88 protein-coding genes, 1 tRNA gene, 1 pseudogene and 1 riboswitch (1 of these 91 running past the window's edge) are annotated in these 88,219 nt (G+C 70.5%); of the genes and pseudogenes, 47 read left to right on the top strand and 43 right to left on the bottom strand.

Annotated features, from left to right (window positions below; all coding sequences use genetic code 11):
- Positions 1-476, top strand: a 476-nt coding sequence (locus MFF64_RS19515; RefSeq protein WP_273557160.1) for a flagellin, incomplete at its 5' end; no start/stop codon positions are given.
- 123 nt (positions 477-599) lie between these two features.
- On the opposite strand, the gene MFF64_RS19510 is transcribed toward MFF64_RS19515, so the two are convergent.
- The 5 genes from MFF64_RS19510 to MFF64_RS19490 form a co-directional block, all read right to left on the bottom strand.
- On the bottom strand, positions 600-1,283 hold the full coding sequence (locus MFF64_RS19510) for a response regulator transcription factor (RefSeq protein WP_099901052.1): 684 nt from the start codon (positions 1,281-1,283) through the stop codon (positions 600-602).
- Between the two features lie 479 nt (positions 1,284-1,762).
- A complete protein-coding gene (locus MFF64_RS19505) occupies positions 1,763-2,470 on the bottom strand; it encodes a glutathione S-transferase (RefSeq protein ID WP_099906025.1) in 708 nt (235 codons plus the stop codon).
- Between the two features lie 55 nt (positions 2,471-2,525).
- Positions 2,526-3,254: a YidB family protein gene (locus MFF64_RS19500; RefSeq protein ID WP_099906027.1), complete on the bottom strand. Its 729-nt coding sequence runs from the start codon at positions 3,252-3,254 to the stop codon at positions 2,526-2,528.
- 61 nt (positions 3,255-3,315) lie between these two features.
- Positions 3,316-3,612 (bottom strand): hypothetical protein, encoded by a 297-nt coding sequence (locus tag MFF64_RS19495; protein ID WP_238192029.1) that lies wholly within the window; start codon positions 3,610-3,612, stop codon positions 3,316-3,318.
- 270 nt (positions 3,613-3,882) lie between these two features.
- Positions 3,883-4,146, bottom strand: a complete 264-nt coding sequence (locus MFF64_RS19490) for a hypothetical protein (RefSeq protein WP_099906031.1) — start codon at positions 4,144-4,146, stop codon at positions 3,883-3,885.
- A gap of 302 nt (positions 4,147-4,448) precedes the next feature.
- On the opposite strand from MFF64_RS19490, the gene MFF64_RS19485 reads away from it, so the two are divergent.
- The 7 genes and pseudogenes from MFF64_RS19485 (at position 4,449) to MFF64_RS19455 (ending at position 9,305) form a co-directional block, all read left to right on the top strand.
- Complete coding sequence (locus tag MFF64_RS19485; RefSeq protein WP_099906033.1) at positions 4,449-4,844, top strand: VOC family protein; 396 nt, start codon at positions 4,449-4,451, stop codon at positions 4,842-4,844.
- Between the two features lie 86 nt (positions 4,845-4,930).
- Positions 4,931-5,479, top strand: coding sequence for a Twin-arginine translocation pathway signal (locus MFF64_RS19480; RefSeq protein ID WP_099906035.1), 549 nt, complete (start codon positions 4,931-4,933; stop codon positions 5,477-5,479).
- 99 nt (positions 5,480-5,578) lie between these two features.
- Positions 5,579-7,147 (top strand): GMC family oxidoreductase, encoded by a 1,569-nt coding sequence (locus MFF64_RS19475; protein WP_099906037.1) that lies wholly within the window; start codon positions 5,579-5,581, stop codon positions 7,145-7,147.
- Positions 7,147-7,506, top strand: coding sequence for a hypothetical protein (locus tag MFF64_RS19470; protein WP_099906039.1), 360 nt, complete (start codon positions 7,147-7,149; stop codon positions 7,504-7,506). The genes MFF64_RS19475 and MFF64_RS19470 overlap by 1 nt, the downstream gene beginning before the upstream one ends.
- A 355-nt stretch (positions 7,507-7,861) precedes the next feature.
- Complete coding sequence (locus tag MFF64_RS19465) at positions 7,862-8,482, top strand: antibiotic biosynthesis monooxygenase (RefSeq protein WP_238192027.1); 621 nt, start codon at positions 7,862-7,864, stop codon at positions 8,480-8,482.
- Between the two features lie 33 nt (positions 8,483-8,515).
- Positions 8,516-8,803: pseudogene (locus tag MFF64_RS19460) on the top strand (antibiotic biosynthesis monooxygenase); the annotation flags it as partial.
- Between the two features lie 112 nt (positions 8,804-8,915).
- Positions 8,916-9,305, top strand: coding sequence for a nucleoside deaminase (locus MFF64_RS19455; RefSeq protein WP_238192023.1), 390 nt, complete (start codon positions 8,916-8,918; stop codon positions 9,303-9,305).
- A 147-nt stretch (positions 9,306-9,452) separates the two neighbouring features.
- On the opposite strand, the gene MFF64_RS19450 is transcribed toward MFF64_RS19455, so the two are convergent.
- Positions 9,453-9,779, bottom strand: a complete 327-nt coding sequence (locus MFF64_RS19450; protein WP_099905406.1) for a hypothetical protein — start codon at positions 9,777-9,779, stop codon at positions 9,453-9,455.
- Positions 9,780-10,130: 351 nt separating this feature from the next.
- Between MFF64_RS19450 and MFF64_RS19445 the strand changes: the two genes are divergently transcribed.
- Positions 10,131-10,394 carry a DUF3297 family protein gene (locus MFF64_RS19445; protein WP_099905404.1) on the top strand — a complete coding sequence of 88 codons (264 nt, stop codon included), beginning with the start codon at positions 10,131-10,133 and terminating at the stop codon, positions 10,392-10,394.
- On the opposite strand, the gene MFF64_RS19440 is transcribed toward MFF64_RS19445, so the two are convergent.
- The gene (locus MFF64_RS19440) at positions 10,381-10,872 is read right to left on the bottom strand and encodes a VOC family protein (protein WP_099905402.1); all 492 of its coding nucleotides are present in this window, start codon (positions 10,870-10,872) and stop codon (positions 10,381-10,383) included. The two genes, MFF64_RS19445 and MFF64_RS19440, sit on opposite strands and share 14 nt — an antisense overlap.
- A 105-nt stretch (positions 10,873-10,977) precedes the next feature.
- Here MFF64_RS19440 and MFF64_RS19435 point away from each other — a divergent pair, with 105 nt between their 5' ends.
- The 5 genes from MFF64_RS19435 to lexA all read left to right on the top strand — a co-directional run bounded on the left by MFF64_RS19435 (position 10,978) and on the right by lexA (position 17,324).
- Positions 10,978-12,018 carry a LysR family transcriptional regulator gene (locus MFF64_RS19435; protein ID WP_238192021.1) on the top strand — a complete coding sequence of 347 codons (1,041 nt, stop codon included), beginning with the start codon at positions 10,978-10,980 and terminating at the stop codon, positions 12,016-12,018.
- Complete coding sequence (locus MFF64_RS19430) at positions 12,015-13,082, top strand: PAS domain-containing protein (protein WP_238192019.1); 1,068 nt, start codon at positions 12,015-12,017, stop codon at positions 13,080-13,082. Before MFF64_RS19435 ends, MFF64_RS19430 begins: the two co-directional genes overlap by 4 nt.
- A gap of 77 nt (positions 13,083-13,159) precedes the next feature.
- The gene (uvrB, locus tag MFF64_RS19425; protein ID WP_238192017.1) at positions 13,160-15,934 is read left to right on the top strand and encodes an excinuclease ABC subunit UvrB; all 2,775 of its coding nucleotides are present in this window, start codon (positions 13,160-13,162) and stop codon (positions 15,932-15,934) included.
- 165 nt (positions 15,935-16,099) lie between these two features.
- Positions 16,100-16,378 carry a hypothetical protein gene (locus tag MFF64_RS19420; RefSeq protein ID WP_099905602.1) on the top strand — a complete coding sequence of 93 codons (279 nt, stop codon included), beginning with the start codon at positions 16,100-16,102 and terminating at the stop codon, positions 16,376-16,378.
- Between the two features lie 193 nt (positions 16,379-16,571).
- Positions 16,572-17,324 carry a transcriptional repressor LexA gene (gene lexA, locus MFF64_RS19415; protein WP_099905601.1) on the top strand — a complete coding sequence of 251 codons (753 nt, stop codon included), beginning with the start codon at positions 16,572-16,574 and terminating at the stop codon, positions 17,322-17,324.
- Positions 17,325-17,385: 61 nt separating this feature from the next.
- Here the strand turns inward: lexA and MFF64_RS19410 are convergent, their stop codons facing one another.
- Genes MFF64_RS19410 through MFF64_RS19400 form a run of 3 tightly spaced genes read right to left on the bottom strand, consistent with a single transcriptional unit; the run spans position 17,386 to position 22,264 of the window.
- Positions 17,386-18,726 carry an NCS2 family permease gene (locus tag MFF64_RS19410; protein WP_099905600.1) on the bottom strand — a complete coding sequence of 447 codons (1,341 nt, stop codon included), beginning with the start codon at positions 18,724-18,726 and terminating at the stop codon, positions 17,386-17,388.
- Positions 18,717-21,443, bottom strand: a complete 2,727-nt coding sequence (locus MFF64_RS19405; RefSeq protein WP_238192014.1) for a molybdopterin-dependent oxidoreductase — start codon at positions 21,441-21,443, stop codon at positions 18,717-18,719. Before MFF64_RS19405 ends, MFF64_RS19410 begins: the two co-directional genes overlap by 10 nt.
- Entirely contained in the window at positions 21,440-22,264 is an 825-nt protein-coding gene (locus tag MFF64_RS19400) for an FAD binding domain-containing protein (RefSeq protein ID WP_238192005.1), read from the bottom strand. The genes MFF64_RS19405 and MFF64_RS19400 overlap by 4 nt, the downstream gene beginning before the upstream one ends.
- 443 nt (positions 22,265-22,707) lie before the next feature.
- Here MFF64_RS19400 and MFF64_RS19395 point away from each other — a divergent pair, with 443 nt between their 5' ends.
- Together MFF64_RS19395 and MFF64_RS19390 are read left to right on the top strand one after the other, a co-directional pair.
- A complete protein-coding gene (locus tag MFF64_RS19395; RefSeq protein WP_099903917.1) occupies positions 22,708-23,427 on the top strand; it encodes a hypothetical protein in 720 nt (239 codons plus the stop codon).
- A 220-nt stretch (positions 23,428-23,647) separates the two neighbouring features.
- Complete coding sequence (locus MFF64_RS19390) at positions 23,648-24,658, top strand: DMT family transporter (protein ID WP_099903915.1); 1,011 nt, start codon at positions 23,648-23,650, stop codon at positions 24,656-24,658.
- 136 nt (positions 24,659-24,794) lie between these two features.
- On the opposite strand, the gene MFF64_RS19385 is transcribed toward MFF64_RS19390, so the two are convergent.
- The 3 genes from MFF64_RS19385 to MFF64_RS19375 all read right to left on the bottom strand — a co-directional run bounded on the left by MFF64_RS19385 (position 24,795) and on the right by MFF64_RS19375 (position 31,286).
- Positions 24,795-27,083, bottom strand: coding sequence for a putative bifunctional diguanylate cyclase/phosphodiesterase (locus MFF64_RS19385; RefSeq protein ID WP_238192003.1), 2,289 nt, complete (start codon positions 27,081-27,083; stop codon positions 24,795-24,797).
- Positions 27,084-27,732: 649 nt separating this feature from the next.
- A complete protein-coding gene (locus tag MFF64_RS19380) occupies positions 27,733-29,154 on the bottom strand; it encodes a PepSY domain-containing protein (protein ID WP_238192001.1) in 1,422 nt (473 codons plus the stop codon).
- Positions 29,154-31,286: a TonB-dependent receptor gene (locus tag MFF64_RS19375; RefSeq protein WP_238191999.1), complete on the bottom strand. Its 2,133-nt coding sequence runs from the start codon at positions 31,284-31,286 to the stop codon at positions 29,154-29,156. The genes MFF64_RS19380 and MFF64_RS19375 overlap by 1 nt, the downstream gene beginning before the upstream one ends.
- 264 nt (positions 31,287-31,550) lie before the next feature.
- Positions 31,551-31,749: riboswitch (cobalamin riboswitch) on the bottom strand.
- 184 nt (positions 31,750-31,933) lie between these two features.
- Here MFF64_RS19375 and MFF64_RS19370 point away from each other — a divergent pair.
- The 6 genes from MFF64_RS19370 to MFF64_RS19345 all read left to right on the top strand — a co-directional run bounded on the left by MFF64_RS19370 (position 31,934) and on the right by MFF64_RS19345 (position 36,123).
- A complete protein-coding gene (locus MFF64_RS19370; RefSeq protein WP_099902998.1) occupies positions 31,934-33,172 on the top strand; it encodes an ABC transporter substrate-binding protein in 1,239 nt (412 codons plus the stop codon).
- An 80-nt stretch (positions 33,173-33,252) separates the two neighbouring features.
- Positions 33,253-34,080, top strand: coding sequence for an aldo/keto reductase (locus MFF64_RS19365; protein WP_099902995.1), 828 nt, complete (start codon positions 33,253-33,255; stop codon positions 34,078-34,080).
- Positions 34,081-34,150: 70 nt separating this feature from the next.
- Positions 34,151-34,588, top strand: coding sequence for an acyl-CoA thioesterase (locus tag MFF64_RS19360; protein WP_238191998.1), 438 nt, complete (start codon positions 34,151-34,153; stop codon positions 34,586-34,588).
- Between the two features lie 17 nt (positions 34,589-34,605).
- On the top strand, positions 34,606-35,010 hold the full coding sequence (locus MFF64_RS19355; protein ID WP_099907168.1) for an ACT domain-containing protein: 405 nt from the start codon (positions 34,606-34,608) through the stop codon (positions 35,008-35,010).
- Between the two features lie 126 nt (positions 35,011-35,136).
- Positions 35,137-35,343: a hypothetical protein gene (locus MFF64_RS19350; protein ID WP_099907160.1), complete on the top strand. Its 207-nt coding sequence runs from the start codon at positions 35,137-35,139 to the stop codon at positions 35,341-35,343.
- A gap of 15 nt (positions 35,344-35,358) precedes the next feature.
- On the top strand, positions 35,359-36,123 hold the full coding sequence (locus MFF64_RS19345) for a sulfite exporter TauE/SafE family protein (protein ID WP_207768221.1): 765 nt from the start codon (positions 35,359-35,361) through the stop codon (positions 36,121-36,123).
- A 6-nt stretch (positions 36,124-36,129) separates the two neighbouring features.
- Here MFF64_RS19345 and MFF64_RS19340 read toward each other — a convergent pair whose 3' ends face one another.
- Positions 36,130-36,699 (bottom strand): hypothetical protein, encoded by a 570-nt coding sequence (locus MFF64_RS19340; protein ID WP_099907157.1) that lies wholly within the window; start codon positions 36,697-36,699, stop codon positions 36,130-36,132.
- 340 nt (positions 36,700-37,039) lie between these two features.
- Between MFF64_RS19340 and MFF64_RS19335 the strand changes: the two genes are divergently transcribed.
- The 4 genes from MFF64_RS19335 (at position 37,040) to MFF64_RS19320 (ending at position 39,888) form a co-directional block, all read left to right on the top strand.
- Positions 37,040-37,249, top strand: coding sequence for a hypothetical protein (locus tag MFF64_RS19335; protein WP_099907154.1), 210 nt, complete (start codon positions 37,040-37,042; stop codon positions 37,247-37,249).
- A gap of 109 nt (positions 37,250-37,358) precedes the next feature.
- Positions 37,359-38,120 carry a 5-oxoprolinase subunit PxpA gene (locus tag MFF64_RS19330; RefSeq protein ID WP_099907152.1) on the top strand — a complete coding sequence of 254 codons (762 nt, stop codon included), beginning with the start codon at positions 37,359-37,361 and terminating at the stop codon, positions 38,118-38,120.
- 5 nt (positions 38,121-38,125) lie between these two features.
- Positions 38,126-38,860, top strand: coding sequence for a 5-oxoprolinase subunit B family protein (locus tag MFF64_RS19325; RefSeq protein ID WP_099907149.1), 735 nt, complete (start codon positions 38,126-38,128; stop codon positions 38,858-38,860).
- Positions 38,857-39,888, top strand: a complete 1,032-nt coding sequence (locus tag MFF64_RS19320; protein ID WP_099907146.1) for a 5-oxoprolinase subunit C family protein — start codon at positions 38,857-38,859, stop codon at positions 39,886-39,888. The genes MFF64_RS19325 and MFF64_RS19320 overlap by 4 nt, the downstream gene beginning before the upstream one ends.
- 9 nt (positions 39,889-39,897) lie before the next feature.
- Here the strand turns inward: MFF64_RS19320 and glyA are convergent, their stop codons facing one another.
- Positions 39,898-41,166, bottom strand: coding sequence for a serine hydroxymethyltransferase (gene glyA / locus MFF64_RS19315; RefSeq protein ID WP_099907143.1), 1,269 nt, complete (start codon positions 41,164-41,166; stop codon positions 39,898-39,900).
- A gap of 133 nt (positions 41,167-41,299) precedes the next feature.
- Between glyA and MFF64_RS19310 the strand changes: the two genes are divergently transcribed.
- The 3 genes from MFF64_RS19310 to MFF64_RS19300 all read left to right on the top strand — a co-directional run bounded on the left by MFF64_RS19310 (position 41,300) and on the right by MFF64_RS19300 (position 43,577).
- Positions 41,300-42,214: a LysR substrate-binding domain-containing protein gene (locus MFF64_RS19310; protein ID WP_099907141.1), complete on the top strand. Its 915-nt coding sequence runs from the start codon at positions 41,300-41,302 to the stop codon at positions 42,212-42,214.
- A 302-nt stretch (positions 42,215-42,516) separates the two neighbouring features.
- Positions 42,517-43,164, top strand: coding sequence for a DUF433 domain-containing protein (locus MFF64_RS19305; protein WP_238191994.1), 648 nt, complete (start codon positions 42,517-42,519; stop codon positions 43,162-43,164).
- Positions 43,161-43,577, top strand: coding sequence for a DUF5615 family PIN-like protein (locus MFF64_RS19300; protein WP_099899496.1), 417 nt, complete (start codon positions 43,161-43,163; stop codon positions 43,575-43,577). Before MFF64_RS19305 ends, MFF64_RS19300 begins: the two co-directional genes overlap by 4 nt.
- Positions 43,578-43,927: 350 nt before the next feature.
- Here MFF64_RS19300 and MFF64_RS19295 read toward each other — a convergent pair whose 3' ends face one another.
- From MFF64_RS19295 to MFF64_RS19265, 7 genes are all read right to left on the bottom strand, one after another.
- On the bottom strand, positions 43,928-45,409 hold the full coding sequence (locus MFF64_RS19295) for an HWE histidine kinase domain-containing protein (protein WP_099899494.1): 1,482 nt from the start codon (positions 45,407-45,409) through the stop codon (positions 43,928-43,930).
- Between the two features lie 195 nt (positions 45,410-45,604).
- Positions 45,605-45,952, bottom strand: coding sequence for a DUF3088 domain-containing protein (locus MFF64_RS19290; RefSeq protein WP_099899492.1), 348 nt, complete (start codon positions 45,950-45,952; stop codon positions 45,605-45,607).
- Positions 45,953-45,957: 5 nt separating this feature from the next.
- Positions 45,958-46,536: a cytochrome b gene (locus tag MFF64_RS19285; protein WP_099899490.1), complete on the bottom strand. Its 579-nt coding sequence runs from the start codon at positions 46,534-46,536 to the stop codon at positions 45,958-45,960.
- A gap of 120 nt (positions 46,537-46,656) precedes the next feature.
- Positions 46,657-47,445 carry a TetR/AcrR family transcriptional regulator gene (locus MFF64_RS19280; protein WP_238191992.1) on the bottom strand — a complete coding sequence of 263 codons (789 nt, stop codon included), beginning with the start codon at positions 47,443-47,445 and terminating at the stop codon, positions 46,657-46,659.
- Between the two features lie 167 nt (positions 47,446-47,612).
- The gene (proC, locus tag MFF64_RS19275) at positions 47,613-48,449 is read right to left on the bottom strand and encodes a pyrroline-5-carboxylate reductase (protein ID WP_099899488.1); all 837 of its coding nucleotides are present in this window, start codon (positions 48,447-48,449) and stop codon (positions 47,613-47,615) included.
- The gene (locus MFF64_RS19270) at positions 48,446-48,949 is read right to left on the bottom strand and encodes a type III secretion system chaperone family protein (RefSeq protein WP_099899486.1); all 504 of its coding nucleotides are present in this window, start codon (positions 48,947-48,949) and stop codon (positions 48,446-48,448) included. The genes proC and MFF64_RS19270 overlap by 4 nt, the downstream gene beginning before the upstream one ends.
- A gap of 280 nt (positions 48,950-49,229) precedes the next feature.
- Positions 49,230-49,544 carry an accessory factor UbiK family protein gene (locus MFF64_RS19265; RefSeq protein WP_099899484.1) on the bottom strand — a complete coding sequence of 105 codons (315 nt, stop codon included), beginning with the start codon at positions 49,542-49,544 and terminating at the stop codon, positions 49,230-49,232.
- 223 nt (positions 49,545-49,767) lie between these two features.
- Between MFF64_RS19265 and MFF64_RS19260 the strand changes: the two genes are divergently transcribed.
- The 3 genes from MFF64_RS19260 to MFF64_RS19250 all read left to right on the top strand — a co-directional run bounded on the left by MFF64_RS19260 (position 49,768) and on the right by MFF64_RS19250 (position 52,596).
- Complete coding sequence (locus MFF64_RS19260) at positions 49,768-50,484, top strand: response regulator (RefSeq protein ID WP_099899482.1); 717 nt, start codon at positions 49,768-49,770, stop codon at positions 50,482-50,484.
- The gene (locus MFF64_RS19255; RefSeq protein WP_099899480.1) at positions 50,481-51,842 is read left to right on the top strand and encodes a sensor histidine kinase; all 1,362 of its coding nucleotides are present in this window, start codon (positions 50,481-50,483) and stop codon (positions 51,840-51,842) included. The genes MFF64_RS19260 and MFF64_RS19255 overlap by 4 nt, the downstream gene beginning before the upstream one ends.
- Positions 51,843-52,257: 415 nt before the next feature.
- Positions 52,258-52,596, top strand: coding sequence for a hypothetical protein (locus MFF64_RS19250; RefSeq protein WP_238191990.1), 339 nt, complete (start codon positions 52,258-52,260; stop codon positions 52,594-52,596).
- Here MFF64_RS19250 and ruvA read toward each other — a convergent pair whose 3' ends face one another.
- A complete protein-coding gene (gene ruvA, locus MFF64_RS19245; protein ID WP_099899478.1) occupies positions 52,597-53,223 on the bottom strand; it encodes a Holliday junction branch migration protein RuvA in 627 nt (208 codons plus the stop codon). It lies immediately after the preceding gene.
- Positions 53,224-53,426: 203 nt separating this feature from the next.
- On the opposite strand from ruvA, the gene MFF64_RS19240 reads away from it, so the two are divergent.
- Positions 53,427-53,624, top strand: coding sequence for a hypothetical protein (locus MFF64_RS19240; RefSeq protein WP_099899476.1), 198 nt, complete (start codon positions 53,427-53,429; stop codon positions 53,622-53,624).
- A gap of 110 nt (positions 53,625-53,734) precedes the next feature.
- Here MFF64_RS19240 and MFF64_RS19235 read toward each other — a convergent pair whose 3' ends face one another.
- Entirely contained in the window at positions 53,735-54,802 is a 1,068-nt protein-coding gene (locus tag MFF64_RS19235) for a Hint domain-containing protein (RefSeq protein WP_238192037.1), read from the bottom strand.
- A 574-nt stretch (positions 54,803-55,376) separates the two neighbouring features.
- On the opposite strand from MFF64_RS19235, the gene MFF64_RS19230 reads away from it, so the two are divergent.
- Together MFF64_RS19230 and MFF64_RS19225 are read left to right on the top strand one after the other, a co-directional pair.
- Positions 55,377-55,453, top strand: a tRNA-Pro gene (locus MFF64_RS19230).
- A gap of 26 nt (positions 55,454-55,479) precedes the next feature.
- A complete protein-coding gene (locus tag MFF64_RS19225; protein WP_099902165.1) occupies positions 55,480-55,788 on the top strand; it encodes an ETC complex I subunit in 309 nt (102 codons plus the stop codon).
- Between the two features lie 30 nt (positions 55,789-55,818).
- Here the strand turns inward: MFF64_RS19225 and MFF64_RS19220 are convergent, their stop codons facing one another.
- Both MFF64_RS19220 and MFF64_RS19215 read right to left on the bottom strand, forming a co-directional pair.
- Positions 55,819-56,889 carry a spore photoproduct lyase family protein gene (locus tag MFF64_RS19220; RefSeq protein ID WP_238192035.1) on the bottom strand — a complete coding sequence of 357 codons (1,071 nt, stop codon included), beginning with the start codon at positions 56,887-56,889 and terminating at the stop codon, positions 55,819-55,821.
- A gap of 28 nt (positions 56,890-56,917) precedes the next feature.
- Positions 56,918-58,084 (bottom strand): MFS transporter, encoded by a 1,167-nt coding sequence (locus tag MFF64_RS19215; RefSeq protein WP_238191988.1) that lies wholly within the window; start codon positions 58,082-58,084, stop codon positions 56,918-56,920.
- Positions 58,085-58,498: 414 nt separating this feature from the next.
- Between MFF64_RS19215 and MFF64_RS19210 the strand changes: the two genes are divergently transcribed.
- The 4 genes from MFF64_RS19210 (at position 58,499) to MFF64_RS19195 (ending at position 61,392) form a co-directional block, all read left to right on the top strand.
- On the top strand, positions 58,499-58,699 hold the full coding sequence (locus tag MFF64_RS19210; RefSeq protein WP_099901772.1) for a hypothetical protein: 201 nt from the start codon (positions 58,499-58,501) through the stop codon (positions 58,697-58,699).
- Between the two features lie 112 nt (positions 58,700-58,811).
- On the top strand, positions 58,812-59,153 hold the full coding sequence (locus MFF64_RS19205) for a DUF1491 family protein (protein ID WP_099901769.1): 342 nt from the start codon (positions 58,812-58,814) through the stop codon (positions 59,151-59,153).
- A gap of 144 nt (positions 59,154-59,297) precedes the next feature.
- Positions 59,298-60,488 (top strand): acetylornithine deacetylase, encoded by a 1,191-nt coding sequence (gene argE, locus MFF64_RS19200; RefSeq protein ID WP_238191986.1) that lies wholly within the window; start codon positions 59,298-59,300, stop codon positions 60,486-60,488.
- A 127-nt stretch (positions 60,489-60,615) separates the two neighbouring features.
- The gene (locus MFF64_RS19195; protein ID WP_099903102.1) at positions 60,616-61,392 is read left to right on the top strand and encodes an SDR family oxidoreductase; all 777 of its coding nucleotides are present in this window, start codon (positions 60,616-60,618) and stop codon (positions 61,390-61,392) included.
- A 95-nt stretch (positions 61,393-61,487) separates the two neighbouring features.
- On the opposite strand, the gene MFF64_RS19190 is transcribed toward MFF64_RS19195, so the two are convergent.
- Positions 61,488-61,718: a hypothetical protein gene (locus tag MFF64_RS19190; protein ID WP_099903104.1), complete on the bottom strand. Its 231-nt coding sequence runs from the start codon at positions 61,716-61,718 to the stop codon at positions 61,488-61,490.
- Between the two features lie 223 nt (positions 61,719-61,941).
- Here MFF64_RS19190 and MFF64_RS19185 point away from each other — a divergent pair, with 223 nt between their 5' ends.
- The 3 genes from MFF64_RS19185 to MFF64_RS19175 all read left to right on the top strand — a co-directional run bounded on the left by MFF64_RS19185 (position 61,942) and on the right by MFF64_RS19175 (position 64,756).
- Complete coding sequence (locus MFF64_RS19185; RefSeq protein WP_099903106.1) at positions 61,942-62,859, top strand: 50S ribosomal protein L11 methyltransferase; 918 nt, start codon at positions 61,942-61,944, stop codon at positions 62,857-62,859.
- Positions 62,860-63,023: 164 nt separating this feature from the next.
- A complete protein-coding gene (locus tag MFF64_RS19180) occupies positions 63,024-64,196 on the top strand; it encodes a zinc-dependent alcohol dehydrogenase (RefSeq protein WP_238191984.1) in 1,173 nt (390 codons plus the stop codon).
- Positions 64,197-64,207: 11 nt separating this feature from the next.
- Complete coding sequence (locus MFF64_RS19175) at positions 64,208-64,756, top strand: cyclase dehydrase (protein ID WP_099902234.1); 549 nt, start codon at positions 64,208-64,210, stop codon at positions 64,754-64,756.
- 53 nt (positions 64,757-64,809) lie between these two features.
- Here the strand turns inward: MFF64_RS19175 and MFF64_RS19170 are convergent, their stop codons facing one another.
- Positions 64,810-64,971, bottom strand: a complete 162-nt coding sequence (locus MFF64_RS19170) for a hypothetical protein (RefSeq protein ID WP_165795688.1) — start codon at positions 64,969-64,971, stop codon at positions 64,810-64,812.
- A 341-nt stretch (positions 64,972-65,312) separates the two neighbouring features.
- On the opposite strand from MFF64_RS19170, the gene MFF64_RS19165 reads away from it, so the two are divergent.
- Both MFF64_RS19165 and MFF64_RS19160 read left to right on the top strand, forming a co-directional pair.
- The gene (locus MFF64_RS19165; RefSeq protein ID WP_238191982.1) at positions 65,313-66,230 is read left to right on the top strand and encodes a DUF6662 family protein; all 918 of its coding nucleotides are present in this window, start codon (positions 65,313-65,315) and stop codon (positions 66,228-66,230) included.
- Positions 66,231-66,634: 404 nt separating this feature from the next.
- Entirely contained in the window at positions 66,635-67,492 is an 858-nt protein-coding gene (locus MFF64_RS19160; RefSeq protein WP_238191980.1) for a GNAT family N-acetyltransferase, read from the top strand.
- A 76-nt stretch (positions 67,493-67,568) separates the two neighbouring features.
- Here the strand turns inward: MFF64_RS19160 and MFF64_RS19155 are convergent, their stop codons facing one another.
- Positions 67,569-69,191, bottom strand: a complete 1,623-nt coding sequence (locus MFF64_RS19155) for a hybrid sensor histidine kinase/response regulator (protein WP_099907818.1) — start codon at positions 69,189-69,191, stop codon at positions 67,569-67,571.
- Positions 69,192-69,615: 424 nt separating this feature from the next.
- On the opposite strand from MFF64_RS19155, the gene MFF64_RS19150 reads away from it, so the two are divergent.
- Entirely contained in the window at positions 69,616-70,143 is a 528-nt protein-coding gene (locus MFF64_RS19150; RefSeq protein ID WP_099907816.1) for a peroxiredoxin, read from the top strand.
- Here the strand turns inward: MFF64_RS19150 and lpxB are convergent.
- The 14 genes from lpxB to MFF64_RS19080 all read right to left on the bottom strand — a co-directional run bounded on the left by lpxB (position 70,130) and on the right by MFF64_RS19080 (position 85,768).
- Positions 70,130-71,326 carry a lipid-A-disaccharide synthase gene (lpxB, locus tag MFF64_RS19145; protein WP_099907815.1) on the bottom strand — a complete coding sequence of 399 codons (1,197 nt, stop codon included), beginning with the start codon at positions 71,324-71,326 and terminating at the stop codon, positions 70,130-70,132. The two genes, MFF64_RS19150 and lpxB, sit on opposite strands and share 14 nt — an antisense overlap.
- A complete protein-coding gene (locus tag MFF64_RS19140; RefSeq protein WP_099907813.1) occupies positions 71,323-72,207 on the bottom strand; it encodes an LpxI family protein in 885 nt (294 codons plus the stop codon). Before MFF64_RS19140 ends, lpxB begins: the two co-directional genes overlap by 4 nt.
- A complete protein-coding gene (lpxA, locus tag MFF64_RS19135; protein WP_425324415.1) occupies positions 72,207-73,043 on the bottom strand; it encodes an acyl-ACP--UDP-N-acetylglucosamine O-acyltransferase in 837 nt (278 codons plus the stop codon). Before lpxA ends, MFF64_RS19140 begins: the two co-directional genes overlap by 1 nt.
- Positions 73,040-73,495, bottom strand: coding sequence for a 3-hydroxyacyl-ACP dehydratase FabZ (gene fabZ / locus MFF64_RS19130; protein WP_425324416.1), 456 nt, complete (start codon positions 73,493-73,495; stop codon positions 73,040-73,042). The genes lpxA and fabZ overlap by 4 nt, the downstream gene beginning before the upstream one ends.
- A 136-nt stretch (positions 73,496-73,631) precedes the next feature.
- Positions 73,632-74,687: a UDP-3-O-(3-hydroxymyristoyl)glucosamine N-acyltransferase gene (gene lpxD / locus MFF64_RS19125; RefSeq protein WP_099907810.1), complete on the bottom strand. Its 1,056-nt coding sequence runs from the start codon at positions 74,685-74,687 to the stop codon at positions 73,632-73,634.
- Positions 74,688-74,871: 184 nt separating this feature from the next.
- Positions 74,872-77,391 (bottom strand): outer membrane protein assembly factor BamA, encoded by a 2,520-nt coding sequence (gene bamA, locus MFF64_RS19120; RefSeq protein WP_238191978.1) that lies wholly within the window; start codon positions 77,389-77,391, stop codon positions 74,872-74,874.
- 342 nt (positions 77,392-77,733) lie between these two features.
- Positions 77,734-78,894, bottom strand: a complete 1,161-nt coding sequence (rseP, locus tag MFF64_RS19115; RefSeq protein WP_099902148.1) for an RIP metalloprotease RseP — start codon at positions 78,892-78,894, stop codon at positions 77,734-77,736.
- 141 nt (positions 78,895-79,035) lie between these two features.
- Positions 79,036-80,199 (bottom strand): 1-deoxy-D-xylulose-5-phosphate reductoisomerase, encoded by a 1,164-nt coding sequence (gene dxr / locus MFF64_RS19110; RefSeq protein WP_099904205.1) that lies wholly within the window; start codon positions 80,197-80,199, stop codon positions 79,036-79,038.
- A gap of 2 nt (positions 80,200-80,201) precedes the next feature.
- Positions 80,202-81,059, bottom strand: a complete 858-nt coding sequence (locus tag MFF64_RS19105) for a phosphatidate cytidylyltransferase (protein WP_099904207.1) — start codon at positions 81,057-81,059, stop codon at positions 80,202-80,204.
- Positions 81,059-81,766 (bottom strand): isoprenyl transferase, encoded by a 708-nt coding sequence (locus MFF64_RS19100; protein ID WP_238192033.1) that lies wholly within the window; start codon positions 81,764-81,766, stop codon positions 81,059-81,061. The genes MFF64_RS19105 and MFF64_RS19100 overlap by 1 nt, the downstream gene beginning before the upstream one ends.
- Before the next feature lie 207 nt (positions 81,767-81,973).
- On the bottom strand, positions 81,974-82,540 hold the full coding sequence (gene frr / locus MFF64_RS19095) for a ribosome recycling factor (protein ID WP_099904209.1): 567 nt from the start codon (positions 82,538-82,540) through the stop codon (positions 81,974-81,976).
- A gap of 141 nt (positions 82,541-82,681) precedes the next feature.
- Entirely contained in the window at positions 82,682-83,440 is a 759-nt protein-coding gene (pyrH, locus tag MFF64_RS19090) for a UMP kinase (RefSeq protein WP_238191976.1), read from the bottom strand.
- Between the two features lie 210 nt (positions 83,441-83,650).
- Positions 83,651-84,574: a translation elongation factor Ts gene (tsf, locus tag MFF64_RS19085; RefSeq protein WP_099903310.1), complete on the bottom strand. Its 924-nt coding sequence runs from the start codon at positions 84,572-84,574 to the stop codon at positions 83,651-83,653.
- Positions 84,575-84,718: 144 nt separating this feature from the next.
- Positions 84,719-85,768: a 30S ribosomal protein S2 gene (locus MFF64_RS19080; protein ID WP_099903308.1), complete on the bottom strand. Its 1,050-nt coding sequence runs from the start codon at positions 85,766-85,768 to the stop codon at positions 84,719-84,721.
- Between the two features lie 415 nt (positions 85,769-86,183).
- Here MFF64_RS19080 and MFF64_RS19075 point away from each other — a divergent pair, with 415 nt between their 5' ends.
- Together MFF64_RS19075 and MFF64_RS19070 are read left to right on the top strand one after the other, a co-directional pair.
- The gene (locus MFF64_RS19075; protein WP_238191974.1) at positions 86,184-87,512 is read left to right on the top strand and encodes a tetratricopeptide repeat protein; all 1,329 of its coding nucleotides are present in this window, start codon (positions 86,184-86,186) and stop codon (positions 87,510-87,512) included.
- A 47-nt stretch (positions 87,513-87,559) separates the two neighbouring features.
- On the top strand, positions 87,560-88,219 hold the start of the coding sequence (locus MFF64_RS19070; protein WP_238191972.1) for a hypothetical protein. Its footprint extends 750 nt past the window's final position; the window shows 660 of its 1,410 coding nt (coding positions 1-660); its start codon is at positions 87,560-87,562; its stop codon lies beyond the right edge, outside the window.

Raw genomic sequence — 88,219 nt, 5'->3', positions numbered from 1 at the left:
CCAGCTTCGGCTTCACCGCCGCGCAGACGAGCACCGGAACCAACGCGTCCGCCGGCGGGGGATCCGTGGCGACCACCACCACCGCCAAAGGCATCCTCGACACCGAAACCGACAGCTACACCGGGTTCAACAACGGTACGCGATACTCGGTGACGAGCTTCAACATCTCGAACCTGGTCGGGACGGACGGTGACGCGAACCTGTCGAAGATCATCGACATGGTGGACAAGGCGATCGCGAAGGTGACCGACGCCGGCACGAAGCTGGGTGCCAACAAGACGCAGATCGACGGCCAGAAGACCTTCGTCGACACGCTGATGAAGGCCAACGACCGGACGATCGGCATCCTGGTGGACGCGGATATCGAGGAGGAGTCGACGAAGCTGAAGGCGCTGCAGACGCAGCAGCAGCTGGCGGTGCAGGCGCTCTCGATCGCCAACTCGTCGAGCCAGAACGTCCTCTCGCTCTTCCGCTAAGCCGGAGGAGGGCGGTCCCTCCCGGGACCGCCGCGACTCGATCGCTGACGCAAAGCGCCGCCCGCGACCGCCAAGGCCGCGGGCGGCGTCTCGCCGTCCGGGAAACGGTGCCGCGGGCCGGGATCAGCCGACGAAGGTGTAGCCGGCCAGGCGCTTGGCCTCGATCGGGTCGTAGCCGAGGCGCATCCGCAGCTTCTTGCGCAGCTTGCTGATGTGGCCCTCGACCACGCTCTCGTCGACGGCGCTGTCGAGGTCGCCGTAGACCGCCTTGAAGATCTGGCCCTTCGTCACCGGCCGGCCGCGGTTGCGGGCGAGGTAGTCCAGGATGTCGCGCTCGCGCCGGGGCAGCAGCAGGCTCTGGCCGTCGATCTCCGGATCGCGCCCGTCGGTGTGCACGGTCAGACGGCCGCTGCGGTCCGGCGTGCTCGAGGGCTTCGCTTCGCTGCGGTTGGTGCGGCGGCGGATCGCGCCGGCCCGGGCGATGATCTCGCGCACATGGACCGGCTTGCGCACCACGTCGTCGATGCCGGCGGTGAACAGGGCGAGGGTCTGCTCCAGGGAGCGGGTCTCGTTGAGGGCGATGATCGGCGCGCCGGACAGGCTGCGCAGGGCGGCGGTGAAGGCCGTGCGGTCGGCGCAGTCGCCGATGACGAAGCCCTGCACCGCCGCGAGGTCCTGGGCCGGGGTGGCGTCGATCCAGGTCCGGACGTCCCGCACGTCCAGCCCCCGGGCTGCCACGCCCTCCACGCTGAAGCCCTCCACGACCTGCGCGGCCACGCTTTCCCGCTCGTCGACGACGATGTACACGCCAGCCCCCAAGATTCTTTCGCGATTTTTTGACGAGTGTTCTTGTCCCGCTGCCGGTATCAGCGGCGGGGTTGCTTGGTTCTCGAATGTCGAGTTGGTGCCGGACCCTCGCGGAGAACTTGCGATGTCGTCCGGTTCGCGCGCCGAAGCGCGGTTTGGTCAACGATTTGTTAAAGGGAGTTTCGCGCCGAAATGGTTAATTTTCTGTTAAGAGAGGGCGTAAGCTGTCCACTTGCCGACACACCGTGTGGCGTCGCGGCAACGGGCGGTGCGCGAGCCCATTCAAAATCAACGCGTTAGAAGTACCCCTGCCGCGCCGTGAGCCTGTGGCACCCGGGTGACAGCCCTAGGTGCCGCCGCCCAAGGGTACGACGCCGTACCGGCTCCGTCACATGGGGACGCGGCAGCCCGATGGCGCGACAAGCGTTTGATTTTCAACGATTTATCGGGTGTCCACTGGATCCGCCCGGCCGGCTGCCTCAGCCGTCGAGTTCAGGGTAGCGCCGGAAGATCCCGTCCTCGTTGAAGGGGATGTGCCGGTCGCTCGCCAGATAGGCGGCGATGCGCGGCCGGGACGCCACGAGCCGGTGAAGGGCGACGACCTTCGGCGTGGAGCTGAGCGCCCGTTCGGTCGCCTGCGGGAAGGCGTAGGCCAGGCCCTCGACGAGCTGGAACAGCGAGAGGTCGGCGTAGCTGAGGCGGTCGCCGACGAGGTGGCGCGGGCCGGCGGGGTTCGCGGCCAGCACCTGCTCGAACCAGTTCAGGAATTTCGGAATCCGGTTGTCGCGAAAATCTCCGGCCCGGCGGGCGGCCTCGGTCTTCTGCTCCTCGTAATACAGGGCGGAAGCGATCGGGTGGTGGCTGTCATGGACCTCGGCCACCGCGTCCGCGATGGTGAGCTGGATCTGATGGGTCCAGATCCGGTCGGCCTCGCTCTCGCCGACGAGGCCGAGGCGCGGCCCGAGATGGAGCAGGATCGCGGCGGTCTGGCCAACCACCAGGTCGCCGTCGCGCAGGTAGGGCGGCGCGAAGGGCGGGCGGGGCGGCACCTCCAGGCCCGCCATCATGCCGTCGATGCCGTCCTGGCGGGCGACGTCGACGTACTCGGCGCCCGCCTCCTCAAGGGCGAGGCGGACGAACTCGCCCCGGCCCTGGATCGACGGCCAGTAGTAGAGTTCGTAGGCCATGGGCGTCCCCCGTCGCGTGCGGGCGCCCGGCCACCGTCCGGGCGCCGGTTCAGGCTCACCAGCCGCGCATCTCGTCGTGGTTCGGACGCCGGCCCTGCGGCGTCAACCCGTCGACCACGCCCGGCAGCACCTGGGCGAGCTGCGCCAGCAGGTCGTCCCGGCCCATCCCGGTCTGGCGGCTCAGGGTCTCGACCGTGTCGGGGCCGAGCGCCTGGGCGAGCTGCTGCGGCTGGATCGGCCGGTTGTGGCCCGGGCCGATCCAGGATTCGATCATCTCGCCGAGGCCGCCCTGGCGAAACCGGTCGATGAGCTGGTCGAGGCCGCCGCCCGCCGCATCCTCCGGCTGCTCCCGATCGAGGCGGGAATACGGCCCGGCGCCCTGGTCGAACGGATTCTGCATGCCTCCGCCGGAGGGGGAGGGGTAACGGGACTCGGTGCCGCCGCCCGGGCCGTCGAGCATCCCGGCGAGGTCGGAATAGGGATTGTTCGGGTCCTCGCCGCGCCGGCCGCGGGGCTCGTCGTCCCGCGGGTCGGGCATGCCGTAGCCGTGCGGGTCCGGGGCGTAGCCGTCCTCGGGTCCGCCCTGCGGCGCCGGCCGGCGGCCGCCACCGAAGATGTCGCCGAAGCCGCCCTGCATCGCCTTGGCGGCGAGCAGCATCAGCAGCGCCTTGACCAGGGGCGACATCGCCCCGGAGCCGCCTCCGTGATTCCCCTCCTGATGGCGGCCCCCGCCGCCGAGGACGTTGCCGAGCACCGAACCGATGACCTGATCGAGCAGACCCATGGACGCCTCCCCCTCGCGCGTGCCGCGCGATGGTTAACCGAGTTCGTCGGCCGCGGTTGCCTTACCGCCGGTCGCCGGCCCCGTCGCCGCCGCCGGTGGCGCGCCGGTCCTTGGCGTCGAGCTGTTCGAGGGGGTTGGTCCGCGACCGCGCATTGCCGCTCAGCCCGGTATCGCCGGGCATCACCTTGGTGTCGGGCTTGATCGCCTGGGGCGGGGCCACCCCGGATCCGTCGCCGCGCGCGCCGTCGGGTATGTCGGCCTGGGTCGGCTGGTCGCGCCGGTCCGAGATCGCGAGGGCCGGGGCGGCACTCGCCACCAGGAGAAGCAGGGCGGGAACGAGGCGGACGAGCGGTGGCATGGCCATCTCCTGCGGGATTTCCGCAGGTGCAAAGCGGTCCGAAGCTCTGCGGTTCCGACGAGGCCGCGAGAAAACCGACTAGACAATCGGGCGAACCCCGCTCATGCGAAAAGGACCGCCCTCAAGGCGGTCCTTCCGTTGCGTTACATGTTGATCAGGGCGTTGGCGGTGCCGACCACCGTCATGGCGAGGCCGCCGGCCAGGACGCCGATCATGCCGTAGGACACGGCACGCAGAAGCTTCATCTCGCTCATCTCCGTCTCCTTGAGGTCAGCAGCGGTAGCCGCCGGCAGTCTGGCCGTACTGCTTGACCGGGAAGTTCTGCTGCTTGGCGTTGCCCTCGGCAGCCGAACTCATCGGGCAGGCGCCGTAGAACGGCACGCTGGTGTTGGCGGAGCCGATCGAGCCCGTGGTCTCGACGTCCTGGCTCCAGAACGGGTTCGCGGGGGAGTTGGGGCTGAATGCCATGGCGGACGAGATCGGAGCGGCGCCAAGGACAAGAGCGGTGACGACGGCGGCGATACGGGTCTTCATCTGGTATTCAGTCTCCTTTTCGCAGTGCAGGCCGGTGGTTTCGGGCTGCCTCCGTTGCGATGATCCGAACATAGACGGCCCTTCCCCGCCGCGATGTGTCCTCGCGCACGCGATAGAGCGGAACAAGATCTGGCCGGCCCGGGTGAGGTGCCGCGGTCGTCGCGCGTCCCCGTGCGGGAGCGGGCGTCCGGCCGCCGGCCCGCGCGCGTCACAGCCCGCTACCACCCCGGCCGCTTCCCTGGAGCTAGTCTAAGCCGCGACACCCGAGCGGTTGCTCACGCGAAACGAGGTCCCTGCTGCCGATGGCCAAGCCCGTGCACTCGATGATCCGCGTCCTCGACGAGGAGCGGTCCCGCGCCTACTACGCCCGCGCCTTCGGCCTCGAACTCGCCGAGCGCGTCGGCTTCGACGGTTTCGCGCTCGTCTACCTGCGCCACCCCTCGTCGCCGTTCGAGCTGGAGCTGACGGTCAACTTCGACCGGACCGAGCCCTACGACCTCGGCAATGGCTACGGCCACCTCGCGGTGGTGGTGGACGACGTCGATGCCGAGCACGCCCGCTTCACCAGCGAGGGGTTGCCCGCGACGCCGGTCAAGGACTTCCAGCACCAGGGCAAGACCCTGGCCCGCTTCTTCTTCGCCACCGATCCGGACGGCTACAAGATCGAGGTGATCCAGAAGGGCGGCCGCTTCGGCTGAGCGCAGTCCGGCGGCCCGGCAAGCGCGCGAAGACGCGCCCCGGGCCGGCATCGAAACCACAAGAAGCATCAGAGAGGAGACACCCGATGAGAGAAGTCGATCCGCGCACGCGGTTCAGCCGCCGCGGCTTCCTGCGGAGCGCCGCCGTGGCGGCCCCCGCCGCGGCGCTCGCCAGCGGCGCCGGGCTCCCGGTCTCGGAGGCCTGGGCCGAGAACGGCGCTGCGCTCGCGCCGGCCGAGCTGAAGACCCTGGTGAAGATGGCGCGGGACATCTACCCGCACGACTTCCTCGGCGACGTCTACTACATCACGGCGATCAAGCCCTGGGACGGCAAGGCCGCCGCCGACCCGGGCGTGAAGGCGCTTCTCACGCAGGGGGTGCGCCGCCTCGACGAGGACGCGCAGGCCCGCCACAAGGTCAACTACGCCCAGATCGGCTGGGAGGCCGACCGGGTCGCGGTACTCGAGGGCATCAGCCACACCGACTTCTTCAAGAAGATCCGCTCCGACCTCGTCGTCTCGCTCTACAACCAGCCCGAGCTCTGGCCGAAATTCGGCTACGAGGGACCGTCGGCCGACAAGGGCGGCTACATCCACCGCGGCTTCAACGACATCGACTGGCTGCCGAAGGTCTGACCGGCCGGCCGCCCGAACAAGCCCACCGTCAATAAAAGAACAATCAATGAACAGCCGCGCCGGCCCGGCCGCGACCGGCCGCGCGGACCGGAGGAAACCATGGCCACATTCGACCTGAACGACGACGGGCTCGTCGTCATCGTCGGCTCGGGCGCCGGCGGCGGCACGCTCGGCACCGAGCTGGCGCTCAAGGGCATCCGCACCGTCATCCTCGAGGCGGGCGCCCGCCACAACGTGGAGGACTTCGTCAACGACGAGTGGGCGAGCTTCGCCCAGCTCGCCTGGACCGACATGCGCACCACCTCGGGCTCGTGGCGGGTGGCGCGGGACTTCCCCAACCTGCCGGCCTGGATCGTCAAGGCGGTGGGCGGCTCGACGGTGCATTGGGCCGGCGCCTCGTTGCGCTTCGAGGAGCACGAGTTCCGCATCCGCGACCATTACGGCGCGATGCCGGGCGCCAACCTCCTCGATTGGCCGATCACTCGGGTCGAGCTCGATCCCTGGTACGAGAAGGCCGAGGACCGCATGGGCGTGACCCGCACCAACGGCATCCCGGGCCTGCCGGGCAACAACAACTACAAGGTGCTGGAGGCCGGCGCCCGCCTCGTCGGCTACAAGGAGGTCCATACCGGCCGGATGGCGATCAACAGCCAGGAGCGGCACGACCGCGGCGCGTGCCAGCAGATCGGCTTCTGCTTCCAGGGCTGCAAGTCCGGCGCGAAGTGGTCGACCCTGATCGCCGAGATCCCCCGCGGCGAGGAGACCGGGAACCTCGAGGTGCGGCCGAACTGCATGGCCCTGCGCATCGAGCACGACGCGTCGGGCAAGGTGACGGGGGTGGTCTACGCCGATGCCGAGGGCAAGCTGCAGCGCCAGAAGGCCCGCATCGTCGCGGTGGCCGGCAACTCGATCGAGAGTCCGCGGCTCCTGCTCAACAGTGCCTCGTCGATGTTCCCCGACGGGCTCGCCAATTCCTCGGGGCAGGTCGGCCGCAACTACATGCGGCACATGACCGGCAGCGTCTACGGCGTGTTCGAGAAGTCGGTGCACATGTATCGCGGCACGACCATGGCGGGCATCATCCGCGACGAGGCGCATCACGACCCCAACCGCGGCTTCTCCGGCGGCTACGAGATGGAGACGGTCTCCCTCGGCGTGCCGTTCATGGCGGCCTTCCTCAATCCCGGCGCCTGGGGCCGCTCCTTCACCAGCGCCATGGAGCAGTATCCGCGCATGGCCGGGATGTGGCTCGTCGGCGAGGACATGCCGCAGGAGACGAACCGCATCACCCTCGACCCGAGGGTCAAGGACAAGCACGGGATGCCGGTGGCGAGCGTCCACTACGACGACCATCCCAACGACGTCGCGATGCGCAACCACGCCTACAAGCAGGGCGCGGCGATCTACGAGGCGGTCGGGGCCACCGTCACCTACCCCGTCACGCCCTATCCGAGCACCCACAACATGGGCACCAACCGGATGAGCGCGAAGCCACGGGACGGGGTGCTCAACAGTTTCGGCCGGACCCACGACATCAAGAACCTGTTCGTCTCCGACGGCAGCCAGTTCACCTCCGGAGCGGCCTGCAACCCGACCCTGACCATCGTGGCGCTGGCGCTCCGCCAGGCCGACCACATTGCCGGCGCGATGCAGAGGCGAGACATCTGATGCGCCGGCTCATCCTGCCCCTGCTCGCCATCCTCGCGGCCGGCCCCACACTCGCCCAGGGCTCGCCGACTCCGGCCGCCCCCGCACGGGAGCCCGGCGGGGCCGCGGCCTATCCGGGCAGCCCCGGCGGCGCCCCGGCGGCCGAGCGGGACGGCCGCGCGGTCGCGACCGACCACGCCGCCTGCTCGGGCCCCGGCCCGTGCCCGGCGGCGCCCCGTCCCTCCGGTGCCGCGGATGCGAGCCGCACCGCGGCCCCGAGCAGCTCCGTCGGCCAGGCCGGCCCGGTGCCGAGCACCGCCTACCCGGACGCTCCGGGCGGGATGCCGTCGACCCGGCCGGACGGCACGGCGCCGCGCTGACGCGGCCTGCCGCCGGCCGGTCCGGTGCCGGCCCCGCGCCGCGCGGATCGGTCCCGGAGGCCGGAGCCCGGGCATTCGCCGCCCGCGGGCTCCGGCACCGCCCGCCACGTCGGATCTCATGCCGGCTGCCGCAGGAGAACCCGAGGCAAAATCCGACCCCGACCCGCCTTTTAATTGAGCGATGGGCCTCGTCGATCACGCCCCCGTCCGGTCGATCCTCGACGAGGAACTCGTAGTCTACCTCGGATCCAGTCATTGCAGCAAGTTTGTGTCCTAGCTCTAAGACGCTGGTAAGTCCCGGCCGCACATCCTGCGGGCGCCTCTTGTCGGGTGACCCTTAGGAAGCCAGGCCTTCATGAACGCGCCAAGCCCGTCCCGCGCGACAGCGATCGTGACCCGGGTCAGCCTCAGGCCCGGCGCCGAGGACGATTTCGCGGGCTGGCAGGCGGCGCTGACCCGGGTGGCCGGCGAGGCGCCAGGCTTCGTCAGCATCGAGGTCGTCCCGGTTGCCCCGCAGGTGCCGGACTGGCACGTCGTCCAGCGCTTCCGCACGGCGGCGGCGCTCGAGGCGTGGCGCGGCGGACCGGTCCGGGCGGATTGCCTCGCGGCGCTGGAGCCCCTGCTCCATCCCGACCACCCCGCCGCGACGGACGAGGCCGCCCCCGATTTCTACGCCCTGGCCTGCGTGACCGAGGTGATCGCGACGCGGGTCGAGCGCGGACGGGAGCAGGCGTTCCGTGCCTGGGCCGAGTCGGTGCAGGGCGCGCAGGCCCGGTTTCCCGGCTACGCGGGCACGCTCGTCCAGGCTCCCCTGCCGCCGCAGATCGCGCATTGGACGACGCTCGTGCGCTTCGCGACGCCGGCCCAGCTCGATGCCTGGCTCGGTTCCCCCGAGCGGCAGGCGCTGCTTCGCCAGGCCGAACCGGCTGTCTCCACCTGGACCAGCCGACGGCTCGACGCCCCCTTCGCGGGCTAGTTCCCGGAGGGGGCTGGCGCGGCACCGCCGGCCTGGACGCAGACCGCGCTGGTCCTGCTGGTGCTGTTTCCGGTGGTGATGCTGGAGATCCGCTTTCTCTCCCCGCTCACCGACGGATTGCCGCTGGCGGTCGCGACCTTCATCGGCAACGCGATCAGCGTGGCGCTGGTCTCCTGGCTCCTGATGCGCGTCGCGACCGCCGCGCTCGGCTGGTGGCTCGACCCGGCGCCGGATCGCCGCCGGCGCGTCGAGGCCCTCGGCGCGGGCGTCGTGCTGGGGCTCTACGCGGCCGAGATCACCCTCTTCACCCTCCTGTCCTGAGACACGAAAGGATCCTGCGATGACGGAAGACGACAAGGCTTTCATGACGCGCGCCATCGCGTTGTCGGAGAAGACCTCGCTGGTCTAGAGCGCCGGCGGGGTGTTCGGCAGCGTGATCGTTCAGGACGGCAAGGTCCTGGCCGAGGGCGCCAACCGCGTCGTCGCCGAGAACGACCCGACCTGGCACGGCGAGATGGAGGCGATCCGCAAGGCCTGCAAGGCGCAAGGCAGCTTCAAGCTGCGCGACGCCACCTTCTATACCAGCGCCGAACCCTGCCCGATGTGCATGGCGGCGGCCTGCTGGGCCGGCATCAAGACGATCTACTACGCCTCCACCAACGAGGACGCGCTCCGCTACGGCGATTTCGACGACAGCATGATCTACGGCGAGCTGAAGAAACCGGTGAGCGAGCGCTCGATTCCGACCCGTCAGATCATGCGGGCCGAGGCGGTCGAGATCTGGAAGAAGTACCACGACAAGGCCGACCGGGTGCCGTACTGAGCCCTGCGACCCGCCGGGCCGATCGGGCCCAGCGCCGCTCCGCCGCGGGCGCGCCGTGGCGGGCGCGAGGCCCGCGCCCGCTCCGGCGAACCCGTCGAGTGCGGACGCCCCCGGCATCCTTTCTGCCGGCTGACCCTGCCGGCGCCCTCAGGCCCGCCCAGCCACCGGCAGGTCGGCCAGACTTGGCCTGGGCCGCTCGATCAGGGCCGCGGCGAGCATCGCCTCGAGCCGGATCAGGTCCTCGTCGGGCTCGGGCTGCCAGCCGCAGCCGCAGCGCGGCGCCGGGCCGTGCAGGGAGGCGATCTGGCGGTAGAGCGTGCCGACCGTGCGGGCGGCGGCCTCGAGCGCCGCCATCGGCGGCAGCGGGCCCCGCTCCAGGGCGTCCCAGAAGGCCAGCGTCAGGGCCTGTTCCAGGGCGGCCTGCCCGCGTGCCTCGGCCTCTTCCCGCAGGCGCTCGCGCTGGTGCAGGTTCATCGCGCGCTCCTCGATCCGCTGAGCAGGCAGACCAGCCGCTCCCAGGGCAGGCCGACCGGGGGCCATCCTTCGCGGATCAGGCCCGCGCAGCCATGAATCAGGATCAGCGCTCGCGCCATCGCGGCCTCCGTCTCGGATCGTGCCGGGGATCGGCGCGCCTTGAATGCAGCACCTCGTCTGTGCGCGCAAGATCTATGCGTGATATTGGAGGGTTTCTACTTTGCAGCGCATGATCTATATTATTGGGTGAATTATGAAAATTCCAAAGTACGGGCAGGCCCGGATGCGGATTGGCAGCGACGCCGGGAGCAGCTACTGGGGCGCCCACACAGTTCCGAAGGCTCGAGACCGATGACCGACACCCCGCCCGACCGCCTCAGCACCGACCCGCGCAGCCCCTTCCACGACGCCGCCCTGCTCGAGCGCGGCGTCGGCGTCCGCTTCAAGGGCGTCGAGAAGACCAATGTCGAGGAATATTGCGTGAGCGAGGGCTGGGTGCGGCTCGCCGCCGGCAATGCCCGCGACCGCTTCGGCAACCCGATGACCGTGAAGCTGAAGGGCTCGGTCGAGCCCTATTTCCGCACCCCCGAGGCCGAGACGCCTAACGCAGGGTAGCCTCCGCCCGCAAGGCGGCGAGGTCGAGGCGGCGGGTCACCATCTGCAGCCCGCCCGCCTCGTCCCGGGGCCAGTCGCTCTCCGGCCGGTCGCGGTACAGTTCCACCCCGTTGCGGTCCGGATCGTCGAGGTAGAGCGCCTCGCTGACACCGTGGTCGCTCGCGCCGGTGAGCGGGATGCCGGCGGCGTCGAGCCGGGACAGCGCGTCGGCGAGGGCCGCCCGGGTCGGGTACAGGATCGCCACGTGGTAGAGCCCGGTGCTTCCGGGCGGCGCCGGCGCCCCGCCGGCGCTGTCCCAGGTGTTGAGCCCGATATGATGGTGGTAGCCGCCGGCCGACACGAAGGCGGCCTGGGTGCCGTAGCGTTGCATCAGGGCGAAGCCCAGCACCCCGCAATAGAAGCCGAGCGCCCGGTCGAGGTCGGCCACCCGCAGGTGGACGTGCCCGATCCGGGCGCGCGGGTCGATCGGTGCGGTCATGCTTCGCTCCTCTTGCGGCGGCCTGCGCAGACTGCAACGTTTGAGAATGTCCGGAAATCCGGCATCTCGTAGCATCACCTCACACGCTCAGAGTGAGATCGCGCCGTGCCCGACCGGCTGACCGGAATGCAGATCTTCGTGCGCGTCGCCGCGACCGGCAGCCTCTCGGCCGCTGCGCGGGCGCTCGGCCTGTCACAGAGCGGCGTCACCAAGCACGTCGCCGCCCTCGAGGACCGGCTCGGCGCCCGGCTCCTGCACCGCACCACCCGCCGCCTGACCCTGACCGAGGCCGGCCGGCGCTACCTCGAGGCCTGCGAGCGCATCCTCGCCGAGATCGACGAGGCCGAGGCGGCGGCCGGCGCCGAGGCTGCGGAGCCCCGCGGCACCCTGCGGCTCAACGTGCCGGTCTCGTTCGGGGTGCTGCAGGTCGCTCCCGCCCTCGCGGCCTTCGGGCACGCCCACCCGTCGCTGACGATCGAGCTCGGCCTCAACGATCGGCCGGTCGACCTGATCGAGGAGGGCTGGGACCTGGCGCTCCGGATCGGTCACCTGCGGGATTCGAGCCTGGTCGCCCGGTCGCTCGCTCCGTGCAGGATGCGGGTCTGCGCCGCGCCGTCCTACCTGGCAATCCATGGCCGGCCACGCCGCCCGGAGGATCTCGGCCAGCACAACTGCCTCGGCTACACGCTGGCGAGCAGCGACGGCTGGCGCTTCGAGGGTGTCACCGTGGCGGTCGCGGGCTCGCTGCGCGCCTCGAACGGCGCCGCCCTGGTGGCCGCTGCCGCGGCCGGGCTCGGGGTGATCTACCAGCCGACCTTCCTGGTCGGCGATGCCCTGCGCAGCGGCAGCCTGGTGGCGCTCGATCTCGGGCCGATTCCGCCGCTGCCGATCCACGCGGTAATGCCCTCGCGCCGCCGCCCGCCCGCCAAGGTCCGGGCTCTGGTCGAGTTCGTGGCGGCCCGCTTCGCCGACCCGCCCTGGGACCGCGACCTGCCCGCCCCGCTCGGGCCCGACGATCCGCTGCGCGGGGGCTCCGATCCGCTGCGCGGGGCCTCCGATCCGCTGCGCGGGGCCTCCGATCCGCTGCGCGGGGCTTGCGATCCCCAGACGCTGGCCGCCGTCCCGTTCCCCGCGAGGTTGTCGTGACCCAGCCTAACCCGCCGCGCGGCCTGACGGCCGATCCCGTCTCGGCCTACCCGCTCTCCTTCCCGGACCGCGATTTCCTCCGCCTGGTCGAGGCGCACGGCCTGACCGGCAGCTGGACCTGGATCTTCGCCACCGACGAGCAGGTCTGGTCCCCGGGCCTGTTCCGGCTGCTCGGCTTCGAGCCGGGAACGGTGCAGCCGGATTACGGCCTCTTCCTGAGCCTCGTCCATCCGGAGGACCGGCCGGCCATCGAGAGCAATGCCCAGGTGATGCGTAACGGGCTCTTCAGCGACCATACCGTCCGGGTGATCCGGCCTGACGGGTCGCTGCGGGTGCTGGCCCATCGCGGCACGGTCTACCTCACCCCGGACGGGCGGCCCCGCGGTGTGGCCGGCGTGGTGCTGGACGTGACCGATTCCGAACGCCTGGCCGGCCTGCACCGCGAGGAACAGCGCCGCAAGCAGGCCCTGTTCGAGCAGGCCCAGACCTGGATGCACGCCTCGCCGTATTCGGCGTCGTTCCGCATCGCCTCGCGCGAACTCCTGACCCTCACCGGCCTGACCCAGCAGGACTTCCACGACGACTGGACGCGGATCCTGGTGCGGGAGGAGCGCGCCCGCGCCCGCGACCGCATCCTGGCCCGGATCGGCAGCGGGCGGCCCTTCGTGACCGAGAATCACCTGGCCCTGGCCGGCGGCGGGAGTGGCCTGTTCCGGAGCGTGCTCGTCCCGGTGCGCGACGCCGACGGGCGGATCGAGACCTGGGCCAGCCTGAATTCCCGGATCGATGGCATCCGGCCCGTCCCCACCGGCACGGCGCGGCGCGGCCTGGAGCAGGCCGTCCAGGGCGCGCATCTGCGCGCCGCCCGCGGCCTGCTTGCCTGGTCGATGACCGACCTCGCCGAGGCCAGCGGCCTCTCGCTCTCGACCATCCGGCGCCTCGAAGAGGGGGGAGAGAAGCCGGCGGCGCGCAGCCGCCACGCCGTGGTCGAGGCGCTACGCCGGGCCGGCATCGGCTTCGTCCTCGTCGAGGGCGACGCGATCGCGGTCGCCAAGGTGCGGTGACCCAAGATGCGTGCGGTGACCGGGATGCGGTAACGCGGGCTCTTTCCGGCCCCGGCAGGGCTTGCCATATCAGGTGCATGCCCGCCCCGAAGAAGCCCCGCCTGTCGACCGGCAAGGCCTCGAAGCCCGAGCTGAAGCCGCTCGACCCGTTCCTCGCCGAACTGCTGAACCCGGCGCTGAACCGCGACCGCCTGCCCGCCGCGGAGCCGCCGCCCGAACCGCCGAAGCGGGGGCGTCCGCGCAAGGATGCGGCCGAGGTGACGCCCGCCCGCAAGGCCAAGCCCGCCGAAAGCAAGCCCGCCGAAAGCAAGTCCGCGAACGGAGCGACCCCGGGCGGCTTCGGCGAGGCGCCGCAGGCCGCCTTCGCGCATGGCACGGCGGCCGATGTCGAGCCGGCCCTGGCCCAGGCGCTCGGCCTGCGCGAGCCGGACGGCGAGGCGGTGGAGGAGCGTGGATCGCTGGCGAGCGAGGGCGTCTCGGCCACGGTCGACGCGCTCACCAAGCTCCTCACCGAGGGCAACCCGCTGTTCAAGAACGGCGAGCTGTGGCGCCCGCACCGCCCCGAGCGGCCGCAGAAATCCGAGGGCGGCGTGCCGTTCCGCCTCAAGTCCGATTTCACCCCGGCCGGCGACCAGCCCCGCGCGATCGCCGAGCTGGTCGCCGGCGTGAAGGGCCAGGAGCGCGACCAGGTGCTGCTCGGGGTGACGGGCTCGGGCAAGACCTTCACCATGGCCAAGGTCATCGAGGAGACCCAGCGCCCGGCCCTGATCCTCGCCCCCAACAAGACCCTGGCGGCGCAGCTCTACGGCGAGTTCAAGGCGTTCTTCCCCGACAACGCGGTGGAATACTTCGTCTCGTACTACGATTATTACCAGCCCGAGGCCTACGTGCCGCGCTCCGACACCTTCATCGAGAAGGAATCGTCGATCAACGAGCAGATCGACCGGATGCGCCACTCCGCCACCCGGGCGCTGCTGGAGCGCGACGACGTCATCATCGTCGCCTCGGTGTCGTGCATCTACGGCATCGGCTCGGTCGAGACCTACACGGCGATGTCGTTCACCGTCAGCCTCGGCGAGAAGATCGAGCAGCGCCAGCTCGTCGCCGACCTGGTGGCGCTGCAGTACAAGCGCATCCAGTCCGACTTCGCCCGCGGCACCTTCCGGGTGCGTGGCGACGTGATCGAGCTGTGGCCGGCCCACCTGGAGGACCGCGGCTGGCGCATCGGCCTGTTCGGCGACGAGATCGAGTCGATCTCGGAATTCGATCCGCTGACCGGCAAGACGATCAACACGCTCAAGTTCGTCAAGGTCTACGCCAACAGCCACTACGTGACGCCTCGCCCGACGCTGCAGCAGGCGGTGAAGGGCATCAAGGACGAGCTGAAGTGGCGGGTCGAGGAGCTGACCCGGATGGGCCGGCTGATCGAGGCCCAGCGCCTGGAGCAGCGCTGCACCTTCGACCTCGAGATGATCGAGGCGACCGGCGCCTGCAACGGCATCGAGAACTACTCGCGTTACCTCACCGGCCGGAAACCCGGCGAGCCGCCGCCGACCCTGTTCGAGTACCTGCCCGACAACGCCCTCGTCTTCACCGACGAGAGCCACGTCACGGTCTCGCAGATCGGCGGCATGTACCGGGGCGACTTCCGCCGCAAGGCGACGCTGGCCGAGTACGGCTTCCGGCTGCCCTCCTGCCTCGACAACCGCCCGTTGCGGTTCGAGGAATGGGACGCGATGCGCCCGCAATCGATCCACGTCTCGGCGACGCCGGCGAAGTGGGAGCTGGAGCAGACTGGCGGCGTCTTCGCCGAGCAGGTCATCCGCCCGACCGGCCTCGTCGATCCGGTGATCGAGGTGCGCCCGGCCCGGAGCCAGGTCGACGACCTCCTGGGGGAGGTGAAGGAGGTGGCCGCCGCCGGCTACCGCACGCTGGTGACGACGCTCACCAAGCGCATGGCCGAAGACCTCACCGAGTACCTGCACGAGAACGGCGTGCGGGTGCGCTACATGCACTCCGACATCGACACGCTTGAGCGCATCGAGATCATCCGCGACCTGCGGCTCGGCGCCTTCGACGTGCTGATCGGCATCAACCTCCTGCGCGAGGGCCTCGACATCCCGGAATGCGCCCTCGTCGGCATCCTCGACGCCGACAAGGAGGGGTTTCTCCGCTCCGAGACCTCGCTGATCCAGACCATCGGCCGCGCCGCCCGCAATGCCGAGGCCCGCTGCATCCTCTACGCCGACCAGATCACCGGCTCGATGGAGCGGGCGATGGCGGAGACCGAGCGCCGGCGCAACAAGCAGCTCGCCTACAACGCCGAGCACGGCATCACGCCCCAGAGCGTGAAGCGCAACATCTCCGACATCCTGGAGAGCGTCTACGAGCGCGATCACGTCCAGGTCGATACCGGCCTCGCCAAATCCGCCGTCACGGTGGGCCACAACCTCAAGGCGGTGATGGCCGACCTCGAGAAGCGGATGCGGGCGGCGGCCGCCGATCTCGACTTCGAGGAAGCGGCACGGCTTCGCGACGAGCTCAAGCGGCTCCAGGCGACCGAGCTCGCCATCGCCGACGACCCGATGGCCGAACAGGCCGATGTCGAGCGCGAGGCCGGCCGCTTCGGCGCCAAGCGCAGGCGCCGGGGTGCCGAACCGCTCGGCTACGGTCCCGGCGGCAAGGGCACCTCCGACGAAGGCACCCGCATCCGCGAACCCGACCTCGACGACATGGGCCCGGGCACCGACCGCGAGGTGCCGTTCACCTACGCCGAGCGCCCGACCGGCCGCTCGACCCAAGGCTTCCCGGGCCAGCGGCCGAAATACAAGGGCCGCAAGGGACGGGGGTGAGAGCCTCCCGGCTCGGGTTGCTCATCGCGTCCCGCCCGCGACCTCAGGATGAAGCGGCGGGCAGGATCGAAACACTTCCTGCGACGCTGTTATCGAGGTTGGACCGACGTCGATGGAACTGTTCCGCCCACGTATGCACACCGGCCAGCGAGGGGAGAGCGTCGGATGAGGTGGATCCTGGGTGCCGGCATCGCGGCGATGGTCCTGCTCCCTGCGCCTGTGCTGGCGCAGGCGGCGCAGACCACGGTCGAGCCCGGTGGCCTGCGGCTGCCGCAAGTCATGGCCGGCCAGCCCCCGGTGCCCGCCGCCGGCAGCGATGGCACCGTCGCTCCCCCGGCCCACGTCGATTCCCTGGCCGACGCGTTCGACCGGCCGCTCTCCGCGACCGCGGAGCCGCCGCCGAACCCGCTCTTCACGCACCGGCCGGAACCCGCCTACCGATAGCGGCTGCGAAACGTCTCTCCGGTGCTCGGCCGACTGGTTTGCCTGTCCGACATCGTTCGAACTGGCCGCGATCTCTCCCCTCTGCTGCGTTCTCGCGCCGCAGTTTCAGACCCGCTTGCGGAACACTTGCGGAACGCTTACCATGTTCGCGATTTGTTTCCGGAGCGCGGCAGCGCGGGGATGAGAGTGTCACATGCTCACGCGTAAGCAGTTGGACCTGCTCCGCTTCATTCAGCAGAGAATGCGCGAGACGGGCGTGCCCCCGTCCTTCGACGAGATGAAGGACGCCCTCGATCTCAAGTCGAAATCGGGCATCCACCGCCTGATCACGGCCCTGGAGGAGCGGGGCTTCCTGCGCCGCCTGCCGAACCGGGCCCGGGCGATCGAGGTGATCCGCCTGCCCGACGCAGTGACCGGACCGGTGACGGCCGGGCCTGGGGCGACCGGATCCGGCGCCGAGGTGGTGCGGTTCAACCCCAGCGTGGTCGAGGGCGGGCGCGCCCACGAGCCGAAGCGGCCCGCCGGCATCCCGGCGATGACGACGGCGCCCGATGAGAACGGTCAGTCGGTCAGCGTGCCGGTGATGGGCCGGATCGCCGCCGGTACGCCGATCTCGGCGATCCAGAGCCAGAGCCGCTCGGTAGCGATGTCTCCGGATTTCCTGGCCAGCGGCGAGCATTACGCCCTGGAGGTCCGCGGCGACTCGATGATCGAGGCCGGCATCCTCGACGGTGATCTGGTGGTCATCCGCCGCCAGGAGACCGCCAATACCGGTGACATCGTGGTGGCATTGATCGACGACGAGGAGGCGACCCTCAAGCGCCTGCGCCGCCGCGGCTCGTCGATCGCGCTCGAGGCTGCCAACCCTGCCTACGAGACCCGGGTGCTCGGGCCGGACCGGGTGCGAATCCAGGGACGGCTGGTGAGCCTGGTTCGGAAGTACTGAGGGAATTCAGTCGAGCGCGGAAACCCTCCCCCGCGGAGGGGGAGGGTTCGGGCGGCAGCCGTCAATGCGCGCTGCCCGAAACCACGAACTTGAACAGGAACACCCCCGCGATCACCCACACCACCGGCTTCACGTCCCGAAAGCGGCCGGTGAGCAGCTTGACCACCGCGTAGGTGATGAAGCCGAAGGCGACGCCGTTGGCGATCGAGTAGGTGAAGGGCATCAGCAGTGCCGTGACGCAGGCCGGCAGCACCTCGGTCAGGTCGTCCCAGTCGAGATCGACCAGTTCGTGCAGCATCAGGCAGGCGACGTAGAACAGGGCCGGCGCCGTGGCGTAGGCCGGGACCGAGCCGGCGAGCGGCGCGAAGAACAGGCAGGCGAGGAACAGCACGGCGACGGTCGCGGCGGTGAGCCCGGTCCGGCCGCCCTCCTCGACGCCGGACGCGCTCTCGAGATACGCCGTGGTGCTCGAGGTGCCGAGCAGCGAGCCGACGAAGATCGAGGACGAATCCGCCATCAGCGCCTTGTCGAGGCGCTCCATCTTGCCTTCCGTGAGCAGCCCCGCCCGGTTGGCTACGCCCATCAACGTGCCGGTGGCGTCGAACAATTCGACGAGGAAGAACACCAGGATCACGTTGAGCAGGCCGCCCGACAGGGCACCTTTGATGTCGAGGGCGAACAGCGTCGGGGCGATCGAGGGCGGCAGCGAGGCGACGCCCTGGAAGGTGTTGTCGGCGACGATGAAGCTGAGCGCCGTGACGGTCAGGATGCCGGCGAGCAGCGCCCCCCGCACCTTGCGCACGGACAGGACCGCGACGATCAGGAAGCCGAGGACGGCGAGCACCGTGCTTGGCTTGTGCAGGTCGCCGAGGGTGACGAAGGTCGCCGGGCTCGCCGCCACCACGCCGGCGCTCTTCAGCGCGATGATCGCCAGGAACAGGCCGATGCCGACCGTGATGGCGATGCGCATCGAGCGCGGGATGCCCTCGACGATGATCCGGCGCAACCCCGTCAGGGTGACGACCATGAAGCACAGGCCGGAGATGAACACCGCGCCGAGCGCCGCCTGCCAGGTGTAGCCCATCTGGAGCACCACCACGTAGGCGAAGTAGGCGTTGAGCCCCATGCCGGGGGCGAGCGCGATCGGGTAGTTGGCGTAGAACGCCATCACCAGCGAGCCGATCGCCGCGACGAGGCAGGTAGCGACGAACACCGCCCCCTTGGGCATCCCGGCATCGCCGAGGATGTTGGGATTGACGAAGACGATGTAGGCCATCGTCAGGAAGGTGGTCAGCCCGGCGAGCAGTTCCGTGCGCACGGTGGTGCCGTGGGCCGAGAGCGCGAAGGTGCGCTCCAGAAAACTATTCGGCCGGGTCAGGCCGTCGTCGCGCTTCAGGTCCATCGCTTCTCCTCGCCGCTGCGGGCCGCCTCGTTGATCCGTCGATAGATCCGGTCGGGCGCGAACGGCGTCGCGGTCAGCCGCGCGCCGGTCGCGTCCCGGATGGCGTTGGCCAGGGCCGCCGCGACGGGATTGAACGGGCTCTCGCTCATCGACTTGGCGCCGAGCGGCCCGATGCCGTCATGGGTGTCGGCGAAGATCACCTCGGTGCGGGGCACGTCGGCGATGGCCGGGATGTGGTAGGTGCGGAAGGACGGGGTCGCGACCCGGCCCTCGGGATCGATCCGAAGATCCTCGTAGAGCGCGGCGCCGAGCGCCTGGGCGACGCCACCCTCGATCTGGCCGCGGCACTGCACCGGGTTCATCACCCGGCCGGCATCGGCGGCGTGGACGCTCCGCAGGATGCGCAGCTCGCCCGTTCCTGGATGCACCGCGACCTGGAAGCCCTGGACGTTGAACGCCACCGAGCGCGGCGTGCCGTCGGCGTGCCCCACCGCCTCCGCCGGGCCGAGATCGGCGAGCGCGACCCGCGCCTCGTCCGCCGCGACGGCGTCGCCGTCGAGCCGGCACGAGGCGGGATCGACGCCGAGGCGGGCGGCGGCGCGCTCGCGCAACGTCGCGGCCAGGGTTTCGGCGGCGCGCAGGGTTGCCTGGCCGGCCACCACGATGCCGGTGCTGCCATAGGCGCCGGTATCGTGCCCGACCGCGTCGGTGTCGCCCTGGCGCAGGACGATTCGGTCCGGCGTGGTGCCCAGGGCCTCCGCGGCGATCTGGCCGTGCACCGTCGAGGTGCCGTTGCCGAACTCGACCGTGCCGACGCGCAAGGAGTAGCGGCCGTCCCGTTCGAGCGCGATGCCGGCTTCCGCGAAGTGGCCGCGGGGCGGGATGGTGTCGATCATGGCGAGCGCCATGCCGGATCCCGTGCGCCAGCCCGGCGGGCCCGAGGGAGGGCGCGCGGACAGGGCCTGCGCGACCGCGTCGAGGCACTGGTCAAGGCCGTAGCTGCCGTAGCGCACGTCGTGCGGTTCGAGGCTCGTCGAGACCATCGGGTCGCCGGGCCGCACCACGTTGCGGCGCCGCAGCTCGAACGGATCGAGGTCGAGCGCCCGGGCGAGCTCGTCCATGGCGGATTCGACCGCGAAGATGGTCTGGCTCAACCCGTAGCCGCGAAACGCGCCCGCCGGCAGGGTGTGGGTGTGGACGGCGTAGCCGTCGACCCGCTTGTTGTCGCAGCGATAGACCGCGATCACCTCGTTGCAGCCGTGATGCAGCACGCCGCCGGCATGGTTGCCGTAGGCGCCGGTATTCGACAGCACCTGGAGGTCGATCGCCGTCAGGGTGCCGTCGGCGCGGGCGCCGAGGCGCACCCGCACCCGCATCGGGTGGCGGGTCGTGGTGGCGGTGAACTGCTCGGCGCGGGTCAGCTCCCAGCGCACCGGCCGGCCTGTCGCCATCACGGCGAGCGCCACCAGGTCCTCGGTCAGCATCTCCTGCTTGCCCCCGAAGCCGCCGCCGACGCGGCCGCACTCGACCCGGACCTGGTCGCGCGGAAGGTCGAACAGGGCGCAGAGGGCGTCGCGGGTGAGGAACGGCACCTGGGTGCTGGAGCGGATGACGAGACGCCCGTCCGGGTCGCGCCACCCCACGGCTGCGTGGGTCTCGAGATGGGCGTGCTGGATCCGCTGCGAGTGATAGGTGCCCTCGTGCACCACGTCCGCCGCGGCGAGGCCCGCCGCGACGTCGCCGATCTCGCCATGCGCCTCGGCGGCGAGGTTGGGATGAGGGTGGAGCGGGGGCGCGTCCTCGCCGGTCGGCCGCGTGCCGTGGACCAGGGGCGCGTCGGAATCGAGGGCGCGCTCGGGGTCGAGGCAGGCCGGCAGCACCGCGTACTCGACGCGAAGGGCCCGGCAGCCGGCCTCCGCCGCCGCTTCGCTCTCCGCGACCACCGCCGCGACGCGCTGGCCGACGAAGCGCATCACGGGGTCGAGCACCCGGGTGTCGCTGGCATCGTCGGCGGGGTTCTGATGCCGGGCGGTGGAGAAGAGCCGGTCCGGCGCGTCGGCGTGGGTCAGCACCCGCACCACGCCGGGCAGAGCCAGGGCAGCCTCGGTGTCGATGTGCAGGACCCGCGCATGGGCGTGGGGCGAGCGCAGCACCTTGAGGTGCAGGGCGCTGCCCAAGTCGAGGTCGAGGGTGTAGCGCGCGCGACCGCTGACGATGGCGGCGCTCGCCGGGGCCGGGGGGCTGCGGTCGCAGGAAGGGACAGGGCCATCGATTCCCGCGATCGCGTCGGCGATCGCCCGGTAGCCGGTGCAGCGGCAGAGATTGCCCTTCAGTGCCGCAGGCAGGTCCTGCCGCTGGCCCTGGTCGAGGGCGGCCGCCGTCATCACCATCCCGGAGGTGCAGAAGCCGCACTGGAACCCCTGCGCGGCGACGAAGGCCGCCTGCACCGGGTGGAGGTGGCCCTGCACGCCGCCTTCCGGCGCGCAGGGACCGGCCAGACCCTCGACCGTGGTGATGCTCCGGTCCGCCGCCCGGAAGGCCGGCACCAGGCAGGCATGCAGCGGCTCGCCGTCGACATGCACCGTGCAGGCACCGCAATCGCCGGCGTCGCAGCCCTTCTTGACCCCGAACCAGCCGAGCTCGCGCAGCAGGGTGCGCAGGCACTGCCCGGCGCGGGGCGCGGCCTCGTGCACCGTTCCGTTGACCGTCAGCCTCATGCGCCGCCTCCCGCGAACTCGGCCCGGGCCTCCTCGGCGAGGAGCCCGGTGACGTGGCGGCGCCAGTCCGGCGCGCCGTGGACGTCGTCGTACCAGAGCCCGTCCGGGATCGCGGCCTCCAGCGCCGCGGCGAGCTCCCCGGCTTCCGGCAGGCCGGGGCGATCGATCCGCACCGGGCGCCGGGTCGAGGCCGTCACCGTGAGGGCGAAGGCGCCCGACGGGTCCAGGGAGGCGATCACCAGGGCGCCGGAGCGGCCGTTGGGGCTCAAGCTGATGCGTCGGAAGGTCGTGCGCCGCCGCAGCGCCGCAACCGGCAGGTCGATCTCCCGCAGGATCTCGCCGGGCTGAAGCGCCGTCGCCTGCGGCCCACGCACCAGGTCGCGGACGGGAAGCCGCCGCTCGCCGCCGTCCGGCGTCCAGATCAGGCCGACCCCGTCGAGGGCGACCGCGAGGGCGATCATCGGCCCGGCGGGGAGCGCGAGGCAGAGATTGCCGCCGACGGTCGCGGCGTTCCAGACCTTGAACGAGCCGAGCAGGGCCCGGCAGCACTGGCCGATCAGGGGGGCGGCGGCGAAAGAGGCCGGCAGCTCGATCCGGTCGAGGGCCGCGATCGTGCAGGTCGCGGCGATCCGGAGGCCCTGCTCCGTCACCGCGTGCGGCTCCCAGCCGAGAGAGGGCAGATCGATCAGACGGCCGATCCCGTCCTGCGGCTCGGAGAAGAGCCAGGTCCCGCCGGCGAGCCAGGCGTCACCCGGCCGCCAGGCCGGCAGGGCGGCCCGGGCGCGGGGCGCCACCACCTCCGTGATGCTGTTGAGGTCCATGAGCCGTCTCGCGAGCCTCCCGCATGCGCCCCCCGGACGGGGCCCGCGGCTACCTTAAGGCAAGATCGCGTCCAACGCGGCAACGGCGTCGGAAGCCCGCAGGCCTCCCGGCGCTGCTTTGCCCCGAGCCGCCGAGCCCGTGAGCCGGCAAAATTTCGCCGGACGGGGCCGTTAACTATTTGTTAGCAATTCGATTGACTTTAGCAAGTCGTTAACCCACTTATCGCCCATCGCGAGACGATGAACAGGTGGCCGTCATGCTGGCGCTAGAAAAGTCTACTTCCAGCTTTACGTTGCTGCGCGAGACGGGGATGAATGATATGCAATCGGCCTCTCCCAGCGGAGCGGATCTTGTCGCGGCCACGACGCGTCCGGGCGACTTGGCATCGACACGAAAGACAATCCGCAAGGGGGAAAAACCGTCCGGCAAAATCAATCCTGAGTTGATTGTCAAGGCGTTCAACACCTGGGCGTTCAAGCGCGAGCAGCCCGGCAATCCCGAGCGGCTGGTGCCTGTGGTCGAGGCGGCGATCCGTGCCGGGCGTCCGCTCGAGTTCGTGCTGTACTGGGGCAAGGGCCCGCGTGCCGAGATCGCCGCGCCGGACCTCGCCTGCCTCGACTATCTCGGCCAGCTCGCCGAGCGGGTGCGCCAGGCCTACGCGCCGGGAGCGATCTTCCGGCTGATCTTCACCGACACCCACGCCTCGCTGAACGGGCATCCGGCCGCGGCGGCGGATGCCTATTTCGGCGCCATCGATGCCGCAGCGCAGGCCCGCGGCTTCGCCAGCACCCGGCTCAGCGACATCGTCGCCTTCGCCCGCGAGATCGGGGCGGACACGCCCGAGGAGGAGCCCTCCGGCGAGATCCTGGCCAGCCTGATCGCCTGCGCGGCCAAGTGGTACCGCGGCGAGGGCTCCACCGAGCAGGGCGCCCTCGACTACCACCGCATGAACATGGTCGAGAAGCGTGCCGTGGCGGCGGCCTTCCCGGAGGCGGTGTTCGTCACTTTCAACGGCAGCGAGTTCCGCGACCTGTTCCCGGCCACCATGCCGATCTTCTACATGTACTCCCTGCGCCGCGGCGTCGGGGTGAAGCCCTGGTTCATGAGCGCGCAATCGGACGCCTCGTCCGACGCCCCACCGGCCGGGCAGCCGGCCGCCTGACCCGCACGCGAGGGTGGCGCCTCCGACCGGGTGCCGCTTCAGGTTCTTGATTGTGCCGCGTCGTCCGCAACGGGCGGGTGCCCGCCGCGTCGGACGACGCTCTGGAGGAGCCCCGGTCACGCTGCGATCGGGGGCTCCTCCAGGTCGTTGGCTTCGCCGCATTTTCTGCGACGAACCGGTACCCACGTCGTCGGAAAACTCTCTAGCGTCGGAGATCCCCATGCAGAGCGCCGCCCGCGCCCCGGCCACCGATCGGCTGCCGGCGGAGGCCGTCCGCCCCGCCGACAACATTCCCCTCGGCATCGCGCTGATGATCGGCGCGACGGTGCTGCTGACCCTGTCGAACGCCTTCTCGAAGCACCTCGTCGCCCATTATCCGGTCGGCGAGGTGATGTTCCTGCGCTCCTCGATCGCCTTCGGGTTGGTCTGCGCCTTCATGCTGCCGGCGACGGGCCTCGGGGTGTTCCGCACGGGCAAGCCCGGCGCCCACGTCGCCCGCGGGCTGTCGCAGGCGATCTCCCAGACGCTGACGGTGCTGGCTCTGGGGCTGATGCCGCTCGCCGGGGTCACGGCGATCGGCTTCTCGGCGCCGCTCTTCGCCGCCGTTGTGGCGATCCTCTGGCACAAGGAGGCGTCGGACCCGGTGCGCTGGGGCGTGCTGGTGGTCGGCTTCCTGGGCGTGCTGGTGGTGACCAACCCGGGCGCCGATTCGCTCCAGGTCGGCGCGTTGTTCGCGCTGGGCAACGCCGTGATGTACGGCACCGTCACGGTGGCGGTGCGAGGCATGGCCAAGACCGAGAAGGCCGGCACGCTGCTGATCTGGCAGATGGCCGTGATGGCGGCAGCGCATTCGGTGCTGCTGGTCTTCGGCTTCCGCTGGCCGAGCTGGCCCGACGCCGCCCTGTTCGGGTTGCTCGGCGCCTCGAATGTCGGCGCGCAATATCTCTGGACCAGGGCGCTCGCCTCGGCGCCGGCCACCGCGGTGTCGCCGTTCTACTACCTGATGCTGGTCTGGGGCATGGGCCTCGGCTACCTCGCCTTCGGCGAAGTCCCGACCCCGCACCTCGTCGTCGGCGGCACGATCGTGGTGGCGGCCGGCGCCCTGCTCCTCTGGCACGAGACCTGGATGCGCCGGCGCGGCACCTCGCCCCTGCGGAGTCCGGGTCGGGCGGCAGGGCAGGGCGTGCGGAAATGGGTGGCGTCACTCCGGCAGAAGCCGGCGACGCGATAGCGGCTGACGCTTGACCCGTTCGTCCACAACCCGCTCGTCCAGGAGCCCGCGACCCGCGATCGAAGTTCACCGGGATGAATCCGGTGATGCGGGTCCAAACTCTTGACGACGGCCCGCGGAAGGGCGGGTAGATCGGTCACGCCGCCAGCGTCCTGGCCCGCTGGTTCTCGGCGCACCAGCGGGCGACGAGCGCCCGGGCCTCCTCGGCCGGTACCGGGCGGCTGAACAGGTAGCCCTGGACCTCGTCGCAACCCAAGAGCGCCAGGACGCGCTGCTGGTCGGCCGTCTCGATGCCTTCCGCGGTGGTGCGCATGCCGAGCACCCGGGCGATGTCGATGACCGCGCGGACGATCGCGGCGTTCTGTGCCCCGGTGCCGAGTCCGGTGACGAAGCTGCGGTCGACCTTGATGCGGTCGAACGGGAAGCTCCTCAGGTAGTTGAGCGAGGAGTAGCCGGTGCCGAAATCGTCCATCGCCACGTGCAGGCCGAGCGCCTTGAGGTCGCGCAGGATCGCGAGCGTCGCCTCGCCGCTGTCGAGCAGCATCTGCTCGGTGATCTCGAGCTCGAGGCGGTGGGCCGGCAGGCCGGTCCGCTCCAGCACCCCGCGCACCATCCCGACGAGGTCGGGGCCGGAGAACTGCACCGGCGACAGGTTCACGGCGATCTTCAGCCGCTCGGGCCAGGTCGCGGCCTGCCGGCAGGCCTCGGTCAGCGACCACTCGCCGATGGCGTGGATCAGGCCGCATTCCTCGGCGATCGAGATGAACAGCGAGGGCGGCACGCTGCCCCGCACCGGGTGGCGCCAGCGCGCCAGCGCCTCGAACCCGGCGATCTCACCGGTCTTGAGGACGACCGAGGGTTGGTAGTGCAGCTCCAGCTCCCCGCGCTCGATCGCCCGGCGCAGGTCGCTCTCGAGCTGGCGCCGCTCCTCCAGCCCCTCGCTCATCTGCCGCTCGTAGAACCGGAAGGTGCCGCGCTTGCCCGCCTTCACGGCGTAGAGCGCGAGATCGGCGGCGATCAGGATGTCGTCGGCGCTCTCGCCGTCCTCGGGGCCGACCGCGATGCCGATGCTGACGCTCGAGCGGATCTGGTGGCTGCCGATCTCGAACGGCGGCAGGACCGCCTCGGCGATGCGCTGCGCCATCGCCTCCAGGGCCGCCCTGTCGCCGGCGCGGGGCACCAGCAGCGCGAACTCGTCGCCGCCGAGGCGTGCCAGCACCTGGCCGGACACCAGCGTGGCGGCGAGCCGGTCGCCCACCGCCTGCAGCAGGTGGTCGCCGACCTTGTGGCCGAGGGTGTCGTTGACGATCTTGAAGCGGTCGAGGTCGAGGAACATCACCGCGTAGGCGGCGTCCGGTGCCGTCCGCGCGGCCTCGGCCTGCGCCTCGAGCGAGGCGCGAAACACGCGGCGGTTCGGCAGGTCCGTCAGGGGGTCGAGGGACGCCAGGCGCACGACCCGGGCCTCGGCCTCGGAGCGCTTGGCCTCGATGCGCAGGAGCTTCTCCACCGCGATCCCGACGAGGAGCGTCAGCAGGGCCGCCATCAGGGCGTCGATCCTCAGGGTGGCCCGGGCGTCCTTGTAGATCTCGGCCTCCGGCAAGCTGACGCTCACCCACAGGGGATGCTCGCGCACCTTGCGGATCGTCACCAGCCGGCTCTCGGCCCCATCCGGCATCTCCAGGGTGAAGGTGCCGGACCGGCCGGAGCGGATCTTCTGGTAGGTCTCGGTCCGGCCGAGGTCGGCGCCGACTCCGAAGCCACCGCCGACGCCGCCGCTGGAGCGCACCACCCCGTCGCTGCCGATGAGCGAGATCGCGGCCGGGGTGCCGAGGTCGATCTTGTCGTAGAACTTGGTCAGGTGGCTCGGGTTGAGCGAGGCCACCACCACGCCGCCGAAGCGCCCGTCCGGCCCGCGGAATCGGCGGCTGAACTGCACCGAGACCCGGCCGCTCGCCCGCCCGATCACCGGGCGGCTGATGTAGAGGACGTCGTCGGGGCTCTCGACGTGGATGCGGAAATGGTCGCGGTCGCTGAGGTCGGTCGCCGGCGGCGGCTGCGGGCCGGCATTGGTCGCGCGCATCACCCCGTCCGGTCCGATGATCGCCACCTGCACGATGATCTCGCTCAGAAGATCGGTCGTGTTGACGATCGTGCCGTAATCCTCCTTGCCGCTGCGATTCTCGATGCTGCGGCGCATGTAGAGCAGGGACTTGTCGATCTCGCCGATCGAGCGCAGGACGTTCTCCTCGAACACCATCGCGAAATTGTGGGTCGTGCGCTCGGAATCCTGCAGCGCGTCCCTGACGTCGTTCTCGTGCTTGGCCGCGACGCCGACCCACAGGAGCATCACCACGATCAGGCCGAGGATCACCGGCCCGCGGCGCTCCGCCAGGAATCTGGGAAATTGCTTGAGGTGCAGGGCCATCCCGGCTCGTCCAGCGGCTTCGGTCTCGAGCAGTATGAGACGCGAAAGTTATCGGTATCTGAATCTCGCCGCCCCATTCCGATATTTTGGCGTGCGGACATGACGGCACAGCTTGGAGAATCAGCGCCTCGACTGGCGTGTTGCTTGGCTGATCAGGTTGTTTCTTGCTTGTATAGCCTGGTTGAGGCCGCGCTGCGAGAGCCTGCCCGCGGCCTGCCGCAGGACGAGTCGCCCGGAGATTGACGCTGCTGCAAGTCGACGCACGCAGGCACAACCGAAGGTAGCGCCGCCTCCAGTGCCGTCATCGGCAATGTATGTCAATCCTGGGCGTCTCCGGCGCGCCACAACTACCTTTCCTGCCGTTAACGTAGTCGACCGTGCTCGATTCGATCAATGTGTCTGCTCGGGCAGCCGACTCATCCGCAGCCTCGGCATCCGGCGTCCTGGCTGCGTCTTCCCCGCCGATGTGGCGAGATGAAGCAGCGTATTCGAGAAACTTGGGGCCGACCCGGCAGTGGAAGGCGACCCGCGTGCTGGTAACGGATCGAGCTGATCCGGCCGAGTTGCGGTTTCGTTGCAGCTGGAATCCTGCCGGGCGGGCGTTTCTTGCGCTCGCCGCGAAGCGCGCGGGCGGAACGTGCTGTCCGGTTCAGGCGCGGCGGCGCAGGCGTCGCCAGCCGAGGACCACGCCGCTGACCGAAATCACCAGGCCGAGGGCGCTGGCGGCGACGACCGCCGTCAGCCGCGCCGCCGGGTTCTGCGCCAGGGGACCGGCATCGAGGGTGTGGAGGGCGTCGAACAGCCAGCGATTCGCCCGTCCGCTGCGGTCGGTCCGTCCCAGGATCGCCCCGGTCGCGGGATCGAGGTGGAACCAGGTCGCGGCCGGATCGTCGAAGGCGAGCCGCAAGACCGGCAGGGGCGGGGTGCCGTGGCGGTCGTACCAGTAGGCATCCGGCGCGTCGAGGCGGGTCGCCGCGCGGAGCGTCGCTCCCGGCAGCATCGCTCCGGCCGCCGCCACGATGGCCCCGGGCGTCAGGGTGGTGCCGCAGCACGGGGCCGCGGGGCCGGGCCCGGTGGCGACGACGAGGGGCCGGCCGCCGATCCACGCGAAGTCGAGCGCGACGCTGCCGGCCGGCGCGCGCGCGAGGTCGTCGAGACGGGCGGGAAAGACCGGCGCCGCCTGCCCCGCATAGGCCGCCCGCATGGCGGCGTCGGGCGCGCGCGGCCCGAACCAGCCGCGCGGGTTCATCGACAGCCAGCCGCTGAGCACGAAGGTGACCACGACGAGGCCGCCCGCCACCCCTGCGAGGTGATGCCAGGCGGCAAAGCCGCGATAGGGCGTGAGCCGGCCGCGCATCAGCCGGACGAAGCCGAGCACGTAGCCGCTCACCGCGGCCGCCAGGGCGAACCCTGAGACCCACAGGACCACGTCCTGCCACAGCCCCGCCCGCGCCCGCAGCGGCGTGAGATAGATCCAGTGGGTCACGGCGCCGGGCCAGTTCCACACCCGCTCACGCCGGGTGGTGTCGAGGGCGAGCTCGCCCGTCGCGACCGACAGGTACAGCTCGGTCCCGGCCGCATCGCCCAGAGCCACGCGCCGGAACGGCCGCAGCGGGTCGTAGCGCGCCGTCACGGTCCACTGGTCGCGGGTCACGGGGCCGAGATCGGTGACGGCGCGGGCTGAGGGATGGGCCGCCGCGAGCGCCGCCGCGCTCGCCGCCGCGAGGGATGGGACGGGATCGCCGGTCGTGGCCGAGAGCGCCTGGCGCCGCCCGTCGGCCTGGGTGATCCAGTAGGCGGGCTCCGCTCCCCGCATCGCCAGGGTGAGGCGGGCGGGAAAGCGCGCGGCACCGGCCCGCTCGAGCGCCTGCTGCGGCGTCAGCCGCACGGCCTCGAGGCGGAGCGTGCCTGAGGCTGCGACCCGCTCCGCCTCGGTGAGGGCGGGGAAGCCGACGGCCAGCATCACGAGCCCGGAGGCGAACCAGGCGACGACGAGCAGCCCGGTGGCGATGCCGAGCCAGCGATGGCCGAGATGCAGCCACCGTTTCAGGCGCTTGACCCACCGCGTCATCAGAACGTGACGTGGTAGGCGAGCTCGACCGAGCGCGGCCGGCCGAGCAGCCAGGAATTGCTGTTGCCCGAGATCGCGTAGATCTGGTCGGTGAGGTTGGTGCCGCGCAGCGACAGGCGCGAGGTCGGCGTCACCTGCCAGTCCAGGGTGGCGTTCAGCAGCGTGTAGGCCGGCCGGCGAAACGTGTTGGCGAAGTCGCTGAAGACCGGTCCGACATCGTTGACGCCGAGCCGCGCCACCCAGCCCGGCGCGAAGGCGTAGCTGAGCCAGACATTGGTGACGCGCTGGGGCACGTCGACCGGGACCTTGCCGGCGAACGACACCAGGCCGCCATCGATGTTTTGCGAGAAAGCGTCGTAGCGGGCCCGCAGCAGGGCGGTGTTGGCCTCGATGCGCCACGCCTCCGACAGCTGGTAGGCGACGGCGACCTCGACGCCGCGGGAGGACTGGCTGCCGACCGCGGCCACCTCCGTCGGCCGGTCGGGGATCGGGGTCAGGAGGTTGTCCTTGCGGATGTGATAGGCCGCGAAGGTCCACTCGCCGCGCCCGCCGTCGAACAGGCCCTTGGCGCCGGCCTCGACCTGCTCGCCGGTGGCGAGCTGGAACTGCGACTGCGCCACGCTGGTGGTGATCAGGCTGCCGAGGGGATCGGCGGCGGTGGCGTATTGCGCGTAGAGGGCGAGGTCGGGCGTCGGGTTGTAGATCGCGGCGACGCGGTAGCTCACCGAGTCGAAGGTCTTCTCGAAGGCGGTCGCCGCGAGCGGCCGGCTCACCGCGACCCGGGGCACGTCGTAGCGCACGCCCGTCACCAGGGCGAGCTGCGGCGTCAGTTCCAGCCGGTTCTCGGCGAAGACCGAGGCCTGGCGCGTGCGCGAGACGATGTCGGTGCGGGTGCCCGCGAGGTTGATGAAGCGGCCCTGGGCAAAGGTGAACGGATCGACGACGCTCTCGCCCCCGAACGGTGCGTTGCTGTCGCGCCGGAAGTCGATGTGGTTGACGTCGAAGCCGATCACCGTCGCGGTCTTGAAGCCGAACAGGCTGCCGCGGAAGGTCGCGTCGAGACGGTTGCCGATCTGCTCCTCGTGGTGGAAGATCTCGATGTAGTCGCTGCGCTGAATCAGGCCGGTCGACGGCTGGTAGGTGTATTGCTCGACGTCGCGCCAGTGCCGCTCGGTCGAGAGGCGATAGGCGGTGTTGCGCACCGTGATGTCGGGGCTCGGGTTCCACTCGGTGCGCAGCTGCGTCCAGTTGTCGAACCAGGCGATCTGTGAATCCCGGATGTTGTAGTTGGTGAAGCGCAGCCGGTCCGGCACCCGGGTGCCGACGAGGGGCGAGCCCCAGTAGCGGGCCGGCTCGTTGGCGCCGAGGTCGTGCGAGAGGGTGACGCTCAGGTCCGGCGCCGCCCGCCACGTTACCGCCGCCGAGAGGGCGAGATTGCGAAAGTCGCCGTCCGGCTTGACCCAGCCGTCGGCCCGGTTGCCGCTGAGGTTGAACCGGTAGGCCAGGTCCTCGCCGACCGGCCCGCCGGTGTCGAGCGCGAGACGCGCGACGCCGTCCGAGCCGATCGCCGCCCGCGCCTCGCCGACCGGGACGAAGACCGGCTTCTTCGGCACCACGTTGATGATGCCGCCGATCGCGCCCTCCCCGTAGAGCACCGAGGCCGGGCCGCGCAGCACCTCGATCCGCTCCGCCGACCAGGTATCGAACGGGAAGGTGACGGTGCCGGCCCCGACATAGAGCCGCGTGCCGTCATAGAGCTGCTGCACCGAGCCGGCGCCGGCGAAGCCCCGGGCCGTGAAGGCGAGGTTGCCGTTGCCGGGTGCGGCGATGCTGGTGATGCCGACGGCGTTCTGGGTCACCGCCTCCTCGACGGTGTTCTGGCCCCGGGCCCGGATGGTCTCGCCGCTGATGATGTCGAGGCTCGCCGGGGTCTCGAACGGGGTGAGGCCGAGGCGGGACCCTGAGCGCGACGGCGTCGCGAGGTTGAGGCCGGGGGCGCTGGCATCGCGGCCGCGGCTGCCGGCGACGTCGATGGCGTCCAGGGTGAGGTCCTCGGCGGCGCCGGGCTGGGCGGCGAGGAGCGGAGCGGCGAGGGCCAGGGTGGTGAGACGCGAGGCGCGGAGCGCGGGCATGATGAAGTCCGGAGCAGGCGGTCGCTCCGTCCGTAGCCGGTTCTGCCACAAATGTAACGTTATAATGTTACATATCTGACCTCTCGCTCGATCCGCGTGACGAGGCGGGCGCGCGACGCGCGTCGGCTCTGCGGATCGGGGGAGGGCGGCGGGAGACACGGTGGGACGGCACGCGGCTGTGGCACGTCACCGCGAACGACAGCGGGGCGAATGCCTGCGCATCCGCCTCGACACCCATCAGGACACCCCGCCCGACGTGCTCGCGTGTGACCACGGCTGACGGCAGGTCTCCTGGCTCACGGGTCAGTGCCTGCCATCGTCTTCCCAGGGAGTGTCGAGGTCCCCAGTGACTCGGTGATGGAAGGCTCGCCGCTCACAGTTGCGGGGGCAGCCGCGGCATCGGGCGAACCCTCACCGCGTTCCCTTTTGATCCCCGGAGGGAACCGTCACGTAAGAGCTTAGCGGTTCGGGCGCGAAGGAGCAACGGTGGTGACCAACGTCCGCCGCATCGATCGCACGCCTCAGCTTTCTCAACCACGCCGCTCGATCCGCATCGACGCCGCCCCGCACGCCTGACATACAGGGCCGCGAGCCGGCCCGGTCGGGCCGCGAGCAAGTTCTGACAAAAGTTCCTGGGAGGTTCCCCGATGTCGTTCCGCTCACGGGTTGCCGGCGCCGCCGGCCTCGCCCTGTCGCTGGCCACGTCGGTCGCCATGTCGGTCGCCTTGGGCACGTCCGCGCTCGCGCAGGACGCCAAGGCGCCGATCAAGATCGGAGTGTTGAGCGACATGAGCGGGCCCTTCGCCGATCAGGCGGGCACCGGTTCGGTCACGGCGGCCCAGCTCGCCGTCGAGGATTTCGCCAAGGAGGCCGGCGAGCTCAAGGTCGAGATCGTCTCGGCCGACCACCAGAACAAGCCCGATATCGGGCTGGCCACCGCCCGCCGCTGGCTCGACCAGGAGGGCGTCTCGACCATCGTCGACCTGCCGAACTCGGCCGTGGCGCTCGCGGTCTCGAACCTGATGCGCGAGCGTCACCGGGTGGCGCTCGCGTCCAGCGCGCTCACCTCGGACCTCACCGGCAAGGCCTGCGCGCCGACCACCGTGCAGTGGGTCTCGGATACCTGGGCGCAAGGCTCGGCCACCGCGCGGGCCATCGCCGGCCGCGGCCTCAAGTCCTGGTACTTCGTCACCGTCGACTACGCGCTGGGCCACGCGCTCGAGCGCGACGCCACCGTGGCGCTCAAGGCCGCCGGCGGCACCGTGAAGGGGTCGAGCAAGCACCCGCTCAATGCCGGCGACTTCGCCTCGCCGCTGCTCTCGGCGCAAGGGTCGGGCGCGCAGGTGCTGGCGCTCGCCGATACGGGGGCCGACATGATCAACGCCGTCAAGCAGGCGGCGGAGTTCGGCGTGATGCCCGAGATGCGCCTCGCCGCCCTGTTCGTGCAGCTCTCCGACACTCACGCCCTCGGCCTCAAGGCGGCGCAGGGGCTCCAGCTGGCCAGCGCCTTCTACTGGGACCGCACCGACGGCACCCGCGCCTTCGCCAAGCGCTTCGGCGAGCGGATGAACGGCCGCATGCCGACCGAGAACCACGCCGGCGTCTACTCCTCCACCCTGGCCTATCTGCGGGCGGTGCGCGACACCGGCACCATCGAGGGCGAGAAGGTCGTGGCGGCGATGCGCGAGAAGCCGATCAACGATCCGCTCTTCGGCACCGTCACGGTGCGCCAGGACGGCCGCGCGGTGCACGACCTGTTCCTGTACGAGGTGAAGGCCCCGGCCGACAGCAAGGGCCCGTACGACTACTACAAGCTCCTCGACACCGTGCCGGGCGACCAGGCGTTCCGGCCGATGGCCGAGGGCGGCTGCCCGCTGGTGAAGTAGCTCAGAGCGCTCGACATCGGCGGGGTCCGACCCAGATCAGAGGTTCGTGCCCTGTAAGACCCCGCCGAGAGTCCCCGATCATGTCCGACGCCGTCCTGACCCTGAATGACGGGAAGCGCATCCCCCAGCTCGGCTTCGGGGTGTGGCGGCTCGACAACGAGGAGGCCCCGGCGATCGTCGGTGCGGCTCTGGAGGCCGGGTACCGCTCCATCGACACGGCGGCGATCTACGGCAACGAGGCCGGGGTCGGCCGCGCCATCGCCGCCTCCGGCCTCAAGCGGGAGGAGATCTTCGTCGCCACCAAGGTCTGGAACGACCGCCACGGCTACGACGAGACCCTGCGGGCCTGCGAGGAATCGCTCGCGCGCCTCGGCCTCGACCATGTCGACCTCTACCTCGTCCACTGGCCGGTGCCGCAGAAAGGCGCCTATGTGGACACCTGGCGCGCCCTGATGCGCCTGCGCGAGGACGGTCGCGCCCGCTCCATCGGCGTCTCGAACTTCACGGTCGAGCACCTCAAGCGGGTGATCGACGCCACCGGCTCGACGCCCTCGATCAACCAGGTCGAGCTGCATCCGCGCTTCCAGCAGAAATCCTTGCGCGCCTTCCACGAGGAGTCTGGCATCGTGACCGAGGCCTGGGCGCCGCTCGGCCGCGGCGGCGTGCTGGAGGACCCGGTGATCCGGGCCATCGCCGAGAAGCATGGCCGCACCTCTGCCCAGGTCGTCCTGCGCTGGCACATGGACATCGGCAACGTCGCGATCCCGAAATCGGCGACGCCGGCCCGCATCCGCGAGAACCGCGAGGTCTCGGGCTTCACCCTCGACGCCGACGACCTCGCCCGCATCGCCTCCCTCGACGATCCGGCCGGGCGGATGGGGCCGGATCCGGAGACCTTCGGAGCGTGACCGCGGCTTGATCGCGGGAGCCGGACTCGCCTACGGTCCGACTCCTCCTCATTGTCGCGAGGCTTGTCCGTTGAGTGGCCGCACGCCCCCCGAGACCCGCGCCGCCTATCGGCGCTTCGTGCCGATCACCACCCGTTGGGCCGACAACGACGTCTACGGTCACGTCAACAACGTGGTCTATTACGCCTTCTTCGACACGGCGGTGAACAGCGTGCTGATCGCCGACGGCGCCCTCGACATCGCGAACAGCCCGGTGATCGGCCTCGTGGTCGAGACCGGGTGCCGCTACTTCCGCTCGATGGCCTTCCCCGACCGGGTCACCGCCGGAATCCGGGTGGCGCATCGCGGCACGTCGAGCGTGCGCTACGAGGTCGGGCTGTTCCGCAACGACGACGAGGCGGCCGCGGCGCAAGGGCACTTCGTCCACGTCTATGTCGACCGCGCGACGCAGCGCCCAGTGCCGCTGCCGGACGCGCTGCGGCGGGTGCTGGAGCCGCTGGCCGTATGAGCGGCGAGACCGACTCGATGAATGGCGAGGCCGACTTGGGCCGGCTCCTCGCCGGGATGCGGTCGGAGCTGCGGCCCGGCACCTACGTCTTCGTCAGCGCGGCCGAGGGTGCGGTTCCCGCGGGCCTCGCCCCCGTCATGGATTTTCGCGAGGCGGAAGGGACGACGCTGATCCTCCCCGAAGCGGACGCCGCGCAGGCCGGCCTGGCCGGAGCCTTTCCGTGCCGCTGGATCACCCTCGCGGTGCCTTCCTCGCTCGGCGCGGTCGGCTTCCTCGCCGCCGTGACGGCGTGCCTCGCGGAAGCCGGCATCGCCGTCAACGCCGTCTCGGCCTTCCACCACGATCACCTGTTCGTGCCGGTGGCGCGGGCGGAGGAGGCGACGGGGTTGCTGAGAGAGCTTGCCGACCGCGCCGCGTCCTGATCTCAGGTCGTGGATCGCCAGCAGGGCGGCCTCCACCTCCCACGAAGGCAAGGTTCGCCCCTTACGGCTTGTTGCACCGTCCTCCGCCGCCCAAGCTGCCGGCATCGCAACCGGAGGGTTTGCCTCATGCCGCCGCGCATCCCGCTCAGTCCCGGTGGACCGGGCCCGCTCGGGCTCATCGCGCTCGCCCTCGCGATCCTGGCCGCCGGCCTCATCTTCGAAGGGCACCCCGTCGACGCCTCGGTCTCGCCGCTCGTCGTGCAGGCGGACGCGCCCTCCCGCCCGCTGCCGAGCCCGGAGACCATGCTCCAGGACATGGTCGGCCGCGACTGAACGAGACGCGAACCCGTGACCGATCTCCTCTCCGGCACCGCCGGCCCGCTCGGCTGGACGGTGATCCTCGCCACCTTCCTCGCTGCCGGCTTCGTCAAGGGCGTGATCGGGCTGGGCCTGCCGACGGTGGCGGTGGGGCTGCTCGCCACGGTGATGAGCCCGGCGGAAGCCGCGGCCCTGCTGATCGTGCCGTCCTTCGTCACCAACCTCTGGCAGCTCCTCGCCGGGCCGCGCTCTAGCGCCCTGCTGCTCCGGCTCTGGCCGATGATGGCGGCGGTGGCAGTCGGCACGGTGGCGAGCGCCGGGCTGATCGCGGGGGCCAAGGGGCCGGGCCCGGCGAGCGCTCTGGGCGTCGCGCTGGTGGTCTACGCGGTGACCGGGCTTGCCGGCCTCGCCCTGCGGGTGCCGGCCCGTTCCGAGCCTTGGCTGTCGCCGCTCATCGGTCTCGTCACCGGCCTCGTCACCGGGGCGACCGGGGTCTTCGTGATCCCGGCGGTACCCTATCTCCAGGCGCTGGGCCTCGACCGCGATGGGCTGATCCAGGCCCTCGGCCTGTCCTTCACGGTCTCGACCGTGGCGCTCGCCGCGGGTCTCGCACGGGAGGGGGCGCTGCCGCTCGCGGCCGGGGCCGCCTCCCTCGTCACCCTGGCGCCGGCGCTCCTCGGCATGGCGGCCGGGCAGTGGCTGCGGGGCCGGGTCTCTGCACCGACCTTCCGGCGGGCCTTCCTGATCGGCCTTCTGCTGCTCGGCACCCACCTGGCCTCGCGGCCATGGCTGTGAGGGAGGCTACTCGTCCTCGTCGTCGAGGGGGCGCAGGATCTGCATCCGGCGGCCCATCGGGTCCTCGATGGTGGTGCGGCGCATGACCAGGAAGCCGCCGTCCTGGGCCCGGCGGATCCGGTCGGCGCGGGCATCGACCCAGAGGTCGACGTCGCGGTAGCCCGGCATGTCCGGCGGGAGCGGCCGGGCGACCCGCGCCGGCCGCGGCTCCGGCGGGGGCCGGAAGGCGACGGCCCGGCGGGGTGGGGCCTCGGCGACCGGCCGTCGGCTCGCGCGCGACGCGATGCGCTCCCGTCGCTCGGCCCTGCGCTCCGCGAGTGCCGGGCGCTCCGCCTTTCGTGGCCGCGATGCGGACCTGGCGGGTTTCGCGGCCGTTCGCGCAGGCGTCGCAGCGGAATGGTCAGCGGTGGAGGCTGCGGGCTTCGCCGCCTCCTTCACGGCCGGCGCCTCGGCCGGCCTCGAGGGCGGGTCGCTCCACGGGCGCGGGGTAGCGGGATCCTGCGCCCGCGCCGGCGGCGCGCACAGGATGCCGACCAACAGGGCGAGGCCGACCGAGCGGCGCATCCCGTCATGCATGATCGCACCTCCGGATCGGCAGGCGCGGCCTGCCCGGCTCCTCGGTTGTCGCGGCGTGAAGCGTGCCGCGCGGCGGTTGTCGCAACCTGACCGTGTCCCGGAAGGTAGCGGGGCGAGGCATGGCCGTCCACGCGCGAGGTTGAAGAATCCACCGCGCTGTCTCATTCCGGTGCGTTCCGTGCCGGCACGATCCGCGTCATCAGGTTTTACGCCGGCGATGGAACTTCATTAACCATTCCGCGTTCCCGCGAGGGCTGTCACTCCCACCCGCCGGGACGCTCCTTGCGCCAGGCCCGCCCCTTGCCACCGCGACGGCACGACCTCTCCGGGACCGGTAGCGATGATCCAGTTCGACACGAAGGCGTTCGCGGCGGGACGGGCCGCAACGATCGCTGCATCATACGAGGCCAGGTTGCGGCGGATCGCGATGGTGCTCACCCTGGCGGTCGGTGTCCCGCTGGTGCTGGCGTGGTTCGGCCTGCTCGGCTGGGGCGTGCTCTGGCTCGCCAGAAGCGCGCTGGACCTGTCGGTGAGCGCCCTGGCTCTCTGACGGGCGGGACGGCGCGGGGAGCAACCCGGGGCGGCGCGGCCCGCGGGTTGCAGGGGCGCCGGGGCGATGCCAGGAACAGGCATCCGCCCGATTGCCCGGAGTATCCGCCATGCTGTCCATCGACCTCAATTCGGACCTCGGCGAGGGTTTCGGCGATTACCGCTGCGGCGACGACGCGGCGATGCTGGAGGTCGTGACCTCGGCCAACGTGGCCTGCGGCCTGCATGCGGGCGATCCCGAGATCATGGCCCGCGCCTTCGCCATCGCGCGCGAGCGCGGCGTCGCCGTGGGGGCCCATCCGGGCTACCCGGACCTCTGGGGCTTCGGCCGCCGGGTCCTGCCCTTCACCCCCGGCGAGGTCGAGCGCCTGGTCGCCTACCAGGTCGGCGCCGCGGCGGGGCTCGCGGCCTATGCGGGCCACCGCCTCACCTACGTCAAGGCGCACGGGGCGCTCGCCAATCTCGCGGCGGTGGAGCGGGAGGTGGCGGACGCCATCGCCAGAGCCGTCAAGGCCGTCGATCCCTCCCTGTCGCTGCTCGCCATCGCGCTCACCGCGCAGGTCGCGGCGGGCGAGGCACAGGGCCTCGACGTGCATCAGGAGATCTTCGCCGACCGGGGCTACACCGAGGCCGGCTTCCTGATTCCCCGCGGCCAGCCCGGCGCGATGATCACCGACGAGGCCGAGGCCGCCGACCGCGTGCTCGCCATGGTCCAGGAGGGGGCGATCATCGCGGCGAGCGGCCGGCGCCTGCCGACGCCGATCCGCTCGGTCTGCGTCCACGGCGATTCCGCCCACGCCGTCGCCACCGCCCGCGCCGTGCGCGCCCGGCTCGAAGGCGCCGGCGTGCGCCTCGCCCCGTTCCGGGCCTGATCCCGATGCTGCCCCCCTTGCAGAGCCCCCGCCTCCTTGATGCCGGCGAGGCCGCCCTGGTGGCGGAGTTCGGCACCACCGTCGATCCGGCGATCCACGACCGGGTGCTGGCCCTCGACGACGCGCTCCGCTCGGCGCCGCCGGAGGGCCTGCGCGAGACGGTGCCGACCTACCGCTCGCTGATGATCCACTACGATCCCCTGGTCCTCGACCGCGACGCCCTCGCCGAGCGGGTGCTGGCGCTGGCGGCAACCCCCGGCGCGGCGCGGGCCGGCGCCGCGCTCTGGACGCTGCCCTGCTGCTATGATCCGGCTTGCGCCGAGGATATCGGCGCCGTGGCGCAGGCGACGGGGCTCTCGATCGAGCGCGTCGCCGCCCTGCATGCGGGGGCCGAGTACCGGGTCTACATGTACGGCTTCGCCCCGGGCTTCGCCTATCTGGGCGGCCTGCCCAAGGACCTCGCGGTCTCCCGCCGCGCCACGCCGCGCCCGCCCCATCCGGCGAACGCCCTCATGATCGGCGGTGGACTCGCCGCGGTCGGCACCTTCCCGATGCCGACCGGCTGGTACGTGGTCGGCCGCACGCCGGAGCGGCTCTACGCGCCGCAAAGGCCCGAGCCATTCCCGGTCGCCGTCGGCGACACGCTGCGCTTCGAGGCGATCGACGCCGCCACCTTCGCCGACCTCGACCGCCGGGCCGCCGCCGGCGAAGTCGTCGCCCAGCGCCGGGAGGCCGCATGACCTTGCGTCTCAGCATCCTCTCCGCGGGCCCCGGCGTGACGCTCCAGGATGGCGGCCGCCACGGCTACCTGCGCTACGGCATCACCGCCGCCGGGCCGATGGACCCGCTCGCCCACGCCACCGCCAACCGGGCCCTCGGCAACCCGCTCGGCGCCACGGCCCTCGAAGTGTCGCTCGGCGGCGTCGAGGTGACGGCCGAGGGCGGGCCGCTCGGGATCGCGCTCGCCGGCGGCGAGTTCCGGATCAGCCTCGACGGCGCGCCCCTGCCGCCGGCCTCGGCGCTGACGCTCCACCCCGGCAGCCACCTCGTCGTGCGGGCGGGCCGGGCAGGGGCCTGGGCCTATCTCGCCGCGGCGGGCCGGTTCGACCTCGCACCGACCCTCGGCTCGACCGCGACCCACACCCGCTCCGGCTTCGGCGGCCTCGACGGGCGGGCCCTGCGGGCCGGCGACCGGCTGACGATCGCGGAGGCGCGGCCCGGCCCGGCCGATCCCCACGCCCTCGTGGCGCCCTGGCTCGTCCGCCCGCCGGAGGAGATCCGGGTGGTCATGGGCCCGCAGGACGACTACTTCGGCGAGGACCAGATCGCCGCCTTCCTGGCCGGTCCCTGGACGGTGACCACCAAGGGCGACCGGATGGCCTGCTTCCTCGACGGCACGCCGCTCACCCATGCCAAGGGCTACAACATCGTCTCGGACGGCATCGCCATGGGGGCGATCCAGGTGCCGGGCGAGGGCTGGCCGATCGTCCTGATGGCCGACCGCCAGTCCACCGGCGGCTACCCGAAGATCGCCACCGTGATCGGCCCGGATCTCGGGCGGCTGGCTCAGGCGCAGGGCGGCACGCGAATCCGCTTCCGGGCCGTCGATCGCGCCGAGGCTCTGGCGGCGCGGCGCGCCGAGGCTCAGGTGCTGGCCGGGCCAGTGGCGATGGAGCCCCTGATCCGCACCGATTTCAGCGCCGAGTTCCTGCTCGGGCGCAATTTGATCGGCGGGGTTGTGGACGGAGCGGGGGCCCATGCGCCGTAGCGGCGGGGCTCAAGCCCCGTCATAGATCGGAAACCTCCGGCAGAGCGCCAGAACCTCATCCCGCACCGCCGCCAACCCAGCCGCGTCGTCGGGCGCCGCGACCACCCGGGCGATCCAGCCGCCGATCTGCCGGAACTCCTCCACGCCGAAGCCCCGGGCCGTTCCGGCATTCGAGGACAGGCGCAGGCCCGAGGGCGCCTCGGGCGGGCGGGTGTCGAACGGGATCTGGTTCTTGTTGACCGCGAGCCCCGCCGCCTCCAGGGCTTTGGCCGCCACGTCACCGGTGACGCCCTGGGGCGAGAGATCGACCAGCATCAGCCCGCAATCGGTCCCGCCGGCGACGAGGCGCATCCCGGCCTCGGCGACACTCCCGGCGAGCGCCCGGGCATTGTCGAGGACGGCCTGGTTGTAGGCCCGGAATTCCGGCCGCAGGGCCTCGCCGAAGCAGGCCGCCTTGGCGGCGACCGCGTGCATCATCACCGAGCCCTGCACGCCCGGGAAGATCCCGTAATTGATCCGGTCGGACAGGGCGGGGTCGTTCCACAGCACCAGCCCGCCGCGGGCGCCGCGCAGGGACTTGTAGGTGGTCGAGGTCACCACGTGGGCATGCGGGAACGGATGGGGATAGAGCCCGGTGGCGACGAGGCCGGCGACATGCGCCATGTCGACCATCAGGAGCGCCCCGACCTCGTCGGCGATGGCCCGCAACCCCGCGAAGTCGAGGGAGCGGGCATAGGCCGAGCCGCCGGCGACGATCATTGTCGGGTTGTGCTCCCGGGCGAGGCGGGCGACCGCGTCCAGCTCCACCCGCTCGCTCTCGCGCTCCACGCCGTAGCGGACGATCCGGTAGTCGCGCCCGGTCAGCGTCGCCGGATGGCCGTGGCTGATATGGCCTCCAGCCTCGACGCCCATCGACAGGATGGTGTCGCCGAGCGTCAAGAGGCCGAGGAAGACGCCCGCATTGGCGTTCGAGCCCGAATGGGGCTGCACGTTGGCGAAGCGGCAGCCGAACAGCCGCGTCGCCCGGGTCACCGCCAGGGCCTCGATCGCGTCGGCATGCTCGGCGCCGCCGTAATAGCGCGCGTAGGGCAGCCCCTCGACGGTCTTGTTGGTGAGAACGGACCCTTGCGCCTCGAGCACCAGCCGCGAGACGATGTTCTCCGAGGCGATCAGCTCGATTCCGTCCCGCTGCCGGGCGAGCTCGCCGTGGATCGAGGCGGCCAGCTCCGGGTCGGCGTCGAGGCCCTGGTCGAAATAGCCGGGGTGGAGGAGGCGCATGCTCGAGGGTCCCGTCGGTGACAGGGCCCCAGTGTCGGGCTTGCTCCGACGATCGGCAAACGGGATAAGCTGAGGCCCAGGCCAAGCTTTTCTTGACCTCGTTTCCTTGCCCCAAAGAACGCGAGGCTTCGCGATGGATCCGGCCGGCCGGGCTGCCCCGCCCTCCCTCAACGCCCTGCGGGCCTTCGAGGCGGCGGCGCGCCACGGCGGCTACGTGGCGGCGGCGCAGGAACTCCACGTCACCCCGGCGGCGATCGGCGCCCAGGTGAAGGGGCTCGAAGCCTGGCTCGGCCGGCCGCTCTTCCCCCGCCGGCCGAACGGGCTGTGCCTGACCGTGGAGGGCAGGGCGGTGCTGCCATCCCTCACCACGGCCTTCGACGCGCTGAACCACGCGGTGCGGGCGATGCGCGCGGTCGGTCGGCCGCGCAGCCTGACGCTGGCGGCCCTGCCCTGCATCGCCCAGCTCTGGCTCGCTCCCCGGCTCCCGGCTCTGCAAGCCACTTTCGACCTCGACGTCGCGATCCTGACCCGGGACGACCCGCCCGACTACGCTCGCGAGCTCGTCGACCTCGGCCTGTATTTCGGCGAGGCCGCACCCGCCGGCTGCAGCTCCGTGGTGCTGGCCCGGGACGACCTGTTCCCGGTCTGCGGCCCCGCGCTGGCGGCGGGCCTGCGCCACCCGCGGGACCTGAGCGGGGCGACGCTTCTGCACGATTCGGTCTGGCGCGAGGACTGGCCGCGCTGGCTCGGCCGCCACGGTGCCGGGGCCCTGCGCCCGGCCCGGGAGGCAGCATTCTCGCTCTACGGCATCGCGCTGGACGCCGCGCTCGCCGGCCACGGCGTGCTCATCGGACACAGTGCCTTGGTGGGAGAGGCTTTGGCGGCCGGGCGCCTCGTCGCGCCGTTCGGGGATCGCGTGGTGGCGGGGGCGCCCCTCCGGCTGATCGTGCCGGAAGGTGGGGAGGGGACGCGGCTGGCGGGGGTGATCCGGTGGTTGAGCGGGGACGAGACAGAGGCCGGGCGGCCTGACCGTGGAGAGAGGCAATGACGCTGGGGAGCGGCCCTTGGCCTTTGGCCCTGCAGCGCACGATCAGCGTTTGTTCGCTCTCATCCGCGATTTGCCCTGCTCCTGTACGCCCCAGCCCTTCGATAAATGGCTCACTGTGAACCAGCCGCTCAAGCTCCGTCCTCACGGATGGCATCGGAAACGGTTCTCTACGCTGTCGATGCGACCTTGCTCTCAAGTCGACCATGGTGGGCAATCTCGCGTCAGCGCCGGGCACCGATCCATTGAAGCGGAGGGGCCGTCCATATATCTTCCTTTTATGCGGAAGAATTATTGAGGCGATCATGGGTGAACGAGCCAACCTGCTCCGCCCTGCGCAAGCGGCGTTCATCTCCGGCATCGCCGTGAGGGCGGTCGACCGTGCGATCGACGAGCATGTGCTCCCGAAGGGATTCTATGTGCTCGACGGCGGCCGCCGGCTCACGCCCGGTGCCTGCGTGATGATCGCCTTCTACCATGCGGCGGCCGATACCTTCACGCCGGGATTACGCAAGCATATCATTAATCGCTTCGAGGATCGATTGCGCTACGTCGAGTTCGATCACTGCGAGGCGCTCGCGCGCGAGAACTGGAAGCTCGGCGAGCAATACTGGAGTGTCGATCTCGCCCCATTCATCGCACTCACCGCCGGCGGCTATGAGAGGCTGCGCGAGGCCGAGGCTGCCGTCGCGCGCGACGAGGACGTGATGAGCGGCGCTGAAGTGCTGCGCGGGACGCGCGTGCTTGTTCACGACGTTGCCGCGTCGGCGGGTGACGGCGAACCGATCGAGCGCATCCGCGATGCTTACCCGTCGCTGACCGATCGCCAGATCGAGCTCGCGATCATCTATGCCACCGCCCACCCGCAGCGCGGTCGGCCGCGCGGCACGGCTCTGACCACCGGCACGAAGCACGTCGAGCGCAAGGTCGTACAGCGCAAGACAGCCAGATGAAGTTCCTGGTCGATGAATGCCTGAGCCAGAAGTTGACGACGATGGCTCGAGACAGAGGGTATGCGGAGTCCTCGCACGTTCACTGGCTCGGCCTTGGTGGAATCCAGGACTGGAATCTGATCCGCTGGGCCGTCGATGGCGATTGGACGCTGGTGACGAAGAACTCCTATGATTTCCGCGGCCCTGCTGGTGCCCCGGGCAAGCCAGGGCTGCACGCGGCGCAGCCGATCCATGCTGGGCTCGTCTGTTTGAACGGGCCTCTTGGCATGAACCTCGCCCTGCAGGAGGAGCTGTTCGACATCGCGCTCGGCGAAATCGCGGTCCTCGGCGACGATCTCGTCAATCAAGTGCTCGAGGTGACAGCCGGCGATACGGATGTTTTGATTGAGCGCTATCCATTGCCGGTGACCTGAAACGCTCGGACGTAATACCCTCGCGCCTTCACATCGACGTGTCGATGCGAAGGCGACCGGCGCATCAGCGCCGGCGCCCGTTGGGGCTTACCTTGCACCTTCGAACGTTTCCGTTCGACGGTTCGGCGGTATAAGTGCTCTGCGGTTTTCGGATCGGCAACCCTATCCGAAGATATCTGCTGCTCGCCTTGGCGAGAAAGGCCTCGATGGCCTTCGGTTCTCACGGGTCGCAACAGAGCGGTAGAAGCATCGTAGAGGTCGACGATGGGGCCCGCGAATGCGTCCGCTCCGCTGTTTCAAGACCTTCCGAGGATCGAAAGCCGGTCCCCCTCGCAGCTGACCCCGCGATCTCAACCGCCAGCTTTCCCACCCACAGGCACCCCCACCTCCGGCAACGGCGCCTCCACACTCGCCACCACGCCGCCCGGCCGATACTCGACCTCCGCGGTGCCGCCGGTCTCGGCGGCCAGCACGCGCTCGATCATCCGCGAGCCGAACCCGCGCCGGGTCGGGGCCGAGACCGGCGGGCCGCCGGTCTCCTCCCAGCGCAGCCGCAGGCGCCCGTCGCCGGTCACCTCCCAGCGGAGGAGCACCCGGCCCTGGGCGGTGGAGAGCGCGCCGTACTTGACCGCGTTCGTCGCCAGTTCATGCAGGGCCATCACGAAGGCGAGTGCCAGCCGGGGCGGCAGGCGGACCGGCGGTCCGCCGATCGTGAAGCGCAGGCCCGCGCCGGTGCGGAACGGGCGCAGGGCCTCGTCGGCGATCTCCGACAGGGTCGCGCCCTCCCAAGCATCGCGGGTCAGGACGTCGTGGGCGGCCGAGAGCGATTGCAGGCGGGCGTTGAAGGCTGTGCGCGCCTCGCTGAGCGAGGTGGCGTGGGTCAGGGTCTGGTTGGCGATCGACTGGATCGTCGCCATCGAGTTCTTCACCCGGTGGTTCAGTTCCTCGGCGAGCAGGGCCCGGTGCTCCTCGCCGCGCTTGCGCTCGGTCACGTCGAGCGTCACGCCGGCCATGCTCAGGGCTGCGCCGTCCGCGTCGTAGAAGGGCTGGCCGCGGATCTGCAGCCAGCGCACCTCGCCGGTCGGCATGCGGATCCGGTACTCGATGTCGTAGTCGCTGCGGGTCTCCACCGAGTCCCGGATCGCGGCCTGCATCCGGTCGCGGTCCTCCGGCAGGATCGCGTCGATCAAGTCGTCGAAGGTGAACGGCTCGCCGGGATCCCGGCCCATCGTGCGCTTGCAGCTCTCGGACGCCATCAGCCGCATGTCGGCGAGATTGAGGGTCCAGGAGCCGAGGCGGGAGGCCTTGAGGATGAAGTGGAGGCGCTCCTCGCTCCGCCGCAGGGCGAGCGAGCGTCGCTCGATCTCCCGCTCCAGCGCGTCGCGGTCGCGTTGCAGGCGCACCAGCCGGTCGCGCTCCAGCGTCACGTCGAACTGCGAGGCGAAGAAGTAGGTGAGCCGGCCGTCCTCGCCGAAGACCGGCGAGACGAGCAGGCGGTTCCAGAACGCCTCGCCGGTCTTCTTGTGGTTGAGGAGGTCGATCTCGATCGGGACCCGGCGCTCGATCGCGTCGCGGATCCGCGCGACATCGTCGGGATCGGTCTCAGGGCCCTGGAGGAAGCGGCAATTGCGGCCGAGGATCTCGTCCCGGTCGTATCCGGTCAGCCTCGTGAACGCGTCGTTGACGAAGACGATCGGGTTGTCGGGCCGGTGCGGATCGGTGATCACCATCGGCATGCGCGTCGCCCGCACGGCCGCCGCGAACGGATCGGGGCTGGCGCCGGTCCGGGTCAGCTCGGTCGCGATGCGGCTCTCGTCGCGGCGCTCGGTCACGCTTGCGTCACCTCCTGCGCGGGAGACCGGATGGCTAGTCCCGATGTCGTACCCTCTGGGTCATCGCCAACGGCCCGGCTTCGTGCAACGCCCGCGGTTGCTGCAAAAGCGCGCATCCGGCGCGTGCCGCCCGGAGGTGCTATCCGCACGAAGCCGGAGAGAGGCTGCGAGGGCCGGCCGGGACGATCGCATCCCTCACGGATGCGGCTCCGGAAAGCCGTGGCGCGCGTGCAGGGCCCGCAGGATCGCGTCCTTGTCGTCGACGAAGCGCAGGTCGCCGTGGCGGCCGGTGGCGAGGCCGTCCGGCGCGTCGGGAGCCAGAATCAGGAGCGGCAGCGACTGGTGGCCTTCACCGAGGCGATCGACCAGCGCCTGCCGTGGGTGCGGCCAGGGCAGGCGCGTCACGTCGAGGCGCCCGGCCAGAGCGGGAAAGCCCGCGAGCACGCCCTCGATCAGGGCGCAGTGCCAGCAGTAGAAGCGCCGGCCCGGGAAGGCCGGGTCGGTGAAATCAGGAGCCAGCAGGTAGAGGTGATCGCGGAGCACGGCCCTCAGACATCCTGGCGCGGCAACATCCGGTCGAGCAGGGCGTCGCGGCGGGCGATCAGGTGCCAGGCGGTGGCCAGCACGTGCAGCGCCACGAGGGCGTAGACCGCGTACTGGCCGGCCAGGTGGATCTGGTCGGCGAGCTTGGACACCGCCTCGTTCTTCTCCATGAAGGGCGGGATCGGGAAGAGGAAGAAGTACTGCGTCGTGTTGCCGGCGGCAGCCGACATCACGAAGCCGCTCACCGGCATCAGCAGGAACACGAGGTAGAGCAGCCAGTGGTTGATCCGGCCGAGGAGGGCGAGGCCTCGCGGCACGTAGACTTCCGGTGGGGCCGGATTCCAGGCCCGCCACAGGATGCGGAGGGCGACGATGGCGAAGATCGTGATGCCGACCGACTTGTGCAGCTGGAAGTAGAAGCCCTTGGCCGGGCTCGCCGGCAGGCTCACGGCGATCCAGGCGAGCGGCAGCACCGCCAGCACCAGGGCGGCGGTGAGCCAGTGCAGGCCCTGCGCCATGGCTGTGTAGCGCGGCTGCTCGACGCGGGCGATCTTCACCGGCGCGCGGGTGGACAGGTCGAGCATCCGGGCTGGTCCTCTCGGGGCTGCCGCCGTCACTGACGCGGCGGGCACTCCCGCAGGCTAGACAATGCGCGACGCATGGTCACCCTGGAACCGCTCAAATTGTCGGGGATCGCCGCGGCGTCAGATCGCCGCCGCCGGATCGCCCCCGAGGGGATTGCCCTCGTCCTCGTTGCGATCGTCCTGGCGGTCATCCCGGCGCCGGCGCCGGCGCCGCCCGCCATCGGCGAGGGACTGGGCGAGGGCCCGGAACGGCGCGGTCAGGCGGCGCACGTCCTCGGCGCGCTCCATGAAGCGCTCGCCGTTGCGGATCTCGCGGTCGAGCGCCGCCATGGTGCGGGCCAGTGCCGGATCGTCGTCCTCGAGCCACACCTCCATCACCCGCGCGAAGGCGATCACCACGCCCTGGAGCTTGACGCGGCCGAGCGGTCCCTCGGTGCTGATGCCGGCCGAGGCCAGCATGAAGCGCTGCGAGTTGAGTGCGACCTGGTTGAGGGCGGCGAGCGACAACGGGTCGCCGCGCAACGCGAAGGCGATACGGCGCAAGGCCGGCTTGTAGGGGTCCATCGCGTCGAGGCGGCGCATCAGCACGTCGAACAGCCGCTCGCGGGTCGGCTCCTCGTCGAGGTCGTCGCTGGCGCCCTCGAGCACCTGCTTGTCGATCATGCGCGAGAAGCCGCCGAGCACCGCGCCCTTCGACGGATAGGCGTCGCGGAACTCGCCCAGGCTCACTCCGGCCTCGCGGGCGATGTCGGTGATCTCGATGTCGTTCCAGGGCTGCTCGGCGGCAAGGCGCATCAGCGCCTCGACAATCGCCTCCCGCGGCGGCAGGCGGGTGGCCTCCGGCTCACTGCCGGCGCCGTGCTGCTCGCCGGACGTCGTGCCGTCGGACGCCTTGGGGGTGCGGGCCATGGATGGACGCTCCGATACCGTTGAGGCGAGAAGGGAAGCACGCGTCGCACCTCCCCGAGGCGGATCGCCCGCCTCGACCGCCTATCTAGGCATCGCCCCGCGCGCCGGGCAGGGGGCCGCGGCGACGCGCTCGGGTGACGTGCCGGTGATCTCGCGTCGCGCTGCGATCAGCCCGCCAGTTCCCCGGCCCGGCGTTTCGCCGCCGCCACGGCCGCGCGCATCAGGGGGCTCAAGCCCTCCTCGGCCATCAGAACCCCGAGGGCCGCCGCGGTGGTGCCGCCCGGCGAGGTCACGTTCTGGCGCAGGGTCGCCGGTTCCTCGGGGCTCCGCCCCAGGAGCTCGCCCGCCCCCGCCACGGTCTGGCGGGCGAGGCGCGCCGCCACCTCGGCCGGCAGCCCGGCGGCGACGCCGGCGGCGGCCAGGGCCTCGGCCATCAGGAAGACGTAGGCCGGGCCGGAGCCCGAGACCGCCGTCACGGCGTCGATCAGGTCCTCGCTGTCCAGCCACTCGACGAGGCCGATGCCGGAGAGGAGCGCGTGGGCGGTGCGGCGCTGGTCCTCGCTGGTCTCGGGCGAGGCCGCGGCCCCCGTGGCGCCCCGGCGGATGCTCGCCGGCAGGTTCGGCATCGCCCGCACGACCGCGCGGGCGCGGGGCAGGCGGTCCTTCAGGTTGGCGATGGTCTTGCCGGCCAGCACCGAGACCACGACGGTGCCCGGCCCGGCGAGCGGCGCCACCGTCGCCGCGGCCGTGTCCAGCCCTTGCGGCTTGATCGCCAGAACCAGGGCCTCCGGTTCGGCCGGCGCCGCCGGATTGAGGGCGATGCCGTGCGCGGCGCAGAGCGCCACCATGGCGGGGGCGGGGTTGGGGTCGACGACGGCGACGCTCTCGCCCGGCAGCCCGTCGGCGAGCCAGCCTTCCAGCATCGCCCCGCCCATCTTGCCGGCGCCGACCAGGATCAGCGAGGCCGGCAGAAGCCCGGACGTCCCGGCGATCTGCCCGCTCACGCCTCGCCCTCGGTCTCGAACAGGACCGCGTCGAGCGCCTCGCGGGCGCTCTTGCCAGCCCAGATCACGAACTGGAACGCCTGGAAGTAGCGCTCGCAGGCCTCGACCGCAGTCTTCAGCATGGTCTCGCACTGGCCGTGCGTCGGCTCGGCGCCGCCGGTGAGCAGCAGCGCGTGGCGGAACATCACCACGTGCTCGCTGTTCCAGAGGTCGAAATGGCCGACCCAGAGCTGCTCGTTGACGAGCGAGACGAGCCGCAGCACCTCGTTGCGCCGACGCTCCGGCACCTTCAGGTCGAAGGCGGAGGCGATGTGCAGGGCCTCCACATCCTCGATCCACGTGAAGGCGACGTGGTACTCGGCCCATTGACCGGCCACCGCGACCGACATCTCGTCGGTCTCGGCGCGATCGAAGATCCAGTCCCGGAGGGAGGCGAGGCGCTCGACGACATCGAGCGGGTGCTCGGCGCGGTTCAGGTCGTCGATGTTGAGCTGGGTCATGGCGATCCAAGTTTGGCTCGTCCGAGCGGGAAACAGCTGCGTCAGCGAACGCGGCGAGTGTCGTCTTCAAGGCAGATCGCGACCCGGGCACGGTCAGGACGTGCAGGCGAAAAGCTTATGTTCCGACTTGTCTCCCCAGAGCGGCTGCGAATCAGGGCGTGACCCACTATAGCCCGGGCGAGTCCAGGGACTCAAAGCGGAAAGCCGCGGCGGCGGGGGCGCACCGCCGGCTATCCACCGAAGCTTCCTGTGCACAAGCGGGGCGCGCCCGGGCGAGGCGTCAGGCCGTCGCCGTGCCGCCGGGCGCCGCCCCGGCTGCCCCACCCTTGGCCTTGGCACCGGCAGGCTTGGTCTCGGCAGGAGCCGCCTCGAGCGCCGCGACGCGGGTCGCCAGCGCGTCGTTCTGGGCGCGCAGGGACGCGACGAGGTCGCGCAGCACCTCCACCTCCTCGCGGGTGGCCACGTCCATGTCCCGCAGCATGCGCTCGATCTGCGCCTTGACCATGGTCTCGGCCTCGCGGCGCACGCCCTGGGCCGCACCGGCGGCGTCGGTCATCAGGCGGGCGAAGTCGTCGAACAAGCGGTTCTGCTGCATGGGAGGATCCTCCGGGGCTGGTCCTGATGCACAGCCCTAATGCATTTCGTGGCGGAATGGGCCCCGGTCCTGGCTCCCCATCGCGCGAAAATGCGGCACCATCGCGATGAGCCGGCCCAGGGCGGGAACGGTTGCGCGACGGTGTCGAGGGCCGGGTCCAGCAACAGACGGATGCACAATGACGGCTTCAAGCAAAACCCGGTCTCGGGCATAAGGCGTAACCGTGAGCACGACACCGCACATCCTGATCGTCGAGGACGATCGCGAGATCAGCACGCTGGTCGCCCGCTATCTCCGCGGCAACGATTGCCGGGTCTCGATCGCCGGCGACGGCCGCGAGATGGACCGGCTGCTGGCCGATTCCCGCGTCGACCTGATCGTGCTCGACCTGATGCTGCCGGGCGAGGACGGGCTGTCGATCTGCCGGCGCCTGCGCGCCTCCTCCGGCATGCCGATCCTGATGCTCACGGCGAAGAGCGAGGAGATCGACCGGATCGTCGGGCTCGAGATCGGGGCCGACGACTACCTGGCCAAGCCCTTCAACCCGCGCGAGCTGCTCGCCCGCATCCGCGCGATCCTGCGCCGCGGCGCCGCTGCCCAGGGCCGCGACGACGACGGCGTGCGCCGCCACGCCTTCGCGGGCTTCGTGCTCGATGCGGGCCTGCGCCAGCTCCTCAACCCGGAGGGCGCGCAGGTGGCGCTCACCGGGGCCGAGTTCGACCTCCTGCACGCGATGTGCCTGCGGCCGGGCCGGGTGCTCTCCCGCGACCAGCTCCTCGACCTGACGCAGGGGCGGGCGCCGGGGCCGTTCGAGCGCAGCATCGACGTGCTGGTGAGCCGCATCCGCCAGAAGATCGAGCGCGATCCCCGCAACCCGGAGATGATCAAGACCATTCGCTCCGGCGGCTACCTGTTCACGCCGGAGGTGGTCTCGACATGACCGGGAAGGGGCCTCTGCCGGGCCGCATCGCCGGGCAGCTCGCCCTGCTGGTAGTCGCCGCGATCGTGGTCACCCACGTGGTCGTGACCGTGGCCTTCATCCTCCTGCGACCGGAGCTGCGCCGCTCCGACGAGCGGCCGAACGCGCTCGCCAACCGCCTCGTCACCGTCGTCCACATGGTGGCGGCGGCGCCGGCCGAGGACCGTGCCGACGTGGTGGCGGCGGCCCGCCACAGCGCCTCGGCGCTTCACCTCACCCTGCTCCCCCCGGACGCGCCGGACGCACCCGCCACGCCGGGCTCCGACGTGCCGGAGATCTCCGGCCTGCGGGCTGCCCTGGGGGCGGGCTACGGCGTGGCGGCCGAGCATACGCCGGCGGGCGCCCTGCACCTGCGCATCGCCGGGCCGGGCGGCCTGCAGCTCACCGCCGACCTGCCGCCCCTGCCGCTGCCGCACCCGCCGCTGACCAGCGCGGTGCTGATCACCCTGGTCTTCCTCGCCCTGTCGCTCACGCTCCTGTCGATCTGGGCGACGCGGGCGCTCACCGCGCCGCTCGCACGGCTGGCCGAGGCGGCGGAGGCCTTCGGCACCGCCACCGAGGCGCGGCCCCTGCCGCAGCGCGGGCCCGAGGAAGTGCTGGCGGTGTCCCGGGCGCTGGGCCGGATGCGCGACCGGGTGCTGCGCCTGATCGACGACCGCACCCACATGCTGGCGGCGATCAGCCACGACCTGCGCACCCCGATCACCCGCCTGCGCCTCAGGGCGGAATTCCTGGAGGACGAGAGCCTGCGCCGGCAGTTCCTGCGCGACCTCGACCAGATGAACGCCCTCGTCGAGGCGGCGCTGTCCTTCGTGCGCGACGGCCAGTCCCGCGAGGGGCAGAGCCTCGTCGACCTCGCCTCGGTGGTGCAGACGGTCTGCGACGGCTTCGCCGATATCGGCGAGGCGGTGCGGGCCGAGGACATGCGGCCGGCCCTGGTGCGTGGCTCCTCCGGCGAGTTGCAGCGGGCGCTCACCAACCTGATCGACAACGCGGTGAAATATGCCGGCGGCGCCACCGTGCGCCTCGTCGAGGCCGGGCCGGGCCGCGTCGCGGTCGAGATCCTGGACGAGGGCCCGGGCATCCCGGAGGAGGAGCGCGCTCTGATGCTCCAGCCCTTCGTGCGCGGCGACCGCGCCCGCACCCTCAACGAGGCCGGCGGCTTCGGCCTCGGCCTGTCGATCGCAAGCGCCATAGCGCAGTCGCATGGTGGCACGTTCAGCCTGGAGAACCGGATTCCGCAGGGCCTGTGCGTGCGCCTCGAACTGCCGCGGGCCGCCGGGGCGGTGCCGCGCCAGCCAGCGGCTCGGGCCGCCTGAGCGGACACATCCGGCGAAGATGTAACGGCCCGTTGCGGCCCGATGCGGCGCAACGGGCGGAAACCCGATTCCCGCGGCCGCGAAGGATCTCTTGAGCAGCGGCGGCCGCAGGCTGACCCGCGTCGGGGATGACGGATCGTCCCCACCCACGCGCGAGGTCCCGGCCCCCTATGACGACTGTCTCCGCCTCCAGCGCCGCCACCCAGTCGCTCGTTCCGCCCAAGGTCGAGCCGAAGGCTGGCGCGCACAAGCAGCGGCTCCTCGACCAGATCTCGGCGCAGCAGCAGGCCGGCAGTCTCTCAGTGCCACCGATGCCAGCGCGCTCACGAGCGCGGTCCAGGACATCGACCAGGCGCTATCCGGTCGCTCAGGGACCAACGGCACTCGCCTCGACCCGGCGCAGGCCAGGAGCCGGATGGACGACCTCATCAGCGGCGAGGTCGCGAAGGGCACCCTGACGAGCGACCAGGCGACGACGCTCAAGAACCTGCTGTCGTCGCAGAAGGGCGGCGGCCAAGACGGAGATCGTGGGGATCGCGTCGGCGGTGCCGGCGGTCCTCCCCCCGGCCCGCCGCCCTCCGGCGACGCCGGCGCGGCGGGCTCGACCGACGCGGCCTCGAGCGCCAGCGACCTGCTCGCGAGTTTCCTGAAGCAGCTGCAGGGTGCGCAGGCGCAGAATCAGGCGAGCGGCTACGGCGCGAGCGGCAGCGCACAGAAGGGCAGCCAAGCGGCGGTGTTCGACTTCAGGGTCTGATCACCGCGCCAGTTCGCGCAAGCCCAGGCGGATGAGGGTCTTGGCCTCCATTGCCGCCGCACCCTCGCCGGCGCCCTTCAGCGCCGCGGCCACCGCCGCCGAGGCCTGGACCTGGGCATAGCCGAGATTGACCAGCGCCGAGATCGCGTCGGCCACCGGCTGGGGCGCGGTGTTGTCCTCCACCGCCCCGGTGAGCTGGATCAGGGCCGGATCGACGGGCGAGAAGGCCGGGGCCTTGTCCTTCAGCTCGGCCACCAGCCGGGCGGCGAGGCGCGGGCCGACCCCTGGGGCGCGGGCGACCGCGCCCTTGTCGCCGGTGGCGATGGCGGTGGCGAGGTCGCCCGGCTCCATCACCGAGAGCACCCCGAGGGCGACCCGCGTGCCGACGCCCTGCACGGTCTGGAGCAGGCGGAACCACTCGCGTTCCGCATCGGCCCGGAAGCCGTAGAGGCGGATCATGTCCTCGCGCACATGGGTCTCGATCGCCAGTTCCGCCGCCTCGCCGGTGGGCGGCAGGCGCTGCAGCGTGCGGGCCGAGCAATGCACCACGTAGCCGACGCCGTGCACGTCGAGGATCACGAAATCCTCGCCGTAGGAATCCACCACGCCCTTCAGCTTGCCGATCATCGCCGGTTGGATCTCTGGCGGGCCGAACAGGCCCGGATCCCGGCCCTTACCCAGACCAGCCCCGGCCCACAAGGCGGCGCGATGCGGCGCGTCGCCCCGGCGATGACGCGTCTCGCCCCGGCGATGACGCGTCTCGCCCCGGCTCTCAGCTCAGGCGGCGCAGACCTGAGACGGCCCAGGAGATCGCGACGACCGGCGCCGCGGTGTACGACAGCATCGCGATCGCCGATCTCACCACCGCCATCAAGGGGCTCGCCGCCGCGATCGTCGCCGACACGGCGGCCGATCAGGCAGCTCATGCCGACCAGGTCACCGCCGCTCTGAGCCGGCTGGTGCCGGTCCTGGAGCGACTGGACGAGCGAGAGCCGCCGCCGGTCCGACCGGGGCGGCAGCACCGCTGACCGGAACCCGCCGCACCGCCAGCCCGTTAGCCCGGCGGATCTTCCAGGACCCGAGACCCCGCCTTCAGCCCCGCCGGCAGCAGCCGAGCGGGGCATTTTCGTGTTCAGGCCTACGCAGCGATCCAGTCGAATCGCCCGGACTGGTCCCAGGCGCAATCGGCGCCGAGCGCGGCGGCGAACACGCCCGACAGGCGCGCCCGCTCCGCCTCGACCACCGGCCCGTCGACAGCCACCGGCCGGCAGCGGGCAGCGAGACCCGGCACGACGAAATCGGGATTGTGCAGGGCGTGGTCGGAGGCTTCCGTGAAGAAGGGGCGGTCGCCCCAGTCGAGGTAGCTCTCGGCCGGAAGGCCCTCGGCGAGCAGGATGTCGTGGGAATCGAGTTCGACGTGCCAGTAGGTCACGGAGGTGGCGGGCTCGCGGGTGATGGTTGTGCCGTTGATCAGGCACATCACCGGCACGAGATGGCCTCCCTCCCCGTCCGCACCGGCTCCGACCAGGACGGGGTGGCCGGGGGAGAGCGAGAGGTCGCGGGCGGGGAGGCCCGGCCCGAAGGCGCTTGCGCGGATGCGGATCGGCTGCTGATCGTGCGGCAGGACCGTGCCGGCGCCGTCGAGGTTGCGATGCCCGATCCAGGTGATCGGCCGCAGGGCGCCGGAGACGGTGACAGCGTGGTCACCAACTTGGAGATCCTCGACGGCGACATTGACCAGGGCACCGTGTCGGACGATGCAGATGTTTGTCCCGGTGCAGAAACAGACAGCTACGCTATTCGCTGGAACCGCTGATGATTGCAGGTCCGTGAACGTTCTGACGGGAGACCCTGTAGAATAATCAGTAAATATTCTAATATAACGAACGCCTGTTAAAGAGTTCTCTAGTTTTTGATCGTAGACAAATTCCAGCGTGTTTGTATCATTGCTCGATGGCGAGCTTAAGAAAGAGGCCCTGTATCCAGTAGAACCATCGGAATTTCTGTAGTTCTGCAGAATACCTCCATTGAAAACAACACCGTTTATGCTTATATTAGAGTTATAGATTTGAAAAGTGTCATAATCGACACTGAAATTGCCGGATATCGGCCTGGCGGAAGCTCCACCGGTTCCGCTGAGCTGCCCATTGAGCGTGTATGTGTATAAGTCCGCCACGATCGTCCTCCCGGAGGACTGTAATTTCATATGAAAGATTTCGCTGGTTGCAATCTCATTGGCATCATTCAACCAAATAGTAGCAAATATACAACAAAAATCGGATCAAACAGAGAACGTGACTTGCGCTGCTGGTTATGTCTCATCTCGAACAATCCCAGTCCACCATGGTAGCCGATCCTTTTGGCCAGTCGCTCGCAGGTAGCGCACCCACCCCTGGCTATCGGGGAGACATCCATCCCACCGCGCCGGCCGCAGTCCGTGCACCGCATACGATGTCCGATGGCGTTCATGTCCAGGTCGTACGGTAGAGGCATTTCCATCGCTGGGATCGTCGCCTTGGGATAGCAGATTGGGCAACGGCCGAAGAGGTCGAGCCGCGCCTTGCGCACTTCGCCGAGCAGGATCGTAGGGAGGGAAGTGTAGGGCGTGCCATGAAGCATCCCTACCACTGCGAACATGACGTGAACATCCGTCGGTGATTTCGTCGGAGATCCGTGTCCCGACATAGCCCCGACAAGGGCATCTCGTTCGCATTCGGTTCAGGATGCCAGCTTGCGCCCCCCGCCCTAAAACGCTAGAGAACCAACGGCCTAGAGCCTGTCGGGGCGTAGCGCAGTCTGGTAGCGCATCTGGTTTGGGACCAGAGGGTCGCTGGTTCGAATCCGGCCGCCCCGACCATTCACCTCCACGGATCAGAGCCCGCGATGTCGACCGCCCGCATCTTCCGCCCTGCCAAGGACCCGACCCAGTCCGGCCTCGCCCGGACCAAGCAGTGGACGCTGGAGTTCGAGCAGACGAGCCCGCGGGAGACCGAGCCGCTGATGGGCTGGACCTCGTCCTCGGACATGCTGCAGCAGGTGCGGCTCGAGTTCGACACCAAGGAGGAGGCGATCGCCTACGCGACCCGCGAGGGTATCGCCTACCGGGTCGAGGAGCCGCAGATGCCCCTGCGCCGCGGCCTCTCCTACTCCGACAACTTCAAGTACAACCGCACTGCGCCCTGGACCCACTGATCCGGGCATCGTGGCGCGGGTGCGCGCCCGTCAGAACGCGTAGCGCACCCCGCAATAGGGCAGCTCCTCGGCGAGCAGCGCCTTGAACCGGGCGAGCCAGCGGCCCTTCCATCCGGTGCGGTAGCGCAGGTTCTCCATCCCGCCCTCGGAGCGCTTGGTCTCCTGGATGTCGGGACGCCACAGCAGCGCCTCGGCCTTGGGGTGCCATTGCAGATTGACGTCGTGCAGGGCGGCGTTGTGGGTGAGAAAGATGATCTCGGCTTTCAGCTGCGCCTTCGCGGCCGGGCCGATGCCGGCATCGAGTGCGCGGAACAGCGCCCGCCAATCTTCCTCCCAGCCCTCGTAGAGGATCACCGGCGAGAAATTGGCGTGGACCTCGTAGCCCGCCCCAACGAACGCGTCGATCGCGGCGATCCGCTCCGGCATGGGTGAGGTGCGCACGTCGACCACCCGCGCGATGCGCTCGGGCATCAGCGAGAAGCGGATCCGGGTCTTGGCCTGAGGCGCGTAGGCCAGCAGGTCGCGGTTGACGAACTTGGTGGCGAAGGACGCCTTGGCGTTCGGGATGTCGCGAAACAGCCCGACGAGGTCGCGCACGCTGTCGCAAGCGAGCGCGTCGACCGACAGGTCGCCATTCTCGCCGATGTCGTAGACCCAGTACCGGTCGTCGATCTGGTCGGGGGCGGGGAGCGGCCCCTGCGCGGCCGCGTGGCGGGTGATGGCCCGGCCGATCGCCTCGGTGTTGACGAACAGGGTGATCGGGTTGGCGTAGCCCTTGCGGCGCGGCACGTAGCAATAGGCGCAGGCCATGGCGCAGCCGTTGGAACTCGACGGCGCGATGAAGTGGGCGCTGCGGCCGTTCGGCCGCGAGGTCAGACCCTTCTTGACCCCGAGCACCAGGGTCGAGCGCTTGATCCGCACCCAATCCTCGACCGAGCCGGCATTGCCGTGCAACTCCGGGATCTTCCAGTGCGAGGCGACCTCGATCCGCCGCGCCTCCGGGAAGCGCTCCAGGATCTCCCGGCCGCGGGCGAAGTCCTCGACCGCGGGCTCGTGGTAGATCGTGTCGATGGCGAGGAGATGGGCAGAGGAACGGGACAGGGGACGGGCTCGGCCGGGAATGCTGGCCTCAGGATCTAGGGCGGCCGCGGGGCTCCAGCAGGGGCACCAGCAGGCTCGCCGCCGCGAAGGCGCCGCCGACGGCGCAGAGCGCCGGCCATCCGCCAGCGGCGAAGGCCCGCGTGCCGGCCGAGGCGCCGAGTGCGCCGCCGGCGAAGATCGCGGTGAAGAACACCGTGTTGATCCGCCCGCGGGCGCCGGGGGCGAGGGCGTAGACCCGGGTCTGGTTGGCGATCAGCGCGGTGTTGATGCCGATGTCGATGAGCAGCACCCCGACCGCCAGCGCGACCAGCGAGTGGCCGCCGAACAGGCCGAACACCACGAAGGCGGCCAGCGTCAGCGCGGCGCCGCCGATGAGCACCGGACGCGGGCTGCGCGTATCGGCGAAGCGCCCGGCGATGGGTGCGCAGAGCGCGCCCGCCGCGCCGATCAGCCCGAACAGGCCCGCCCCGGCGGGATCGAGCCCGAAGGGCGGCGCCTCGACGAGGAGCGCCAGCGTGGTCCAGAACGCGTTGAAGGCGGCGAACAGCAGCGCCTGCGCCAGGGCGGCCCGCCGTAACACCGGCTGGCTGCGCACCAGGTCGAGGATCGAGCCCATCAGCGCGCCGTAGCCGAGGCGTGCGGCGGGTGGTGTCTTTGGCAGCCCGAGCCAAGCGAGGCCGGCGAGCGCCACCGAGAGCCCGGCCGCGCCGACGAAGACCGCCCGCCAGCCGAGCCACGCGCCGACGAAGCCGCTCAAGGTCCGGGCGAGCAGGATGCCGAGGAGCAGGCCGGTCATCACCTGGCCGACCATCCGGCCGCGGACCGCATCCGGCGCCAGCTCGGCGGCGAAGGGCACCGCCTGCTGGGCGGCGGTCGAGAGCACCCCGATCAGGAAGCTCGCCAGCACCAGGACGGCCAAGCTGGCGCTCGCGGCCGCCAGCACCAGCACCGCGGCCAGCAGCAGGAGCTGGCCGACGATCAGGCTGCGCCGGGGCAGGGCGTCGCCGAGCGGCACGAGGCCCAGGATGCCGAGCCCGTAGCCGGCGAGCGTCGCGGTCGGCACCAGCACCGAGGCGTCGTGGCCGAAAACCTGGACCAGCAGCCCGAGCAGCGGCTGGTTGTAATAGATGTTGGCGACCGCCCCGCCGGCGATCAGGCTGAGGCTCAGGCGGGTCGCGGCGGAGAAGGGCGGCATGGGCGCGTCCTGCGTGAGCGTGATCTCGTGCGAAGGCGCGCCCGACATAACGGGTTTTTGCGCTGCAGCACGGGGCCTGCCCGCACGGGAGGCCTGCCCTGCGGGCATGCCGCCTCGCTGCGCAAAAAGGCGCGATCACACGCCCGTGAGGCACCTTCCGTTAGCGGAGATCATCACCACATGGTGGATCAGGCGGGCCGGACATGCTGGCTTGCTTCGGCACAGACCATGCCGATACCTTTTTCCGATCGCAGTCGATCGGCTCCCCGACGGGCGAAACGCGAAACCGGACGAAGTACGGAGGCGTGCTTCATCCGTGGTCCCGGCCGATGGCCGCGGCGCGGTCGCCTCGGGAGCCTGGAGCGGTTAAGAAATCCCGTCATCGGCGCGATCCATCGCCTAGGGAGACGGACGATGTCGCAGTACCGCGTGCTGTTCGCCAAGCAGATCCTCGGGGTCCCGTTCACCGTCGGGACCGTGGAGATCACCCGCGCCCGCGATCCGGAGCGGGCGGTCCGCGCCGCCGCCTTGCGCTTCGCGCGCCAGCACGGCGTAGAGGATTGGCGCGAGAGGGCCGACGTGGCCGAGGTCGACGGGGCCGCGCGGGCATCCTGAGCCCGGTCCGCATGCCAGTCACGGTTCGATGCAGCGCCCGATTGCCCCGCGATCGGGCGCTGTCCTATGAGGGACCGACGACGACCGGACATCCTCGAGGACGCCCCGCCCGATGGCACGCCTGCGCTCCGATTTCTGGGTCGCCGCCCATTTGCGCCGCTGCGCCGTCGAGGGGGTGAGCGCCGTGCAGCGCCGCCGCGGCGCGCCGGAGGCAGGGGCGATCTTCGTGAAGGTCGACCGCCTCGACGGACGCGCCGACCTCTACGGCCCTGCGCCCCAGGCCCTGTTCGAGGGAATGGAGGAGGGCGGCCGCCGCTTCGAGAGCTTGATGCGCGAGGCCCTGCCTCCGGACGTCGAGGCGCGGCTCGCCCGGGAGATCCGGTTCGATTCCGACCTCTGGATCATCGAGATCGACGACCGGGACGGGCGGCATTTCCTGGACCTGTCCGAGTAGAGCGTCGGATCGGGCCGGCCCGCTGTCCGCCGGCGCCGTAACGCGGCATAAGGGAAGAGCCGCCCGCCGCGTGGTGGCATCGGCCCTGCAAGCCTCGCGGGGTCGCATTTCTCGCATCACCCCGGTCAGGCCCGCACGCTTCCCATGACGTCTTCCAACCTCAAGGCCCCCGACACCACGCTGTCCGCCATCACGGACATCCTCGCCACCCTCGTGGGCTTCGAGACGGTCAGCTCGGCGAGCAATCTGCCCCTCGTCGATCACGTCGAGGCGTATTGCCGTCACCACGGCGCCGCGGTCGAGAGGGTCGTGGACGCGACGGGGCAGAAGGCGGCCCTGTGGGTCACCGTCGGGCCGGCCGACCGGCCGGGTTACGTGCTGTCGGGCCACAGCGACGTGGTGCCGGTGGAGGGCCAGGACTGGACCCACGACCCGTTCCGGCTCACCGACATCGACGGGCGCCTCTACGGCCGCGGCACCTCGGACATGAAGGGCTTCCTCGCCGTCTGCCTGGCGCTCCTGCCCGAGATGGCGGCGGCCCCGCTCACCCGCCCGCTGCACCTCGCCATCTCCTACGACGAGGAGATCGGCTGCCTCGGCGTCCGGCCGCTCATCGCCCACATCCGGGAGCGGGGTGTCGAGCCCCTCGGCTGCTTCGTCGGCGAGCCGACCGGCATGGCGGTGGTGATCGGCCACAAGGGCAAGTACGGCGCGAAGGCCACGTTCCGGGGCCGCGCCTGCCACTCGGCGCTGGCGCCTACGGGGGTCAACGCCGTCGAGTACGCGGCGCGCTTCATCGACCGGGTGCGGCTCACCGCCGAGGATCTCGCCCGCGACGGCGCCCGCGACGACCTCTACGACGTGCCCCACACGACCGGGCTCACCGCCCTGGTCCAGGGCGGCACCGCCCTCAACATCGTGCCCGACCGTTGCACCGTCGGGTTCGAGTTCCGGGCGATCGCCGCCGACGATCCCCGCGCCCTCGCCGACACGGTGCTCGCTTACGCCCGCGACGTTCTGGCGCCGGAGATGCAGGCGCGCGATCCCGGCTGCGGCCTCACGGTCGAGCCGGTGATCGACTATCCGGGCCTCGACATCGCGCCCGACGCGCCCCTCGTCACCCTGGCCAAGCGCCTCGCCGGCCGCAACGCCCACGCCAAGGTCTCGTACGGCACCGAGGCCGGCCTGTTCCAGAGCCTCGGCGACATCCCCTCGGTGGTGATCGGCCCCGGCGACATCGCCCGCGCCCACAAGGCCGACGAGTATGTCGAGAGGGCCGAGCTCGCCGACTGTGCCGCCTTCCTGCGCCGTCTGATCGCGGAGAGCTGTGCGTAGAGCCGCCCGCTCCCCCGAGGACCGCTCTTGCGCGGCGCCGTCGTAACTTGGAAGACGAGTGCGACGGACGGTCCCCGACCCTGTGCACGGGCGGGAGGACCGCCGCGGAACCGGGAGGAGTTGGAACATGACGCAGGATCTGGCCGGCAAGGTCGCCTGGGTGACGGGCGCGGGCAGCGGCATCGGCGAGGCGGCGGCGCTCGCCCTTGCGGGAGCAGGGGCCCGGGTGGTGCTGACCGGGCGCCGGGAGGAGCCGCTGCGGGCCCTGGCCGCGCGCATCGCGGCGTCCGGAGCTGAGGCCGTGGTCGAGCCCGGTGACGTCACGGATGCGAATCGCATCAAGGCCATCGTCGATGGGATCGCCGCGCGGTTCGGCCGGCTCGACGTGCTGGTGAGCAATGCCGGCAGCAACGTGCGCGAGCGGCGCTGGGACGCCCTGTCGCCGGACGGCGCGCAGGCGGTCATCGCCGCCAACCTGTCGAGCGCCTTCTATGCCTCGCTCGCGGTGCTGCCGCTGATGCGCCAGCAGGGCGACGGCGTCCTGATCCACACCGCCTCCTGGGCCGGGCGCTACGTCAGCCCGGTCAGCGGGCCGGCCTACACGGCGGCCAAGCACGCCGTGGTGGCGATGAGCCACAGCATCAACATGGAGGAATGCGTCAACGGCATCCGCTCGACGGTGCTGTGCCCGGCCGAGGTCGCGACCCCGATCCTCGACAAGCGGCCCGTGCCGGTGAGCGCCGAGGACCGGGCCCGCATGCTCCAGCCCGACGACATGGCGGCACTGATCCTGTTCGTGGCGACGCGCCCGAAGCACGTCTGCCTGAACGAGGTGGTGATCAGCCCGACCTGGAACCGCGGCTACGTGCCGGATGCCCGCCTGGGCTCGCGCCTGGGTGCGTGAGCCTTTGGACGCTTGAGGCCCGGACCCGATCCGGGTCGATAGCTTCGGGAGATCGCGGTGCGGTCGCCCGAAGCCATGTGGAGGCCGAATCGGGCTCAGGCGCCCTGCGGACTGGCGGCCTCCGCGTCGGCCTTCAGCTGCATCTCGCTCCGGTGCAGCCGGCTGAGCAGAACGAGCATGCGGCCCGGCAGGGCCGTATCCTCGGCGGTGAGCGGCGCCGCGCGGCGCCGATGGGGGTCCCGCAGGACGGGGAGTTCCCGCACGGGAGCCTGAGCCGGCCCGGCGCACGCATCCGGCCGAAACTGCTCGCGAACTCGGGTACGCATCGTACGATCCTTCAACGGCCGGCTTCTGGCGACCGGCGCCGCTGTGAACGCCGATCGGTCGCGCCGGTTCCACGGGGACGGGCGAAGTTCCCTTGCGACAGGCCGGCCGCGTCGCCGTTGCCACATGGTGCGAGGCGGTAGGGCGTGTCGCGCGGCGAGAGAGATGCCGCGCGGACGTGACGGGGCGGTGACGGCGGCCGGTGCGGATGCTATTGGCGCGGGCATGCTCGAAGGCCTGCCGCCCCACCGCCCGACCCACGTGCTGCGTCTCGACACGAACGAGCGCGCGGCCCGCGCCATGACCGACCTGATCGGCGAGGTCTTCGACCCGACCGAGACCGCGGTCGCGGCCTTCGAGGCCGAGGACGGCAAGACCTGGCACCTCGAGGCTTATTTCTCCGAGGAGCCCGACGAGGAGGCGGTGCGCGAGCTGATCCGCCCGATTCTCGGGGACGCCGCCGACGAGGCCACCTTCGCGGCGATCGACCAGCAGGACTGGGTTCGCGCCTCCCTCGAGGGGCTGAAGCCAGTACGGGCCGGGCGCATCCTGGTTCACGGCTCGCACGACCGCGAACGGGTCCAGCCCAACGACCTGCCGATCGAGATCGAGGCGGCGCTCGCCTTCGGTACCGGGCACCACGGCACCACGCTCGGCTGCCTCCTCGCCCTCGTCGACGAGGTGAAAAGGCGGCGCCCTCACCGCGTCCTCGACGTCGGCACCGGCACCGGCATCCTGGGGCTCGCCGCCGCACGCCTCCTGCACACCACAGTCGTCGCCGGCGACCTCGACCCGGAGGCGGTGGCGACCGCCCGCACCAACGCGGCCTTCAATGGGCTCGCCAACCTGATGGCCTTCTACGAGGCGCCGGGCCTGCGCCACCCGCTTGCCCGCCACACCCGGGCCTTCGACCTCGTCTTTGCCAACATCCTGGCTCGGCCACTGAGGGGGCTCGCGCCGAGCCTCGCCCGCGCGGTGGCGACGGACGGTACCCTGGTGCTCTCCGGCCTGATCCCCCGCGACGTGCCGGGCGTGCTCTCGGCCTATGCCGCTCAAGGGTTCCGCCTGCGCCGGCGCCGCCTGATCGAGGGCTGGGCGACCCTGGAGCTGCGCCGCGGCGGCGCCGCACCTCGTCCGCGCTGAGCGGCGCGGCATCGTTCAAGGAACAGCCCCGACACTGATCGGTTGTCCGAACAACGCCGACTACCGGTAGGGAGTATGTATATCCCGGCCGGAGGACGGTCCGTGCGCGCGGAAAGCCAGTCCCGGCCCGTCCGCGGCACGAGAGCCTCGGAGACCGATCAGCCATGAAAGCCCTCGTCTGGCACGGCACTGCGGATATCCGCTGCGACACGGTTCCCGATCCGACGATCGAGGATGGGCGCGACGCGATCATCAAGGTGACCTCCTGCGCCATCTGCGGCTCCGACCTGCACCTCTACGACCACTTCATGCCTGGGATGAAGTCGGGCGACATCATGGGCCACGAGACCATGGGCGAGGTGGTCGAGGTCGGCCGGGACAACAAGGCGCTCAAGGTCGGCGACCGGATCGTGGTGCCGTTCACCATCATCTGCGGCCAGTGCGACCAATGTAAGCGCGGCAACTTCTCGGTCTGCGAGCGCTCGAACCGGAACAAGAAGCTGGCGGATGCCGCCTTCGGCCACACCACCGCGGGCCTGTTCGGCTACACCCATCTCACCGGGGGCTATGCCGGCGGGCAGGCCGAGTACCTGCGGGTGCCCTTCGCCGACGCCACCCACATCAAGGTGCCGAAGGGCATTCCGGACGAGAAGCTCCTCTTCCTCTCCGACATCTTCCCGACCGGCTGGCAGGCGGCGGTGCAGTGCGACATCCAGCCGGAGGACACGGTGGCGATCTGGGGCTGCGGCCCGGTCGGCCAGATGGCGATCCGCTCGGCGATCCTGCTCGGAGCCAAGCGCGTCATCGCCATCGACCGGGTGCCGGAGCGCCTCACCATGGCCCGAGCCGGCGGCGCCGAGACGATCGATCTCACGCAAGAATCGAACGTCGTCGCCAAGCTCAACGACATGACCGACGGCAAGGGCCCGGAGAAGTGCATCGATTCGGTCGGGATGGAGGCCCACGCCACCACCTCGCTCGATGCGATCTACGACCGCGCCAAGCAGGCGGTGATGCTGGAGAGCGACCGGCCGCACGTGCTGCGCCAGATGATCATGGTCTGCCGCCCGGCCGGCGTGCTGTCGATCCCCGGCGTCTATGGTGGCCTGATCGACAAGGTGCCGTTCGGCGCGGCGATGAACAAGGGGCTCACCTTCCGGATGGGCCAGACCCACGTCAACCGCTGGACCGGCGACCTGTTGCGGCGGATCGAGGAGGGGCAGATCGACCCGTCCTTCGTCATCACCCACACGGTGGGTCTGGAGCAGGGGCCGGAGATGTACCGGACGTTCCGGGACAAGCAGGACGGCTGCATCAAGGTGATGATCCGGCCATGAATAACCCAGCCATGCAACGCACCGTCGACCCCCGCGCGCGCGCCACGCACGACGCCCTCGCCCGCGGCCTCGGCTGGTTCTCGATCGGGCTCGGCCTCGCCGAGATCCTGGCGCCCCGCGCCCTCTGCCGGGCCCTGGGCTTGCAGGGCCGCGAGACCCTGGTCCAGGCCTACGGGGTCCGCGAGGTCGCGACCGGCGCCGCGATCCTGATGAGCCACGATCCGACGCCGTGGATCTGGGGACGGGTCGCGGGCGACGCTGTGGATCTGGCTACCCTGGCGACCGGCTTCGAGGGCGACAACCCCCGCGCCGGCACCCTGGCGCTCGCCACCGCCGCGGTCGCCGGCGTCACCCTCGCCGACATCGTCTGCGCCCAGGGCCTCACGGCCGACAAGCGTCCGGCGCCTCGCGGGACTTACGAGTACCACAACCGCAGCGGCTTCCCCCGTGGCCTCGCCGCCGCCCACGGCGCCGCCCGCGACTTTGCGGTGCCGCGCGACTTCCGCATTCCCGGCCCCTTGCGCCCCTGGCGCAACGGCCGGCCGGTGGCCGAGGGATAAAAAGAAGAGGGCCGCCTCGCGGCGGCCCTCCCGTTCCCTGTCAGAGGAGAAGCTCACTCCTTGTCGCCGCGATGGATACCCTTCTCGCGGTTCTCCTTCAGGCGGCCGTCATCCGAATGCTGCACGGTACCCTGATTCGGCGCATCGGGATTCTTGTGATTGTGGCGGGTATGGTCAGTATTGGTCGACTGAGACTGCTGCTTCTTGTCCGCCATTATCGTATCTCCCATGATCTGCGGCACGCCGCGGTGGATGCGGCGATAACAAATGATGCGAAGGCGGGTTCCTGATCGAATCGGGAGACTGTACGCACCGTCATGCGGCATTCCGTCAGCACTTGCTCGGCGTCGCAGGGGACTGGACGGATCTTGATGGTGGGCCAGAGACTCGGGCCGTGGGAGCGGTGTCAGGGAACGATCACGCGTCCCCGTTTTTTCGCGGAGGCCTGCGCGGACCGGGATGACACCACGACCGACCGCAGCTGGGCCGAGCCGTTGACGGGCCAAATGGCTGCATCTATCAGATATAGCAACAGCTATAATGATGAGCCGTTGCGATGCGCTACGCCCGTTCCTCGCTCTCGTGCCGCGCCACCGGCATCGTTCTGGCCTGCCTCGCGGCAGGGCAGGGCGCCTCCTCCCTCCGGGCCCAATCCCTCCCCACCGCCGCCGAGAACCTGACACCCGGCGACATCGACAGCGAGCACCTGTTCGGCTTCACCGAGGGCAGCGACCTCGGCGTACCGGGCGAGGCGGAGCTGGAATGGGAGACGAGCGGGCGGCTCGGCAAGCGCCTCGGCCGCTTCCTGGCGATCGATAGCGGCCTCGCCCTGAAGATGCCGCTGACCAACGATTTCCGCCTCGCGCCGGGCGTCACCTTCAATGCCTACGACATCGGTGCCCCCGGCGATCCGGCCCGGACCACGGGCGGCTTCAACGGCGGCTTCCTCGAAACGCGCCTCCGCCTGCTGGACCGCCGCACCGCCCCGTTCGGCCTCACGCTCAGCATCGTGCCCGCTTACGGCACCGTCGACGGCGGCTCGGGTGCGCCCGCGCGCAGCTTCGGTACCGATGTCGGCCTCCTGGCCGACCGCGAACTGATCCCCGGCAAGCTGGTGGCGGCGGTCAACCTGGGCTTCGCCTTCTCGACCACACGGCTGACGGCCCTGGACGAGCGCGTGCTGGGATCGGGGATCGAGGCGTCCGCCGCCCTGGCCTATCAGGCCCGGCCCGGCCTCTTCGTCGGGGCTGAGGCGCGCTACGCCCGGACCTACGAGGGCCTGGCGCTCGACCGGCTCGCCGGGGAGGCGGTCTATCTCGGGCCGACACTCTACACGACCCTCTCGCCGCAGGCCTGGGCCTCGTTCACCTGGAGTTTCCAGGTCGCGGGCCGCGCTTCGGACGAGCCAGGCCCTCTCGACCTGTCGAGCTTCGATCGGCACCAGATGCGCCTGCGCGTCGGCTACAATTTCTGAGCATGGGCGGATCGAGTGCGTCGCCGATGAAGGCGGGAGCCGATCGTGGTGCGCGCGAGCACGGGCGTGACGCCCGTGACGGCGGAGGGGACCCCCGACGCAGGTCCCTCAGGTTCCCGATGCGCTTTCTTGTTGCCCTTGGGTGAGATTGCTCTTAGCGTCGCTGCATGAGCCCGTCCCGCCCGACGATGACCGTCCGAGACCGACGCCGCGTTCGACGCGGTCGGCGTGACGGGGGCGTGTAGCTCCTCGCCAGCTTGAGCGGCCCTCGCGCCGCTCGCTTGGCAACCCACACCAGATCGCGTCTTCCCGAGCCTCGCGGCCGTGAGCGCGGCGGGGCGTCACCTGCCCCGTGCGGTGGAGCCCGATCTCTCGGGGCCGGGGCGCAAGCAGGGCGAACGACCGTGACGATTCTCAATCCGCCGACCATCTGGACCGTGCCGGAGCCGTTCCGCACGATCTACACCCATGCCCGCCAGGCTTCGACCGGCCGTACCCTGTTCGTCTCCGGACAGTTCGGCGTCGCGCCGGACGGGCGGATGCACGAGGACTTCGCCGATCAGCTGGGCCAGGCGATGGACAACGTCGAGGCGCTGCTCGCTGCTGCCGGAATGGGGCTGGCCGACGTCGCCAGGGCGACGTTCTTCCTGACCCGCGCCGGCGACCTGCCGATGCTCGGACAGGTGCGTCGGGCACGCTGGGCCTCCGATGCGCCCGCTGCCGTGACCGTCATCGTCGTTGCGGGTCTGGCGCGTCCGGACGCGCTGGTCGAAGTCGAGGTGACGGCTGTCGCGACGGATCCGGCTGGACGCGCACCCGGCACGCTGCGGTCCGCCACGAAGGAAGACGTGCCCCGGATCGAGGCGCTGGTGAGGGCCGCCTACGCCAAGTGGATCCCGGTCATCGGCCGGGAGCCCGTGCCGATGATCGCCGATTACGCGCTCGCGGTCCGCGTGAATCGCTTCGGCCTGCTGGAACGGGACGGTTCGCTCCTGGCCTTGATCGAGACGATCCCGCGCGCCGATCATCTCTGGGTCGAGAACCTCGCGGTGGCGCCGGCGCGTCGCGGGCAGGGGCTCGGTCGCTGGATGCTGCAACGGGCGGAGGATGATGGGCGCGCGCTCGGGCACACGATGATGAGGCTGGTGACGAACCAGGCCTTCGCCGGCAATGTCGAATTCTACCGGCGGGCGGGCTTCGCCGTCGAGCGCGAGGAGCCGTTCAGGGGCGGCGTCGCGGTCTATCTCGGCAAGGTGCTCTGAGAAGGAGACGATCCGAGCGAAGGACGTGCCCGGCATCGCGCCGGGCCCACCTTCTCGTGGACGGGATCCCGCCTGCTCATCCCACCCCCGTCGGCCCGTCGAGCGTCAGCCGCACCCGCCGCGCCAGCTCCATCCGCCGGTAGGGCTTGTTCAGGATCTCGAACTCGCTGCCGCCGGCATCGGTGCGCTCCAGCGAGGCCTCGGCGTAGCCGGTGGTCAGCAGCACCCTGATCCGCGGCTGGCGCTCGCGGGCGGCGCGGGCGAGGAGCACGCCGTTCATGGCGCCGGGCATGATCAGGTCGGAGAACAGCAGGTCGACCTTGCCGCTGGCATCGAGCATCTCCAGCGCCTCCTCGGCGCCGTGGGCGACGAGCACCGTGTAGCCGAAATCGTCCAGGATCACCCGGGCGGTCTCGGCGACGTCCGGGCGGTCGTCGACCACCAGGATCGTCTCGGTGCCGGTCCGGTCGGTGGCCCGCGGCGCCGGGCGGCGCTCGGCGGCGACGGCCTGGTCGGTGGCCGGGAAGAGCAGGCGCACGGTGGTGCCGGAGCCGACCTCGGAGGTGATCCGCACCGTGCCGCCGGATTGCTTGGCGAAGCCGTACACCATGGCGAGGCCGAGGCCCGTGCCGCGCCCCTCCTCCTTGGTGGTGAAGAACGGCTCCATCACCCGCGCCAGGATCTCCGGCGGCATGCCGAGGCCGGTATCCTGCATCTGCACCACCGCGTAGGGCCCCGGCCGCACCATCAGCATCAGGGCCATCTCGTCGTCGATGGTCAGGTTCTCGGTCCTGATCGTCACCGTGCCGCCGCCCGGCATCGCGTCGCGGGCGTTGAGCAGCACGTTGAGCAGGGCCACCTCGGCCTGGGTCGGATCGATGCGGCAGTTCCACAGATCCGGCGCCAGCTCGGTGCGCACGACGACGTGATCGCCGAGGGTGCGCCCGGTGATCTCGTTCATGCTGCGCACGAGGTTGTTGAGGTTCACCGCCCGTCCGTCGAGGCGCTGCTTGCGGGCGAAGGCGAGCAGCTGATGGGTGAGCCGGGCGGCCCGGTCGGTCGCGGCGCGGATCGCCTCGCCCGCCCCCATCAGCCGGGTCGCGTCGACCTGCGGGTGCTCGGCCAAAGCCAGCACCACGTCGGTATAGCCGCCGATGACCTGGAGCAGGTTGTTGAAGTCATGGGCGATGCCGCCGGTGAGCTGCCCCAGGGCCTCCATCTTCTGGGCCTGGTGCAGGGCCTGCTCGGCGTCGCGCCGGCGCGACACGTCGAGCTGCGAACCGAAGAAGTAAACGAGCTCGCCCTTCTTGTCGTAGACCGGCGAGATGAACAGCGCGTTCCAGAACGTCGAGCCGTCCTTGCGGTAGTTCAGGATCTCGGTGGCGATCTCCTTGCGCTCGGCGATGGCGCGCCGCACCTCCGCCACCGTCTCGCGGTCGGTCTCGGGGCCTTGCAGGAAGCGGCAATTGGTGCCGACCAGCTCGTCCGGCGTGTAGCCGGTCATGCGCAGGAAGGCCTGGTTGGCGAAGACGATCGGATTGTCCGGCTGGTGCGGATCGGTGACGATCATCGGCATCCGCGTCGTCTCGACGGCGGCGAAGAAGATGTCGGAGTGGGTGTCGCGGACGGCGCCGGGGCCGCGCGCGGTCACGGCCGGCCCAAGGCCGCCGAGATCCGGCTTCTCCGAGATTTCCGCCATCCGACGCCCCCATGCCGCTGGCTGAGCCACGCGGCATCGCGGTCCGGCTTCAGTCACCCGGGAGCAGATAGGCACCGGTCACAAAGATCAACCGACGCCAAAGGATAGTGCACGATTTTCAGGAGTGCGACTTTGTCGCGGTGCTACGATGGAACAAATGATATCGAGAAATAATCGAACAGGAGCATCAACCTCGTCACGAGCTCGTCACGAGCTCGTCACGCGGGGGCGACGCGGCCACGACTCCGAATAGCTGCCTGGTCTGCGCCTCGGTGGCCAAGCGGCGTGTGAACGGGCCGCGCATCCGCTCCCGGCCCGCCGCACGCCGCAAGCGATTTTTTGCCGTGACGGCAGGCCGGCCGCGGGGCTAGTTTCCTGGCGCCCGTTTCGCTTGCCCGCGATTCCCTTTTTCCGCGAGGTTTCGATGCAGCCCGCCACCGTCCCGGACGTGACCTTCCACACCCGCGTCAGGAACGACGCCCTCGGCGGCCCCAACCCGTTCGAGTGGAAGGACCTCACCTCCGCCGAGGTGTTCGGCGGCCGCAACGTCGTGCTGTTCGCCCTGCCCGGCGCCTTCACGCCGGCCTGCTCGGACGACCACCTGCCGGGCTACGAGCAGCATGCCGACGATTTCGCTGCGCTCGGCATCGATCAGGTGATCTGCCTCTCGGTCAACGACGCTTTCGTGATGTTCCAGTGGGCCCGGTTCAAGAGCATCGAGAAGGTGTTCATGCTGCCCGACGGCAACGCCGACTTCACGCGCCAGATGGGCATGCTGGTCAAGCGCGGCCGCCAGGGCATGGGGATGAGAAGCTGGCGCTACTCCATGCACGTCGAGGACGGCACGATCCGGACGATGTTCGTCGAGCCCGGCTTTCGCGACGACCCGCCCGGAGTCGGCCTCAAGGTCTCGGATGCCGGGACGATGCTCGACTATCTCAAGAACCGCTAAGGGAGCGTCGGTCGGCCGCCGCCAGTACGATCCGGGCCGCGCTGCGGCTCGGGTCGTCGCCGTCGGGCAGCCGCATCGTGGCGTCGAGGCGGGCGAGCGCCGCCTCCTGCGCCGCCCGGGTCGGTCCCTCGGGCAGCAGGGGGGCGAGCGCCGCTGCCAGGCGCTCCGGCGTGCAGTCGGCCTGGATCAGCTCGGGGATCGCGTTCTCGCCCAGGATCAGGTTCGGCAGCACGATCGTCGGTACCTGGATCAGGCGGCGCACGATCACCTCCTCGATCTTCGGCACCTGATAGGCCACCACCATCGGCACGCCGGCGAGCGCCAGTTCGAGCGTCACGGTGCCGGAGGCGGCGAGCGCCGCCCGGGCGCGCCGGAAGGTCGCGAGCTTGTCGGCCTCGCCGTCGATCAGGCGCGGGGACACGGGCCAGGAGGCCGAGAGGCGCTCGATCAGGGCCCGGTGGCGCGTCACCGCCGGCAGCTCGACCGTGAAGGCGTGGCCCTGGGCCCGAACCCTGGCGAGAGCGGCGCCGAAGATCGGCATCAGCCGCTCGATCTCGGTGCGGCGCGAGCCCGGCAGCACCGCGAGAACCGGGGCGGGGCTCGTGCGAGCCTCCCTCTCGGCGGGGCCGGGCCTCAACTCGCTCAAGCGCTCGATCAGCGGGTGGCCGACATAGGTGCAGGCCGGACCGCCGAGGCGGCGATGGGCGTCGGGCTCGAACGGCAGCAGGGCGAGGACGTGGTCGATGTAGCCCCGCATGGTCTTCGCCCGCCACGGGCGCCAGGCCCAGACGCTCGGGCTGACGTAATCGACCACGGGGAGATCCGGTAGCTGCCGGCGCACCCGGCTCGCCACCGCATGGGTGAAGCCCGGGCTGTCGATGATGACGAGGACGTCGGGACGGGCCGCCACGCAGGCCCGCACGGTCTGGCGGATGCGCCGCATCAAGAGGCGGATCCGCGCCGCCACCGCGAGGTAGCCGATCACCGCCACGTCCTCGAGCGGGAACAGCGACTCCATCCCCTCCGCCGCCATCGCGTCGCCGCCGACGCCGGCAAGCGCGAGCGGTCGGTCCGAGAGGGCGCGCAGCGAGCGGATCAGCTTGGCGCCGAGCTGGTCGCCGGATTCCTCGCCGGCCACCAGCCAGATCGCGAGGGGGCGTTGCGTGTCGTGACGCTCGCTCAACGGGAGGGCTCCGGATCGGGCGGCAGGCCGAGGAGGAAGAGGCCGAGGCGGTCGGCGAGCGCCACCGTCTCCGCCCGGTCGAGCACCAGGGTGTCGCCGGAGCCGACCGCGATGCCGAGGCAGCCGGCCTCCGCCGCGCGCGTCACCGTCCGCGGGCCGATCGCCGGCAGGTCGACGCGGAGGTCCTGACCGTCCTTCGCGCGCTTCACCAGCACCATCCCGGCGGGCGGACGCCCGAGGCCGAAGGGACGGCGGGCGAGCGCCCGGGCGCGGGCCAGCATCCGGTCGGTGCCCTCCGGTCCCTCGACCGCCAGCACCCGCCGGCTCGCCACCACGGCGGCCTGGCCGACATCGTGCGGCGACAGGCTGGCGAGCAGCGCCCGGCCGGCTTCGACCGAGGCCTCGGCCGCCTCGTCCGGAGCAAGCGCACCGAGGCGGCCCTCTGGCGCCATCAGCCCGGGTGCCAGGTCGCGCACGCCCAGCACCTGCAGGCCATGCTCCTCCAGCAGTGCGAGGACGCCGCGCAGCAGGTGGTCGTCGCCGCCCGAGGCCAGCGAGCGAAGGGCGTCGCGGTTGCGATAGGCGGCGAGCGTGTTGAGCAGGGCGGCCGGGCTCGGCCGCGCCACGGCGCCAGCGAGCGTCACGCCGGCGGGCGCCCAGGCGCACAGGGTATCGAGGGCGCCGCGCACGTCGAGGAGGTCGACCGTGGCATCGGCCCGCCGCCGGGTCGCCGGATCGGCGAAGCCCCGGATCGCGAGCACGCGGCAGGAGCGCCCGGCCTGATCGAGGGCGGCGGCGATGAGGAGCGGCAGCCGACCGGCTCCGGCCACGATCGCGACCGGGCCAGGACTTGTCTCGGCGCGCGCCGCCGCGGCGGCCATCACGCGGGACCTGGTGCCTCGCGCGGCGTGCAGACCGAGCGCTTGCCCCCCTCGCGGATGAAGGCGAGAATCTCCTGCACGATCGGGTGCTGGTCGAACTCCGTCGCCACGTCCTCGACCCGCTCCATCAGCGTGCCTTCGAGGGCGAAGAGCAGCCGGTAGGCCTTGCGCAGGGCGTGGATCTCCTCGCGGGAGAAGCCGCGGCGCTGCAGCCCGATGATGTTGAGCCCCGACAGGTGGGCACGGTTGCCCACCGCCATGCCGTAGGGGATCAGGTCGTTCTCCAGCCCCGAGAGGCCGCCGACGAAGGAATGCGCGCCGACCCGGGCGAACTGGATCACCGCCGCGCCGCCGCCGAGGATTGCGTAGTCGCCGACCTGGCAATGGCCGGCGAGCATCACGTTGTTGGAGAACACGACGTGGTTGCCGACCCGGCAATCGTGGCCGACATGGCTGTTGGCGAGGAAGGCGCAGGCATCGCCCACCACCGTGGCGAGGCCGCCACCGGCCGTGCCGGGATTCATCGTCACGCCCTCGCGGATCTGGCAATCGGCGCCGATCGTCAGCGTCGAGTCCTCGCCGCGGAACTTCAGGTCCTGCGGCGGGTGACCGATCGACGCGAAGGGATAGATCCGGGTGCGCGGGCCGATCGTGGTGCGGCCTGCGACGACGACGTGGCTCACCAGCCGCACGCCGTCGCCGAGCACCGTCTGCGGCCCGACATGACAGAACGGCCCGATCTCGACGCCGGCGCCGATCACCGCGCCGTCCTCGACCACCGCGCTCGGGTGGATGCGGGTCTCGGGCAAGCCGCTCATCCCGGGCAGGTCGCTCATTCGGTCACCAGCATCGCGCCGATCTCGGCCTCGGCCACCAGCACGCCGTTCACCTTGGCCTCGCCCTTGAACCACCACATGAAGCGGCGGTTGCTGGTCTTACGCATGTGGTACTCGACCACGTCGCCCGGCACGACCGGCTTGCGGAACTTCGCCTTGTCGATGGTCATGAAGAAGACCTTGCTCGGCTTGGCATCGCCCTTGAGCTTGTGGGCGCAACAGATCGCGCCGGCGGTCTGGGCCATGCCCTCGATCAGCAGCACGCCCGGGAAGACCGGAGCGGCCGGGAAGTGGCCGGTGAAGTGCGGCTCGTTGATCGTGACGTTCTTGATCCCAATGCAGCTCTCGTCCCGGTCGATCTGCACGATCTTGTCGACCATCAGGAACGGGTAGCGGTGGGGCAGGAGCTCCATCACCCGCATGATGTCGGCCGTGCCCAGCTCGGCAGGCATCTCGGTCATGGTGTCTGGCTCCCTCATGGCTGCCCCGGATACGCCCCGGTCGTCGGTGCGCCGTCTTTGGCGAGAAGCGGCGCGGATGCAAGCGATTTGCGGCGGGAGCACGGCAACGGCCCCCGCGCCATGGCCCTCAGGCCTCGCCGGCCTCGTCGCGGCTTCGGGCGGCGAGGTTCTTGAGCGTCGTCATCTCGCGGAACCACTCGCGCACGGGCTTGGCCGGCGTGCCGCCCCAGCGGGCCCCGGCCGGCACGTCCTTGTTGATGTTGCTCGACCCGGCGATCTGCGCGCCCATGCCGATGCGCAAGTGGCCCACCACCCCGACCTGGCCGCCGAGCACGACGTAATCCTCAAGCGTCGTCGAGCCCGAGATGCCGACCTGGGCGACGATCACGCAGTGGCGGCCGATGACGACGTTGTGGGCGATCTGCACCAGGTTGTCGATCTTGGTGCCCTCGCCCACCACCGTGTCGCGGCTGGCGCCCCGGTCGATGGTGGTGTTGGCGCCGATCTCGACGTCGTCCTGGATGATGACGCGCCCGACCTGCGGCACCTTGAGGTGGCCGCCCGGCCCCATGGCGAAGCCGAACCCGTCCTGGCCGATACGGGCGCCGCCATGCACGATCACCCGGTTGCCCAGGAAGGCGTGCAGCACCGAGGCGTTCGCCCCGACGGCGCAGCCCCGCCCGATCCGCACCGCCGGCCCGATCACGCAGCCCGCCGCCAGCACGGTTTCGGCGCCGATCTCGGCCTCCGGGCCGATCACTACGCCCGGATCGACCACGACGCCGGGCTCGAGCCGGGCGGTCGGGTGGACGAAGGAGCCCGGCGACACGCCGGTGGCCCCGAACAGCGAGGTCGGGCGCGCCGCGCTCGGGAACAGCCGGGCCAGGACCCGCGCGAAGCCCCGATAGGCCTGCGGCGTCACGAGGGCGATCGTGCCTTCGGGCACGCGGGCGGCGAAGCGCGGGGTGACCAGACAGGCGCGGGCCCGCGTCGCCGCCAGCGCGTCGGCGTACTTGGCGTTGTCCATGTAGGCGAGGTCGTCGGGACCTGCGCTCTCGAGGGGCGCCGCAGCGCGGATCACCGCCTCGCCGTCGGTCTCCGGAGGCAAGGCCGCGCCGGAGAGCGCCGCGATCTCGCGTAAGCAGACGGGGCCCGCGAGGGGGAAGAAAACCGGTTCCGACATCGCCTGCATCCGCCTAAGGCCCAGCGGGCCGGAAGGGGCCGGACCGCCCATCCTCCCGTCGAGGGGAGGGCGCCCGGACTAACCGGTCGGGCCGGGGGGCACAAACGAAAACAGCCGCGGATGCTCGTCGCTCCGCGGCTGCCGATTGATGCACGGGCGCCGTTGGCGCCCGCCGGATGGGTTCTTAGAAGCGCGAGCCGCCCGAGAAGCGGAAGGCCTGCGTCTGGTCCTTGCCGACCCGGCCGTAATACGTGCCGTCGGCACCGAAGACCTTCTGGCCTTCGTCCTTGGTGAGGGCGTAGGCGTAGTCGAAGCGGATCGGGCCGAGCGGCGAGTTCCACAGGATCGACGCGCCCACCGACGAGCGGATCGTCTGCTTGTCGCGGACGTTCACGCATTCCGGCTCGACGGTGATCGCATTCGCTCCGATGGCGGAGAAGTTGCAACCACCGACCGGGCTGAAGCCGTTGATGAAGCCGTCTCCGTTGACGTCGAAGGCCCGGCGGCCCTTGTAGCCGAACAGCGTACCGGCATCGGCGAAGACCGCACCCTTCAGGCCGAGGTCGCGGGGCAGACCCCAGATCGGGAACTGCACCTCGACCGAGGCGCCGACATAGGTCGTGCCGCCGATCGCGTTCGAGCGGGCATCGCCCGAGCCGACGTCGCGCGGGCCGATGCCGTTCGGCGCGAAGCCGCGCACCAGCGACGGGCCAAGGAAGAACTGGTCGGTGACGCGGAGCGCGTTGCCTTCGGTCGGCAGGACGTGGCCGCCCTGGAACTTCACGAAGCCGACGACGTCTTCCCAGAGCTCCTTGTAGTACCGGCCTTCGCCGGTGACGCGGAAGAACTTCGAGTCGCCGCCGATGCCGGCATATTCGGGCTTCACCTCGCCGTAGAAGCCGTTGCGCGGCAGCTGCAGGTTGTCGAGGGTCGAGTAGGCCAGGGTGACGCCGGCGAGCGAGGTCAGCGTCGAGCCGACCGCCTCCTTGAGGGCGATCGAGGCCTCGCCGTCATAGGCGCAGGTCGGGTAGAGCGCCTGACCGTTCGGGTTTAGCTGGGTGTAGCCGGCGATGGGGAACGAGCAGTCGTTGTACGGCCGCTTCAGCGTGTTCGGGATCTTCAGGTCGGTGTTGTAGATCGAGTAGCGCAGCGTGATACCGAACTCCTCGGTGATCGGCAGGCCGAGGCGGAGCTGGCCGCCGACCACGTCGGTCACGTAGCGCGAGTAGCGGGTCTGGTCGCTGTACTTGTTGAAGACGTCGAAGCCAGCCGCCAGGCGATAGCCCAGGAAGTACGGCTCGGTGAACGAGAAGTCGACGCCGCGGGTGTACTGGCCGGCGGTACCGGCGAGGCGGACATACTGGCCGCGGCCGAGGAAGTTCGACTCCGAGACCGAGACCTCACCGATGATCCCGTCCGCCGTCGAGTAGCCGCCGGCGACCGAGAACGAGCCGGTCGGTTGATCCTCGACGTCGATGTTCACGACGACACGGTCGGGGGCCGAGCCGGGCTCGTTGGAGAACCGCACCTTCTTGAAGAAGCCGAGGCCGTTCAGGCGCCGCTCGGCCCGGTCGACCAGCACGCGGTTGTAGGCGTCGCCCTCGGTGAGGTCGAGCTCGCGCCGCACGACGTAGTCGCGGGTGCGGGTGTTGCCGCGCACGTTGATGCGCTCGATGTAGACCTTCGGGCCGTCCTCGACGATGTAGCCGAGGGCGACGGTGCCGGTGGCGCGGTCGCGCTCGCCGGTCGGGCGGACCTGAGCGAAGGGATGGCCGGCGCGGGCCACCGAGGTGGTGACGCCGGTGAGCGTCTTCTCCACGTCCTCGGCGTTGTAGACGTCGCCGACGCCGGTGCGCAGCTCGTCGCGCAGCACGGTGCCGTCGACGCCCGGGATGCGGGAATCGACCGAGACCGCGCCGACGCGGTACTGCTGGCCTTCCTCGACGGTGATGGTGATGATCCAGCCGCCGGCGGCATCGTCGAAGCGCGAATCCGCCGAGGCGACCCGGAAGTCGGCATAGCCGTTCTTCAGGTAGTAGCGCCGGATCAGGTCGAGGTCGTTGGCGAGCCGGTCGGGGTCGTAGACGTCGGAGGTCTTGACGAAGCTGAGGAGATTCATCTCCGACATCGTCATCAGATCCCTCAGACGGCTGTCCGAGTAGACCTGGTTGCCGACGAAGCGGATCTCCTTGACGCCGGTCTTGTCACCCTCGTCGATCGTGTAGACGACGTCGACGCGACCGTTGGGCAGGTCGACGGTGCGGACCGAGACCTTGGCGAGGCCGCGGCCGGCTCGGCGGTAGACCTCGCGGATGCGCTCGAGATCGGAGTTGACGGTCGCCTGGCTGTAGGGCCCGCGCGCCTTCGACTCGACGATGCTGTCGAGCGTCCCCTTCTCGACCTTCTTGTTGCCCTCGAAGAAGACGCGGTTGATCGTGTTGTTCTCGCGCACCGACACGATGATGCGCCCGCCTGAGTGCGACACGCGCACGTCGGAGAACATCCCGCTGGCGATCAGGTTGCGGCGGCCCTCCTCGGGCGACACGCCGACCACGTAGGAACGGACCGTCTCTGCGTCGATCCGGGAATTGCCCTGCACGACGATCTGCTGCGCGAAGGCGCTGCCGCTGGCGGCGATGGTGGCGGCCATGACAATGGCGCCTCTCGCCGACGCACGCCGGCGCTTACCCGTCATCGACATCATCAAATGGCCCGTCTCATTTTTTGTCGGCACGGGTTCACACCCGTAGACGATCACCCTCTCGCAAAGGCGAAGGCCCCTGGTCCTAGCCCCGCTTCTATCGGGAATCCCTGGCGAAGCAAACGCCACGCTCCCAGCCGACAGGGATTTTGCCCAGACGTTGCCTTCCTGTCACGGGCCACGGCCACGCTTTTCACGCGCCAGAGTCAGCGCGCGATGAACGGCCCGCGGCGGCGAGCGCCCCGGAATGGCACGCATTTTAGGAAAATTGGCGGGATCCACGAAAAAGGGACGCCCGCGTCGTGCGGGCGGCCCTTTTCGGCCAGCGGAAAGTTTTCCCCAGCGTCAGGTGCCGCGGTTGAACGCGGCGCCGATATGCAGGATGTCGTTCCAGGTCGCGAACAGCATCAGCATCAGCACCAGGGCGAGGCCGATGCGGAAGCCGATCTCCTGGGCCCGCTCGCTCAGGGGGCGGCCGCGCACGATCTCGACGGCGTAGAACATCAGGTGGCCGCCGTCGAGCATCGGCACCGGAAACAGGTTGATGAGCCCGATCGAGACCGACAGCACCGCGATCAGCCCGACCAAGGCGCCGAGGCCGCCGACCTTGGCGGCCTGCCCCGAGACCCGGGCGATGCCCATCGGTCCGGAGAGCTGGTCGGCGGATTCGCGCCCCGTGATCAGCTTGCCGATGTAGCTGAAGGTGCGGTCGACGACGAAGTAGGTCTCGGTGACGCCGATCTTCAGCGAATCGAGGGCGCCGTAACGCACGAGCTTGACGTCGGCGGCGTCGCGCGGCCCCTGGATGCCCAGCCGCCCGATGCGCTGGGTGCCGAACGGGGTCTTGTCCTCGTAGACGTCCGGCGTCGCGGTGAGGGGCGTCGTGACCCCGCCGCGCTCCACCGTGAAGGCGAGCGGGTCGCCGGCGGCGCCCGAGACGGTGCGCTGCATGTCGGCGAAGTTGTGGATGGCGCTGCCGTTGATCGTCAGCACCACGTCGCCGGGCTGGAAGCCGGCGCGATCGGCCGCGCTGCCCGGCTGCACCGCCGAGACCCGGGGCGCCACCTCGTAGCGCCCGGTGGCGTAGACGGCGCCGGCGAAGACCGCGATGGCGAGAAGGAAGTTCGCGATCGGTCCCGCCGCCACGATGGCGACCCGCTTCCAGACGTTCTGGGCGTGGAAGCTGATCGCGTGGTCGGCCGGGTTCATGCGCGCCATCGCGTCCGGGTCCGGCACGCTGGCGCCGTTCATGTCGCCGACGAACTTGACGTAGCCGCCGAGCGGGATCGCCGAGATCTTCCAGCGGGTGCCGCGGCGGTCGTTGAAGCCGACGAGCTCGGGCCCGAAGCCGATCGAGAAGCTGGTCACCCCGACGCCGCACCAGCGCCCGACCAGGAAGTGGCCGAGCTCGTGGATGAACACCACGACGGTGAGGACGAACAGGAACGGCACGATGTAGCCGAGCAGGTTCGTCGTCGCGCCGCCGACGACGTTGAGCAGATCCATGGTCACCTCGATGCGGCGCGGCGGACCCTCCCTGGCCCGGCACGGCCGCTTTGCCGATACCCCCCTCATACAGGGTCGGCGCGCCTGCGAACAGACCGCGAAACGACCGAGGGCTAACTTAACGGAAGCTTGAGGCCTCGGTTACGCGGCTAGAGCCGCCTCGCTCCAGCTCCGCACCTCCGCGTCGATGGCGAGCGCCTCCTCGACATCGGCGGGTGCTGCGGGCAAGCGCGCCGCGAAATGCTCGCAGGCCTGCTCCACCAGCGCGGCGATGGCGTAGAAGCCGATCCTTCCCGCGATGAAGGCCGCGACCGCGATCTCGTTGGCGGCGTTCATCACCGTCGGCTGCGCACCGCCGGCGGCGAGCGCGGCCTTGGCGATGCGCAGGCAGGGGAAGCGCTCCTCGTCCGGCCGCTCGAAGGTGAGGCTGCCGGTCGCCGCGAGGTCGAGGGGTTTGCCGCGGGCGATCGTCAGGCGCTCGCCCAGGCCCAGGCAATGGGCGATCGGAACCCGCATGTCGGGGACGTAGAGGCCGGCCGTCACCGCGCCGTCGCGCCAGGTGACCAGAGCGTGGACGATCGATTGCGGGTGCACGACGGCGTCGAGGCGCTCGGCCTCGATGCCGAACAGGTGGTGCGCCTCGATCAGCTCCAGCCCCTTGTTCATCAGGGTGGCCGAGTCGATGTTGATCTTCATGCCCATCGACCAGGTCGGGTGGGCGGCGGCCTCCGCGGCGGTGGCGGCGGCGATGCGTTCCCGGGTCGCGCTCCGGAACGGCCCGCCCGAGGCGGTGATGGTCATCCGGGTGATGTCGTCGATCCGGCCGGTGCCGATCGACTGTTCGAGCGCGTTGTGCTCGGAATCCATCGGCAGAATGCGGGCGCCGTACTTCTTTGCATCGCGCATGAAGGCGTCGCCGGCGCAGACCAGGCTCTCCTTGTTGGCGAGCGCCACGGTGCGGCCCTGACGAATCGCCGCGCAGGTCGGTGCCAGCCCCGCCGCCCCGCTCACCGCCGCCACCACGAGGTCCGCCTCCCGGGTCGCGGCCTCCATCACCGCCGAGGGGCCAGCGCCGCAGGCGATGCCGGATCCGGCGAGAGCGTCGCGCAGGGCCGGGCCGGCGTCGGGGTCGGCGATGGCGGCGAATTCGGCGTTCAGCTCGCGGGCGACGCGGGCCAGAGCCGCCGCGTCGCGGCCGCCCGCCACGGCACCGACCCGGAATCGGTCGCGGTGCTGGTCGAGCAGGTCGGCGGTGGAGCGCCCGATCGAGCCGGTCGCGCCCAGGACGGAGACGGTGAGGGTCATGACTATCCCGCGAGAGTGAGGCCGACGAGCAGGAGGCCGGCGAGGAGGGCCACGGCGAAGAAGCCGTCGAGGCGGTCCATCACGCCGCCATGGCCCGGGATCAGGCGGCCGGAATCCTTGGCGCCATAGGCGCGCTTGAGCGCCGATTCGGCGAGGTCGCCACCCTGGCTCATCACCGAGGCGAGAGCCGAGAGCGCGCAAGCGAGCGGCAGCGACAGGGCCTCTGTGGCACCGAGATGGCGTGCGCCGGCGGCCACCGCGCCGCCGACGATGATCGCGCCGAGAAGACCGCCGCAGAAGCCCGACCAGGTCTTCTTCGGGCTCACTGCCGGCCACAGCTTCGGCCCGCCGAGGGACCGGCCGGTGAAGTAGGCGGCGATGTCGGTGGTCCAGACCACGCCGAACAGCCAGAGCGGGCCGGCGAGTCCGATGCGGGGATCGTCGCGCAGGAGCACCGGCACCAGGGCGACCACGAGGGCGCAGGCGAGGCTCGAGGGAGCCCAGATCCGCCCCGCGGCCGGCCGGGCGAGGAACGCCAGCAGGGCGAGGCCGGCGACGACGGCGCCGACGAGCCAGGACAGGGGGGCGGCGAGCCGCGCCCCCGCCACCACGCCGAGGAGGACGAGGCCCGCGATGGCCAGCAGCGGCCGATGCGGGCTCGTGCGGGTGATAGCGAGCCACTCCCCCACGACGGCAAGGCCGGCGAGGAACCAGATCACCGCGAAGATCCAGCCGCCGTTCAGCGTCGCGCCGAGGACCAGGAGGCCGAGCACGATGCCCGAGACCGTGCGGGCGCCGAGCTCCGTCGCGGGCCAGGCCGGACGGCCCGCCCCGGGTATTTTCGTGCCGTTGCCCGCCATCACCCCGCCCGGGCGCTGAGGCCGCCGAAGCGGCGGTCGCGGCTCTGGAACTCGCCGATCGCCGCGAGGAAGGTGGCGTGGTCGAAGTCCGGCCAGAAATCCGGCACGAACACGAACTCGGAATAGGCGGTCTGCCAAGTCAGGAAGTTCGACACCCGCTGCTCGCCGGAGGTGCGGATGACGAGGTCGGGATCGGGGATGCCATCGGTGTCGAGCGCGGCCGTCATCGCGGCGGCGTCGATCACCTCCGGCGCAAGGCGCCCTTCGGCGACGGCCCGGGCGAGGCTTCGCACGGCGCGCAGGATCTCCTGGCGCCCACCATAGTTGAACGCCACGACCAGGGTCAGCCTGGTGTTGCGGGCAGTGCGCTCCTCGGCCTCGCGCAGGAGGCCGGCGATGTCGCCCGGCAGGCCGTCGCGCTCGCCGATGATCCGCACCCGGACGCCGTTGGCGTGCAGGTCGGCGAGGTCGCGGCGCACGAACAGCTTGAGCAGACCCATCAGGTCCGCCACCTCGGCGGCGGGCCTGCGCCAGTTCTCGGAGGAGAAGCTGTAGATGGTGAGGTAGGGGATCCGCAGGTCGATCGCCGAGCGCACGGCACGGCGCACCGCCTCGACCCCGCGGCGATGGCCCTCGACGCGAGGCAGCCCGCGGCGGGCGGCCCAGCGGCCGTTGCCGTCCATGATGATGGCGACGTGGTTCGGCATCGTCCCGCCGGGGGAGGACCCGCCCGTCGGGCTTGGGCAGGCCGCCGAGTGGCCCTGGTCTTGGCCCTGGTCCTGGCCCCGATCCTGGCCTGCCTCCAGCAGGGTCACCGTCTCGCTGTCGCCTGCCATGCTGGCCCCGACCCCGGCGGAGCCGTTGCCCGACTCCGCGCTCCCCACGCGCTCTTTCCTGTCATGCCGGTCCGATCGTCAGACCTGCATGATCTCCTTCTCCTTGGCCGCCAGGGTCTGGTCGACCTCGGCGATGTGCTGGTCGGTCGCCTTCTGCACCTGGTCGGCCTGGCGCTTCTCGTCGTCCTGGCTGATGGCGCCGTCCTTCTCGAGCTTCTTGAGGTGGTCGAGACCATCGCGGCGGACGTGGCGGACCGCGACGCGGGCCTCCTCGGCGTATTTGTGCGCGACCTTGACCATCTCCTTGCGGCGCTGCTCGTTCATCTCGGGGATGCGCAAGCGGATGGTCTGGCCCTCGGTCATCGGGTTGAGGCCGAGGTCGGATTCGCGGATCGCCTTCTCGACCGCCGCCACCATGCCGCGGTCCCACACCGAGACGCTGAGCAGCCGCGGCTCCGGCACGCTGATGGTGGCGACCTGCGCCATCGACATCGCGGCGCCGTAGGCGTCGACCTGGATCGGGTCGAGGAGCGAGGGCGTGGCCCGGCCAGTGCGCAGCGAGCCGAGATCGTGCTTCAGGGAGTTCAGCGCGCCCTGCATGCGCCGCTTGATGTCGTTGAGGTCGAAGGGGGGAGGAGAGGCCATTCCTGCGCGTCCCGAGGCGTCTGGAGGAAAACGGGAGTTAGGGCGCGCCCGTGCCGGGTCCGCCCTGATCCGGCTTCAATGAACCAAAACCCGACCTGCCGCAAATCGTCAGGAGGGGAGGCTTCATGGGTGCGACGCCGATTACGGCGCCACCAGGGTCGAGGGTGCGGCGCCGGTGAGGATCGCCGTCACGGAGCTCGGGGCGTGCACGGAGCCGACGATCAGCGGCAGGCCGCCGTCGCGGGCGAGCGCGAAGGCGGCGGTGTCCATCACCTTGAGGTCGCGGGCGATCGCCTCGTCGTGGCTCAGCCGCTCGTAGCGCACCGCGTCCGGGTTCGTCTTCGGATCGGCGGAATAGACGCCGTCGACCTGGGTGGCCTTCAGCACCGCGTCGCATTTCAGCTCGGCGGCGCGCAGGACCGCGGCGGTGTCGGTGGTGAAGTACGGGTTGCCGGTGCCGCCGGCCAGCACCACGACCTGGCCCTTGTCGAGGTGGTGCAGGGCCGGCTGGCGGGCATAGGTCTCGCAGATCGTCGGCATCGACACCGCCGACATGGTGCGGGCGGTGACGCCCGCGGCGTTCAGCGCCGTCTCCAGCGCGAGCGAGTTCATCACCGTCGCCATCATGCCCAGCGAATCGCCCGTGGCGCGGTCGATCCAGCCCGCCGCCGAGACCCGGGCGCCCCTGATCACGTTGCCGCCGCCGACCACCAGCGCGATCTGGAAACCCTCGCCCACCGCCCGGGAGATGTCGTCGGCGAGCGCCGCCAGGGTCGGCGGATGCAGCCAGTAGCCGTCGGGCGCGGCCAGCGCCTCTCCGGAGAGCTTCACCAGCACGCGGCGGAAGCGGGTCGAACCTTGCTCCGGCAAAGGCTGTTCCGACGACGGATGTTCGGGCATGGGCGCTCCTCTGGCCGCCCGCGGGGCGACGGCTGTCGGCGTCGAGTGTCGTAACGGGTCGGCGGGTTCTAGCCTGTCGATCCCGGCCCGTCGAGGCGCCGCCAGGCTGGAATCGGTACACCCGAAAGGCGGGGGAGCCGGATACGAAAAAGGGGGCCCGCGCGAGCGGACCCCCTCCTCGATCGGCGCGTGAAGCGCGGCTGAAGCCGTTCAGCCCTTGGCCGCGGCCGCGACCTCGGCGGCGAAGTCCGGGGCCTCTTCCTTCTCGATGCCCTCGCCGAGGGCGTAGCGGACGAAGCCAGTGAGCTTGACCGGGCCGCCGGCCTTGCCCTCGGACTCCTTGAGCACCTGGGCGACGGTCTTCGACGAGTCGTGCACGAAGGGCTGCTCGAGGAGGGTGACCTCCTTGTAGTAGCTCTTCAGGCCGCTCTCGACGATCTTGGCCATCACGTGGTCCGGCTTGCCGGCGTTCTTCTCGCGCAGGATGTTGCTCTCGCGCTCGACCGTGGCGGCATCGACGCCCGAGGCGTCCAGCGCCACCGGGTTGGTCGCCGCGACGTGCATGGCGATCTGGCGGCCGAGCTGGCCGAGGACCGTGACGTCGCCGGGCGATTCGAGGGCGACGAGCACGCCGATCTTGCCGAGGCCTTCGGAGACCTGGCTGTGGACGTAGGAGGCGATGACGCCCTTCTCGACCGAGAGCTTGGCGACGCGGCGCAGGGTCATATTCTCGCCGATGGTGGCGATCAGCTCCTGCAGCTTGTCCTTCACGGTGGTCTCGGCGCCCGGGAAGCGGGCAGCCTCGAGGGCCTCGACGCTGGCCTCGGCGTTCAGCGCCAGCTTGGCGGCCTCGCGCACGAAGGCCTGGAAGCCGTCGTTGCGGGCGACGAAGTCGGTCTCGGAATTCACTTCGACCACCGCGGCGTGGTGGCCGGCGGACTCGACGGCGACCAGACCCTCGGCGGCGACGCGGCCGGCCTTCTTGGCGGCCTTGGCGAGGCCCTTCTTGCGCAGCCAGTCCACGGCCGCCTCGAGGTCGCCGGCGGTCTCGTTGAGGGCCGACTTGCAGTCCATCATGCCCGCGCCGGTCTTCTCGCGCAGCTCCTTGACCATCGCTGCCGTGATGTTGGCCATCGTGGGTTCCTCTCGATTGGCGCCCCGGCGCACCGCAAGGGCGCCGGTCGGCGGATAAAGGGAGCCCGGCGCCGTGACGGCGCCGGGCTTTGAGAACGTCCGGTCCGCGGGACAACGCGCCCCGCGTGAGATCCGTGCCGGCGGTTACGCCGCGGCGGCGGCCTCGACGAAGCCGCGGGCCTGGTTCACCCAGCCGTCGCGGTCGATGCGGCCGTTGAGCTTCAGGTCGCCGTCGACCTTGGCGGTATCCTCGGCCGACATCGCGGCGATCTGCCAGTAGTGGTAGATGCCGGCGTCGTTGAGCTTCTGCACCAGCTGCGGGCCGACGCCCGTGAGCTTGGTCAGGTCGTCCGGCGCGCCGCGGGGGGCGGCGAGCAGCTCGAAGGGCTCGCCGACATACGGCTCGGTGACGTCGACCGGCACCACCTCGGGCTCGTTGGCGAGGGCCGGCAGCTCCTCGGCCATCGGCTCCTCGGACTCGCCGAGGTCGATGCCCAGCGCACCCTGGCCGCGCGAGATGCCGTCGATCGCCGCGCGGGCGACGAGGTCGCAGTAGAGCGCGATGGCGCGGCCGGCATCGTCGTTGGCCGGAACCACGTAGGTGATGCCGTCCGGGTTGCAGTTGGTGTCGACGATGGCGGCCACCGGGATCTTGAGGCGGTTCGCCTCCTTGATCGCCAGCTGCTCCTTGTTGGTGTCGATCACGAACAGCAGGTCGGGCACGCCGCCCATGTCCTTGATGCCGCCGAGCGCCTTCTCGAGCTTGTCCTTCTCGCGGGACAGCATCAGGCGCTCCTTCTTGGTGAGGCCCTGGCCGCCGCCGGCGAGGATCTCGTCGACCTTGCGCAGGCGCTGGATCGAGCCCGAGATGGTCTTCCAGTTGGTCAGCGTGCCGCCGAGCCAGCGGGAGTTCACGTAATACTGGGCCGAGCGCTTGGCCGCGTCCGCGATGGTGTCGGCCGCCTGGCGCTTGGTGCCGACGAACAGCACCCGGCCGCCCTTGGCGACGGTGTCGCTCACCGCCTGCAGCGCCTGGGCCAGGGCCGGCACGGTCTGGGCGAGGTCGATGATGTGGATGTTGTTGCGGGTGCCGAAGATGTACGACTGCATCTTCGGGTTCCAGCGGTGCGCCTGGTGGCCGAAATGCGAGCCGGCCTCGAGCAGCTGGCGCATGGTGAAGTCGGGAAGGGCCATGGTCTGTGTTCTCTCCGGTTGTCACCGCCGCGGAGGAAGCGACCGGTCCGCCGAAGACCATGCCGAGGAGACATAGCCGAGAGGCGGCCGGCCACCGGAAACGCCTCATTCAGGCATGAGGCCGGCTCCGCGTGTGGGATGGGCGGGCCTTTATCCGATCGGGGGTGGGATGGCAAGGCGGGCCAGGCCGGACGGCGGGGGTGCGGATTGCGATCCGGACGACCGCGGGATAACTTCGGAACTGCGACGTCAGGCCGATCGTGTCCGCGGCGCCGACGCCCCATGATCGGCCATTGTTCGCGCAAGCGCGTCTGAGTTATTCGGTCGCCCCAGGCGCGCCAGCGCCCCGAACTCGGTTTCGGGCGCGTCCACGCGGCGGCACCAAGGTTTCTCCTGGTTCGAGGCATCGGCTTTCATGACGTATCAGTTCTGGCACGAAGCCGAGACAGCCCGTCACGACAGGGCTGCGCTCGCGGACGTGGCGCGCCGGGTCTTGTACACGAGCTTCGCGTCCGTCGACGAGATGCAGGCGGCCCGTATCGTGCAGATCGGCATCCTGGCCAGGGACGCCGGCTTGCGCGCGGAGGCCCTGGCGCTCTTAGACCGCGTGGCCTCCGCCTCTCCCAGCGACATTGCATCCCGATACGAGAAGGCCGTCCTCTTCCTGCACGAGGGCAGCCATATCGAATGCGCGCAGGTGCTGCGGCAGATCCTCGCCTACCACCCGCACGAGGACCGGACCAACCTCATGGCGGCGCGCGTTCTCCACGCGCTCGGTGCCCACGAGGAAGCATCGGCGTGCCTCGATCGGATCCTGCTCGAGGGCAGGCACGATCGCGCCGACTGGGAGCGACAGATCCGGATCCTCCATGATTTCGGACGCTACGTCTCCGCTTTTCCGAGACTGCACGCGATCGCCATGGCCGAGCGGATGGAGCGCACACCGTCCCACATCTCGGTCGAGACGCTGGCGGAGCGGATCATGGCCGCGCTCGGCAGCCGGACGGGATTCAGTCTCGTCCGCGCGGGCGACGGCGAGGGCGCCTTCGCGTTCCTCGGCAATTCCGATGAAGCCGAGTTCGCCCACCTCTACGAGCAGAACCGGCACGATCGGGCCCGGGTCTGGTTCGCCGACACGATCGATGCGACGAAGCACCCCTTTCTCGGCGAAGCATTCCGCATCACGGACGTCATCCGCGATGCCGACGTGGCCGGCATGCCCTATCCGAACTGGATCCGCCACGAATACACGATCCTGAGCGTCACCGGCATTTCGTCGCTGACCAACCTGCTGCGGATCGACAGGCGCCCCGACACGGCCACCTGCACGCAGATGATCCACGTCGAGCTGCACAACACGAAGCTGCTCTATCAGATCATGCGGTCGCAGCGGGAGATCGGGTTGATCTCGTGCCATCCGGGGTTGCCGGAGCAACTGAGGTCCGTTTTCAGTTACGAGCACGTGGACTACCATCACGTGCCCGGCGAGAAGGGACACAGCCATCTCCTCAGCCAGGAGGCTGTCGCGGGAAGCCACTGGCCCGAGCGCTACCCGCAGATCATGGAGGCGCTCTCCCGCCCTCTCAACGGACGGCTCTACATCGTCGCAGCCGGGCTCCTCGGGAAATTCTACTGCGACCGCATCAAGAAGTCAGGCGGCGTCGCCCTCGATGTCGGGTCGATCGCGGACGGGTGGATGGGATCACGGACACGGCCTGGGCTGGAGCAGCTGAGCATCGGCTAGGGTCCAGACAGCTTCCCTCCTACAGGTACGGGCGAAGCCGTCGATTGATGGCGCAGATGGTCAGTAAAGGGTTGATTGAGATGGATGCGGATCAATATTACATCGTAACGTATTTTGGTAGTTTTATCGGTTTCGACGTCAGCACGAAGCAACTTAAGCAATTTCGCTACACGGGAGCCGAGAGCCTCCTGGAGAACAACGCAGCAACACTCTATGGAGCGAAGTTCCCGGCTATATACGGTCGTGGCGGCCATCGTGTTGACGGATCGAAGATACTTGATGTCGAGCTTGTTGGCGATCCGGCGGATGGTGTGGTCGGCTTGAGGTCCTCGAGGGGGTTTCTGGGCGCGGCGGCCGAGAATGACATCTTCGACGATAAGCAGGAACTTGGTTCTTGGGAAAAATTCAGGCTTGTCAGTCGGCGTGAACTCGACGATTTGCACGTCATCGCGACTTGCAAATGGATCTCAAAGCCGTCCGGAGACTATTACGAGGATTGCCGACTGTCGTTCGGTAGGGAGTTTGTTGTCAATCTGGGAAATTTGTCGCTCTCATTTGACAAGCCGTTTCGCGTATTTCGAGATCCGGCCAATCCAGATGGAATGCCGCGCGAATTCATCGCATTCTATGACGACTGGAAAATCGGTCGATTTATCCGATACAACCCGCTCGTTTATCTGGTCGCCTACGGCGCCGAGCGGATATTC

This window comes from Methylobacterium frigidaeris, assembly GCF_022179185.1.
GTDB lineage: Bacteria > Pseudomonadota > Alphaproteobacteria > Rhizobiales > Beijerinckiaceae > Methylobacterium > Methylobacterium frigidaeris.
Note: the sequence above shows the minus strand (reverse complement) of the source record. Positions and strands in the feature narration are given on the sequence as shown.

Excerpts from the sequence above, each read along its gene's own strand:
- MFF64_RS19505 (WP_099906025.1), bottom strand. The coding sequence starts at position 2,470 with ATGGCCTACGAACTCTACTACTGGCCGTCGATCCAGGGCCGGGGCGAG.
- MFF64_RS19500 (WP_099906027.1), bottom strand. The coding sequence starts at position 3,254 with ATGGGTCTGCTCGATCAGGTCATCGGTTCGGTGCTCGGCAACGTCCTC.
- MFF64_RS19495 (WP_238192029.1), bottom strand. The coding sequence starts at position 3,612 with ATGCCACCGCTCGTCCGCCTCGTTCCCGCCCTGCTTCTCCTGGTGGCG.
- MFF64_RS19490 (WP_099906031.1), bottom strand. The coding sequence starts at position 4,146 with ATGAAGACCCGTATCGCCGCCGTCGTCACCGCTCTTGTCCTTGGCGCC.
- MFF64_RS19485 (WP_099906033.1), top strand. The coding sequence starts at position 4,449 with ATGGCCAAGCCCGTGCACTCGATGATCCGCGTCCTCGACGAGGAGCGG.
- MFF64_RS19480 (WP_099906035.1), top strand. The coding sequence starts at position 4,931 with ATGAGAGAAGTCGATCCGCGCACGCGGTTCAGCCGCCGCGGCTTCCTG.
- MFF64_RS19475 (WP_099906037.1), top strand. The coding sequence starts at position 5,579 with ATGGCCACATTCGACCTGAACGACGACGGGCTCGTCGTCATCGTCGGC.
- MFF64_RS19470 (WP_099906039.1), top strand. The coding sequence starts at position 7,147 with ATGCGCCGGCTCATCCTGCCCCTGCTCGCCATCCTCGCGGCCGGCCCC.
- MFF64_RS19465 (WP_238192027.1), top strand. The coding sequence starts at position 7,862 with ATGAACGCGCCAAGCCCGTCCCGCGCGACAGCGATCGTGACCCGGGTC.
- MFF64_RS19450 (WP_099905406.1), bottom strand. The coding sequence starts at position 9,779 with ATGAACCTGCACCAGCGCGAGCGCCTGCGGGAAGAGGCCGAGGCACGC.
- MFF64_RS19445 (WP_099905404.1), top strand. The coding sequence starts at position 10,131 with ATGACCGACACCCCGCCCGACCGCCTCAGCACCGACCCGCGCAGCCCC.
- MFF64_RS19440 (WP_099905402.1), bottom strand. The coding sequence starts at position 10,872 with ATGACCGCACCGATCGACCCGCGCGCCCGGATCGGGCACGTCCACCTG.
- uvrB (WP_238192017.1), top strand. The coding sequence starts at position 13,160 with ATGCCCGCCCCGAAGAAGCCCCGCCTGTCGACCGGCAAGGCCTCGAAG.
- MFF64_RS19420 (WP_099905602.1), top strand. The coding sequence starts at position 16,100 with ATGAGGTGGATCCTGGGTGCCGGCATCGCGGCGATGGTCCTGCTCCCT.
- lexA (WP_099905601.1), top strand. The coding sequence starts at position 16,572 with ATGCTCACGCGTAAGCAGTTGGACCTGCTCCGCTTCATTCAGCAGAGA.
- MFF64_RS19410 (WP_099905600.1), bottom strand. The coding sequence starts at position 18,726 with ATGGACCTGAAGCGCGACGACGGCCTGACCCGGCCGAATAGTTTTCTG.
- MFF64_RS19405 (WP_238192014.1), bottom strand. The coding sequence starts at position 21,443 with ATGAGGCTGACGGTCAACGGAACGGTGCACGAGGCCGCGCCCCGCGCC.
- MFF64_RS19400 (WP_238192005.1), bottom strand. The coding sequence starts at position 22,264 with ATGGACCTCAACAGCATCACGGAGGTGGTGGCGCCCCGCGCCCGGGCC.
- MFF64_RS19390 (WP_099903915.1), top strand. The coding sequence starts at position 23,648 with ATGCAGAGCGCCGCCCGCGCCCCGGCCACCGATCGGCTGCCGGCGGAG.
- MFF64_RS19385 (WP_238192003.1), bottom strand. The coding sequence starts at position 27,083 with ATGGCCCTGCACCTCAAGCAATTTCCCAGATTCCTGGCGGAGCGCCGC.
- MFF64_RS19380 (WP_238192001.1), bottom strand. The coding sequence starts at position 29,154 with ATGACGCGGTGGGTCAAGCGCCTGAAACGGTGGCTGCATCTCGGCCAT.
- MFF64_RS19375 (WP_238191999.1), bottom strand. The coding sequence starts at position 31,286 with ATGCCCGCGCTCCGCGCCTCGCGTCTCACCACCCTGGCCCTCGCCGCT.
- MFF64_RS19370 (WP_099902998.1), top strand. The coding sequence starts at position 31,934 with ATGTCGTTCCGCTCACGGGTTGCCGGCGCCGCCGGCCTCGCCCTGTCG.
- MFF64_RS19365 (WP_099902995.1), top strand. The coding sequence starts at position 33,253 with ATGTCCGACGCCGTCCTGACCCTGAATGACGGGAAGCGCATCCCCCAG.
- MFF64_RS19355 (WP_099907168.1), top strand. The coding sequence starts at position 34,606 with ATGAATGGCGAGGCCGACTTGGGCCGGCTCCTCGCCGGGATGCGGTCG.
- MFF64_RS19350 (WP_099907160.1), top strand. The coding sequence starts at position 35,137 with ATGCCGCCGCGCATCCCGCTCAGTCCCGGTGGACCGGGCCCGCTCGGG.
- MFF64_RS19340 (WP_099907157.1), bottom strand. The coding sequence starts at position 36,699 with ATGCATGACGGGATGCGCCGCTCGGTCGGCCTCGCCCTGTTGGTCGGC.
- MFF64_RS19335 (WP_099907154.1), top strand. The coding sequence starts at position 37,040 with ATGATCCAGTTCGACACGAAGGCGTTCGCGGCGGGACGGGCCGCAACG.
- MFF64_RS19330 (WP_099907152.1), top strand. The coding sequence starts at position 37,359 with ATGCTGTCCATCGACCTCAATTCGGACCTCGGCGAGGGTTTCGGCGAT.
- MFF64_RS19325 (WP_099907149.1), top strand. The coding sequence starts at position 38,126 with ATGCTGCCCCCCTTGCAGAGCCCCCGCCTCCTTGATGCCGGCGAGGCC.
- MFF64_RS19320 (WP_099907146.1), top strand. The coding sequence starts at position 38,857 with ATGACCTTGCGTCTCAGCATCCTCTCCGCGGGCCCCGGCGTGACGCTC.
- glyA (WP_099907143.1), bottom strand. The coding sequence starts at position 41,166 with ATGCGCCTCCTCCACCCCGGCTATTTCGACCAGGGCCTCGACGCCGAC.
- MFF64_RS19310 (WP_099907141.1), top strand. The coding sequence starts at position 41,300 with ATGGATCCGGCCGGCCGGGCTGCCCCGCCCTCCCTCAACGCCCTGCGG.
- MFF64_RS19305 (WP_238191994.1), top strand. The coding sequence starts at position 42,517 with ATGGGTGAACGAGCCAACCTGCTCCGCCCTGCGCAAGCGGCGTTCATC.
- MFF64_RS19300 (WP_099899496.1), top strand. The coding sequence starts at position 43,161 with ATGAAGTTCCTGGTCGATGAATGCCTGAGCCAGAAGTTGACGACGATG.
- MFF64_RS19285 (WP_099899490.1), bottom strand. The coding sequence starts at position 46,536 with ATGCTCGACCTGTCCACCCGCGCGCCGGTGAAGATCGCCCGCGTCGAG.
- MFF64_RS19280 (WP_238191992.1), bottom strand. The coding sequence starts at position 47,445 with ATGGCCCGCACCCCCAAGGCGTCCGACGGCACGACGTCCGGCGAGCAG.
- MFF64_RS19270 (WP_099899486.1), bottom strand. The coding sequence starts at position 48,949 with ATGACCCAGCTCAACATCGACGACCTGAACCGCGCCGAGCACCCGCTC.
- MFF64_RS19265 (WP_099899484.1), bottom strand. The coding sequence starts at position 49,544 with ATGCAGCAGAACCGCTTGTTCGACGACTTCGCCCGCCTGATGACCGAC.
- MFF64_RS19255 (WP_099899480.1), top strand. The coding sequence starts at position 50,481 with ATGACCGGGAAGGGGCCTCTGCCGGGCCGCATCGCCGGGCAGCTCGCC.
- MFF64_RS19250 (WP_238191990.1), top strand. The coding sequence starts at position 52,258 with ATGGACGACCTCATCAGCGGCGAGGTCGCGAAGGGCACCCTGACGAGC.
- ruvA (WP_099899478.1), bottom strand. The coding sequence starts at position 53,223 with ATGATCGGCAAGCTGAAGGGCGTGGTGGATTCCTACGGCGAGGATTTC.
- MFF64_RS19235 (WP_238192037.1), bottom strand. The coding sequence starts at position 54,802 with ATGAAATTACAGTCCTCCGGGAGGACGATCGTGGCGGACTTATACACA.
- MFF64_RS19225 (WP_099902165.1), top strand. The coding sequence starts at position 55,480 with ATGTCGACCGCCCGCATCTTCCGCCCTGCCAAGGACCCGACCCAGTCC.
- MFF64_RS19215 (WP_238191988.1), bottom strand. The coding sequence starts at position 58,084 with ATGCCGCCCTTCTCCGCCGCGACCCGCCTGAGCCTCAGCCTGATCGCC.
- MFF64_RS19210 (WP_099901772.1), top strand. The coding sequence starts at position 58,499 with ATGTCGCAGTACCGCGTGCTGTTCGCCAAGCAGATCCTCGGGGTCCCG.
- MFF64_RS19205 (WP_099901769.1), top strand. The coding sequence starts at position 58,812 with ATGGCACGCCTGCGCTCCGATTTCTGGGTCGCCGCCCATTTGCGCCGC.
- argE (WP_238191986.1), top strand. The coding sequence starts at position 59,298 with ATGACGTCTTCCAACCTCAAGGCCCCCGACACCACGCTGTCCGCCATC.
- MFF64_RS19195 (WP_099903102.1), top strand. The coding sequence starts at position 60,616 with ATGACGCAGGATCTGGCCGGCAAGGTCGCCTGGGTGACGGGCGCGGGC.
- MFF64_RS19190 (WP_099903104.1), bottom strand. The coding sequence starts at position 61,718 with ATGCGTACCCGAGTTCGCGAGCAGTTTCGGCCGGATGCGTGCGCCGGG.
- MFF64_RS19185 (WP_099903106.1), top strand. The coding sequence starts at position 61,942 with ATGCTCGAAGGCCTGCCGCCCCACCGCCCGACCCACGTGCTGCGTCTC.
- MFF64_RS19180 (WP_238191984.1), top strand. The coding sequence starts at position 63,024 with ATGAAAGCCCTCGTCTGGCACGGCACTGCGGATATCCGCTGCGACACG.
- MFF64_RS19175 (WP_099902234.1), top strand. The coding sequence starts at position 64,208 with ATGCAACGCACCGTCGACCCCCGCGCGCGCGCCACGCACGACGCCCTC.
- MFF64_RS19170 (WP_165795688.1), bottom strand. The coding sequence starts at position 64,971 with ATGGCGGACAAGAAGCAGCAGTCTCAGTCGACCAATACTGACCATACC.
- MFF64_RS19165 (WP_238191982.1), top strand. The coding sequence starts at position 65,313 with ATGCGCTACGCCCGTTCCTCGCTCTCGTGCCGCGCCACCGGCATCGTT.
- MFF64_RS19155 (WP_099907818.1), bottom strand. The coding sequence starts at position 69,191 with ATGGCGGAAATCTCGGAGAAGCCGGATCTCGGCGGCCTTGGGCCGGCC.
- MFF64_RS19150 (WP_099907816.1), top strand. The coding sequence starts at position 69,616 with ATGCAGCCCGCCACCGTCCCGGACGTGACCTTCCACACCCGCGTCAGG.
- MFF64_RS19140 (WP_099907813.1), bottom strand. The coding sequence starts at position 72,207 with ATGGCCGCCGCGGCGGCGCGCGCCGAGACAAGTCCTGGCCCGGTCGCG.
- lpxA (WP_425324415.1), bottom strand. The coding sequence starts at position 73,043 with ATGAGCGACCTGCCCGGGATGAGCGGCTTGCCCGAGACCCGCATCCAC.
- fabZ (WP_425324416.1), bottom strand. The coding sequence starts at position 73,495 with ATGCCTGCCGAGCTGGGCACGGCCGACATCATGCGGGTGATGGAGCTC.
- lpxD (WP_099907810.1), bottom strand. The coding sequence starts at position 74,687 with ATGTCGGAACCGGTTTTCTTCCCCCTCGCGGGCCCCGTCTGCTTACGC.
- bamA (WP_238191978.1), bottom strand. The coding sequence starts at position 77,391 with ATGATGTCGATGACGGGTAAGCGCCGGCGTGCGTCGGCGAGAGGCGCC.
- rseP (WP_099902148.1), bottom strand. The coding sequence starts at position 78,894 with ATGGATCTGCTCAACGTCGTCGGCGGCGCGACGACGAACCTGCTCGGC.
- dxr (WP_099904205.1), bottom strand. The coding sequence starts at position 80,199 with ATGACCCTCACCGTCTCCGTCCTGGGCGCGACCGGCTCGATCGGGCGC.
- MFF64_RS19105 (WP_099904207.1), bottom strand. The coding sequence starts at position 81,059 with ATGGCGGGCAACGGCACGAAAATACCCGGGGCGGGCCGTCCGGCCTGG.
- MFF64_RS19100 (WP_238192033.1), bottom strand. The coding sequence starts at position 81,766 with ATGCCGAACCACGTCGCCATCATCATGGACGGCAACGGCCGCTGGGCC.
- frr (WP_099904209.1), bottom strand. The coding sequence starts at position 82,540 with ATGGCCTCTCCTCCCCCCTTCGACCTCAACGACATCAAGCGGCGCATG.
- pyrH (WP_238191976.1), bottom strand. The coding sequence starts at position 83,440 with ATGCCCGAACATCCGTCGTCGGAACAGCCTTTGCCGGAGCAAGGTTCG.
- tsf (WP_099903310.1), bottom strand. The coding sequence starts at position 84,574 with ATGGCCAACATCACGGCAGCGATGGTCAAGGAGCTGCGCGAGAAGACC.
- MFF64_RS19080 (WP_099903308.1), bottom strand. The coding sequence starts at position 85,768 with ATGGCCCTTCCCGACTTCACCATGCGCCAGCTGCTCGAGGCCGGCTCG.
- MFF64_RS19075 (WP_238191974.1), top strand. The coding sequence starts at position 86,184 with ATGACGTATCAGTTCTGGCACGAAGCCGAGACAGCCCGTCACGACAGG.